This is a genomic window from Pseudomonas sp. FW305-E2, from assembly GCF_058782925.1.
The window spans coordinates 112,776-223,929 of the sequence record NZ_JBYSYE010000005.1; the positions used below are offsets into that span (position 1 = coordinate 112,776).

The 111,154-nt window shown below is 61.1% G+C and carries 110 protein-coding genes (2 of these 110 only partly in view); 49 read left to right on the forward strand and 61 right to left on the reverse strand.

The features are described 5' to 3' along the window. From AC3WLP_RS06995 to rpmH, 23 genes are all read right to left on the reverse strand, one after another. Positions 1-200 carry the start of an ArsO family NAD(P)H-dependent flavin-containing monooxygenase gene (locus AC3WLP_RS06995; RefSeq protein WP_088512640.1) on the reverse strand. The gene continues 877 nt to the left of window position 1, outside the view, so 200 of the gene's 1,077 nt are visible here — the first part of the coding sequence; its start codon is at positions 198-200; the stop codon falls past the left edge of the window. Between the two features lie 348 nt (positions 201-548). Beyond that, positions 549-869 carry a hypothetical protein gene (locus tag AC3WLP_RS07000; protein ID WP_088512641.1) on the reverse strand — a complete coding sequence of 107 codons (321 nt, stop codon included), beginning with the start codon at positions 867-869 and terminating at the stop codon, positions 549-551. A 159-nt stretch (positions 870-1,028) separates the two neighbouring features. Then, on the reverse strand, positions 1,029-2,864 hold the full coding sequence (gene glmS, locus AC3WLP_RS07005; RefSeq protein WP_088512642.1) for a glutamine--fructose-6-phosphate transaminase (isomerizing): 1,836 nt from the start codon (positions 2,862-2,864) through the stop codon (positions 1,029-1,031). A 3-nt stretch (positions 2,865-2,867) separates the two neighbouring features. Continuing rightward, entirely contained in the window at positions 2,868-3,644 is a 777-nt protein-coding gene (locus AC3WLP_RS07010; protein WP_003253204.1) for a DeoR/GlpR family DNA-binding transcription regulator, read from the reverse strand. 190 nt (positions 3,645-3,834) lie between these two features. Then, a complete protein-coding gene (glmU, locus tag AC3WLP_RS07015) occupies positions 3,835-5,202 on the reverse strand; it encodes a bifunctional UDP-N-acetylglucosamine diphosphorylase/glucosamine-1-phosphate N-acetyltransferase GlmU (protein WP_003253201.1) in 1,368 nt (455 codons plus the stop codon). A gap of 118 nt (positions 5,203-5,320) precedes the next feature. Further along, positions 5,321-5,740 (reverse strand): F0F1 ATP synthase subunit epsilon, encoded by a 420-nt coding sequence (locus AC3WLP_RS07020; protein WP_003253199.1) that lies wholly within the window; start codon positions 5,738-5,740, stop codon positions 5,321-5,323. A gap of 43 nt (positions 5,741-5,783) precedes the next feature. Continuing rightward, on the reverse strand, positions 5,784-7,160 hold the full coding sequence (gene atpD / locus AC3WLP_RS07025; RefSeq protein WP_003253197.1) for a F0F1 ATP synthase subunit beta: 1,377 nt from the start codon (positions 7,158-7,160) through the stop codon (positions 5,784-5,786). Positions 7,161-7,187: 27 nt separating this feature from the next. Continuing rightward, positions 7,188-8,048 (reverse strand): F0F1 ATP synthase subunit gamma, encoded by an 861-nt coding sequence (atpG, locus tag AC3WLP_RS07030; RefSeq protein WP_003253195.1) that lies wholly within the window; start codon positions 8,046-8,048, stop codon positions 7,188-7,190. A gap of 48 nt (positions 8,049-8,096) precedes the next feature. Continuing rightward, the gene (gene atpA / locus AC3WLP_RS07035; RefSeq protein WP_012054152.1) at positions 8,097-9,641 is read right to left on the reverse strand and encodes a F0F1 ATP synthase subunit alpha; all 1,545 of its coding nucleotides are present in this window, start codon (positions 9,639-9,641) and stop codon (positions 8,097-8,099) included. A 21-nt stretch (positions 9,642-9,662) separates the two neighbouring features. Then, positions 9,663-10,199 (reverse strand): F0F1 ATP synthase subunit delta, encoded by a 537-nt coding sequence (locus tag AC3WLP_RS07040; RefSeq protein ID WP_003253191.1) that lies wholly within the window; start codon positions 10,197-10,199, stop codon positions 9,663-9,665. 12 nt (positions 10,200-10,211) lie between these two features. Then, positions 10,212-10,682, reverse strand: coding sequence for a F0F1 ATP synthase subunit B (locus AC3WLP_RS07045; RefSeq protein WP_003253189.1), 471 nt, complete (start codon positions 10,680-10,682; stop codon positions 10,212-10,214). A 56-nt stretch (positions 10,683-10,738) separates the two neighbouring features. Further along, positions 10,739-10,996 (reverse strand): F0F1 ATP synthase subunit C, encoded by a 258-nt coding sequence (atpE, locus tag AC3WLP_RS07050; RefSeq protein ID WP_003097235.1) that lies wholly within the window; start codon positions 10,994-10,996, stop codon positions 10,739-10,741. 144 nt (positions 10,997-11,140) lie between these two features. Then, positions 11,141-12,010, reverse strand: coding sequence for a F0F1 ATP synthase subunit A (gene atpB / locus AC3WLP_RS07055; RefSeq protein WP_003253188.1), 870 nt, complete (start codon positions 12,008-12,010; stop codon positions 11,141-11,143). 16 nt (positions 12,011-12,026) lie between these two features. Next, on the reverse strand, positions 12,027-12,434 hold the full coding sequence (locus AC3WLP_RS07060) for a F0F1 ATP synthase subunit I (protein ID WP_003253187.1): 408 nt from the start codon (positions 12,432-12,434) through the stop codon (positions 12,027-12,029). 149 nt (positions 12,435-12,583) lie between these two features. Next, positions 12,584-13,456 carry a ParB/RepB/Spo0J family partition protein gene (locus AC3WLP_RS07065; RefSeq protein WP_003253185.1) on the reverse strand — a complete coding sequence of 291 codons (873 nt, stop codon included), beginning with the start codon at positions 13,454-13,456 and terminating at the stop codon, positions 12,584-12,586. Between the two features lie 9 nt (positions 13,457-13,465). Continuing rightward, a complete protein-coding gene (locus tag AC3WLP_RS07070) occupies positions 13,466-14,257 on the reverse strand; it encodes a ParA family protein (RefSeq protein ID WP_003253182.1) in 792 nt (263 codons plus the stop codon). 18 nt (positions 14,258-14,275) lie between these two features. Continuing rightward, the gene (gene rsmG, locus AC3WLP_RS07075; protein WP_088512643.1) at positions 14,276-14,926 is read right to left on the reverse strand and encodes a 16S rRNA (guanine(527)-N(7))-methyltransferase RsmG; all 651 of its coding nucleotides are present in this window, start codon (positions 14,924-14,926) and stop codon (positions 14,276-14,278) included. Then, positions 14,923-16,815, reverse strand: a complete 1,893-nt coding sequence (mnmG, locus tag AC3WLP_RS07080) for a tRNA uridine-5-carboxymethylaminomethyl(34) synthesis enzyme MnmG (RefSeq protein WP_088512674.1) — start codon at positions 16,813-16,815, stop codon at positions 14,923-14,925. Before mnmG ends, rsmG begins: the two co-directional genes overlap by 4 nt. A 633-nt stretch (positions 16,816-17,448) precedes the next feature. Continuing rightward, on the reverse strand, positions 17,449-18,819 hold the full coding sequence (mnmE, locus tag AC3WLP_RS07085; protein ID WP_088512644.1) for a tRNA uridine-5-carboxymethylaminomethyl(34) synthesis GTPase MnmE: 1,371 nt from the start codon (positions 18,817-18,819) through the stop codon (positions 17,449-17,451). Positions 18,820-18,907: 88 nt separating this feature from the next. Further along, positions 18,908-20,590: a membrane protein insertase YidC gene (gene yidC / locus AC3WLP_RS07090; RefSeq protein ID WP_003253171.1), complete on the reverse strand. Its 1,683-nt coding sequence runs from the start codon at positions 20,588-20,590 to the stop codon at positions 18,908-18,910. Positions 20,591-20,592: 2 nt separating this feature from the next. Beyond that, positions 20,593-20,838 (reverse strand): membrane protein insertion efficiency factor YidD, encoded by a 246-nt coding sequence (yidD, locus tag AC3WLP_RS07095; RefSeq protein WP_003253169.1) that lies wholly within the window; start codon positions 20,836-20,838, stop codon positions 20,593-20,595. Continuing rightward, complete coding sequence (gene rnpA / locus AC3WLP_RS07100; RefSeq protein WP_003253166.1) at positions 20,831-21,235, reverse strand: ribonuclease P protein component; 405 nt, start codon at positions 21,233-21,235, stop codon at positions 20,831-20,833. Before rnpA ends, yidD begins: the two co-directional genes overlap by 8 nt. Before the next feature lie 13 nt (positions 21,236-21,248). Further along, positions 21,249-21,383 (reverse strand): 50S ribosomal protein L34, encoded by a 135-nt coding sequence (rpmH, locus tag AC3WLP_RS07105; protein ID WP_003253163.1) that lies wholly within the window; start codon positions 21,381-21,383, stop codon positions 21,249-21,251. Positions 21,384-21,978: 595 nt separating this feature from the next. Between rpmH and dnaA the strand changes: the two genes are divergently transcribed. Genes dnaA through gyrB form a run of 4 tightly spaced genes read left to right on the forward strand, consistent with a single transcriptional unit; the run spans position 21,979 to position 28,184 of the window. Next, positions 21,979-23,496, forward strand: a complete 1,518-nt coding sequence (gene dnaA, locus AC3WLP_RS07110; RefSeq protein WP_003253158.1) for a chromosomal replication initiator protein DnaA — start codon at positions 21,979-21,981, stop codon at positions 23,494-23,496. A gap of 40 nt (positions 23,497-23,536) precedes the next feature. Continuing rightward, complete coding sequence (gene dnaN / locus AC3WLP_RS07115) at positions 23,537-24,640, forward strand: DNA polymerase III subunit beta (RefSeq protein ID WP_003253156.1); 1,104 nt, start codon at positions 23,537-23,539, stop codon at positions 24,638-24,640. Positions 24,641-24,655: 15 nt separating this feature from the next. Beyond that, positions 24,656-25,759 carry a DNA replication/repair protein RecF gene (recF, locus tag AC3WLP_RS07120; RefSeq protein ID WP_003253154.1) on the forward strand — a complete coding sequence of 368 codons (1,104 nt, stop codon included), beginning with the start codon at positions 24,656-24,658 and terminating at the stop codon, positions 25,757-25,759. Positions 25,760-25,763: 4 nt separating this feature from the next. Further along, a complete protein-coding gene (gene gyrB / locus AC3WLP_RS07125; protein ID WP_003253152.1) occupies positions 25,764-28,184 on the forward strand; it encodes a DNA topoisomerase (ATP-hydrolyzing) subunit B in 2,421 nt (806 codons plus the stop codon). Positions 28,185-28,248: 64 nt separating this feature from the next. Here the strand turns inward: gyrB and AC3WLP_RS07130 are convergent, their stop codons facing one another. After that, positions 28,249-28,656 (reverse strand): RcnB family protein, encoded by a 408-nt coding sequence (locus AC3WLP_RS07130; RefSeq protein ID WP_088512645.1) that lies wholly within the window; start codon positions 28,654-28,656, stop codon positions 28,249-28,251. A 131-nt stretch (positions 28,657-28,787) separates the two neighbouring features. After that, positions 28,788-30,080 (reverse strand): sigma-54 interaction domain-containing protein, encoded by a 1,293-nt coding sequence (locus AC3WLP_RS07135; protein ID WP_003253147.1) that lies wholly within the window; start codon positions 30,078-30,080, stop codon positions 28,788-28,790. Between the two features lie 222 nt (positions 30,081-30,302). Between AC3WLP_RS07135 and AC3WLP_RS07140 the strand changes: the two genes are divergently transcribed. From AC3WLP_RS07140 to AC3WLP_RS07150, 3 genes are read left to right on the forward strand one after another with little or no spacing between them, the layout of a single operon-like run. Next, entirely contained in the window at positions 30,303-31,187 is an 885-nt protein-coding gene (locus tag AC3WLP_RS07140; RefSeq protein WP_003253146.1) for an MBL fold metallo-hydrolase, read from the forward strand. A 40-nt stretch (positions 31,188-31,227) separates the two neighbouring features. Then, positions 31,228-32,496 (forward strand): NAD(P)/FAD-dependent oxidoreductase, encoded by a 1,269-nt coding sequence (locus AC3WLP_RS07145; protein WP_088512646.1) that lies wholly within the window; start codon positions 31,228-31,230, stop codon positions 32,494-32,496. Beyond that, on the forward strand, positions 32,493-33,311 hold the full coding sequence (locus AC3WLP_RS07150; RefSeq protein WP_014589206.1) for a sulfite exporter TauE/SafE family protein: 819 nt from the start codon (positions 32,493-32,495) through the stop codon (positions 33,309-33,311). Before AC3WLP_RS07145 ends, AC3WLP_RS07150 begins: the two co-directional genes overlap by 4 nt. Here AC3WLP_RS07150 and AC3WLP_RS07155 read toward each other — a convergent pair. After that, entirely contained in the window at positions 33,300-34,187 is an 888-nt protein-coding gene (locus AC3WLP_RS07155; protein ID WP_088512647.1) for a LysR family transcriptional regulator, read from the reverse strand. The two genes, AC3WLP_RS07150 and AC3WLP_RS07155, sit on opposite strands and share 12 nt — an antisense overlap. A gap of 234 nt (positions 34,188-34,421) precedes the next feature. Here AC3WLP_RS07155 and AC3WLP_RS07160 point away from each other — a divergent pair, with 234 nt between their 5' ends. Both AC3WLP_RS07160 and AC3WLP_RS07165 read left to right on the forward strand, forming a co-directional pair. Then, positions 34,422-36,068 carry a GMC family oxidoreductase gene (locus tag AC3WLP_RS07160; RefSeq protein ID WP_088512648.1) on the forward strand — a complete coding sequence of 549 codons (1,647 nt, stop codon included), beginning with the start codon at positions 34,422-34,424 and terminating at the stop codon, positions 36,066-36,068. A 97-nt stretch (positions 36,069-36,165) separates the two neighbouring features. Next, a complete protein-coding gene (locus AC3WLP_RS07165) occupies positions 36,166-37,785 on the forward strand; it encodes an MFS transporter (RefSeq protein ID WP_011953118.1) in 1,620 nt (539 codons plus the stop codon). Positions 37,786-37,959: 174 nt separating this feature from the next. On the opposite strand, the gene AC3WLP_RS07170 is transcribed toward AC3WLP_RS07165, so the two are convergent. Genes AC3WLP_RS07170 through glyQ form a run of 4 tightly spaced genes read right to left on the reverse strand, consistent with a single transcriptional unit; the run spans position 37,960 to position 42,322 of the window. Continuing rightward, positions 37,960-38,745: a lysophospholipid acyltransferase family protein gene (locus tag AC3WLP_RS07170; protein ID WP_010951467.1), complete on the reverse strand. Its 786-nt coding sequence runs from the start codon at positions 38,743-38,745 to the stop codon at positions 37,960-37,962. 47 nt (positions 38,746-38,792) lie between these two features. Then, positions 38,793-39,320: a D-glycero-beta-D-manno-heptose 1,7-bisphosphate 7-phosphatase gene (gmhB, locus tag AC3WLP_RS07175; RefSeq protein WP_088512649.1), complete on the reverse strand. Its 528-nt coding sequence runs from the start codon at positions 39,318-39,320 to the stop codon at positions 38,793-38,795. A 3-nt stretch (positions 39,321-39,323) separates the two neighbouring features. Then, positions 39,324-41,378: a glycine--tRNA ligase subunit beta gene (gene glyS / locus AC3WLP_RS07180; protein ID WP_088512650.1), complete on the reverse strand. Its 2,055-nt coding sequence runs from the start codon at positions 41,376-41,378 to the stop codon at positions 39,324-39,326. Continuing rightward, positions 41,375-42,322 carry a glycine--tRNA ligase subunit alpha gene (gene glyQ / locus AC3WLP_RS07185; protein ID WP_003253126.1) on the reverse strand — a complete coding sequence of 316 codons (948 nt, stop codon included), beginning with the start codon at positions 42,320-42,322 and terminating at the stop codon, positions 41,375-41,377. Before glyQ ends, glyS begins: the two co-directional genes overlap by 4 nt. 83 nt (positions 42,323-42,405) lie before the next feature. Between glyQ and AC3WLP_RS07190 the strand changes: the two genes are divergently transcribed. Both AC3WLP_RS07190 and AC3WLP_RS07195 read left to right on the forward strand, forming a co-directional pair. Then, positions 42,406-42,957, forward strand: coding sequence for a DNA-3-methyladenine glycosylase I (locus AC3WLP_RS07190; protein WP_003253123.1), 552 nt, complete (start codon positions 42,406-42,408; stop codon positions 42,955-42,957). Between the two features lie 41 nt (positions 42,958-42,998). Continuing rightward, entirely contained in the window at positions 42,999-43,886 is an 888-nt protein-coding gene (locus AC3WLP_RS07195) for a lysophospholipid acyltransferase (protein WP_003253121.1), read from the forward strand. A 98-nt stretch (positions 43,887-43,984) separates the two neighbouring features. Here AC3WLP_RS07195 and AC3WLP_RS07200 read toward each other — a convergent pair whose 3' ends face one another. From AC3WLP_RS07200 to def, 5 genes are read right to left on the reverse strand one after another with little or no spacing between them, the layout of a single operon-like run. Next, a complete protein-coding gene (locus AC3WLP_RS07200) occupies positions 43,985-44,299 on the reverse strand; it encodes a tetratricopeptide repeat protein (protein ID WP_003253119.1) in 315 nt (104 codons plus the stop codon). A gap of 11 nt (positions 44,300-44,310) precedes the next feature. Then, entirely contained in the window at positions 44,311-45,684 is a 1,374-nt protein-coding gene (gene trkA, locus AC3WLP_RS07205; protein ID WP_003253117.1) for a Trk system potassium transporter TrkA, read from the reverse strand. Between the two features lie 23 nt (positions 45,685-45,707). Further along, positions 45,708-47,018, reverse strand: coding sequence for a 16S rRNA (cytosine(967)-C(5))-methyltransferase RsmB (gene rsmB, locus AC3WLP_RS07210; protein WP_003253115.1), 1,311 nt, complete (start codon positions 47,016-47,018; stop codon positions 45,708-45,710). Beyond that, positions 47,015-47,947, reverse strand: coding sequence for a methionyl-tRNA formyltransferase (fmt, locus tag AC3WLP_RS07215; RefSeq protein ID WP_003253113.1), 933 nt, complete (start codon positions 47,945-47,947; stop codon positions 47,015-47,017). Before fmt ends, rsmB begins: the two co-directional genes overlap by 4 nt. 60 nt (positions 47,948-48,007) lie before the next feature. After that, positions 48,008-48,514 carry a peptide deformylase gene (def, locus tag AC3WLP_RS07220; RefSeq protein WP_003253111.1) on the reverse strand — a complete coding sequence of 169 codons (507 nt, stop codon included), beginning with the start codon at positions 48,512-48,514 and terminating at the stop codon, positions 48,008-48,010. Between the two features lie 206 nt (positions 48,515-48,720). Here def and dprA point away from each other — a divergent pair, with 206 nt between their 5' ends. The 3 genes from dprA to AC3WLP_RS07235 all read left to right on the forward strand — a co-directional run bounded on the left by dprA (position 48,721) and on the right by AC3WLP_RS07235 (position 51,115). Further along, on the forward strand, positions 48,721-49,818 hold the full coding sequence (dprA, locus tag AC3WLP_RS07225) for a DNA-processing protein DprA (protein WP_011953121.1): 1,098 nt from the start codon (positions 48,721-48,723) through the stop codon (positions 49,816-49,818). Positions 49,819-49,860: 42 nt separating this feature from the next. Then, on the forward strand, positions 49,861-50,418 hold the full coding sequence (tsaC, locus tag AC3WLP_RS07230) for an L-threonylcarbamoyladenylate synthase type 1 TsaC (RefSeq protein WP_014859478.1): 558 nt from the start codon (positions 49,861-49,863) through the stop codon (positions 50,416-50,418). 379 nt (positions 50,419-50,797) lie between these two features. Then, positions 50,798-51,115: a hypothetical protein gene (locus AC3WLP_RS07235; RefSeq protein ID WP_088512651.1), complete on the forward strand. Its 318-nt coding sequence runs from the start codon at positions 50,798-50,800 to the stop codon at positions 51,113-51,115. Between the two features lie 127 nt (positions 51,116-51,242). Here AC3WLP_RS07235 and AC3WLP_RS07240 read toward each other — a convergent pair whose 3' ends face one another. Continuing rightward, positions 51,243-52,220, reverse strand: a complete 978-nt coding sequence (locus AC3WLP_RS07240) for an NADPH:quinone reductase (protein WP_003253102.1) — start codon at positions 52,218-52,220, stop codon at positions 51,243-51,245. A 134-nt stretch (positions 52,221-52,354) separates the two neighbouring features. Between AC3WLP_RS07240 and hemF the strand changes: the two genes are divergently transcribed. Then, positions 52,355-53,266: an oxygen-dependent coproporphyrinogen oxidase gene (gene hemF, locus AC3WLP_RS07245; RefSeq protein ID WP_019750122.1), complete on the forward strand. Its 912-nt coding sequence runs from the start codon at positions 52,355-52,357 to the stop codon at positions 53,264-53,266. Between the two features lie 25 nt (positions 53,267-53,291). Then, positions 53,292-54,116, forward strand: a complete 825-nt coding sequence (gene aroE / locus AC3WLP_RS07250) for a shikimate dehydrogenase (protein WP_088512652.1) — start codon at positions 53,292-53,294, stop codon at positions 54,114-54,116. Between the two features lie 128 nt (positions 54,117-54,244). Here the strand turns inward: aroE and AC3WLP_RS07255 are convergent, their stop codons facing one another. The 3 genes from AC3WLP_RS07255 to betC form a co-directional block, all read right to left on the reverse strand. Further along, positions 54,245-55,810, reverse strand: a complete 1,566-nt coding sequence (locus tag AC3WLP_RS07255) for a SulP family inorganic anion transporter (RefSeq protein ID WP_088512653.1) — start codon at positions 55,808-55,810, stop codon at positions 54,245-54,247. 144 nt (positions 55,811-55,954) lie between these two features. Next, positions 55,955-56,878: a choline ABC transporter substrate-binding protein gene (choX, locus tag AC3WLP_RS07260; protein ID WP_011953128.1), complete on the reverse strand. Its 924-nt coding sequence runs from the start codon at positions 56,876-56,878 to the stop codon at positions 55,955-55,957. 14 nt (positions 56,879-56,892) lie between these two features. After that, positions 56,893-58,410 (reverse strand): choline-sulfatase, encoded by a 1,518-nt coding sequence (betC, locus tag AC3WLP_RS07265; RefSeq protein ID WP_017147851.1) that lies wholly within the window; start codon positions 58,408-58,410, stop codon positions 56,893-56,895. 108 nt (positions 58,411-58,518) lie between these two features. Here betC and AC3WLP_RS07270 point away from each other — a divergent pair, with 108 nt between their 5' ends. Further along, the gene (locus tag AC3WLP_RS07270) at positions 58,519-59,418 is read left to right on the forward strand and encodes a choline sulfate utilization transcriptional regulator (RefSeq protein ID WP_014859482.1); all 900 of its coding nucleotides are present in this window, start codon (positions 58,519-58,521) and stop codon (positions 59,416-59,418) included. A 121-nt stretch (positions 59,419-59,539) separates the two neighbouring features. On the opposite strand, the gene AC3WLP_RS07275 is transcribed toward AC3WLP_RS07270, so the two are convergent. Continuing rightward, entirely contained in the window at positions 59,540-60,157 is a 618-nt protein-coding gene (locus AC3WLP_RS07275; protein WP_088512654.1) for an NAD(P)H-binding protein, read from the reverse strand. A gap of 52 nt (positions 60,158-60,209) precedes the next feature. On the opposite strand from AC3WLP_RS07275, the gene AC3WLP_RS07280 reads away from it, so the two are divergent. Then, positions 60,210-60,542 (forward strand): DOPA 4,5-dioxygenase family protein, encoded by a 333-nt coding sequence (locus AC3WLP_RS07280; protein ID WP_020189868.1) that lies wholly within the window; start codon positions 60,210-60,212, stop codon positions 60,540-60,542. 119 nt (positions 60,543-60,661) lie between these two features. Here the strand turns inward: AC3WLP_RS07280 and trpA are convergent, their stop codons facing one another. Together trpA and trpB are read right to left on the reverse strand one after the other, a co-directional pair. Further along, the gene (trpA, locus tag AC3WLP_RS07285) at positions 60,662-61,471 is read right to left on the reverse strand and encodes a tryptophan synthase subunit alpha (protein WP_011953131.1); all 810 of its coding nucleotides are present in this window, start codon (positions 61,469-61,471) and stop codon (positions 60,662-60,664) included. Next, positions 61,468-62,685, reverse strand: coding sequence for a tryptophan synthase subunit beta (gene trpB, locus AC3WLP_RS07290; RefSeq protein ID WP_004575268.1), 1,218 nt, complete (start codon positions 62,683-62,685; stop codon positions 61,468-61,470). Before trpB ends, trpA begins: the two co-directional genes overlap by 4 nt. 110 nt (positions 62,686-62,795) lie before the next feature. On the opposite strand from trpB, the gene AC3WLP_RS07295 reads away from it, so the two are divergent. After that, entirely contained in the window at positions 62,796-63,692 is an 897-nt protein-coding gene (locus AC3WLP_RS07295; RefSeq protein WP_011953132.1) for a LysR family transcriptional regulator, read from the forward strand. Here the strand turns inward: AC3WLP_RS07295 and AC3WLP_RS07300 are convergent. After that, the gene (locus AC3WLP_RS07300; protein WP_003253078.1) at positions 63,689-64,012 is read right to left on the reverse strand and encodes an ElaB/YgaM/YqjD family protein; all 324 of its coding nucleotides are present in this window, start codon (positions 64,010-64,012) and stop codon (positions 63,689-63,691) included. The genes AC3WLP_RS07295 and AC3WLP_RS07300 overlap by 4 nt on opposite strands. A 150-nt stretch (positions 64,013-64,162) precedes the next feature. On the opposite strand from AC3WLP_RS07300, the gene AC3WLP_RS07305 reads away from it, so the two are divergent. Both AC3WLP_RS07305 and AC3WLP_RS07310 read left to right on the forward strand, forming a co-directional pair. Continuing rightward, the gene (locus tag AC3WLP_RS07305) at positions 64,163-64,378 is read left to right on the forward strand and encodes a dodecin (RefSeq protein ID WP_003253076.1); all 216 of its coding nucleotides are present in this window, start codon (positions 64,163-64,165) and stop codon (positions 64,376-64,378) included. Between the two features lie 100 nt (positions 64,379-64,478). Further along, a complete protein-coding gene (locus AC3WLP_RS07310; protein ID WP_003253075.1) occupies positions 64,479-64,700 on the forward strand; it encodes a DUF1161 domain-containing protein in 222 nt (73 codons plus the stop codon). A gap of 72 nt (positions 64,701-64,772) precedes the next feature. Here AC3WLP_RS07310 and AC3WLP_RS07315 read toward each other — a convergent pair whose 3' ends face one another. Then, positions 64,773-65,777, reverse strand: coding sequence for an LLM class flavin-dependent oxidoreductase (locus tag AC3WLP_RS07315; protein WP_011953133.1), 1,005 nt, complete (start codon positions 65,775-65,777; stop codon positions 64,773-64,775). A gap of 152 nt (positions 65,778-65,929) precedes the next feature. Here AC3WLP_RS07315 and AC3WLP_RS07320 point away from each other — a divergent pair, with 152 nt between their 5' ends. After that, a complete protein-coding gene (locus AC3WLP_RS07320) occupies positions 65,930-66,355 on the forward strand; it encodes an OsmC family protein (protein WP_003253070.1) in 426 nt (141 codons plus the stop codon). 75 nt (positions 66,356-66,430) lie between these two features. After that, positions 66,431-66,664 carry a DUF1161 domain-containing protein gene (locus AC3WLP_RS07325; protein ID WP_003253067.1) on the forward strand — a complete coding sequence of 78 codons (234 nt, stop codon included), beginning with the start codon at positions 66,431-66,433 and terminating at the stop codon, positions 66,662-66,664. Positions 66,665-66,699: 35 nt separating this feature from the next. On the opposite strand, the gene AC3WLP_RS07330 is transcribed toward AC3WLP_RS07325, so the two are convergent. Together AC3WLP_RS07330 and AC3WLP_RS07335 are read right to left on the reverse strand one after the other, a co-directional pair. Beyond that, positions 66,700-67,113: a PA0061/PA0062 family lipoprotein gene (locus AC3WLP_RS07330; protein WP_011953134.1), complete on the reverse strand. Its 414-nt coding sequence runs from the start codon at positions 67,111-67,113 to the stop codon at positions 66,700-66,702. 55 nt (positions 67,114-67,168) lie between these two features. Beyond that, a complete protein-coding gene (locus tag AC3WLP_RS07335) occupies positions 67,169-67,582 on the reverse strand; it encodes a PA0061/PA0062 family lipoprotein (protein WP_003253063.1) in 414 nt (137 codons plus the stop codon). 85 nt (positions 67,583-67,667) lie between these two features. Here AC3WLP_RS07335 and AC3WLP_RS07340 point away from each other — a divergent pair, with 85 nt between their 5' ends. Then, positions 67,668-68,741 (forward strand): aminopeptidase, encoded by a 1,074-nt coding sequence (locus AC3WLP_RS07340; RefSeq protein ID WP_017147852.1) that lies wholly within the window; start codon positions 67,668-67,670, stop codon positions 68,739-68,741. Between the two features lie 105 nt (positions 68,742-68,846). Here AC3WLP_RS07340 and AC3WLP_RS07345 read toward each other — a convergent pair whose 3' ends face one another. Next, positions 68,847-69,497, reverse strand: coding sequence for an HAD family hydrolase (locus AC3WLP_RS07345; RefSeq protein WP_004575264.1), 651 nt, complete (start codon positions 69,495-69,497; stop codon positions 68,847-68,849). Positions 69,498-69,556: 59 nt separating this feature from the next. Then, a complete protein-coding gene (locus tag AC3WLP_RS07350; protein ID WP_004575263.1) occupies positions 69,557-70,105 on the reverse strand; it encodes a gamma carbonic anhydrase family protein in 549 nt (182 codons plus the stop codon). A gap of 66 nt (positions 70,106-70,171) precedes the next feature. On the opposite strand from AC3WLP_RS07350, the gene prlC reads away from it, so the two are divergent. The 6 genes from prlC (at position 70,172) to AC3WLP_RS07380 (ending at position 78,533) form a co-directional block, all read left to right on the forward strand. After that, positions 70,172-72,259 carry an oligopeptidase A gene (gene prlC, locus AC3WLP_RS07355; RefSeq protein ID WP_011953137.1) on the forward strand — a complete coding sequence of 696 codons (2,088 nt, stop codon included), beginning with the start codon at positions 70,172-70,174 and terminating at the stop codon, positions 72,257-72,259. Then, positions 72,256-72,537: a YheV family putative zinc ribbon protein gene (locus AC3WLP_RS07360; RefSeq protein WP_003253053.1), complete on the forward strand. Its 282-nt coding sequence runs from the start codon at positions 72,256-72,258 to the stop codon at positions 72,535-72,537. Before prlC ends, AC3WLP_RS07360 begins: the two co-directional genes overlap by 4 nt. Positions 72,538-72,661: 124 nt before the next feature. Beyond that, a complete protein-coding gene (locus tag AC3WLP_RS07365; RefSeq protein WP_088512655.1) occupies positions 72,662-74,656 on the forward strand; it encodes a M3 family metallopeptidase in 1,995 nt (664 codons plus the stop codon). Between the two features lie 70 nt (positions 74,657-74,726). Further along, positions 74,727-75,785, forward strand: a complete 1,059-nt coding sequence (locus tag AC3WLP_RS07370) for a PA0069 family radical SAM protein (protein WP_088512656.1) — start codon at positions 74,727-74,729, stop codon at positions 75,783-75,785. A gap of 303 nt (positions 75,786-76,088) precedes the next feature. Next, complete coding sequence (locus tag AC3WLP_RS07375; RefSeq protein WP_003253046.1) at positions 76,089-76,808, forward strand: carbonic anhydrase; 720 nt, start codon at positions 76,089-76,091, stop codon at positions 76,806-76,808. Positions 76,809-77,000: 192 nt separating this feature from the next. Then, positions 77,001-78,533 carry a SulP family inorganic anion transporter gene (locus AC3WLP_RS07380; protein WP_004575261.1) on the forward strand — a complete coding sequence of 511 codons (1,533 nt, stop codon included), beginning with the start codon at positions 77,001-77,003 and terminating at the stop codon, positions 78,531-78,533. A 147-nt stretch (positions 78,534-78,680) separates the two neighbouring features. On the opposite strand, the gene AC3WLP_RS07385 is transcribed toward AC3WLP_RS07380, so the two are convergent. Beyond that, positions 78,681-79,322 (reverse strand): hypothetical protein, encoded by a 642-nt coding sequence (locus tag AC3WLP_RS07385; RefSeq protein ID WP_003253042.1) that lies wholly within the window; start codon positions 79,320-79,322, stop codon positions 78,681-78,683. A 369-nt stretch (positions 79,323-79,691) separates the two neighbouring features. On the opposite strand from AC3WLP_RS07385, the gene coxB reads away from it, so the two are divergent. From coxB to AC3WLP_RS07405, 4 genes are read left to right on the forward strand one after another with little or no spacing between them, the layout of a single operon-like run. Beyond that, a complete protein-coding gene (gene coxB, locus AC3WLP_RS07390) occupies positions 79,692-80,819 on the forward strand; it encodes a cytochrome c oxidase subunit II (RefSeq protein ID WP_017147853.1) in 1,128 nt (375 codons plus the stop codon). Between the two features lie 43 nt (positions 80,820-80,862). Beyond that, entirely contained in the window at positions 80,863-82,452 is a 1,590-nt protein-coding gene (ctaD, locus tag AC3WLP_RS07395; RefSeq protein ID WP_003253037.1) for a cytochrome c oxidase subunit I, read from the forward strand. 9 nt (positions 82,453-82,461) lie between these two features. Then, entirely contained in the window at positions 82,462-83,028 is a 567-nt protein-coding gene (locus tag AC3WLP_RS07400) for a cytochrome c oxidase assembly protein (protein ID WP_003253035.1), read from the forward strand. A gap of 16 nt (positions 83,029-83,044) precedes the next feature. Further along, positions 83,045-83,932 (forward strand): cytochrome c oxidase subunit 3, encoded by an 888-nt coding sequence (locus AC3WLP_RS07405; protein ID WP_011953141.1) that lies wholly within the window; start codon positions 83,045-83,047, stop codon positions 83,930-83,932. Positions 83,933-83,959: 27 nt separating this feature from the next. Here the strand turns inward: AC3WLP_RS07405 and AC3WLP_RS07410 are convergent, their stop codons facing one another. Then, positions 83,960-84,163 carry a twin transmembrane helix small protein gene (locus AC3WLP_RS07410; protein ID WP_003253030.1) on the reverse strand — a complete coding sequence of 68 codons (204 nt, stop codon included), beginning with the start codon at positions 84,161-84,163 and terminating at the stop codon, positions 83,960-83,962. 51 nt (positions 84,164-84,214) lie between these two features. Between AC3WLP_RS07410 and AC3WLP_RS07415 the strand changes: the two genes are divergently transcribed. From AC3WLP_RS07415 to AC3WLP_RS07435, 5 genes are read left to right on the forward strand one after another with little or no spacing between them, the layout of a single operon-like run. Further along, positions 84,215-84,952, forward strand: coding sequence for an SURF1 family protein (locus AC3WLP_RS07415; RefSeq protein ID WP_088512657.1), 738 nt, complete (start codon positions 84,215-84,217; stop codon positions 84,950-84,952). Further along, on the forward strand, positions 84,921-85,502 hold the full coding sequence (locus tag AC3WLP_RS07420) for a PA_0111/PP_0108 family redox-active disulfide protein (RefSeq protein WP_017147855.1): 582 nt from the start codon (positions 84,921-84,923) through the stop codon (positions 85,500-85,502). The genes AC3WLP_RS07415 and AC3WLP_RS07420 overlap by 32 nt, the downstream gene beginning before the upstream one ends. A 9-nt stretch (positions 85,503-85,511) precedes the next feature. Next, the gene (locus AC3WLP_RS07425) at positions 85,512-86,591 is read left to right on the forward strand and encodes a COX15/CtaA family protein (protein WP_070095346.1); all 1,080 of its coding nucleotides are present in this window, start codon (positions 85,512-85,514) and stop codon (positions 86,589-86,591) included. Beyond that, positions 86,576-87,469 (forward strand): heme o synthase, encoded by an 894-nt coding sequence (cyoE, locus tag AC3WLP_RS07430; protein ID WP_088512658.1) that lies wholly within the window; start codon positions 86,576-86,578, stop codon positions 87,467-87,469. Before AC3WLP_RS07425 ends, cyoE begins: the two co-directional genes overlap by 16 nt. Further along, the gene (locus AC3WLP_RS07435; RefSeq protein WP_014861528.1) at positions 87,466-88,098 is read left to right on the forward strand and encodes an SCO family protein; all 633 of its coding nucleotides are present in this window, start codon (positions 87,466-87,468) and stop codon (positions 88,096-88,098) included. The genes cyoE and AC3WLP_RS07435 overlap by 4 nt, the downstream gene beginning before the upstream one ends. Before the next feature lie 129 nt (positions 88,099-88,227). On the opposite strand, the gene AC3WLP_RS07440 is transcribed toward AC3WLP_RS07435, so the two are convergent. The 3 genes from AC3WLP_RS07440 to AC3WLP_RS07450 form a co-directional block, all read right to left on the reverse strand. After that, a complete protein-coding gene (locus AC3WLP_RS07440) occupies positions 88,228-88,998 on the reverse strand; it encodes a MetQ/NlpA family ABC transporter substrate-binding protein (RefSeq protein ID WP_003253017.1) in 771 nt (256 codons plus the stop codon). A gap of 64 nt (positions 88,999-89,062) precedes the next feature. Continuing rightward, on the reverse strand, positions 89,063-89,734 hold the full coding sequence (locus AC3WLP_RS07445) for a methionine ABC transporter permease (protein WP_010951513.1): 672 nt from the start codon (positions 89,732-89,734) through the stop codon (positions 89,063-89,065). Further along, positions 89,734-90,741, reverse strand: coding sequence for a methionine ABC transporter ATP-binding protein (locus AC3WLP_RS07450; protein ID WP_003253013.1), 1,008 nt, complete (start codon positions 90,739-90,741; stop codon positions 89,734-89,736). The genes AC3WLP_RS07445 and AC3WLP_RS07450 overlap by 1 nt, the downstream gene beginning before the upstream one ends. Positions 90,742-90,968: 227 nt before the next feature. Here AC3WLP_RS07450 and katE point away from each other — a divergent pair, with 227 nt between their 5' ends. Then, a complete protein-coding gene (gene katE / locus AC3WLP_RS07455) occupies positions 90,969-93,104 on the forward strand; it encodes a catalase HPII (protein ID WP_088512659.1) in 2,136 nt (711 codons plus the stop codon). Between the two features lie 60 nt (positions 93,105-93,164). On the opposite strand, the gene AC3WLP_RS07460 is transcribed toward katE, so the two are convergent. From AC3WLP_RS07460 to zur, 4 genes are all read right to left on the reverse strand, one after another. Then, positions 93,165-93,872, reverse strand: a complete 708-nt coding sequence (locus tag AC3WLP_RS07460; protein WP_088512660.1) for a PA5502 family lipoprotein — start codon at positions 93,870-93,872, stop codon at positions 93,165-93,167. 126 nt (positions 93,873-93,998) lie between these two features. Further along, positions 93,999-94,781 carry a zinc ABC transporter permease subunit ZnuB gene (znuB, locus tag AC3WLP_RS07465; RefSeq protein ID WP_003253007.1) on the reverse strand — a complete coding sequence of 261 codons (783 nt, stop codon included), beginning with the start codon at positions 94,779-94,781 and terminating at the stop codon, positions 93,999-94,001. Next, positions 94,774-95,547, reverse strand: a complete 774-nt coding sequence (gene znuC / locus AC3WLP_RS07470; protein WP_004575254.1) for a zinc ABC transporter ATP-binding protein ZnuC — start codon at positions 95,545-95,547, stop codon at positions 94,774-94,776. The genes znuB and znuC overlap by 8 nt, the downstream gene beginning before the upstream one ends. Further along, the gene (gene zur, locus AC3WLP_RS07475; RefSeq protein ID WP_004575253.1) at positions 95,544-96,029 is read right to left on the reverse strand and encodes a zinc uptake transcriptional repressor Zur; all 486 of its coding nucleotides are present in this window, start codon (positions 96,027-96,029) and stop codon (positions 95,544-95,546) included. Before zur ends, znuC begins: the two co-directional genes overlap by 4 nt. Before the next feature lie 66 nt (positions 96,030-96,095). Here zur and AC3WLP_RS07480 point away from each other — a divergent pair, with 66 nt between their 5' ends. Beyond that, a complete protein-coding gene (locus AC3WLP_RS07480; protein ID WP_047603783.1) occupies positions 96,096-97,004 on the forward strand; it encodes a zinc ABC transporter substrate-binding protein in 909 nt (302 codons plus the stop codon). A 111-nt stretch (positions 97,005-97,115) separates the two neighbouring features. Here the strand turns inward: AC3WLP_RS07480 and AC3WLP_RS07485 are convergent, their stop codons facing one another. Together AC3WLP_RS07485 and AC3WLP_RS07490 are read right to left on the reverse strand one after the other, a co-directional pair. After that, positions 97,116-98,066 (reverse strand): homoserine kinase, encoded by a 951-nt coding sequence (locus AC3WLP_RS07485; protein ID WP_003252998.1) that lies wholly within the window; start codon positions 98,064-98,066, stop codon positions 97,116-97,118. A 69-nt stretch (positions 98,067-98,135) separates the two neighbouring features. Then, a complete protein-coding gene (locus AC3WLP_RS07490) occupies positions 98,136-98,423 on the reverse strand; it encodes a DUF2782 domain-containing protein (RefSeq protein WP_003252997.1) in 288 nt (95 codons plus the stop codon). 75 nt (positions 98,424-98,498) lie between these two features. On the opposite strand from AC3WLP_RS07490, the gene polA reads away from it, so the two are divergent. After that, complete coding sequence (polA, locus tag AC3WLP_RS07495; RefSeq protein ID WP_088512661.1) at positions 98,499-101,246, forward strand: DNA polymerase I; 2,748 nt, start codon at positions 98,499-98,501, stop codon at positions 101,244-101,246. Between the two features lie 545 nt (positions 101,247-101,791). Here polA and yihA read toward each other — a convergent pair. Then, positions 101,792-102,424 (reverse strand): ribosome biogenesis GTP-binding protein YihA/YsxC, encoded by a 633-nt coding sequence (yihA, locus tag AC3WLP_RS07500; RefSeq protein WP_010951522.1) that lies wholly within the window; start codon positions 102,422-102,424, stop codon positions 101,792-101,794. A 201-nt stretch (positions 102,425-102,625) separates the two neighbouring features. Here yihA and AC3WLP_RS07505 point away from each other — a divergent pair, with 201 nt between their 5' ends. The 7 genes from AC3WLP_RS07505 to AC3WLP_RS07535 all read left to right on the forward strand — a co-directional run bounded on the left by AC3WLP_RS07505 (position 102,626) and on the right by AC3WLP_RS07535 (position 109,853). After that, positions 102,626-102,928 (forward strand): c-type cytochrome, encoded by a 303-nt coding sequence (locus tag AC3WLP_RS07505; RefSeq protein WP_003252992.1) that lies wholly within the window; start codon positions 102,626-102,628, stop codon positions 102,926-102,928. 31 nt (positions 102,929-102,959) lie between these two features. After that, on the forward strand, positions 102,960-103,577 hold the full coding sequence (locus AC3WLP_RS07510) for a c-type cytochrome (RefSeq protein WP_088512662.1): 618 nt from the start codon (positions 102,960-102,962) through the stop codon (positions 103,575-103,577). Positions 103,578-103,728: 151 nt separating this feature from the next. Further along, a complete protein-coding gene (gene dsbA / locus AC3WLP_RS07515) occupies positions 103,729-104,361 on the forward strand; it encodes a thiol:disulfide interchange protein DsbA (protein ID WP_003252987.1) in 633 nt (210 codons plus the stop codon). Between the two features lie 12 nt (positions 104,362-104,373). Beyond that, positions 104,374-105,228: an endonuclease/exonuclease/phosphatase family protein gene (locus AC3WLP_RS07520; RefSeq protein ID WP_003252985.1), complete on the forward strand. Its 855-nt coding sequence runs from the start codon at positions 104,374-104,376 to the stop codon at positions 105,226-105,228. 27 nt (positions 105,229-105,255) lie between these two features. Continuing rightward, positions 105,256-107,193, forward strand: a complete 1,938-nt coding sequence (locus AC3WLP_RS07525; RefSeq protein WP_088512663.1) for a GGDEF domain-containing protein — start codon at positions 105,256-105,258, stop codon at positions 107,191-107,193. Between the two features lie 73 nt (positions 107,194-107,266). After that, on the forward strand, positions 107,267-108,055 hold the full coding sequence (locus AC3WLP_RS07530; RefSeq protein WP_011953154.1) for an N-acetylmuramoyl-L-alanine amidase: 789 nt from the start codon (positions 107,267-107,269) through the stop codon (positions 108,053-108,055). A 199-nt stretch (positions 108,056-108,254) separates the two neighbouring features. Then, positions 108,255-109,853 carry an EAL domain-containing protein gene (locus AC3WLP_RS07535; RefSeq protein WP_003252978.1) on the forward strand — a complete coding sequence of 533 codons (1,599 nt, stop codon included), beginning with the start codon at positions 108,255-108,257 and terminating at the stop codon, positions 109,851-109,853. Positions 109,854-109,867: 14 nt separating this feature from the next. On the opposite strand, the gene AC3WLP_RS07540 is transcribed toward AC3WLP_RS07535, so the two are convergent. Further along, a protein-coding gene (locus AC3WLP_RS07540) for a KinB sensor domain-containing domain (protein WP_011953156.1) crosses the window boundary here: on the reverse strand, positions 109,868-111,154 show its 3' portion. The gene runs 495 nt beyond the window's last position; the window shows 1,287 of its 1,782 coding nt (coding positions 496-1,782); its start codon lies beyond the right edge, outside the window — the gene reads right to left on this strand; its stop codon occupies positions 109,868-109,870.

Genomic DNA, 111,154 nt, shown 5'->3' on the forward strand with positions numbered 1-111,154 from the left:
CCGGGAATGGAACTCCAGGTGGCCGGCGAGAATAGCCGCAGGGAATCCCAGCCGTGTCGCCAAGCACCACCGGCGCCCTGCTCGGCATCGAGGATGATGAACGAGAGATCTGTTCGGCGCAGGAAGTACGCCGTTGCCAGGGCGGCTTGTCCTCCGCCAATGATGACTACATCCCACAAGCGCTCTGCATGGGCTTTCATTTCACTCCCTCCGGACCATGGTCAGGCCCCATCTTCTCAGACGCTGCAGTAAGGGACTTGACGTAGGTCCTCTGCTGCAACGGTCACCAGCATTCAAAACCTACACGCAGCGCTACACGGGCTTATTGTCTATTTCCAGACGACTGGCCAAAGGAGAAAGCGAGATAACGGCTCGCAAGGCCTCATGATTGGCATCAGACCATGCCTGATCCAGCAAATCGTTGAGCGCGCCCTGCGTTGGAATTGACTGAAGGGCTTGCGTTGTTGGGTCGTACACGAAAGCGTAGAGACCTTTCTCAATCGCCCTAGAGACCTGGCGGTGCCAATTAAAATTGCCGCCATCAGTCATCATTCAGGGCAGAAGGAAGCATCCCATTCACTGAAGTGCTCCCCCTCAGAAAGGTACTGAGTGCCTGAGTAGGCAAAATCCCAGTCACTTTTGATGACGTGGAACGCTGCGTTCAGCGTGTGATTGTGAACAAGCCGATTGAAACCATAGCACCCCGGCCAGCCGATGGCTGCTGCGAGCCTTCTCACTTCGGCCGTCTTTATCACATGACGGGTACGCAGGGCTTCGAAGATCTCTGCCTTGGGCTCGGCCCAATAGAGCAGCAGGTTCCTTCTCACGTATGACGGAAGAGTTTCATCAGGCAGAATCGAGAGGGGCATGTGAAAACGCCAGTACAAGGAAGGGAGGGGTCACGCGGGGAGGCTGGTGTAACCGCCCGATGGAGGGGAGCGAGCGCTTCCCCTCTACCGACGACAGTTTTAATTGTTGGGCGACAGCTTTAATTCCACAAAATCAGCTGATCAACACCTGACTACCCGTTACTCGACAGTCACCGACTTGGCCAGATTGCGCGGCTGGTCAACGTCGGTCCCCTTCAGCACGGCCACGTAATAAGACAGCAACTGAAGCGGAATGGTGTACAGGATTGGCGCCAGGGCATCGGCAATGTGCGGCACCTTTATCACGTGGGTGCCTTCGCCATTGGTCATGCCAGCGTGCTCGTCGGCGAACACGACCAGCTCGCCACCACGGGCACGCACTTCCTGCAGGTTGGACTTCAGCTTCTCCAGCAGTTCGTTGTTGGGTGCAACGGTAACCACCGGCATGTCGTTGTCCACCAGAGCCAGCGGGCCGTGCTTCAACTCGCCTGCTGGGTAAGCTTCGGCATGGATGTAGGAGATTTCCTTAAGCTTGAGAGCACCTTCCATCGCCACCGGGTACTGCGCGCCGCGGCCGAGGAACAGGGTATGGTGCTTGTCGGCGAACAGCTCAGCAATTTTCTCGACGGTGGCATCCATGGCCAGGGCTTCGCCCAGGCGGGTCGGCAGGCGACGCAGCTCTTCAACCAGCTCAGCTTCGACACCGGCTTCCAGCGTACCGCGCACCTGACCAAGGGCCAGGGTCAGCAGCATCAGCGAAACCAGCTGGGTGGTGAATGCTTTGGTCGAAGCCACGCCGATTTCAGGCCCGGCCAAGGTCAGCAGGGTCAAGTCCGACTCGCGTACCAGCGAGCTGATACCCACGTTGCAGATCGCCAGGCTGCCAAGGAAACCCAACTCCTTGGCGTTGCGCAGTGCGGCCAAGGTATCGGCGGTTTCGCCGGACTGCGAGATGGAGACGAACAGCGTGTCCGCCTGCACCACCACCTTGCGGTAGCGGAACTCGCTGGCCACTTCTACCTGGCATGGGATGCCGGCCAGGCTTTCCAGCCAGTAACGCGCAACCATACCGGCGTGGTAGCTGGTGCCACAGGCAACGATCTGCACGTTGCGCACCTTGGCAAACAGGTCGGCAGCTTGCGGGCCAAAGGCCTGGACCAGCACGTTGTCCTTGCCCAGGCGGCCTTCAAGCGTGCGCTGAACAACGCTTGGCTGCTCGTGAATTTCCTTGAGCATGAAGTGGCGGTAAGTGCCCTTGTCGGCAGCCTCGGCACCTTCGTGATATTGCACGGTTTCGCGCTGGGCCTTGTTGCCCTGCTGGTCCCAGATAGAGACCTGATCACGGCGGATTTCAGCGATGTCGCCTTCTTCCAGGTACATGAACCGGTCAGTAACCTGACGCAGCGCCAGCTGGTCGGACGCCAGGAAGTTCTCGCCAAGGCCCAGGCCGATAACCAGCGGGCTACCACTGCGTGCGGCCACCAGGCGGTCCGGCTGCTTGGCACTGATCAGCGCGAGGCCGTAAGCGCCGTGCAGGCGCTTCACCGCCGCCTTAAGGGCGTCGGTCAGGTCTGGAATGCTCTTCAGGGTGTGGTGGATCAGGTGGACGATGACTTCGGTATCGGTCTGCGAAGTGAAGACATAGCCCAACCCCTTCAGCTCTTCACGCAGCTCCTCGTGGTTCTCGATGATGCCGTTGTGCACCACGGCCACGTCATTGCCCGAGAAGTGCGGGTGGGCGTTGCCTTCAGTCGGCGCGCCGTGGGTAGCCCAGCGGGTGTGGGCAATTCCCAGCTGGCCTGCCAATGGGTCATCAGCAACAGCAACCTCCAGCTCGCTGACCTTGCCGATGCGGCGGCGGCGCTGCAGTTCACCGGTCTGGGTGAGTACAGCCAAACCGGCACTGTCGTAACCGCGGTATTCAAGACGCTTGAGGCCTTCGATCAGGATGGCTGTGATATTACGCTCGGCGACAGCACCAACGATTCCACACATGTTTTATTGCTCCTGGCTGATCGCGGCGCAGATCAGGTTGATGCCGCGGGCTTGAATTTGTTCGCGCGCTGCTGCTGGCAGGCGTTCATCTGTAATAAGGGTGTGTACGCTGCCCCAGGGCAGCTCGAGGTTAGGGATCTTGCGCCCCACCTTGTCCGACTCGACCATCACGATCACTTCACGGGCAACTTCGGCCATGACCCGGCTCAGCCCAAGCAGTTCGTTGAAGGTAGTGGTACCCCGGCCGAGGTCGATGCCATCGGCACCGATGAATAATTGGTCGAAATCGTAGGAGCGCAGTACCTGCTCCGCGACCTGGCCCTGGAACGATTCGGAATGTGGGTCCCAGGTGCCACCGGTCATCAGCAGCACCGGCTCGTGTTCGAGGTCGCAGATTGCACGAGCCACATTGAGCGAATTGGTCATCACCACCAGGCCTGGCTGGCGCCCCAGCTCGGGGATCATTGCCGCCGTGGTGCTGCCGCTGTCGATGATAATGCGCGCATGTTCGCGGATACGCCCCACAGCGGCACGCGCAATGGCCTTTTTATACGAAGAGACGGGTTGTGCCGGTTCTCCGAGCAACTCTTGCGGCACCGGCACCGCACCACCGTAGCGGCGTAACAACAAGCCGTTGGTTTCCAAGGCGGCAAGGTCTTTGCGAATAGTCACTTCCGAGGTGGCGAAACGCTTGGCCAACGCGTCCACACTTACCTCACCCTGCTCGCTGAGCAGAGCCAGAATATTGTGTCGCCGTTGTGGTGTATTTCGTTTCGACATGTGCGTTTAAGTTTCGATTCGAAAGTTAATGATTGCAATCAAAACCTAAGACGCGCGATTCGTCAAGCTGTCGCTGACCTGTGGATTGTTTGTCTCTGCTTTGACGCGCTCCCTTTAGGCGCGGCAGCGCCAATAAAAAAGCCGACTTATTCACATAAGTCGGCTTTCGATCGAAACGGCTGTGAATAACTCAGCTCTTCTTGATCTTCTCCGGGCGCTTCCAGCCCGAAATGTTGCGCTGGCGCGCACGGGCAACAGCCAGGTCACCCGCTTCTACAGCCTGGGTGATGGTCGAGCCGGCTGCGGTGGTCGCGCCGGCCTTGATTTCCACAGGCGCCACCAGCGAGTTGTTCGAACCGATGAACACGTCTTCACCCATCACGGTCTTGAACTTGTTGGCGCCATCGTAATTGCAGGTGATGGTGCCGGCGCCGATATTGGTGCGCGCACCGATTTCGGCATCCCCCAGGTAGGTCAGGTGACCAGCCTTGGCCCCTTCACCCAGGTGGGCGTTTTTCAGTTCAACGAAGTTACCCACATGGGCCTTGGCGTCCAGTACGCTGCCCGGACGCAGGCGGGCGAACGGGCCAGCATCGCTGCCTTCGCCCATCACGGCGCCTTCGAGGTGGCTGTTGGCCTTGACCACCGCGCCTTTGCGCAGGGTCGTGTTCTTGATCACGCAGTTAGGGCCGATCTGCACATCGTCTTCGATGACCACCTTGCCTTCGAGAATCACGTTGATGTCGATCAGCACGTCACGACCAACGCTGACTTCACCACGAACATCGAAGCGTGCCGGGTCACGCAGGGTAACCCCCTGAGCCATCAGACGGCGGCCTTCACGCAACTGGTAGTGACGCTCCAGCTCGGAGAGCTGGCGGCGGTCGTTGGCGCCCTGCACTTCCATAGCGTCGTGTGGCTGTTCAGTGGCCACCACCAAGCCATCGGCCACTGCCATGGCGATTACGTCAGTCAGGTAGTACTCGCCCTGGGCGTTGTTGTTCGACAGGCGGCCCATCCAGTCGGCGAGGCGCGCGGCCGGCAAGGCCAGAATGCCGGTGTTGCCTTCCTTGATCGCTTTTTGCGCGTCGTTGGCGTCCTTGTGCTCAACGATGGCAGTTACCCTGCCCTGCTCGTCACGCACGATCCGGCCATAACCGGTCGGATCGTCGAGGGTGACTGTCAGCAGTCCCAGCTGCTGATCGTTGGCCTTCGCCAACAGACGCTGCAGGGTCTCCACTTCGATCAACGGCACGTCGCCGTACAACACCAGCACGGTGTCAGCGGTCAGCGCCGGCAGTGCCTGGGCAACAGCATGACCGGTACCCAGCTGTTTATCCTGCATGACGAAATTCAGGTCGTCAGCAGCCAGCCGCTCGCGAACCAGCTCGGCACCATGGCCAATGACCACATGAATACCTTGCGGCTGAAGTTGGCGCGCGCTGTGGATAACATGGCCGAGCATGGAATTGCCAGCTACCGGGTGCAACACTTTGGGCAGCGCCGAGCGCATGCGGGTGCCTTGGCCGGCGGCGAGAATAACGATATCGAGTGACATTACTGGCTACCAATCCTGGGCGGTCAGTGAAAGACCGGGGGAGAAAACAGAAAAAGAAAAAGGGTAGCCGAGGCTACCCTTTTACTCAATCGCAACAGAAGTTATCAGCCGGGGCCGATTACTTGCCTTTGCGCATTTGCTGGACGGTACGCAGCTGGGCTGCGGCCTCGGCCAGACGTGCGGCGGCGGCACTGTAGTCGAAGTCCGCGCCTTTCAGATTCAGGGCGTTCTCGGCAGCCTTGAGGGCCTCCTGAGCCTGAGCTTCATCCAGGTCTGTAGCACGTTGCACGGTATCGGCAAGCACCTTGACCATGTTCGGCTGAACCTCGAGGAAACCACCAGAGATGTAGAACACCTCTTGTGCGCCACCCTGCTTGGTCAGCGTGATCGGACCAGGCTTGAGATTGGTGATCAGCGGCGCATGGCCTGGAGCGATACCAAGATCACCCAGGTTACCGTGCGCAACCACCATCTCGACCAGGCCGGAGAAGATCTCTCCTTCCGCGCTGACGATATCGCAATGGACTGTCATAGCCATCTGCTTGCCTCAACCTGATAGCGCCCCTTGCGGGGCGCAGGAATTACAGTTTCTTGGCTTTCTCGATCGCTTCGTCGATGCTGCCGACCATGTAGAACGCTTGTTCTGGCAGGTGGTCGTAGTCACCTTTGAGGATGCCGCTGAAGCCAGCGATGGTGTCTTTCAGGGAAACGTACTTACCTGGCGAACCGGTGAAGACTTCTGCCACGAAGAACGGCTGCGACAGGAAGCGCTGGATCTTACGAGCGCGGGCTACCAGTTGCTTGTCGGCTTCGGACAGTTCATCCATACCCAGGATCGCAATGATGTCCTTCAGCTCTTTGTAGCGCTGCAGAACATACTGAACGCCACGAGCGGTCTCGTAGTGCTCGTTGCCGATCACGTTCGGGTCCAGCTGGCGCGAAGTCGAGTCCAGTGGGTCGACCGCTGGGTAGATACCCAGGGAGGCGATGTCACGGGACAGAACGACGGTGGCGTCCAAGTGGGCGAAGGTGGTCGCTGGCGACGGGTCGGTCAAGTCGTCCGCAGGTACATATACGGCCTGTACGGAGGTGATCGAACCTTCCTTGGTGGAGGTGATGCGCTCTTGCAGAACGCCCATCTCTTCAGCCAGGGTCGGCTGGTAACCTACTGCCGAAGGCATACGGCCCAGCAGTGCGGATACTTCGGTACCGGCCAGGGTGTAACGATAGATGTTGTCGACGAACAGCAGAACGTCGTTACCTTCGTCACGGAACTTCTCGGCCATGGTCAGGCCGGTCAGCGCTACACGCAGACGGTTTCCTGGTGGCTCGTTCATCTGACCGTAGACCAGCGCTACTTTGTCGAGAACGTTGGAGTCCTTCATCTCGTGGTAGAAGTCGTTACCCTCACGAGTACGCTCACCCACACCAGCGAACACGGAGTAACCGCTGTGTTCCATGGCGATGTTACGGATCAGTTCCATCATGTTTACGGTCTTGCCGACACCGGCACCACCGAACAGACCAACCTTACCACCCTTGGCGAACGGGCAAACCAGGTCGATAACCTTGATGCCGGTTTCCAGCAGGTCGTTGCCGCCTGCCTGGTCAGCGAACGAAGGCGCTGGCTGGTGGATACCGCGACGCTCTTCTTCGCCGATCGGGCCGGCTTCGTCGATCGGGTTGCCCAGTACGTCCATGATACGGCCCAGGGTGGCCTTACCAACTGGAACGGAAATGGCAGCGCCGGTGTCGACGACATCCAGACCGCGCTTCAGGCCTTCGGTCGAGCCCATCGCAATGGTACGAACCACGCCGTCGCCCAGCTGCTGCTGAACTTCCAGGGTGGTTTCCGCGCCTTGTACTTTAAGCGCGTTGTATACACTCGGCACGACGTCACGTGGGAATTCCACGTCGATGACGGCGCCGATGATTTGAACGATACGTCCGCTACTCATAGCTGGATCCTCTGAATATGTGAACCGTTAAACCGCGGCAGCGCCGCCGACGATTTCCGAGATCTCCTGGGTGATCGCAGCCTGACGCGCCTTGTTGTAGATCAACTGAAGCTCTTTGATCAAATCACCGGCGTTGTCTGTGGCGTTCTTCATGGCGATCATCCGGGCCGCTTGTTCAGCAGCGTTGTTCTCGACCACCGCCTGGTAGACCTGCGACTCCACGTAGCGCACCATCAAGCCGTCCAGCAGCTCTTTTGCGTCGGGTTCGTACAGGTAGTCCCAGTGATGCTTGAGATCCTGATCCGGGGTTGCCACCAACGGTACCAATTGCTCGACCGTCGGCTTCTGGGTCATGGTATTGATGAACTTGTTCGAAACCACCGAGAGGCGATCGATACGGCCGTCCAGGTAGGCGTCCAGCATCACTTTGACGGAGCCGATCAGATCGTTGATCGATGGCTCTTCGCCCAAGTGGCTGATCGCTGCTACGACGTTGCCGCCAAAGATGCGGAAGAAAGTCGCACCCTTGCTGCCGATCACGCACAGGTCGATTTCCACGCCCTGTTCGCGGTTTGCGCTCATGTCCTTGACCAGGGCCTTGAACAGGTTGGTGTTCAAGCCACCGCACAGACCACGGTCACTGCTCACCACGATATAACCAGCGCGCTTTACAGGGCGCTCGATCATGAACGGGTGGCGGTATTCCGGGTTGGCGTTGGCCAGATGACCGATCACCTGGCGGATACGTTCCGCGTAAGGACGGCTAGCAGCCATGCGCATTTGTGCCTTGCGCATCTTGCTGACCGCCACTTTCTCCATGGCGCTGGTAATTTTTTGCGTGCTTTTGATGCTCGCAATCTTACTGCGAATCTCTTTTGCGCCTGCCATGTATCACCTATCAGGTTAGCAAGCGGGGGCCTGAGCCCCCGCTGCGGCTTACCAGGTCTGGGTGGCCTTGAACTTCTCGATACCGGCTTTCAGGCCTGCGTCGATTTCGTCGTTGAAGTCACCCTTCACGTTGATCTTCGCCATCAGTTCAGCGTGATCACGGTTGAAGAAGGCGATCAGAGCTTGCTCGAAGCTGCCGATCTTGGAGACTTCTACGTCGATCAGGAAGCCACGCTCAGCGGCGTACAGCGACAGAGCCATGTCCGCGATGGACATCGGCGCGTACTGCTTCTGCTTCATCAGCTCGGTAACGCGCTGACCATGCTCCAGCTGCTTGCGGGTCGCTTCGTCCAGATCGGACGCGAACTGGGCGAATGCAGCCAGTTCACGGTACTGAGCCAGAGCGGTACGAATACCACCGGACAGCTTCTTGATGATCTTGGTCTGAGCGGCACCACCTACGCGGGATACCGAAACACCGGCGTTCACTGCAGGGCGGATGCCCGAGTTGAACATGGCCGATTCCAGGAAGATCTGACCGTCGGTGATGGAAATCACGTTGGTCGGAACGAACGCAGAAACGTCGCCAGCCTGGGTTTCGATGATCGGCAGAGCGGTCAGGGAACCGGTTTTGCCAGTGACAGCACCGTTGGTGAACTTCTCGACGTACTCTTCCGAAACGCGCGATGCACGCTCCAGCAGACGGGAGTGGAGATAGAACACGTCGCCTGGGTATGCTTCGCGTCCTGGTGGACGGCGCAGCAGCAGGGAGATCTGACGGTAGGCAACGGCCTGCTTGGACAGGTCATCGTAAACGATCAGTGCGTCTTCACCGCGGTCGCGGAAGAACTCGCCCATGGTGCAACCGGCGTATGGCGCCAGGAATTGCAGTGCGGCGGATTCCGAAGCACTGGCAACAACCACGATGGTGTTGGCCAGGGCGCCGGTTTCTTCCAGCTTGCGAACGATGTTGGCAACGGTGGAACGCTTCTGGCCGACAGCAACATAAACGCAGAAAATACCGGAGTTTTTCTGGTTGATGATGGCGTCGATGGCCATGGCGGTCTTGCCGATCTGACGGTCGCCAATGATCAGCTCACGCTGGCCACGGCCGACAGGGATCATGGCGTCGACGGATTTGTAACCAGTCTGTACAGGCTGGTCTACCGACTTACGCCAGATCACGCCTGGAGCCACTTTCTCGACTGCGTCGGTCTGGGTGTTGCCCAGAGGACCTTTGCCGTCAATCGGGTTGCCCAGTGCGTCGACGACGCGACCCAGCAGTTCCTTACCAACCGGAACTTCCAGGATGCGGCCGGTGCACTTGGCGCTCATGCCTTCGGCGAGGGTGTCATAGGCACCCAAGATCACTGCACCTACGGAGTCTTGCTCCAGGTTCAGGGCCATGCCGTAGACGCCGCCAGGGAACTCGATCATTTCGCCGTACATGACGTCGGCCAGACCGTGGATCCGCACGATACCGTCGGATACCGAAACGACGGTACCTTCGTTACGGGCTTGGGAGCTCACATCGAGGTTATCGATGCGGCCCTTGATGATTTCACTAATTTCGGAAGGATTGAGTTGCTGCATTGCTCTGCTGCCCCTTCAAACTCAAGATTTCAATGCTTCGGCCAGTTTCGCGATTTTGCCGCGAACAGAGCCATCGATTACCAGGTCACCGGCGCGGATGACGACGCCGCCAATCAGGCTGGCATCCTCCGACGCGTGCAGGCGCACTTCCTGGCCTAACCGTGCACTGAGAACCTTGGCGAGTTTGTCTTGCTGTTCTTGGTTCAACGCGAAGGCACTGGTGACTTCCACGTCCACGGATTTCTCTTGCTCGGCCTTGTACAGGTCGAACAGGGCGGCAATCTCCGGCAGAAGCAGGAGACGGTCGTTTTCCGCGGCAACATGAATGAAATTCTGTGCCTGTGCATTGAACTTGTCACCGCACACGTCAATGAACGTGGCGGCCTTTTCTGCGCTCGTCAGTCGCGGGGCCTTGAGCAGGCGCTGCATGGTGTCGTCTTGCGACACCGCAGCAGCCAGGCCGAGCATGGCTGACCAATTGGCCAGTTGCTGATGGGCCTGGGCATGCTCAAAGGCAGCCTTAGCGTAAGGTCGGGCCAACGTGGTCAGTTCTGCCATGATCGCCCTCGCTTAAATTTCAGCGGCCAGTTTGTTAACCAGCTCCGCATGCGCGTTTTGATCGATTGTGGCGCCAAGGATCTTTTCAGCACCACCAACGGCCAGAGCACCCACTTGGGCACGCAGGGCGTCTTTAGCGCTGTTCAGTTCCTGTTCGATCTCGGCCAGAGCCTGAGCCTTCACACGGTCAGCTTCGACGCGGGCCTGTTCACGGGCTTCCTCGACAAGCTGAGCAGCGCGTTTCTTGCTTTGCTCGATGATTTCGGCTGCTTGTGCTTTAGCTTCACGCAGTTGCTGACCCGCTTTCTCTTGGGCCAGCTCCAGGTCGCGAGCTGCGCGGTTGGCAGCGTCCAAGCCGTCGGCAATCTTCTTTTGGCGCTCTTGCAGAGCAGTGATGACCGGAGGCCATACATACTTCATGCAGAAGAGTACAAAAATCAGGAAAGCAACGGATTGGCCAATCAGGGTTGCATTAATGTTCACGCCAACACCTCGCTCGGTCTTAATTCATACAGCCATCAACTCGTGGTGACGAGTGATTAGCCGGCGATCTGACCAACGAACGGATTCGCGAAGGTGAAGAACAGAGCGATACCAACACCGATCATGGTTACGGCGTCGAGCAGACCGGCAACGATGAACATTTTGACCTGCAGCATCGGAACCATTTCTGGCTGACGAGCAGCGCCTTCCAGGAATTTGCCACCCAGCAGGCCGAAACCAATGGCGGTACCCAGAGCACCCAGGCCGATCAGCAGAGCAACAGCGATAGCGGTCAGACCAACTACAGTTTCCATCTTTCCTCCCGACTTTTACGTCGTATTGGTTAGGTTTTTAGTTTGAAGCGGTAAAACAAATCGTTTGGTACAGCATGCCCTTGCGGACTTTTTAAGCCCTCCCCCCGTACAGGCAGGGAAGGCTATCAGACACGCCAGGCGGTCTTAATGGTTATCTTCGTGAGCCATCGACAGGTAGACGATGGTCAGCATCATGAAGATGAAAGCTTGCAGGGTGATGATCAGGATGTGGAACACAGCCCACGCCCATTGCAGCACCACACCCAGGCCGCTGAGCCACAGCAGGCCGGAGCCGAACATTACAGCGATCAGGATGAACACCAGCTCGCCAGCATACATGTTGCCGAACAGACGCAGTGCCAGCGAGATCGGCTTGGCGATCAGGGTGACGAATTCCAGCAGGAAGTTGACCGGAATCAGCAGGATCTGCACGAAGATATTCTTGCTGCCAAACGGGTGCAGGGTCAGCTCACCGATGAAGCCGCCCAGTCCCTTGACCTTGATGCTGTAGAAGATGATCAGGGCGAAGACGCAGAAGGCCATGGCCAGGGTCGCGTTCGGGTCAGTGGTCGACACGGCGCGGAACGGAATGTGCGGGTCACCGGAAATCAGGATGGCCAGCTGAGGGATCCAGTCGACCGGTACCAGGTCGACGGCGTTCATCAGGAATACCCAGACGAAAATGGTCAGCGCCAGTGGTGCGATTACCGGGCTACGGCCGTGGAAGGAGTCCTTCACGCTGCCGTTGACGAAGTCGACCATCACCTCAACGAAGTTCTGCAGACCGCCAGGTTGGCCGGAAGTCGCCTTCTTGGCCGCCATGCGGAAGATCAACAGGAAGATCAGACCCAGCGCGACGGACCAACCCAGGGTGTCCAGGTGGAACGCCCAGAAGCCCATTGCCTTGGCTTCTGCAGCCGAATGGGCGAAGCCCCAGCTGCCGTCTGGTAGTTGACCGTAGGTCAGGTTCTGCAAGTGGTGCTGGATATAGCCCGAAGCGGTTTCTGCTGCCATGGTTGCCTCAAACGCCCTAAGGTCTCGAAAGTCTTTTATTCATCAGCAGGGGCGCGAACCAGCTGACCAAAAGGGTCAACACGAAGACGCCGAATACTGCTAGCGGCGCCAGTGGCTTCACTCCTGCAAAGGTCAGTGCAAAAAGCACTGCCGTCAAAATCATCTTGCCTGCCTCGCCAGCGTAAAACGACTTGACGATAGCTTGTGCCGCCCGAGCCCCGCTGAAGCGAAAAGCCTTCCAGGCGAAATACACATTGGGCAGCCAGGCAATCAAACCTCCGCAAAGGCCTGAATATCCACTGACCGACCCTTTCCACTGCCACACCACCAAGGTTGCCAGCAGCAGTACGACAAATTGAGCCAGCAGTACCGGAAAAACCGCCCAGCGATGGAAAGGCAGGCGGTTTGGCGTGCGTATTTCCATCACAACTGCTCCTCGGAAGTCGACCAACAAGTCAGCTATGACTTGGCATAATTTGTGCCGACAAAATGCGCGCAGAGTATAGGGGTGGATTAACCCCTATTCAACTCTTCGGTAGTGATTTCCGACTTCGCGCTACAACAGGAATTGTTTCAGCGGATGTGAGCGAGCACGCCTTGCAACTCATCAAGCGAGTTGTAGCGAATAACCAACTGGCCTTTGCCCTTGTTGCCATGACGGATCTGCACGGCCGAGCCCAGGCGCTCTGCGAGCCGCTGTTCAAGGCGTGCGATATCCGGATCAGGTTTGCTCGGTTCGACCGGATCAGGCTTGTCGCTGAGCCACTGACGGACCAGTGCCTCGGTTTGGCGCACGGTGAGGCCACGTGCGACAACATGACGCGCCCCCTCCTCCTGACGATTTTCATCCAGGCCGAGCAATGCACGGGCGTGCCCCATCTCCAGATCACCGTGGGCGAGCATGGTCTTGATCGCATCAGGCAAGGTAATGAGGCGCAGCAGGTTGGCCACAGTCACCCGCGACTTGCCCACAGCGTCAGCCACCTGCTGCTGGGTGAGTTCGAATTCCTGTTGCAGGCGCTGCAGGGCCATGGCCTCTTCCAGTGGGTTGAGGTCTTCGCGCTGGATGTTCTCGATCAATGCCATGGCGATGGCGGCTTCGTCGGGCACTTCGCGGACCATGGCCGGGATCGTGTCCAGGCCGGCCTGCTGAGTAGCGCGCCAACGGCGCTCACCGGCGATGATCTCGTATCGGTTGTCGCCAATCGGGCGTACCACGATCGGTTGCATCACACCATGGTTGCGAATCGAGTGCGCAAGCTCTTCCAGCGCCTCCGGGTCCATGTCCCGGCGAGGCTGATACTTGCCGCGCTGGACCAGCTCGACCGGCAGGTGTTGCAGTTCTTTCTGGTCGATCTTCACAGCCTGCTCTTCGAGCGCGCTGACGGAAGGACCACTGAGCAGTGCATCCAACCCACGTCCGAGACCCCGTTTCTTGACGGCCATACGGATTCCTTAAGTTGTTTGTGCAGTGCGTGATGGACGGCGTTGACGGCGTACCAGTTCCCCAGCCAGGGCCAGGTACGCCAGCGCGCCCCGCGATTGCTTGTCGTAAGCAAGGGCTGGCATGCCGAAGCTGGGGGCCTCGGCCAAGCGAATGTTGCGCGGAATGACCGTGTCGTACAGCTGAGGGCCAAAGTGCTCCTTCAACTGTGCCGAAACATCGTTGTTCAGGCTCAGACGCGGATCGTACATGGTCCGCAGCAGGCCCTCGATCTTCAACTCCGGGTTCAACCGGGCGGCGATACGCTTGATGTTATCCACAAGGTCGCTGAGACCTTCCAGTGCGTAGTACTCACACTGCATGGGGATAATCACGCCATCGGAAGCGACCAGAGCATTCAGCGTGAGCATCGACAGCGACGGCGGGCAGTCGATGAGGATGTAGTCGTAGTTATCGCGAATAGGCGCCAGGGCGTTGCGCAGACGGCTTTCCTTGACCTGCATTTCCAGCAGCACCACCTCAGCGGCGGTCAGGTCACGGTTTGCCGGCAGCAACTGGAAGCCTCCGTGCTCGGAGTAGTGCATAGCTTGGGCCAAGTCGCACTCCCCGATCAGCAGGTCGTAGACCGAATGCTCGAGCTCGTGCTTGTCCACACCGCTGCCCATGGTGGCGTTGCCCTGCGGATCGAGGTCGATCAGCAGGACACGACGCTTGGTCGCAGCCAGCGAGGCGGCGAGATTGATACAGGTGGTTGTCTTGCCCACACCACCTTTCTGGTTCGCGATTGCGAATACCTTAGCCATTGTTGCGAGTGTTCCCAGTCATGCCTTGCGGCGCAGTATCAGCAGATGGCGCTGGCCCTGGCAACCCGGAACGGTCAGGGCCTGTTCGCTTTCCACTGTGAAGTCTGCGGGCAATGCTACCAGTTCATCGGCAGGATGCAGCCCCTTCATTGCAAGCCATTGCGTCCCGGTGTCGCCCATGTGGCGGGTCCAGTTGGTGAAGTTCTCCATGCTGCTGAAGGCGCGGGAGATGATTCCGTCGAACGGTTGTGCCGGCTGGAACGCCTCGACCCGGCTGTGGATAACCGTGAGGTTGTCCAGCTTGAGTTCCATTTTCACCTGAGTCAGGAAACGGGTTTTTTTGCCATTGGCGTCCAGCACGGTGACGCGCTTGTGTGGATGCAGGATAGCCAGCGGGATGCCGGGCATGCCACCGCCGCTGCCAACATCCAGCCAGTTATCACGATCGTTGTGGATAAAAGACATGACGCTAAGGCTGTCGAGCAGGTGGCGCGAAACCATCTCGTCCGGGTCGCGCACAGCAGTCAGGTTGTAGGCTTTGTTCCATTTGATCAACAGAGCCAGGTAGCCAAGCAGCTTCTCGTGCTGCTCGGCAGTCAGCTCGACGCCAAGCTGGCGCGCACCTGTGGATAACTCTTCAGCGTGTTGAGGGGTGACCAGGGAACTCAAGCGCTTTGCTCCAATTCGCGGCCAGCGCCGCGTTTTTTCAAGTGAATCAGCAACAGGGAAATCGCCGCCGGGGTCACACCCGGGATACGCGAAGCCTGGCCCAGCGTCTCCGGACGGGTCTGGCTCAGCTTGCCCTGTATCTCCTTGGACAGGCCGGAAATCGTCGTGTAGTCGATATCCACAGGCAGGCGTGTGTCTTCGCTGGCGCGCAGTCGGGCAATTTCATCCTGCTGGCGGTCGATGTAGCCGGCGTATTTGGTGCGGATCTCGACCTGCTCGGCAACCTGTGGATCGATCGCTTCACCGCCAGTCGCTTCGATCAGGCCGGCGTAGTCGATTTCGGGGCGCGCCAGCAGGTTGAGCAAGCTGTACTCGTGGCTCAGCGGAGTGCCGAATTTATCCACAACGGCCTGACCTTGCTCGGTATTCGGCCGAACCCAGGTCGATTTCAGGCGCTGTTCCTCACGCTCGATACCGTCGCGCTTGGCGCAGAACGCGGCCCAGCGCAGGTCATCGATCAGGCCCAGTTCACGGCCCTTTTCGGTCAGGCGCAGGTCGGCGTTGTCTTCGCGCAGTATCAGCCGGTACTCGGCACGCGAGGTAAACATGCGGTACGGCTCCTGCGTACCCAAGGTAATCAGGTCGTCCACCAGTACGCCGATGTATGCCTCGTCGCGGCGCGGGCACCAGCTGTCACGGCCCTGCGCCCGAAGTGCGGCGTTAGTCCCGGCCAGCAGGCCCTGGGCGCCGGCTTCTTCGTACCCGGTGGTGCCGTTGATCTGCCCGGCGAAGAACAGGCCGCCGATAACTTTGGTCTCGAGGCTGTACTTGAGGTCACGGGGATCGAAGTAGTCGTACTCGATGGCATAGCCCGGGCGCACGATGTGGGCGTTTTCCATGCCGCGGATCGAACGGACCAGCTCCAACTGCACGTCGAACGGCAGCGAAGTGGAAATACCGTTGGGATACAACTCATGGGTGTTCAAGCCTTCCGGCTCAATGAACACCTGGTGGCTTTCCTTGTCGGCGAAGCGGTGGATCTTGTCTTCGATCGACGGACAGTAGCGCGGACCGACACCTTCGATCACGCCCGAGTACATCGGTGAACGGTCGAGGTTCGAGGCAATGATCTCGTGGGTGCGCGCATTGGTGTGGGTAATCCAGCAGCTCACCTGACGCGGGTGCATTTCGGCATTGCCCATGAACGACATCACCGGGATCGGCGTATCGCCTGGCTGTTCGGTCATTACCGAGAAGTCCACCGAGCGGCCGTCAATGCGTGGCGGGGTACCGGTTTTCAGGCGGCCGACGCGCAGCGGCAGTTCACGCATGCGGTGGGCCAGGGCAATCGAAGGTGGATCACCGGCGCGACCACCGGAATGGTTTTGCAGACCAATGTGGATAAGGCCGCCGAGGAAGGTACCGGTAGTCAGCACCACCGATTCGGCAAAGAAACGCAGGCCCATCTGGGTCACCACGCCTTTGACCTGGTCCTGCTCGACGATCAGGTCATCGCAGGACTGCTGGAATATCCACAGGTTTGGCTGGTTTTCCAGGATTTCACGTACCACTGCCTTGTAGATGGCGCGGTCGGCTTGCGCACGGGTGGCTCGTACGGCCGGGCCCTTGCGGTTGTTCAGAACGCGGAACTGGATGCCGCTCTTGTCGGTGGCCAGCGCCATGGCGCCGCCGAGCGCATCGATCTCTTTGACCAGATGGCTTTTGCCAATACCGCCGATGGCGGGGTTGCAGCTCATGTGACCGAGGGTTTCCACGTTATGGGTCAGCAGCAGGGTTTTCACACCCATGCGTGCAGACGCAAGCGCAGCCTCGGTACCGGCATGGCCGCCGCCGATGACGATCACGTCAAAACGGGAAGGGAAATCCACCACGCACCTCGTGCCTGTTTTTGCGAATAGAGAAGGTAAGCGGACAAGTATAGGGACTTCACCCCCAGTAAAGAAACCGTCTGAGCAAATTTTGACCAGTCTGTGGATGAGTGGCAAACAACAGAAATCAAAGAGAAGAAATTTAAAAAGCTTTGTTTTTATGTTTATTCTTATGCACAGCGATATCTGTGGATAAAGTCCTGTATCCCAATAATGGCGCTATGTAGAGAGAAATTAAACCCTGTGTCTGGAGTGCCATGAGGCCTATGGATAACGTCTTTTAGCCTGTGGATTAAATGGCTGTTTACCCACAGGCGGGTTTTTCCTCAGAAAAAAAGCCCGCTTATCAACTGAGCTGAAGGCGACTTTTCCACAGGGCTCCTGAGCACAGTTTTCGAGCCGAGCATGGAAAATTCATCGCGCTGGCGGCCAGACATGGTCAGGTTGGAGCGATCGAGCCCGCGAAGGGGTCGGTACATCCACAGAGATCTGGAGCTTGTAAGGGCTTCTTCGCGGGTCCGCCCGCCCCCACAGGTGTTTGGGTCATCGGCCTGCATTCATCTTCTGCAACGAATTTCAGGCAAAAAAAAGCCGCTCCCTAAGGAGCGGCGCTTGGCCTTGCCTGGCTGTGGATTACTTGCCGATGCAGAAGCTGGAGAATATCCGTCCAAGCAGGTCATCCGAGCTGAATGCTCCTGTAATCTCCCCCAGCGCATGCTGTGCCTGGCGTAAGTCCTCAGCCAGAAGCTCTCCCGCGCCCGCCAAGGTCAATTGAGCACGGCCGTGCTCCAGGTGCTCGCTGGCTTGGCGCAAGGCATCCAGATGGCGCCGGCGGGCGCTGAAGCCACTCTCTGCAGTCTGCTCGTAACCCATACAACCCTTCAGATGGTCGCGGAGCAGTTGCAGCCCTGTGTCGTCGCCCTTGGCGCTCAGGGTAATGGTCACATGGCCGTCATCGCACTGTTCCAGCGCTACCCGCTCACCACTCAGGTCGGCCTTGTTGCGAATCAACGTGACCTTGGCCGGTTCCGGCCGCTGAGCGAGAAACTCCGGCCACAAAGCGAACGGATCGCTGGCCTCGGGCGCAGTGGAGTCGACCACCAGCAGCACACGGTCTGCCTCGCCAATGGCCTTCAGGGCGCGTTCCACACCGATCTTTTCCACATGGTCATCGGTATCGCGCAAGCCGGCAGTATCGACAACGTGCAGCGGCATGCCGTCGATGTGGATATGTTCGCGCAGGATATCCCGCGTGGTGCCGGCGATGTCAGTGACGATGGCTGCTTCCCGCCCGGCCAGCTGGTTCAGCAAGCTCGATTTACCGGCATTCGGTCGGCCAGCAATGACTACCGTCATGCCGTCACGCAGCAAGGCGCCCTGCCCGGCCTCGCGCTGCACACTGGATAACTCGCTGCGCACGGCATCAAGCATCGACAGCACATGGCCATCGGCGAGGAAGTCGATCTCTTCCTCAGGAAAGTCGATCGCCGCCTCGACGTAAATACGCAAGGCAATCAACGCCTCGGTGAGGCTGTGCACACGCTTGGAGAATTCCCCTTGCAGCGAGCGCAGGGCGTTGCGCGCTGCCTGGCTGGAACTGGCCTCGATCAGGTCGGCGATGGCTTCGGCCTGCGCCAGGTCGAGCTTGTCGTTAAGGAAGGCGCGCTCGCTGAACTCGCCCGGGCGAGCCAGACGACAGCCGACTTGTACACAGCGCTGCAGCAGCATGTCCAAAACCACCGGGCCGCCGTGTCCCTGCAGTTCAAGCACGTCCTCACCAGTGAACGAATTAGGCCCGGGAAAGAACAGAGCAATCCCTTCGTCCAGCACCAGCCCTTCATCGTCGCGGAATGGACCGTAATGGGCATGCCGCGGGGTCAGGGTGCGGCCAGTGATCAACAGGCCGGCCTTGGCAGCCAGAGGGCCGGACAACCTGACAATTCCCACACCGCCCCGGCCTTGGGCCGTGGCGATGGCGGCGATGGTTTCACGCACAGTGTTCATGCTCGAAAGCCTCTACGACAAAAACGACAGATAGCAAAAACGCCCCACTAGGGGGCGTTTTTTATTCACAGGCTAGCGTATTAGCCCGTCAAGCAGCAGCTTTTTTGGTAGCTGCTTCGATACGGCGAGTGATGTACCACTGCTGCGAAATCGACAGGCAGTTGTTCACAACCCAGTACAGCACCAGACCGGCAGGGAACCACAGGAAGAAGAAGGTGAAGATGATTGGCATCATTTTCATCACCTTGGCCTGCATCGGATCCGGCGGTGTCGGGTTCAGGCGCTGCTGGATGAACATGGTGGCGCCCATGATGATCGGCAGGATAAAGAACGGATCCTTGATCGACAGGTCGGTAATCCACAGTATCCATGGGGCCTGGCGCATTTCCACGCTTTCCAGCAATACCCAGTACAGGGCCAGGAATACCGGCATCTGCACCAGGATCGGCAGGCAGCCGCCCAGTGGGTTGATCTTCTCTTTCTTGTAAAGCTCCATCATCGCCTGGGACATCTTCTGGCGATCGTCACCGAAGCGTTCCTTGAGTGCGGCGAGCTTAGGTGCAACGGCACGCATACGCGCCATGGAGCGGTAGCTGGCAGCCGACAGTGGGAAGAACAGGCCTTTGATCAACATGGTCAGCACGATGATCGACCAGCCCCAGTTACCCAGCAGGCTGTGGATATGTTGCAGCAGCCAGAAGATCGGCTGAGCGATGAACCACAGGAAGCCGTAGTCGACGGTCAATTCCAGGCCTGGGGACAACTCTTTCAGCTTGGACTGGATCTTCGGACCAGCGTACAGCAGGGCACTGGTTTCGACCTTGCCGCCAGCCGGTACGCTGATAACCGGGCCGGTGTAGCCGATGATGTAGTTGCCCTGGCTATCCTTGCGGGTCTGGACAACGTTGTTGTCCGACTTGGCCGGAATCCAGGCGGTCACGAAGTAGTGCTGCAGCCAGGCAACCCAACCGCCGGACACATTTTCTTTCAAACTACCTTTGTCGATGTCCTTCATCGAGACCTTTTTGTAAGGCTCAGATGCTGTCCACAGGGCAGCGCCCAGGTAGGTAGCGGTGCCGGTGGCAGTACTGGAGGACGGATCGCCGCTGGCATCACGCTTGAGCTGGGCAAACATGTTGCCGCTCCAGGCCTGGCCGCTCTGGTTGTCGATCAGGTAGCTGACATTCAGGTCGTACTCACCGCGCTTGAAGCTGAAACGCTTGATGTAGTTGACACCGTTGTCACTGAACTTCAGGTCTACCACCAGTTGTTCCTGGCCGTCGGCCAGCTGGTAGCTCTTCTGCTCGGCGGCATACAGGGGACGGCCGCTGGCGCGGGCATCCGGGCCATCGGTGCCGGTCAGACCACTTTGTGCCAGGTAAACACGTTCACCACCGTTGTCGAACAACTGGAATGGAATGTTCGGGTGGTCTTGACGGCGTGGGTACTTCGGCAGGTTCAGCTGGACGATGTCACCACCGACCGGATCGATAGCCAGTTCCAGAACGTCGGTCTTGACTCGGATCAGGTCCTTGCTGAGTGCGACCGGTGCCAGTTCGGCAGGGCTCGATTCGGCGTTGGCGCTCGGTACATCGGCGCTGGCACCGTTGTTACCGGCCGGCACGCCATCGGGCAAGCCCGGAGCAACAGTGCTGGCAGCAGTATTCTGAGTCGGCAGGGCAGCCTGGCCGTAGTCATCGTTCCACTTCAGGACCATGACGTAGGACACGACTGCCAGCGCGGCGATCAGGATCGTGCGTTTAATATCCATGATTACTCGGCTATCGAAGAAGTTCGGGAGGAAGGAGCGGGTGGAACGGGGTCGAAACCGCCGTCATTCCACGGATGACAACGCCCCAGGCGACGAACGGCCAGCCACCCACCACGCCAGATGCCATGGTTTTCGATGGCTTCATACGCGTAACAGGAGCAACTGGGGAAAAACCGACAGTGATTGGCCATCAGAGGACTAATGGCGTAACGGTAAAACTGGATCGGAACGAGTGCCAGTTTACGCATCTTGGCTGTCTACCCCTGCGGAATTGGCGGTGACTGCTGGTGTCGGCCGGCTGCGCGCCAGGCGTTTCCAGAGCTTGCCAAAGTGTTGGTGCAATTCCGGGTTTTCTATCTCACCCAATCCCTTGCGCGCGACGATCACGATGTCCAGGCCGGCAAGCAATTGCTGGTTCAGACGAAAGGAATCGCGCATCAAGCGCTTGAGGCGGTTGCGTTGAACGGCGAGCTTGACACTCTTCTTGCCGATTACCAAGCCAAGGCGTGGGTGATCGAGGCCGTTCTCGCGAGCAAGGATCAGCAGGTTTTTCCCTGGAACCTTGCCGGTTGGGGAGTCGAAGACCGCTTTGAAATGCCGGGGTGTAAGCAGTCGCTTTTCCCGACTGAAGTCCTGACTCACCACCTGTGCCGAAAAATCAAATGGCCAGACGCTTACGGCCTTTGGCACGACGACGCGACAGAACAGCACGGCCGTTCTTGGTAGCCATACGGGCACGGAAACCGTGGGTGCGGGCGCGCTTGATGGTGCTTGGTTGGAAAGTACGTTTCATGGCGTGTTACCTGGTTTGTCGACGACGGGCCGGGATGGCCCCCTTTTTAAGAGACCGGCGATTCTAGAGAAAGCAAGCCCATAGGTCAATTTCCAACCAGTCTTTCCATATAGAGCATGTGATGGACGGTGCCTGTTGATCAGTGCCCAAGGGGTGCTTGATCGGACACACGGATCGGGGACAACATGAAAAAAAAGAAGAGACATATAAAAAGCTTTTTTGAAGAACTTATAACTCTTAAGTGGATAACCTTCTGTGGATAACCTGCTCTAGCTCATGAATTACGGGGTGTACAGAGTTTTACAACTTTGTTCTGAACCCGTGCTGCGCTTGTTCCCATCGTGAGCGAAAGCTGTGGATGAAAACACCTGTTATCCACAGTGGAGTTATCAACAGGCTAAGGGTTGGGGTTGTGCATAGCCCTTATGGGCGTTTATCCACAGGGCTTATTCACAGAGGCGAAAAGCCGTTTTGGTCGATAAATGGCTGTTTTGTCGTGGTTCCTAACGTGTCCACATGTGGATAACTGAACGCTCGACCGGTACAATGGCGGTTTGTTTTTGCCTCATCCGGCTTTCAAACTCAGGGGATATCCGTGTCAGTGGAACTTTGGCAGCAGTGCGTGGAGCTTCTGCGCGATGAACTGCCTGCCCAGCAATTCAACACCTGGATCCGTCCGCTACAGGTCGAAGCCGAAGGCGACGAGTTGCGCGTCTATGCGCCTAACCGTTTCGTTCTCGATTGGGTCAATGAAAAGTACCTGGGTCGCTTGCTCGAGCTGTTGGGTGAGAACGGTAGCGGCATTGCACCAGCCCTTTCCTTATTAATAGGTAGCCGCCGCAGCTCGGCCCCAAGGGCTGCGCCCAACGCGCCGGTCAGCGCTGCCGTTGCGGCTTCGCTGGCGCAGACTCAGGCACACAAGACAGCCCCGGCAGCAGCGGTTGAACCCGTTGCCGTGGCTGCAGCCGAGCCTGTACTGGTCGAGACGTCTTCGCGTGACAGCTTTGATGCCATGGCCGAGCCTGCTGCGGCGCCGCCCAGTGGTGGCCGGGCTGAACAGCGCACCGTGCAGGTTGAAGGTGCGCTCAAGCACACCAGTTATCTGAACCGGACCTTTACCTTTGACACCTTCGTCGAAGGTAAGTCGAACCAGCTCGCCCGCGCGGCTGCCTGGCAGGTTGCGGACAACCCTAAGCATGGTTACAACCCACTGTTCCTTTATGGCGGTGTGGGTTTGGGTAAAACCCACCTTATGCATGCTGTGGGTAACCATCTGCTGAAGAAGAATCCGAACGCCAAGGTGGTGTACCTGCATTCGGAGCGTTTCGTCGCGGACATGGTCAAAGCGTTGCAACTCAATGCCATCAACGAATTCAAGCGCTTCTACCGCTCGGTGGACGCGTTGCTGATCGACGATATCCAGTTCTTCGCTCGCAAAGAGCGCTCGCAAGAAGAGTTTTTCCACACCTTCAACGCCTTGCTTGAGGGCGGCCAGCAGGTAATCCTTACCTCTGACCGCTATCCCAAGGAAATCGAAGGCCTGGAAGAGCGTCTGAAGTCGCGCTTTGGTTGGGGCCTGACGGTGGCTGTCGAGCCGCCAGAGCTGGAGACCCGCGTAGCAATCCTGATGAAGAAGGCCGACCAGGCCAAAGTCGAGCTCCCGCATGACGCAGCCTTTTTCATCGCTCAGCGCATTCGATCCAACGTCCGTGAGCTGGAAGGTGCACTGAAGCGGGTTATCGCTCATTCGCACTTCATGGGGCGTGACATCACCATCGAGCTGATTCGTGAATCGCTCAAGGATCTGTTGGCGCTGCAAGACAAACTGGTCAGTGTGGATAACATTCAGCGTACCGTCGCTGAGTACTACAAGATCAAGATCTCCGATCTGTTGTCCAAGCGTCGTTCGCGTTCTGTCGCGCGCCCGCGTCAGGTAGCCATGGCCCTGTCCAAGGAGTTGACCAACCACAGTCTGCCGGAAATCGGCGACATGTTCGGTGGTCGCGACCATACGACCGTGCTGCACGCCTGCCGCAAAATCAATGAACTGAAGGAATCCGACGCGGACATCCGCGAGGACTACAAGAACCTGCTGCGGACGCTGACGACCTGATGGCCGTCTGCGCAGCTAATTGAAGGCAAGGGACTAGACCATGCATTTCACCATTCAACGCGAAGCCCTGTTGAAACCCCTGCAACTGGTCGCCGGTGTCGTCGAGCGCCGTCAGACCTTGCCGGTCCTGTCCAACGTATTGCTGGTCGTACAAGGCCAGCAACTGTCGTTGACCGGTACCGACCTGGAAGTCGAGCTGGTAGGCCGAGTGCAACTGGAAGAGCCGGCCGAGCCTGGCGAGATCACTGTTCCGGCGCGCAAGCTGATGGACATCTGCAAAAGCCTGCCTAACGACGCCCTGATCGATATCAAGGTCGATGAGCAGAAGTTGTTGGTAAAGGCCGGCCGCAGCCGCTTCACCCTGTCGACCCTGCCTGCCAACGACTTCCCGACTGTGGAAGAAGGCCCGGGTTCGCTGACCTGCAACCTGGAGCAGAGCAAGCTGCGCCGCCTGATCGAGCGAACCAGCTTCGCCATGGCCCAGCAGGATGTGCGCTATTACCTCAACGGCATGCTGCTTGAGGTTTCCCGCAACACGTTGCGGGCCGTATCCACCGACGGTCACCGCTTGGCGCTTTGCTCGATGAGCGCGCCGATCGAGCAGGAGGATCGACACCAGGTCATCGTGCCGCGTAAAGGTATCCTGGAGTTGGCGCGCCTGCTGACCGATCCTGAAGGTATGGTCAGCATCGTGCTGGGCCAGCATCACATCCGCGCCACTACTGGCGAGTTCACCTTTACCTCCAAGCTGGTGGACGGCAAGTTCCCGGACTACGAGCGCGTACTGCCCAAAGGCGGTGACAAGCTGGTTGTCGGAGACCGCCAGGCGCTGCGTGAAGCTTTCAGCCGTACTGCGATTCTTTCCAACGAAAAGTACCGCGGTATTCGCCTGCAACTGGCTGCCGGTCAACTGAAGATCCAGGCTAACAACCCTGAGCAGGAAGAAGCTGAAGAAGAAATCAGCGTGGACTACGAAGGTAGCTCGCTGGAGATTGGTTTCAACGTCAGCTACTTGCTGGACGTGCTGGGCGTGATGACTACTGAGCAAGTTCGTCTGATCTTGTCCGATTCAAACAGCAGTGCGCTGCTGCAGGAAGCTGGCAATGACGATTCTTCCTACGTTGTCATGCCGATGCGCCTGTAACCTGTAGCAGGCGAAATGTCCCTTCGACGTATCATGGTCACCGCGGTGCGCAACTTGCACCCGGTGACACTCTTACCCTCCCCCCGCATCAACATCCTTTACGGCGCCAACGGCAGCGGCAAGACCAGCGTGCTCGAAGCCGTGCATTTGCTCGGCCTGGCCCGTTCATTTCGCAGCACCCGCCTGAATCCGGTTATTCAGTACGAACAGGCTGCCTGTACTGTGTTCGGCGAGGTTCAGCTGACGGAGGGTGGTACGAGCAACCTGGGTGTGTCCCGTGAGCGACAAGGGGAGTTTACTATCCGCATCGATGGGCAGAATGCGCGCAGCGCCGCGCAATTGGCTGAGTTACTGCCGCTCCAGCTCATCAACCCAGACAGTTTCCGGCTGCTTGAAGGCGCCCCAAAAATACGCCGCCAGTTTCTGGACTGGGGGGTGTTCCACGTGGAACCTCGTTTTCTGCCAGCCTGGCAACGCCTTCAGAAGGCGCTGCGGCAGCGGAACTCATGGTTGCGTCATGGTACACTTGACCCAGCTTCGCAAGCCGCCTGGGACCGGGAATTGTGCCTGGCTAGCGCGGAAATAGATGAATACCGTCGCAACTACATCAAGGCCTTGAAGCCCGTCTTCGAGCGAACCCTGAGCGAACTGGTCGAGCTGGACGGGTTGACCCTAAGCTACTACCGAGGCTGGGACAAGGACCGGGAACTGCAAGAAGTGCTCGCCTCCTCCCTCCTTCGCGATCAGCAGATGGGCCATACCCAAGCCGGTCCGCAGCGTGCTGATCTGCGTTTGCGGTTGGCTGGCAATAACGCAGCCGACATCCTGTCGCGTGGTCAGCAAAAGTTGGTGGTATGCGCATTGCGCATTGCCCAAGGCCACCTCGTTAGTCAGGCTCGCCGCGGTCACTGTATTTATCTCGTGGATGACTTGCCGTCCGAACTGGATGACCAGCATCGCCGCGCACTGTGCCGCTTGCTTGAAGAATTACGCTGCCAGGTGTTCATCACCTGTGTAGATCACGAATTACTGAGGGAAGGCTGGCAGACGGAAACGCCAGTTGCTTTGTTCCACGTGGAACAAGGCCGTATCACCCAGACCCACGACCATCGGGAGTGAAGGCATGAGCGAAAATCAAACGTACGACTCCTCCAGCATCAAGGTGCTGAAAGGTTTGGATGCCGTACGCAAGCGTCCCGGCATGTACATTGGCGACACCGATGATGGTAGTGGCCTGCACCACATGGTCTTCGAGGTGGTCGACAACTCGATCGACGAAGCCCTCGCCGGTCACTGCGATGACATCACTGTCATCATCCATCCGGACGAATCTATCAGTGTGCGCGACAACGGTCGCGGCATTCCGGTCGATGTGCATAAGGAAGAAGGCGTTTCCGCAGCCGAGGTCATCATGACTGTGCTGCACGCCGGCGGTAAGTTCGACGACAACTCCTACAAAGTATCCGGCGGTCTGCACGGTGTAGGTGTGTCGGTTGTGAACGCCCTGTCCGAGAAGCTGGTTCTGACCGTTCGCCGTAGCGGCAAGATCTGGGAACAGACTTACGTTCACGGTGTTCCACAAGCGCCCATGGCGGTTGTCGGTGACAGTGAAACCACGGGTACCCACATCCACTTCAAGCCATCGGCTGAAACCTTCAAGAACATTCACTTCAGCTGGGACATCCTGGCCAAGCGCATCCGCGAGCTGTCGTTCCTCAACTCGGGCGTTGGCATTCTGCTGAAGGATGAGCGCAGCGGTAAGGAAGAGTTCTTCAAGTACGAAGGCGGTCTGCGTGCGTTCGTCGAGTACTTGAACACCAACAAGACGCCGGTCAACTCCCAGGTGTTCCACTTCAACGTTCAGCGTGACGATGGCGTGGGTGTTGAAGTCGCCCTGCAATGGAACGACAGCTTCAACGAAAACCTGCTGTGCTTTACCAACAATATTCCGCAGCGAGATGGCGGCACCCACCTGGTGGGCTTCCGTTCCTCGCTGACCCGTAGCCTTAACAGCTACATCGAGCAGGAAGGCCTGGCCAAGAAGAACAAGGTGGCAACCACTGGCGACGACGCCCGTGAAGGCCTGACCGCAATCATCTCGGTGAAGGTACCGGACCCGAAGTTCAGCTCGCAGACCAAGGACAAGCTGGTCTCCTCGGAGGTGAAAACCGCCGTGGAACAGGAGATGAACAAGTACTTCGCCGATTTCCTCTTGGAAAACCCGAACGAGGCGAAGGCCGTCGTTGGCAAGATGATCGACGCCGCTCGCGCCCGTGAAGCCGCCCGTAAAGCCCGTGAAATGACCCGCCGTAAAGGTGCGCTGGATATCGCGGGTCTGCCGGGCAAACTGGCCGACTGCCAAGAGAAGGATCCTGCTCTCTCCGAACTGTACCTGGTGGAGGGTGACTCTGCGGGTGGCTCGGCCAAGCAAGGCCGCAACCGTCGTACCCAGGCGATCTTGCCGCTGAAGGGTAAAATCCTCAACGTCGAGAAAGCGCGCTTCGACAAGATGATTTCGTCCCAGGAAGTGGGCACGCTGATCACTGCGCTGGGCTGTGGTATCGGCCGTGAAGAGTACAACATCGACAAACTGCGTTATCACAACATCATCATCATGACCGATGCTGACGTTGACGGTTCGCACATCCGTACGCTGCTGCTGACTTTCTTCTTCCGTCAGCTGCCGGAGCTGGTCGAGCGTGGCTACATCTATATTGCCCAGCCGCCGCTGTACAAGGTGAAACGAGGCAAGCAGGAGCAGTACATCAAGGACGATGAGGCCATGGAAGAGTACATGACCCAGTCGGCTCTGGAAGATGCCAGCCTGCACCTGGACGAATCGGCGCCAGCAGTTTCCGGCGTGCAGCTGGAAGCGCTGGTGAATGAGTTCCGTAGTGTCATGAAGACTCTCAAGCGCCTGTCGCGTTTGTACCCGGAAGAGCTGACTGAGCACTTCGTCTACCTGCCTGAGGTGACCCTGGAGCAGTTGGGTGACCACGCAGTGATGCAGGCCTGGCTGGCCCAGTTCCAGGCGCGTCTGAACTCCAGCCAGAAGTCTGGCCTGGCTTACAACGCCAGCCTGCGTGAAGACAAAGAGCGCAACGTATGGCTGCCTGAAGTGGAAATTACCTCTCACGGTCTGGCCAGCTATATCACGTTCAACCGCGATTTCTTCGGCAGCAATGACTACCGTACCGTAGTCAACATTGGTGCCAAGCTTTCGAGCCTGTTGGGTGAAGGTGCGTACGTGCAGCGCGGTGAACGCCGCAAGGCAATCGTCGAGTTCAAAGAGGGCCTGGATTGGCTGATGAACGAGACCACCAAGCGCCATACGATTCAGCGATACAAAGGGCTGGGGGAGATGAACCCGGACCAACTGTGGGAAACCACCATGGACCCGACCGTTCGCCGTATGCTCAAGGTCACGATCGAAGATGCCATCGCCGCTGACCAGATCTTCAACACCCTGATGGGTGATGCGGTCGAGCCGCGTCGTGACTTCATCGAAAGTAACGCGCTGTCGGTGTCGAACCTGGACTTCTGATCAGGTGTAATTCGCCAGACACTAAAAAGCCCGCTGATGCGGGCTTTTTAGTGTCTGCAAAAAATCAGTAGCCGGTGAGAATGTTCACGATCAAACCGCTGGCAATGGCCACCAGCACATAGTCGCCATTCACATACAGCCAACGATGATCACGAGGTGGCGCATACAGGTGGCGCGCTTTCCAGTCAGTTACCCAGTAACGGTCTCCACGGTAATGTGGATCAACGGCATGACCCCGCTGCCACTGCTTATGAGGTATCGGCATGCCTTGTTGTGGGTGGAAGTTTGGATCACGGTAAGCAGGACCGCGGCCATTGTCATGTCGGCCCTGGTGCTGTGGTTGACCCTGTGGCGGGTTGCCTTGGTGCGATGGGCCGCCATCATGCCGATCAGGCGGGCCCGGTTGCGCGAAGCTTGCCAGCGGTGTGCTGAGCATGAGCGCGGCGCAGATCACGGTTAGGGCTTTCTTCATTTTGATGCGGTCCTCTGCCTGTTAATCGCCTGGCAAGTATTGATTGCCAGGTTCGGTTAACTGATCAGACCACGATTTTTCCCTTTCAATGTCAGGGCGCAGGTAAAGGTCCGGTAAAGTCTGGCGTTCTTTCAGTTCAGCCCGAGCGCTTTCAAGCGGCGATACAGCGTGCGTTCACTCATGCCAAGATGACTGGCCAGTTCACTGCGCGAGCCTTTGAACTGCTCCAGCGCCTGCGCCAGCTCACCCAGGTCATTGCGACGGCCGCTTCCTTTAGCCGCGCCAGTCAGTCCAGTGTCTTCCGGTAAATGCTCTGGCCTGATCACACCGTCATCGGCAAACAAACGCGCGCGTTCCAGAATGTTGCGCAGTTCGCGGATATTGCCCGGAAACGGATGCAATGCAAGTTGCTGCAAGGCGTCTTCACTCAGCCTGGGCGTCGGCTGGCCGGCCATGCGCTGCAGCAGGCTCTGTGCGAGCAGCGGCAGATCTTCCACCCGTTCGCGCAATGCAGGCAGACGAATCGGGAAGCCGCTGATGCGGTAATACAGGTCTTCTCGGAAGGAGCCATCCGCGACCATTTGTTTAAGTGGTTTATGGGTGGCCGATATCAGGCGGAAATCCGAATGCACAGTGCGCAGGCTGCCCACGGGACGGAAACTCCCGGACTCTATCAGGCGCAGCAACTTCACCTGCATCGCCAGCGGCACTTCACCAATTTCATCGAGGAACAAGGTGCCGCCATGCGCCGCCTCGGCCAAGCCGATCTTGCGCTGATTCGCCCCGGTGAACGCGCCCTTCTCATAGCCGAACAGTTCACTCTCGAACAACGACTCGGTCAGGCCGGTGCAGTCGACCACCACCAGTGGGCCGTTGGCCCTGGGGCTGCCCATGTGCACTGCACGGGCGAACAGCTCCTTGCCGGTCCCTGATTCACCCTGCAGCAACACCGGGATCTGCGCCGGTGCCGCACGCTGCAGGCTGGCCAGCGCGGCCTTGAAGGTTGGCGCGCGGCCGACCAACCCCTGCTCCTGTGGCTGGGCCGAAGCGAGGGTGATGGTGGTGAGGCGTTCGACAAAGGCCACTACCTTGCCCTGCTCATCCAGGATCGGCCGCAACTCCACATCCACATGCTCCGGGCCACGTGGTGTGTGATGAATGTGCAATACCCGCTCCGGTACCTTGCTGTCCCACGCCTTGCGCATCGGGCAATGTTCGCCAGCCTGGTCGCACGGCACAGCGTAGTGGTGCGAAACCCTGTGGCACTTCTCGCCCAGTGGGGCCTGATCATGCCGGCCAAACTGACGGCGATAGGCCGCATTGGCGGCGAGGATGTTGTAGTCGGTGTCCAACACGATGGTCGGAAGGGCATCGTGCTCGAGGTAGGAAACCAGAGCTAGGATGAGAGGATGGGCTTCAGGCATGTCGGCACCGTATGGATGACCGACGCAGGGTAACAAGGACTGCCAAACACTGCCATTGGCTGTCAGTCGACTGCCACCTGGGCTGCCAGTTTTGCCCGCAGCGGTCTGCAACTGGCCGGTTTTATTGGCCAGTGAGTGGCAAAAAGCCTGGCATGCATCTTGATAAAGCTCCTGTCACTGCCTACGCCTGTACAAGGCGGGGCGGATAAATTGGAGAACGTGATGATCATCGGCAACAACCTTCACGTGGACGCCTTCTACGACGAGGCGACCTCGACCATCAGCTACCTGGTCATGGACCGTGAAACCCGACAATGCGCATTGATCGACAGCGTGCTGGATTACGACCCCAAGTCCGGGCGCACCTGTAGCGCTTCGGCTGATCGCTTGGTCGAGCGTGTGAATGAACTGAACGCCAGCGTGCGGTGGGTGTTGGAAACCCATGTGCACGCTGACCACCTTTCAGCGGCTGCCTACCTGAAAGAAAAGCTGGGCGGCCATACCGCAATTGGCGCGCACATTACCCAGGTGCAGAAAGTGTTTGGCGCCTTGTTCAACGCAGAGCCCGGCTTCGCCCGTGATGGCAGCCAGTTCGATGTGCTGCTCGAAGATGAGGAAGGTTTCCGTATTGGCAACCTGCAGGCCCGTGCGTTGCACACGCCTGGGCACACACCCGCGTGCATGAGTTTCATGATCGAAGATGCCGGCGAGATCGCGGTGTTCGTTGGAGACACCTTGTTCATGCCCGATTACGGCACCGCCCGCTGCGACTTCCCCGGGGCCGATGCCCGCACCTTGTACCGCTCAATCCGTCGCCTGCTGGCTTTCCCCGACCAGACTCGGTTGTTCATGTGCCACGACTACCTGCCGGGTGGCCGCGACATGCAGTACGTCACAACTGTCGCCGAGCAGCGCGCCAGCAACATTCACATCCATCAGGGTATCGATGAGGACAGCTTCGTTGCCATGCGCGAAGCCCGTGACAAGACGCTCGAAATGCCCGTACTGATCCTGCCTTCGGTGCAGGTGAACATGCGTAGCGGCCAACTACCCCCTCCGGAGGCGAACGGCGTGAGCTATCTGAAGATCCCGCTGAACAAGCTGTAACCGCCCTGCCCCCATAATCAGATTTCCAGGATTTGCCGCCATGCCTGCCTTGTTGTCCCCTGCCAATACCGACCACCACAAGGTGGTCATCGTCGGTGCCGGTGCCGCCGGGATCGCCACTGCTTCCAGCCTGATCAGCCGCGACCCATCATTGGACGTCGTCTTGATCGACCCTGCCGAAGTGCACTACTACCAACCCGGCTGGACCATGGTCGGTGCCGGTGTGTTCAAGGCACCCAGCACTGCTCGCACCATGGCGTCGACCATTCCTCGCGGTGTGCGCTGGGTCAAGGCGCGGGTAAAAGGATTCGACCCGTTGGGCCAGTTGGTCATCCTCGATGATGCTCGCGCCATCAGCTATGAACAGCTGATCGTCTGCCCCGGCCTCAAGCTGGACTGGGCGGCCATCGATGGGCTCAGCGAGACCCTGGGCCGCAACGGTGTCACCTCCAACTACCGCTACGACCTGGCGCCCTATACCTGGGAACTGGTGCAAAAGCTCAAGCAAGGACGCGCGCTGTTCTGCCAGCCGCCCATGCCGATCAAGTGCGCCGGTGCACCACAGAAGGCGCTGTATCTGTCTTGTGACCACTGGCTGCGCCATGGCCATCTGGGGGCGGTGAAAGCCAGCTTCTACAATGCGGGTGCCGTACTGTTCGGTGTCGCGGATTACGTGCCCGCGCTGATGAAGTACATCGAAAAATACGCCGTCGACCTCAACTTCTCCCACAGGTTGGTTGCCGTAGACGGCCCGGGAAAGCGCGCTACATTCTTGCGTACCCTGCCCGATGGCAGCAGCGAAACGCGCATCGAGGCCTTCGACATGCTGCACGTGGTACCGCCACAGGTGGCGCCAGACTTCATTCGCGAAAGCCCCTTGGCTGATAGCGCCGGCTGGGTTGACGTCGATCCGCATACCCTGCGCCATCGCAAATACACCAACGTTCATGCCTTGGGTGACGTGGCTAACACCAGCAATGCCAAGACCGCCGCTGCGGCCCGCAAGCAGGCACCGGTGGTCGCCAACAATGTGCTGGTGGCGCTGGGCAGGCTGGCGACCCTGGCCCAGTACGACGGCTATGGCTCGTGCCCGCTTACCGTCGAGCGCGGCAAGATCGTCCTGGCCGAATTCACCTATGGCGGCAAGCTGGCACCGAGCTTCCCCAACTGGTTACTCGATGGCCGCAAGCCGACACGCCTGGCCTGGCTGCTCAAGGCACAGGCGCTGCCACCGTTGTACTGGCAAGGCATGCTCAAGGGGCGCGAGTGGTTGGCACGCCCGCAGCTGGTAGCCGAGGGTGGGCAGTGATCGAGCATCAACTGTTAGGGGCGGGCCTTGGCGCAATCATCGGCGCTGTGCTGGCGCTGACCGGCGCAGGCGGTGGCATTCTCGCTGTACCCTTACTGGTGTTCGGCCTGGGGTTATCGATGGTCGAAGCGGCACCGGTGGGCCTGTTGGCTGTAGGTTTGGCTGCAGCGGTTGGCGCAGTGCTGGGCTTGCGCCAAGGGCTGGTACGTTATCGGGCTGCGCTGTTCATTGCGTTGGTTGGTGTGGCAGCAGCGCCGTTCGGGCTGATGCTGGCGCACCGCCTGCCGAATGCACCGTTGCAGGTGGTATTCGCTGGCGTGCTGGTTTATGCCTGCCTGCGCATATGGCGCAAGGCGGCCAAAGAACTGCGTGGCGAAGCCAATGACGCTCATCGCTTTATCGAGCCGTGTGTGCTGAACCCGTTGCAGGGGCGTTTGCGCTGGACCCTACCCTGCGCGCGCGCATTGGCATTCACGGGTGCCTTGTCCGGGTTGTTGTCCGGCCTGCTCGGCGTGGGTGGGGGGTTCGTCATCATCCCTGCCCTGAACCGCTACACCAACCTGCGCATGGCCAGCATCGTTTCCACTTCGCTGGCGGTGATTGCCTTGGTCTCTACCGGCAGTGTGGTCAGCGCCAGCCTTGCGGGCGTCATGCACTGGCAGGTTGGCGCCCCGTTTGCCGTCGGCGCGGTGCTCGGTCTGCTGCTGGCGCGACCCTTGGCAGCCAGGTTGGCCGGGCCGCGTCTGCAGCAGATGTTTGCCGTGGCAGGTTGGGCCGCTGCCCTGTTGTTGGCGGGCAAAGCGCTACTCGGCTAGCAACTCGCTCTGTTCGGCCGCGCACAACGCCAGCAGGTAGTCCCACACCACCCGCAGGCGCACAGACTTGTGCAGCTCGCGTCGGGTGCAGATCCAGTAGCTACGCTGGATGGTCTCACCCGGCAGCACGCGCACCAGTGTCGGGTCGTGGCGGGCCATGTAGTTGGGCAGCACGGCGATGCCCAGCCCGGCGCGGGCGGCAGCTTGCTGGGCGATCACGCTCGTACTGCGAAACACCACGGTGGGTGCTCGGCAGAAACTGTTGAGAAACAGCAGTTCCTGGCTGAACAGCAAATCGTCGACGTAGCCGATCCAGCTGTGCCGGGCCAAGTCTTCGCGGTTGCGCAGTGGCGGTGCGCGGTCCAGGTAGTCCTGGCTGGCGTACAGCGCCAAGCGGTAGTCGGTGAGTTTGCGGGTGATCAGCAGGTCGGCGTTGGGTCGCTCCAGATGGATGCTGATTTCTGCCTCGCGGTTGAGGATGCTGACGAAACGCGGCACCGCTACCAGTTCCACCTCCAGGCCGGGGTAGCGCTCGAACAACGCGTTCATGCGTGGGGTGAAGAACATGATGCCGATGCCTTCGGTTACCCCCAGACGAATCTTGCCCAGCGGGGTGATGGCCTGGGTGATTTCCTCTTGTGCCAGCAAGGCGACGTTCTCCATGGCTTCGGCATGCTTGAGCAGGGCTTGGCCCGAGGGGGTCAGCTCGTAGCCCTGGGCATGCTGCACGAACAGCGCGGTCCCCAGGCTCTGCTCGATGCTCTCGATATGCCGGGCCACGGTGCTGTGGGTAGTGTTCAGGCGCTTGGCGGCGGTCAGCAGGCGGCCGCTGCGCTGCAACTCGAGGAAAAACCGCAGATCATTCCAGTCGAACATGCTTGTCCTTTATGGCAGTTCGTTCCGGCCTCTTCACGGGCATGCCCCACAGGTGCGGTGAACACCCTGAAGGTAACGTGATCCCTGAGGTGCGGGCGAGCCCGCGAAAAGGTCGGTACAGGCTTGCCACTGTGCTAAAACGCACAGCGGCTGCGCGAAATCTCGTGTTTCATCCACGAAATTACTCACTAAGATGGATCGGGACAAGAATAAAAAACAGGCGCGAGGTTGCACATGCCATCAGCCGATTCTGTCTTCGACTACGTGGTCGTAGGGGCCGGTCCCGCCGGATGCCTGCTGGCCAATCGTTTGTCCGCCGACCCTTCCTGCCGCGTGCTGCTGCTGGAGGCGGGGGGCCGCGACAATTATCCCTGGATCCACATCCCCGTCGGTTACCTCTACTGCATCGGCAACCCGCGCACAGACTGGTGCTTCAAGACCGAGGCACAGCCTGGCCTCGGCGGTCGCGCTTTGGGTTATCCAAGGGGCAAGGTGCTAGGTGGCTGTTCGTCGATCAACGGCATGATCTACATGCGGGGCCAAGCCGCCGACTATGACCATTGGGCCGCGCAAGGCAACGACGGCTGGGCGTGGAAAGATGTGTTACCCCTGTTCAAGGCCAGCGAAAACCACTTTGCCGGCGCCAGCGAGCACCATGGCGCGGTGGGCGAATGGCGGGTCGAGCGCCAACGCTACAGCTGGCCGATCCTTGATGCTTTCCGTGATGCCGCCGAGCAGAGTGGTATTGGCAAGGTCGACGATTTCAACACCGGCGACAACCAGGGTTGTGGATATTTTCAGGTCAACCAGCGCAGTGGTGTGCGCTGGAACGCTTCCAAAGCTTTCCTGCGGCCGATCAAGGATCGCGCCAACCTCACTGTGCTGACCGGCGTGCAGGTTGACCAGGTACTGCTCGACAACACCCGCGCACGGGCGGTGAAGGCGCTCTGGCAAGGGACCTGGCATGAGTTTGCGGCGCGCCGCGAGATCATTCTCTGTGCTGGGGCGGTTGGTTCTCCGGGCATCCTCCAGCGCTCCGGCATCGGCCCGCGTCAGTTGCTGGAAAGCTTGGGTATTGGTGTTCGCCACGATATGCCAGGCGTTGGTGGCAACTTGCAGGACCACCTGCAACTGCGCCTGATTTACCAGATCCGCAACACCCGTACCTTGAACCAGATGGCCAACAGCCTGTGGGGCAAGATGGGCATGGGCCTGCGTTACCTCTACGACCGTAGCGGGCCGCTGGCCATGGCGCCGAGCCAGTTAGGCGCGTTCGTGCGTTCAAGCCCTGAACAGGCCACCGCCAACCTTCAATATCACGTGCAGCCGCTGTCACTGGAACGCTTCGGTGAGCCGTTGCATCAGTTCCCGGCCTTTACGGCTTCGGTGTGCAACCTGCGCCCGGCTAGCCGCGGGCGCATCGACATCTGCAGCACCGACATGAACAGCACGCCGCTGATCGACCCCAATTACCTCAGTGCTCCGCAGGACTTGCGGGTTGCTGCCGATGCCATTCGCCTTACCCGGCGCATCGTCCAGGCCCCTGCCCTCGCCGCTTTCGAGCCCAAGGAATATTTGCCGGGCCCAGCGCTGCAAAGCGAGGAAGAACTGTTCGAGGCCGCTGGCAAGATCGGCACCACCATCTTCCACCCGGTCGGTACCTGTCGCATGGGCAACGGTGCCATGGACGTTGTGGATAACCAGCTGCGCGTGCATGGCATCCCCGGTCTTCGTGTCGCTGATGCTTCGATCATGCCGCAGATAACGTCCGGCAATACCTGTTCCCCCACCCTGATGATCGCCGAAAAGGCGGCGCAACTGATCCTCAAAGGAGCGGCTACCCAGACCTACCTGAACGAAGACGCGTTACCGACGCCCTGACCCGGGTGCGTGCAGTACCGGCGGCTTGCGGTCAGAAGTCGCCGACAGTGGAACAACAAGAATAATCACTGTGGCCTAAGGGCCGAGGACAGCAACGATGTCGGATTACATCCAAGAGCAGGGTGCGGCGGCCAGCAGCTCCAGCCGCCGTGAAGAACGCAAGATCATTTTCGCGTCATCCCTCGGGACGGTTTTCGAGTGGTATGACTTTTTTCTCTATGGTGCGCTGGCAGCGGTCATCAGCAAGCAGTTCTTCGCTGGCGTGAACGATACCACCGCTTTCATCTTCGCCCTGATGGCCTTTGCTGCGGGCTTTCTGGTGCGGCCGTTTGGCGCGCTGGTGTTCGGCCGCCTGGGTGACATGATCGGGCGCAAGTACACCTTCCTGGTCACCATCGTGCTGATGGGCCTGTCCACTTTCGCTGTGGGGTTGTTGCCCACCTACGCCAGCATCGGCATCGCCGCACCGATCATCCTGGTGATCCTGCGCATGCTTCAGGGGCTGGCGCTGGGCGGTGAGTATGGCGGTGCCGCCACTTACGTGGCCGAGCATGCGCCGCCCGGCAAGCGTGGCTTGCATACCGGTTTCATCCAGTCCACCGCAACGTTGGGCCTGTTGTTGTCGCTGTTGGTGGTGCTGGGTAGCCGGTATGTCAGTGGCGACCAGTTCGAAACCTGGGGCTGGCGCTTGCCGTTCCTGCTGTCGATCGTGCTGCTGGCGATCTCCACCTGGATTCGCATGAGCATGCACGAGTCGCCGGCCTTTGTGAAAATGAAGGCTCAGGGCAAGGTCAGCAAGTCGCCCATCCGTGAGTCATTCACCTCCTGGCCAAACCTGAAAGTGGTGCTTACCGCCCTGTTCAGCATCAACGCGGGGCAGGCTGTGACCTTCTACACGGCGCAGTTCTACGTTCTGTTCTTCATGACCCAGATGCTGAAAATGGACTCGGCTCAGGCCAACACCCTGCTCATCATCAGCGTTGTGATTGGCGCGCCGTTCTTCGTGTTTTTTGGCTGGTTGTCCGACCGTATCGGCCGCAAGCCGATCCTGATGCTCGGCCTGTTGCTGGCCACGGTACTGTACTTCCCACTGTTCAAGGCGCTGAGCCACTACGCCAACCCGCAGATCGACGCTGCCAGCCGTCAGGCGCCGATCGTGGTCACCGCCGACCCGCAAGGCTGCACATTCCAGTTCGACCCAGTGGGCAAGGCTCGTTTTGACAGCCCGTGCGACAAGGTCAAGACCTTCCTGGTCAAGCAGGGCCTGCCGTACAGCTCGGTAAGCGTGGCCGGCAGTGAAGTGGTGGTCAACATCGGTGACAAGACCATCAACGGCTTTGACGAAACCGCCATGCGTGCTGCAATCGAGCAGGCTGGTTACCCGGCCAAGGCCGACCCTGCGCAGGTTAACCAGGTAATGGTGGTGGTACTGATCGTGGCGATGATCCTGATCGCGACCATGACCTATGGCCCGTTGGCGGCGGTGATGGTCGAGCTGTTCCCGACCCGCATCCGCTACACCTCGATGTCGCTGCCCTACCACATTGGTAATGGCTGGTTTGGTGGTTTCCTGCCTACCGTATCGTTTGCGCTGGTGGTCTATACCGGGGATATCTTCTACGGGCTGTGGTACCCGGTGCTGGTGACCGGGATCAGCCTGGTGGTTGGGATCTTCTGTCTGAGAGAAACCAAGGATGTAGATATCGACAAAGTCTGATGTCCACATGCCATAAAAAAACCGGCTGTAAAAGCCGGTTTTCTTATGCCTCAAAAAAACTTATGCACGATTTTCAGAAAAAATTCATACAAAGAAATAACTAGCAAATTCATAGACTTAGCTATCAATTCAAGCATTTAATCCAAAAACTGCACACAAGTTATCCACAGAAGGTCAAGCCATCTGCTCCTGAGGTTTTTCCGCAGCTGGCGGCAGCGATCCCATGGCCCGCTGGGTCGCTTCGTTCCAAGCTGCTGCGCGGTCGTTGAGTTCGGCAATGGCACGTGGCCCCGTGCCGTTGGCGTACATCGGCTCACCAATTACCACTTCGATTGTACCGGCACGCTTGCCCCAACCGGTCTTGGGCCAGAACTTCCCAGCGTTGTGGGCAATCGGCAGCACCGGCAGCCCGGCATTCACGGCCAGGGCGGTACCGCCGCGCGAGAACTTGCCGATGGTGCCGAACGGCACACGGGTGCCTTCTGGGAAAATCAGCACCCACGTCTTCTGCTTGAGCAGTTCGTCACCCTTGCTCGCCACCTGGCGCAACGCTTCCTTGGGGTTGTCGCGGTTGATCGCGATGGGCCGCAGCATGGCCATGGCCCAGCCGAAGAACGGTACATACAGCAGCTCGCGCTTGAGCACCTGGCTAAGCGGCGAGAAGTACTGGGACAGGAAGAAGGTTTCCCAGGTGCTCTGGTGATTGGACAGAATCACGCAAGGCTCAGCTGGCACGTTCTCGGCGCCAGTGATCTTGTAGTCGATGCCCAGGATGGTGCGCACCAGAAACAGCGCGCAGCGGCACCAGTACACGTTGATGAACTTGTAGCGCTTGGGGAACGACAGGAACGGCGCGACGAAGAAGCTCAGCGAGCACCACAGCAGCGAACTGGTGCCCAGCAGCAGGTAAAAAAGAAAGATTCTGATCGCCTGCAGGATCGACATAGTGGCTTGTACCATTGCGGGGCATGCCCGCCTGAAGAAAAATGCGCCAGAAGGCGCACTGTTTAAATTAGTTCTCTGGCGATAGCTGCCAGATCGTCGAAAATCAGTGTAGTTTCCGGGACGCCTTTTTCCAGGGTCCGCTCGCCCTTGCCGGTCTTCACCAGCACGGGTTGTGCACCGACGGCCAGGGCGGCCTCCAGGTCACCTTTGCTGTCGCCGACGAACCAGACGCCTTCAAGGCTGATCTGGTAATGCTCGGCGATCGCCCGCAGCATGCCGGGCTTGGGCTTGCGGCAATCGCACCCTTCGTCCGGCCCATGCGGGCAATACACGATGTGGCCCACCTCGCCGCCCTGCTCGGCCACCAGCGCGCGCAGGCGCGCGTGCATGGCCTCAAGGGTTGCCAGCGGGTAGTAGCCACGGGCAATGCCGGACTGGTTGGTGGCCACGGCCACCGTCCAGCCCGCCTTGCTCAACTGCGCGATCGCATCGACCGAACCGGGGATCGGCACCCATTCTTCCAGCGTCTTGATGTACGCATCGGAGTCGTAGTTGATCACCCCGTCACGGTCGAGAATCAGCAGTTTCAAGGCTTACCCCAGCAGCGAAATGTCAGCCACGCCCAGGAACAGGCCGCGCAGACGGCTGAGCAGGGCATAACGGTTGGCACGTACCTTGGCGTCTTCGGCGTTGACCATGACCGCCTCGAAGAAGGCATCGACCGGGTCACGCAGGGCCGCCAGGCGGGCCAGCGATTCGCTGTACTGACGTGCCGCAGCCATCGGTTGCACGGCCTGGTCGGCCTGCTGGATGGCCGAGTACAGGGAGAACTCGTTGGCATTGTCGAAGTACTTCGGCTCGACCTGCTCGGCGATGGCACCTTCGGCCTTGCTCAGCAGGTTCGACACGCGCTTGTTCACCGCGGCCAGGGCCTCGGCTTCCGGCAGTTTGCGGAACGCCTGCACGGCTTGTACGCGCTGGTCGAAGTCCAGGGCGGAGCCTGGCTGCAGTGCGCGTACCGACAGGTACGTGGCCACGTCGATGCCTTCGTCTTCGTAACGCGCGCGCAGGCGGTCGAAAATGAACTCCAGTACTTGCTCGGCCAGGCCGGGGGCCTTGACCTTGGCGCCGAACTGCTTGACCGCAAACTCGACTGCACCGGTCAGGTCCAGGTCCAGTTGCTTCTCGATCAGGATACGCAGCACGCCCAGAGCCGCACGGCGCAGGGCGTACGGGTCCTTGCTGCCGGTAGGCAGCATGCCGATGCCGAAGATGCCCACCAGGGTGTCGAGCTTGTCGGCGATGGCCACGGCAGCACCGGTGAGGGTCTGCGGCAGCTCGGCACCAGCACCGCGCGGCATGTACTGCTCGTTCAGGGCCAGGGCTACGTCTTCCGGCTCACCGTCGTTGAGCGCGTAGTAGTAACCGGCAACACCCTGCATTTCAGGGAATTCGCCGACCATCTCGGTGGCCAGGTCGCACTTCGACAGCAGACCGGCACGGCCAGCGCGCTGGGCGTCGCCGCCGATCAGCGGGGCAACGAAGGCGGCCAGCCTGGAAACACGTTCGGCCTTGTCGTACACGGTGCCGAGCTGAGCCTGGAACACCACGTTCTTGAGGCGCTCGTTGAAGGTTTCCAGTGGCTGCTTCTTGTCCTGCTTGAAGAAGAACTCGGCGTCGGTCAGGCGCGGGCGCACGACCTTTTCGTTGCCTTGCACGATCTGCTTCGGGTCGCGGCTCTCGATGTTGGCCACGGTGATGAAGCGCGGCAGCAGCTTGCCTTCGCTGTCCAGCAGGCAGAAGTACTTCTGGTTGTCCTGCATGGTGGTGATCAGGGCTTCCTGCGGCACCTCGAGGAAACGCTCTTCGAACGAGCACACCAGCGGCACTGGCCATTCGACCAGAGCAGTCACTTCGTCCAGCAGCGCCGGCGGCACGATGGCAGTGCCCTCCTGCTGCATGGCAAGCTCGGCGGTACGCTTGCTGATCAGCTCGCGGCGTTCGGCGAAGTCGGCCAGCACGTGAGCTTTACGCAGGTCTTCGACATAGTTGGCCGGGGTAGTGATGACCACGGTTTCCGGATGATGGAAGCGGTGGCCACGGGATTCACGGCCGGCCTTCTGCGACAGAATGGTGCAGTCGACCACCTGGTCGCCCAGCAGCATTACCAGCCATTGGGTTGGGCGCACGAACTCTTCACGGCTGGCCGCCCAGCGCATGCGCTTGGGGATCGGCAGGTCGTTCAGCGAATCTTCGACGATGGTCGGCAGCAGGTCAGTGGTGGCCTTGCCCGGGATGTGCTGGGAGAAGCGCAGCTTGGGGCCGCTCTGGTCGATTTCGGCCAGTTCGACACCGCACTTCTTGGCGAAGCCCAGCGCAGCCTGGGTTGGCTCGCCTTCGGCGTTGAAAGCTGCCTGCAGGGGCGGGCCGTCGATGTTGATGCTGCGGTCAGGCTGCTGCACGTCCAGCTGGCGAATCAGCACGGCCAGACGACGCGGCGCGGCGTATACCTGCTTGCCGGTGTAGTTCAGGCCAGCGGCCTGCAGGCCTTTTTCGATACCGGCCAGGAAGGCGTCGCCGAGGCTTGCGAGGGCCTTGGGTGGCAGCTCTTCGGTGCCCAGTTCTACCAGGAAATCTTGAGCACTCATTGTGCAGCCTCCAGCTTAGCCAACACTTCGTCACGCAATTCAGGGGTGGCCATCGGGAAGCCCAGGCGTGCGCGGGCTTGCAGATAGCTTTGCGCCACGTCCCGGGCCAGGGTACGTACACGCAGGATGTAACGCTGGCGCTCGGTTACCGAGATGGCGCGGCGGGCGTCCAGCAGGTTGAAGGTATGCGAGGCCTTCAGGACCATTTCATAGGTCGGCAGCGGCAGCTCCAGCTTGATCAGGCGGTTGGCTTCGCTTTCGTAGAAATCGAACAGTTCGAACAGTTTGTCGACGTTTGCATGTTCAAAGTTGTAGGTCGACTGCTCCACCTCGTTCTGGTGGAACACGTCGCCATAGGTGACCTTGCCGAACGGGCCGTCGGCCCACACCAGGTCGTACACCGAATCGACGCCCTGGATGTACATGGCCAGGCGCTCCAGGCCGTAGGTGATTTCACCGGTGACCGGGTAGCACTCGATGCCGCCAACCTGCTGGAAGTAGGTGAACTGGGTCACTTCCATGCCGTTGAGCCAGATTTCCCAGCCCAGACCCCAGGCGCCGAGGGTCGGCGATTCCCAGTTGTCTTCGACGAAACGAATGTCGTGCACCAACGGATCCAGGCCGATGGCTTTCAGCGAGCCGAGGTACAGCTCCTGGAAGTTGGCCGGGTTCGGTTTGAGCACCACCTGGAACTGGTAGTAGTGCTGCAGGCGGTTGGGGTTTTCGCCATACCGCCCGTCGGCAGGACGACGGCTCGGCTGCACATAGGCGGCGTTCCAGGTTTCTGGACCCACGGCGCGCAGGAATGTAGCGGTGTGGAAAGTGCCGGCGCCTACTTCCATATCGTAGGGCTGAAGTACCACACAACCTTGAGCTGCCCAGTAGTTCTGCAGGGCAAGGATCAGGTCTTGGAAGGTACGCACGGCTGGCGTAGGCTGGCTCACGAAATTCACCTGTATCTGGGGATGCGGATGTAAAGAGCGGGAGTATAACCTGATTCGCCTCGCCCTCTACTCATTGGAGCCTTATGCCACGCTGCTTTTGGTGTACCGACGATCCGTTGTACCAGGCCTACCACGACCAGGAATGGGGGATGCCACAGCGCGACCCGGCGTTGCTCTTCGAGATGCTTTTGCTCGAAGGGTTCCAGGCAGGGCTTTCATGGATTACCGTTTTGCGCAAACGCGAGCGTTATCGCCAGGTGATGTACGGCTTCGACCCCGTGAAGCTGGCGGCCATGGGCGACGAACGCATCGAAGAATTGATGCAGGATGCAGGCATCATCCGCAATCGCCTCAAGCTCAAGGCTGCGCGGCGCAACGCCCAGGCCTGGCTGGCTGTGGATAACCCTGCCGAATGGCTGTGGTCGTTCGTCGGCGGCTCGCCGAAGATCAACCACTTCAAGGCGCGCGGCGACGTGCCAGCTGTTACCGATGAAGCCAAGGCAATGAGCAAGGCCTTGCAGAAAGCTGGCTTCACGTTCGTCGGTCCGACCATCTGCTACGCCTTCATGCAGGCCACCGGCATGGTCATGGACCACACCACCGACTGCGATCGCTACGCCGCCTTGTTGCGCTGAGGGGTTACAATGCGCGCCTTGCTGAAATAAGGAATTCGCCTGTGGAAAAGTTCAAGGGCGCCCTGATGGTCGGGGTGCTGCGCCTGTTTGCCAAGCTGCCCTGGGGCGCTGTGCAGCGTGTCGGCGCCGGTATTGGCTGGCTGATGTGGAAAATCCCCAACAGTTCGCGCAACGTGGTACGGATCAACCTGGCCAAGTGCTTCCCGGAGATGGACCCGGTTGCCCGTGAGCAACTGGTGGGCCAGGCGCTGCGGGATATCGGTAAATCCTTTGTCGAAAGTGCCTGTGCCTGGATCTGGCCGCCACAACGCTCGCTGGAGCTGGTCAAGGAAGTGCATGGCCTGGAAGTGCTGGAGCAGGCTTTGGCCTCAGGAAAAGGGGTGGTCGGCATCACCAGCCACCTGGGCAACTGGGAAGTGTTGAACCACTTCTACTGCAACCAGTGCAAACCGATCATCTTCTACCGCCCGCCGAAGCTGAAGGCGGTGGATGATCTGCTGCGCGAGCAGCGCGTGCAGATGGGCAATCGCGTGGCACCGTCGACCAAGGAAGGCATCCTCAGCGTGATCAAGGAAGTGCGCCGTGGTGGCCAGGTGGGTATTCCTGCCGACCCGGAGCCGGCGGAATCGGCGGGCGTGTTCGTGCCGTTCCTCGGCACCCAGGCGCTGACCAGCAAGTTCGTGCCGAACATGCTGGCCGGTGGCAAGGCGGTAGGTGTGTTCCTGCATGCGCTGCGGTTGCCGGATGGCTCGGGCTTCAAGGTGTTCCTGGAGGCGGCGCCAGAGGAGATGTACAGCACCGACGTGAATGTGTCGGCGGCGGCGATGAGCAAGGTGGTCGAGCGCTATGTGCGCGAGTACCCCAGCCAGTACATGTGGAGCATGAAGCGCTTCAAGAAGCGCCCGGCTGGCGAGCCGCGCTGGTATTAAGCCATTCACCGCCCTCTGGTAGGAGCGGGTTTACCCGCGAATGCGATGTTGGATTCACCGACGCATTCGCGGGTAAACCCGCTCCTACAGGGACCGCGTCAACCCGCTGCTCTGTTGAGCTTCTTCAGGAATACGGTCATTTCTTTTTCGGCCTGCTTGTCACCATGGGCCTGCGCCGCCACGATCCCGTCTTCCCACGCCTTGCGCGCCGCCGCCAGGTCGCCCTGCAACTGATAGGCCTTGCCCAGCAGCTTCCATGCTGCCGAGTATTTCGGATCCTGCTCTACACAGCGCGCCAGGTGCACCGCTGCTTCAGCGCCGTTGCCTTCATCCAGCCAGGCCTTGCCCAGGCCAAACCTCAGCAGCGGGTTATCCACACCTTTGGCCAGCATCTTCTCCAGCGATTCGCGCATGCCCTCTTCTCCTAGAAGAAACTCAAGCCGACGTGGAACAGCTTCTCCACATCACGAATGTGCTTTTTATCCACAACGAACAGGATCACATGGTCACCCGATTCGATCACGGTGTCGTCGTGGGCAATCATCACCTCTTCGTCACGGATGATCGCGCCGATGGTGGTTCCCGGTGGCAGGGCAATGTTCTCGATCGCCTTGCCGACCACCTTGCTCGACTTCGAATCGCCATGTGCCACCGCCTCGATCGCTTCGGCCGCACCACGGCGCAGCGAGTGCACACTGACGATGTCGCCGCGACGGACGTGCGCCAGCAGGGTACCGATGGTAGCCAGCTGCGGGCTGATGGCAATGTCGATATCGCCGCCCTGCACCAGGTCGACATAAGCCGGGTTGTTGATGATGGTCATCACCTTGCCTGCGCCCAGGCGCTTGGCCAGCAGCGACGACATGATGTTGGCTTCGTCATCGTTGGTCAGGGCCAGGAAAATATCGGCGTCGGCGATGTTCTCTTCGAGCATCAGGTCTTTGTCCGAAGCGCTGCCCTGCAGCACTACCGTGCTTTCGAGGGTATCGGAGAGGTGCCGACAACGCGCCGGGCTCATCTCGATGATCTTCACCTGATATCGGCTTTCGATAGCTTCCGCCAGGCGCTCGCCGATCTGCCCGCCGCCCGCGATGACAATGCGTTTATTGGTCTCGTCGATGCGGCGCAGTTCGCCCATCACCGCACGGATATCCTTCTTCGCGGCAATGAAGAACACCTCGTCGTCGGCTTCGATCACCGTGTCGCCACGCGGGGTGATCGGCCGGTCGCGGCGGAAGATGGCTGCCACGCGGGTGTCGACGTTGGGCATATGCGCACGGATCTGGCGCAATTGCTGGCCGACCAGCGGGCCGCCATAGTAGGCCTTCACTGCCACGAGCTGGGCCTTGCCCTCGGCGAAGTCGATCACCTGCAGCGAGCCTGGGTGTTCGATCAGGCGCTTGATGTAATTGGTCACCACCTGCTCGGGGCTGATCAGAACGTCGACCGGGATATGGTCGTTGTCGAACAGCTCTTCGCGGGTCAGGTAGGACGATTCGCGCACCCGTGCAATCTTGGTCGGGGTATGGAACAGCGAATAGGCCACCTGGCAGGCAACCATGTTGGTCTCGTCACTGTTGGTTACTGCCACCAGCATGTCGGCGTCGTCGGCACCGGCCTGACGCAGCACCGTCGGCAGTGAGCCGCGGCCCTGGACGGTGCGGATGTCCAGGCGGTCGCCAAGGTCGCGCAGGCGGTCGCCGTCGGTGTCGACCACGGTAATGTCGTTGGCTTCGCTGGCCAGGTGTTCAGCCAGCGTACCGCCTACCTGCCCTGCGCCGAGGATGATGATCTTCATGCGCTACTCCCTATCCTTTGTTCTTATCCGCGCGAGGCGGCGATCTTGATCAGCTTGGCATAGTAGAAACCGTCGTGACCGCCTTCCTGGGCCAGCAGCTGACGGCCGTGGGGCTGGCGCAGGCCGGCTTCGGTCGCCAGGTCCAGCTCACGGGCGCCCGGGGTGCGGGCGAGGAAGGCTTTGATCACTTCAGTGTTTTCGGTCGGCAAGCTGGAGCAGGTGGCGTATAGCAGCATGCCGCCCACTTCCAAGGTCGGCCACAGGGCATCGAGCAGCTCGCCTTGCAGCGTGGCCAAAGCCGGGATGTCGTCGGCTTGGCGGGTCAGCTTGATGTCCGGGTGGCGGCGAATCACGCCGGTGGCCGAGCACGGCGCGTCGAGCAGAATGCGCTGGAATGGCTTGCCGTCCCACCAGCTGGCAGTGTCGCGGGCATCGCAGGCGATCAGCTCGGCGTCCAGCTGTAGGCGGTCGAGGTTTTCTCGCACGCGGGTCAGCCGCTTGGCTTCGAGATCGATGGCCACCATGTGTGCCAGGCCAGCCTCGGCCTCCAGCAGGTGGCAGGTTTTTCCGCCCGGTGCGCAGCAAGCATCGAGCACGCGTTGACCGGGGGCCAGTTCCAGCAGGTCGGCAGATAGCTGCGCAGCTTCGTCCTGCACGCTCACCCAGCCTTCGGCGAAGCCTGGCAGGCCGCGCACGTCGCAGGCTTCGGCCAGCACGATGCCATCCCGGCTGTACTGGCATGCGCTGGCGCCGATGCCGGCTTCGGCCAGCAGTGCCAGATAGGCATCGCGGCTATGGTGACGGCGATTGACCCGCAGAATCATCGGTGGGTGGGCATTGTTGGCGGCGCAGATGGCTTCCCACTGCTCTGGCCAGAAAGCTTTCAGCGCTTTTTGCAGCCAGCGCGGGTGCGCGGTACGCACCACCGGGTCGCGCTCCATGCCGGCGAGCAGCTCCTCGCCTTCGCGCTGTGCACGGCGCAGTACGGCATTGAGCAGGCCCTTGGCCCACGGCTTCTTCAGTTTGTCGGCACAGCCCACGGTCTCGCCGATGGCGGCATGGGCCGGAATGCGCGTGTAGAACAGCTGGTACAGGCCGACCAGCAGCAGCGCCTGAACATCGGCATCGGCTGCTTTGAAGGGTTTTTGCAGCAGCTGTGCGGCCAGCAGGTCGAGGCGTGGCTGCCAGCGTGCGGTGCCGAACGCCAGGTCTTGGGTCAGGCCGCGGTCGCGTTCATCTACCTTGTCCAGTTGCGCCGGCAGCGAGCTGTTCAGCGAAGCCTTGCCGCTGAGCACAGCAGCAAGCGCACGGGCGGCGGCGAGGCGTGGGTTCATTGGCCCAGCACCTTGCCGGCGGCGAACTTCTCGCGGCGGCTGTTGAACAGGTCACTGAAGCTCAATGCCTTGCCGCCAGGCAGTTGCAGGCGGGTCAGGCTCAGGGCTTGGTCACCGCACGCAACTACGAGGCCGTCCTTGCTGGCGGAAAGTATCTCGCCCGGGGCGCCTTGGCCTGTGGACAGGTTGGCGGCCAGCACCTTGACGCTTTCACCGTCCAGCATGCTGTGGCACACCGGCCATGGGTTGAAGGCGCGGATCAGGCGTTCCAGCTCGACGGCCGGGCGGGTCCAGTCAATACGCGCTTCGTCCTTGTTCAGTTTGTGCGCGTAGGTGGCCAGGGCATCGTCCTGTATTTCGCCTTGCAGCGAACCGTCAGCCAGGCCGGCGATGGCCTGAACGACTGCGGGCGGGCCCATTTCGGCCAGGCGATCGTGCAAGGTGCCGCCGGTGTCCTCGGCGCTGATCGGGGTGACGACCTTGAGCAGCATCGGGCCGGTGTCCAGGCCGGCTTCCATGCGCATCACGGTCACGCCGCTTTCGGCGTCGCCGGCTTCCACGGCACGCTGGATCGGCGCGGCACCGCGCCAGCGTGGCAGCAGGGACGCGTGGCTGTTGATGCAACCCAGGCGCGGGATATCCAGCACCACCTGCGGCAGGATCAGGCCGTAGGCGACCACTACCATCAGGTCTGGTTTCAGTGCGGCCAGTTCGGCCTGGGCATCGGCATTGCGCAGGGTCTGCGGCTGGAACACCGGGATGTCATGGGCCACGGCCAGTGCCTTGACCGCACTTGGCATCAGCTTTTGGCCACGGCCGGCCGGGCGGTCGGGCTGGGTGTAGACGGCCACGATCTCGTAGGGGCTGTCGAGCAGGGCCTTGAGGTGTTCGGCGGCAAACTCTGGAGTGCCTGCAAAGACGATGCGCATGGAGTTCTCGCTTCAAAAAAGAAAAAGGCTTGCCGGAGCAAGCCTTCAGGAAGGTGGGGATCAGGCTTGCTGGCGATGCTGCTTTTCCAGCTTCTTCTTGATCCGGTCGCGCTTGAGCTGCGACAGGTAGTCGACGAACAGCTTGCCGTTGAGGTGATCGAATTCGTGCTGTACGCACACCGCCAGCAGGCCTTCGCATTCCAGTTCGAACGGCTTGCCGTCGCGGTCCTGGGCCTTGACCCGGACACGCAGCGGACGGTCGACGTTCTCGTAGAAGCCCGGTACCGACAGGCAGCCCTCCTGGTACTGGCCCATGTCATGGGTCAGCTCTTCGACCGACGGGTTGATGAAGACGCGCGGTTCGCTGCGGTCTTCGCTGAGGTCCATGACCACAACCTGCTTGTGCACGTTCACCTGGGTAGCGGCCAGGCCGATGCCAGGGGCTTCGTACATGGTTTCAAACATGTCGTCGATCAGCTGACGCAGGGCGTCGTCGAACTCCGTCACCGGTTTGGCGAGGGTGCGCAGGCGCGGGTCCGGGAATTCGAGAATGTTCAAGATGGCCATAAGGTCAGGCAGTCACTGTGCGTTCGGTTGAAAACTGAGCACACATAATAAAGGGAAACGGGGATTTCGGCACCTGGCAAGCTCGTCTAGGGTGACTATGGGCTTGATAGCCCCCAATCAATGGACAGCTTTTCAAAGTGTTACTCACAGAGTTATCCACAGGTTGTGCCACGTAGATGGCCCTGTTTCGATCAAGGACGATCCCCATGCCCAGTTACCATTCGTCGCTCTGCCCGCCTGCTGAACTGGAGGCCCGATTACGTCTGCATCGCTTGCCCGAGACAGGATTGCGACGTTTTCGCACCTTGCTGGATGCGTTCGGCAGCGCCTCTAGTGCGCTTAGCGCTCCCGGTTCGGCCTGGCGAGCGTTGGGCATCCCCCAGGCTACCATCGATGCCCGGCGCAGTGCCGAGGTACGCGAGGGCGCGCTCGCCGCAATGGCCTGGTTAGAGCGCCCTGGCCAGCATTTGCTGATGTGGGACGGCCCAGACTACCCAGCCTTGCTGGCAGAAATCGACGATGCCCCGCCGCTGCTTTTTGTCGCTGGCGAACCAGCCTTGCTCGATCGTCCTCAGTTGGCGATCGTGGGCAGCAGACGTGCCACACCCCCGGCGCTCGACACCGCCCGGGCATTTTCCCGCTACCTCGCGCAGGCTGGTTTCACCATTACCAGCGGGCTGGCGGTAGGTGTCGACGGTGCCGCTCATCGGGCCGCGTTGCAGGCCGGTGGGTGCACGATTGCCGTACTCGGTACGGGGCTGCAAAAACTTTATCCACAGCGCCATCAAGAGCTTGCGCAGGCGATGATCGACAACGGCAGTGCGCTGGTTTCCGAGTATCCGCTGGACGCCGGGCCACTGCCCGGCAACTTCCCACGGCGCAACCGCATCATCAGTGGCCTGTCGCTAGGTGTACTGGTGGTTGAGGCGAGCCTCGCCAGTGGCTCGCTGATCACGGCGCGCCTGGCCGCAGAGCAAGGCCGTGAGGTGTACGCCATTCCGGGCTCCATTCATCACCCGGGGGCCAAGGGCTGCCACCAGCTGATTCGTGATGGGGCGCTGCTGGTGGAAACTGTGGAGCAGATCCTGGAAAGCTTGCAGGGCTGGCAGAACCTGCCGCCTGCGGTTGTGGACAGGTTCGACCACCCCCTGCTCGCCCTGCTGCATGCCGCACCCCAGACCAGTGAAAGCCTGGCCCACTGCAGCGAGCAGCCGCTGGCCGACGTGCTGGCGCAGTTGACCGAGCTGGAGCTGGAAGGCCGGGTCAGCAATGAAGCCGGGCGTTGGTTTGCCCGCGCGGGCTAAGTACACTGCGCACAAGCAAGGTATTCAGGCGGAGAAACAGCAATGGTGAGCAGTTTTCGTGTGCAACAAGCCGCACGTGAGATCCGGGCGGGCGCGGTGATCGCCTACCCGACGGAAGCGGTCTGGGGCCTGGGCTGCGACCCATGGAACGAGGACGCGGTGTATCGCCTGCTGGCGCTGAAGTCGCGTCCTGTGGATAAAGGGCTGATTCTGATCGCTGACAATATCCGTCAGTTCGACTTCCTGTTCGAGGACTTCCCCGAGGACTGGATCGACCGCATGAGCAGCACCTGGCCGGGGCCGAACACCTGGCTGGTGCCGCACCAGGACCTGTTGCCCGAATGGGTGACCGGGCAGCATGACACGGTAGCGCTGCGGGTCAGTGATCACCCGGTGGTGCGTGAGTTGTGCGCGCTGGTGGGGCCGCTGATTTCCACCTCGTGCAACCCTGGCGGGCGCCCGGCGGCGAAGACCCGCTTGCGGGTTGAGCAGTACTTCCATGGCCAGTTGGACCTGGTGCTGGGTGGGGCGCTGGGCGGGCGGAAGAACCCGAGTGTGATTCGCAACCTGGCAACCGGCGAAGTCGTTCGCCCGGGTTGATACCTATCCACAGGCCTGGCTCGGGACTCGGGCCCCTGTGGGCATGCCCACAGGTTAGGGCCAAATCCACCGCAGGGTTTTCTGATTTTTACCAAAATGTCTGTCCAGCTGGGCACTTCGGAAATATCCTACGAACCGCGTCTCCTTCCATCACCTTCTAAGTGGGAACCTCTGCCTCTAGGCTCTATCCGTCGCCGAATAACTTGGCGATCGGGTGTGGTAGCCCGGATGCATTTTTTCCATGACAGTCTATGGTGGCTGTGCGTGGGAGGCTTTCGAGCCTGCCTGGATTGGAAAATGCCCGGGTCTACCACCTCGCGTACAGTCGCCACCCATTCACGTGGTAGTGAGGGTTGGCGGCCTTGAGGAGCATTTTCCAATGATGAAGAAAATAGTCCCCGATCCACCTCTCCCATGCACCTCCACCCGCCCCTTCGGCCGCTGCGATGCCGGCCACGATCCACTCTTCACCGTCAACCCAAACATTTCTGCCGAGGACGCTCTGGTCCACGTAGCCCTGTACCTGCGCAGCGCTTACGAAACCGGCTACAAAGCTTTGGACTACATGCGTGAAGAAGGCCGTGGCATGTTCTGGTCGAACCTGCATGCGATTGAGATGGCAGAGGGTGTGATCGAGGCGATACTCGATGGCATCGAGTCGACGCCACCGCCGTCACGCCCAGGCTCCAAGGCATAGTGCTGCTATCGAGGCCGACGCAGTACCTGTGGGAGCGGGCTTGCCCGCGAACACCGGCAAAGCCGGTGCCATCCATCGCGGTGGCTTCTTCGCGGGTAAACCCGCTCCTACAGGGGATGTGTGTGGCTCAGGGGATTAGTACAGTCGATCCTACAGTCCGCCGCGCCGACAGCTCTGCCTGCGCCTTGGCCGCCTCGCTCAGTGGATACCGCTGCTGGATATCCACAACCAGCTTCCCGCTCGCAATCATCGCAAACAGGTCATCGGCCATGGCCTGGGTGTTCTCGGCATTGTTGGCATAGGTGGCCAAGGTCGGCCGGGTGACATACAGCGAGCCCTTCTGCGCCAGGATCCCCAGGTTCACCCCGCTCACCGCACCGGAAGCGTTGCCAAAGCTCACCATCAGCCCACGCGGGCGCAGGCAGTCCAGCGAGGTCAGCCAGGTGTCGGCACCCACGCCGTCATACACCACCGGGCATTTCTTGCCGTCGGTCAGCTCCAGTACGCGCTTGGCCACATCTTCATGGCTGTAGTCGATGGTGGCCCAAGCCCCCAGCGCTTTAGCCCGTTCGGCCTTCTCGGCAGAGCTCACGGTGCCGATCAGCTTGGCGCCCAGGGCCTTGGCCCATTGGCAGGCCAGCGACCCTACACCACCGGCTGCGGCATGGAACAGGATCACATCACCCGCCTTCACCTCATAGGTCTGCTTCAATAGGTACTGTACGGTCAAACCCTTGAGCATCACCGCTGCCGCCTGCTCGAAGCTGATGGTGTCCGGCAGCTTGACCAGGTTGGCTTCCGGTAGCGTATGCACCTCGCTGTAGGCGCCCAGCGGGCCGCCGGCATGTGCCACACGGTCTCCTACCTTCAGCCGGGACACGCCTTCGCCCACGGCCTCTACCACACCTGCCGCTTCGGTACCCAGGCCAGAAGGCAGGGACGGCGGCGCATACAGCCCGCTTCGGAAGTAGGTATCGATGAAGTTCAGGCCGATCGCATGGTTACGCACACGCACCTGCTGTGGCCCGGGCGGGGTGGGTTCGAATTCCACAAACTGCAGCACTTCCGGGCCGCCATGCTGGCTGAACTGGATACGCTTGGCCATCTCGCACTCCTGTAGTCGGGATCGGGAAAGGCCTTCTATCGGACGCCTTTGCTTGGTCGTCGTCAACTGCGGCGCGCGCGCTGGCGGTGGTATGCTACGCGGCGAATTCTTCCCTGCCCGTTCCTGGTGACCCGATGACTAGCCGCACCGAGGCCGTGAAAGCCTACCTGCTCGACCTGCAAGACCGCATCTGCTCTGCCCTCGAAACAGAAGACGGCGGTGCCCGCTTCGTCGAGGACGCCTGGGTGCGCGAAGCCGGTGGCGGGGGCCGCACGCGGGTGATCGGCGACGGTAAGGTGATCGAGAAAGGCGGGGTCAACTTCTCCCATGTGTTTGGTGCCGGCCTGCCGCCGTCGGCCAGTGCCCACCGCCCCGAGCTGGCAGGCCGTGGCTTCGAAGCCTTGGGCGTGTCGCTGGTGATACACCCGCACAACCCGCATGTGCCGACTTCCCACGCCAACGTTCGCTTCTTCATCGCCGAAAAGGAAGGTGAAGAGGCCGTATGGTGGTTCGGCGGCGGCTTTGACCTGACGCCATACTATGGCAACGAAGAAGACTGCGTTCACTGGCACCGAGTGGCCGAGCAGGCCTGCGCGCCGTTTGGCGCCGATGTGTACCCACGCTACAAGGCCTGGTGCGACCGCTACTTCCACCTCAAGCACCGTGGTGAGCCACGTGGTATCGGCGGCTTGTTCTTCGATGACCTGAACGAGTGGGACTTCGACACGTGCTTCGCCTTCATCCGCGCCATTGGCGATGCCTACATCAACGCCTACCTGCCGATCGTCCAGCGCCGCAAAGACACGCCTTACACCCCGCAACAGCGCGAGTTCCAGGAATACCGCCGCGGCCGCTACGTGGAGTTCAATCTGGTCTACGACCGTGGCACCCTGTTCGGCCTGCAATCCGGTGGCCGTACCGAGTCCATCCTCATGTCGCTGCCGCCTCAGGTGCGCTGGGGCTACGACTGGAAGGCTGCACCCGGCAGCGAAGAAGCGCGCCTGACCGAGTATTTCCTGCAGGACCGCGACTGGCTCGGCCAGTAAGCCTGTGGATAACCAAGGAGCCGTCATGGACCAGTACGTCGTTTTTGGTAACCCCATCGGCCACAGCAAGTCGCCGCTGATCCACCGCCTGTTCGCCGAGCAGACCGGTCAGGACCTGGAATATACCACGCTGCTGGCGCCGTTGGACGAGTTCAGCGACTGCGCGCGTGGCTTCTTCAAGCAAGGCAGTGGCGGTAATGTCACCGTGCCGTTCAAGGAAGAGGCCTACCGCCTGTGCGACAGCCTGACCCCGCGTGCCCGGCGCGCAGGCGCAGTGAACACGCTGAGCAAGCTGGCTGATGGCACCCTGCAGGGCGACAACACCGACGGCGCTGGCCTGGTGCGCGACCTGACGGTGAATGCCGGGGTCGAGCTGGCGGGCAAGCGCATTCTCATCCTCGGTGCCGGTGGCGCCGTGCGCGGCGTGCTGGAGCCTATCCTGGCGCACAAGCCGCAGTCGCTGGTGATTGCCAACCGTACCGTGGAAAAGGCCGAGCAGCTGGCGCGCGAGTTCGATGAACTGGGGCCGGTGGTGGCCAGCGGGTTTGCCTGGTTGCAGGAGCCTGTGGATGTAATCATCAACGCCACCTCGGCGAGCCTGGCCGGTGAATTACCACCGATTGCCGACAGCTTGGTCGAGGCGGGTCGTACGGTTTGCTACGACATGATGTATGGCAAGGAGCCGACGCCGTTTTGCCAGTGGGCTACCAAGCTGGGGGCTGCCAAGGTATTGGATGGGCTGGGGATGCTGGCTGAGCAGGCGGCTGAGGCCTTCTTCATCTGGCGTGGCGTGAGGCCGGATACGGCGCCGGTGTTGGCTGAACTGCGCCGGCAACTCGCTCGGGGCTGAGATGGCCGGGGCCGCTTTGCGGCCCTATCGCGACGCAAGGCCGCTCCCACAAAGTAAGTCGTACGCCGATCCTCTGTGGGAGCGGCCTCGTGTCGCGATGGGCTGCAAAGCAGCCCCAGGACCCAACCTCATTCCTCAAACCGGATCGGGCACAACTCCACCCCTTCCAGCTTCTGCAACTCCTCGATCACTTGGGGCCTGGCCCGGTGCAAGGTCAAACTCCCCCCCAATCGCCGCAACCTTCGTGCCTCACGGTGCAACATATCCACACCCGAGTAATCGATGAAATTCACCTGCCGGGCATCGATCACTACATACGGCCCTTGGCAACGCTGCAAGCGCACCTGCAGGTAATGCGCCGCACCAAAGAAAATCGACCCACCTACCCGCAAGACATCCGCGTCCCCTTCACGGCTTTGTTGGATCCGTGGTCGTGAGGTGCGCTTCAAATAGAAGAACAGCGAAGCCAGCACCCCGGCATAGATGGCTGTCTGCAGCTCCAGCAGCAATGTCGCTGCAGCTGTCAGCACCATCACCAGAAACTCCGAGCGGCTGACCCGGAACAATGCACGGATCCCTCGGTGGTCCACCAACCCCCAGCAGATCAGCAAAATGCTGCCGGCCATGGCCGGTATCGGCAGGTGCGCGATCAGGCCGGCGCCGGTCACGGCGAACAACGCCACCCACAGCGCAGAAAACACCCCGGCCATCGGTGAGCGGGCGCCCGCCTCGTAGCTCAGGCCCGAGCGGGTGAAGGAGCCGGCAGACAGGTAACCAGAGAAAAATGCACCGGCAATGTTCGACAGGCCCTGTGCGCGTATTTCCTGGTCCGGGTCGATCAGCTGTTCTGAACGTGCCGATAGCGAGCGGGCAATCGACAGGCTGGTGACCAACCCCAGCATGCCTACCGCAACGGCGCTGGGCAGCAGACGCAACATAAGCTCCACGTCTAGCAAAGGCAGCGGGCTGAAAGGCGGGAGTTGCCCGGTGAACGCTGCCACCCGCGGCACATGGCCAAAGAAGCCCGGCAACAGCCAGGCCAGCAAGCTGACCAGGATCAGGCTTATCAACAGGCTCGGCCAGCGTGGGCGCCAGAGCTTGAAGGCCACGCCGATCACTACGGTGGCCAGGCCCAGCAGCAAGGAAGGCAAGTCGACCTCGCCTGCGTGGCTGGCCAGGTCTTGCACGGTCTTCAGCGCGGTGGCCTGGCTGGGCAGGGCCATGCCCAGCAGGTTGGGTAGCTGGCCCAAGGCAATGACGATGGCGGCACCCAGCGTGAAGCCGAGCACCACGGAATGGGAGACGAAGTTGACCAGCGCGCCGAAGCGCAACAGCCCGAGCAGCAGCTGGAAAATGCCGCCAAGGAAGGTCAGCAGCAACACCAGCGTGATGTAGTCAGCGCTACCGGCCACGGCCAGCGGGCTGATGCTGGCGTAGAGCACGATGGAAATGGCAGCGGTCGGGCCGCAGATCAGGTGCCAGGAAGAGCCCCACAGGCAGGCGATCAGTACCGGCACGATGGCGGCGTAAAGCCCGTATTCGGCGGGCAGGCCGGCGATCAGGGCGTAGGCGATGGATTGCGGCAGGGCGAGGATGGCGCCGCTCAGGCCTACCAGCAGGTCCTGGCGCAGGCTGCGGCCCGATTGGCGGGGAAGCCAGGTGAGGAAGGGCAGCAGTAAAGAGAGGCGATGCATGGGTTATCCACAATCCTTAAGGGGTCGCCAAGCCCTGTGGGAGCGGGCATGCCCGCGAAAAAGCCAACGCGTTGCTTGGCACCGGCTTCGCCGGTGTTCGCGGGCGCGCCCGCTCCCACAGGGTTGGTGTGTTGCTTTGTGAGATTACAGTTTAGCTTTGACGGCCTCCAGGGCATCACCATCGGCCTTGGTGGTAACACCGGCCAACCACCCATCCAACCGTTCAGGATGCGCTTTCACCCAGGCCTTGGCCGCTTCATCGAAGCTGATCTTCTTGTCCACAACCTCTGCCATGATGCTGTTTTCCATGTCCAGTGTGAACTTGAGGTTACCTAGCAGCTTCGCCGCATTCGGGCAGGCTTGTGGATAACCCTTGCGGGTCAGCGTGTATACCTCGCCCTTGCTGCCGAACCATTTTTCCCCACCGGTCAGGTAATGCATTTTCAGTTTCACGTTCATCGGGTGCGGGGTCCAGCCAAGGAAGGTGATGAATTGCTGCTTCTTCACCGCCCGGTCGACCTGGGCCAGCATCGCCTGCTCGCTGGACTCCACCAGCTTCCACTGGCCGAGGTTGAATTCATTCTCTTCGATGATTTTCTTGAGTGACAGGTTGGCCGGGGCGCCGGAGCCGATTCCGTATAGCTTTTTGTCGAACTGCCCGGCGTGTTTTTGCAGGTCAGCGAAGTCCTTCACCCCGGCATTCCACACATAGTCGGGCACTGCGAGGGTGAACTCGGTTCCCTCCAGGTTGCGCGACAGCTGCTGCACATCGCCGTTGGCGATGAACTTGTCATGGAAGCCTTGCTGCGCCGGCATCCAGTTGCCGAGGAAGGCGTCGACCTGGCCGTCCTTGAGGCCGCCGTAGATGATCGGTACGGCCAGGCTGTCGATCTTCACCTGGTAACCCAGGCTTTCCAGTAACAGGCGTGCCACGGCATTGGTCGAGGCAATATCACTCCAGCCGGGGTCGGCCATTTTCACGGTACTGCATTGCGCATCGCTGTCTGCGGCGTGGGCCGTGGTGGCGCTCAGGGCCAGGACGAACACGGCGGCGGAGAACTTGTGCATGGCGGCCTCTCTTCTCAATCCAGGGGGGCGGGCTGTGGATAACGTGCCTTGCGCTCGAGGTCATCGAGGTCGATGTGGTTGCGCATGTACTGTTGGCTGGCGTCCACCAGTGGTTGGTGATCCCAGCTTTTCAGCTTGCCGATGGCCAGCGCTTCGGCCACCAGCCGGCGGCGGCGCTGGCTGGCCAGCACCTGCTGGCGCAGGCTGGGGATGTCCCAGCGCTGTTGTGCTTCATCGACAAATGCCTGCAGCAGCACCTGGTGGTCCGGGCTGCCGGTGAGGTTCTCCCGCTCGTGCGGGTCGCGGCTCAGGTCATAGAGTAGGCATGGGTCGTCTTCGCTGTACACGAACTTGTAGGGCCCGCGGCGGATCATCATCAGCGGGCCGACGGTGCCTTCGGCCATATACTCGCCGATCACCTCGTCGTGACCGCCCTGCCCTTGCAGGTGGCCCAGCAGTGAGCGGCCGTCCAGATGCAGGTCTTTATCCACAGCGCCGCCAGCCAGTTCGACCAAGGTTGGCAACAGGTCGCAGGTCGACACCGAGGCAGTGACCCGGCCCGCTGCGAAGCGCTTCGGCGCATGGATCAGCAGCGGCACCCGCGCCGACATTTCGAACCAATGCATTTTGTACCAGAGGCCACGCTCGCCAAGCATGTCGCCGTGGTCGCCGGAAAACACGATCAGTGTGTCATCGGCCAGGTTGCATTCCTCCAGGGTCTGCAGCAATTGGCCAATGTTGTCATCGATATAGCTGCAAGCGCCGAAGTAGGCGCGGCGGGCGTCGCGGACCTTGTCCACAGGCAGCGGCTTGTTCCACAGGTCGTAGACTTTCAGCAGGCGCTGGGAGTGCGGGTCGAGTGCTGCCTGGCTGAACTCGGCACGGGGCATGGGGATATCCACACCTTCGTAGCGGTCCCAGTAGCGTTTGGCAATGGTGTAGGGGTCGTGCGGGTGCGTCATTGAAACGGTCAGGCAAAATGGCCGGCCATCGTTTTCACGCACATGGTCGTACAGGTACTGGCGCGCCTTGAACACTACCTCCTCGTCGAAATCCAGCTGATTGGTGCGCACGCACGGACCGGCCTGCAGCACCGAGGACATGTTGTGGTACCAGCTTGGACGCACATCGGGTTCGTCCCAGTTCACCGCCCAACCGTAGTCGGCCGGGTAGATGTCGCTGGTCAGGCGTTCTTCATAGCCGTGCAACTGGTCCGGGCCGCAGAAGTGCATCTTGCCCGACAGCGCGGTGCGGTAGCCCAGGCGACGCAGGTAATGGGCGTAGGTCGGCACATCGGCAGGGAAGTCGGCCGCGTTGTCGTAGGCGCCAATGCGGCTGGGCAACTGACCGCTGACCAGGGTGAAGCGTGATGGCGCGCACAGTGGGCTGTTGCAGTAGGCCGAGTCGAACACCACGGCTTGCTCGGCCAGGCGGCCGAGGTGCGGCATCTTGATGGGCGAAGGGCCGTAGATGGGCAGCAAGGGCGCGGCCATCTGGTCGGCCATGATGAACAGGATATTCGGACGCGTCATGGTGGCTCCCATCGTTGAGGGTTATGCGAACTGCTTGCCTACCAAGATGCGACTGTGGATAACATGGGTAAAGCCCATGGCGGGCAATGACTGGGATTAGCCAAGCTTATGTTTGACCACCTTGCCGGGTTGTCGCTGGATACCTTGCGCGTATTCGAGGCTGCTGCGCGCCTGCGTGGCTTTACCGCTGCGGCGCTGGAGTTGGGTACCACGCAGCCGGCAGTGAGCCAGCAGGTGAAGCGCCTGGAGGCACAGTTGGGCACGCGCCTGTTTGACCGCATTTACCGGGGCATCGAGCTGACCGAGGCTGGCCAGGTGCTGTTCGAACAGGTGCATCAGGGGCTGCAGGCCATGGATGACGGTATTGCCCAGGCCAGCGGGCGCGGCCAGCGCGAAGTGCTGCAGGTCGCCACCGACTTTGCCTTTGCGGCGTTCTGGTTGATGCCAAGGCTGCAACGCTTTCATCAGGCTTATCCACAGGTGGATGTGAGCCTCGTAACGGGTGAGCGCAGCCAGGGCATGTTGCGCCCGGACATCGATGTGGCGGTGCTGTTTGGCGACGGACGCTTTCACCAAGGAGAAAGCCGCTGGCTATTCGATGAGGAAGTGTTCCCGGTGTGCAGCCCCCATCTGATTCATGGCAAAGCCTTGTCAGCTGTGGCTTTGCAACGATTGCCGCTGCTGCATTTGAAGGGCGAGCAGGCCAGCCGCTGGTTTGACTGGGCAGGAGTATTTCGTGGGTTTGGTGTGGACAGCCCACCGCCGGCGGGGCAGCTGCGGTTTGATAACTATACCTTGCTGATTCAAGCAGCGATTGCCGGGCAAGGGGTGGCGATTGGCTGGGCTCACCTGGTGGATGGATTGGTGGAGCAAGGGTTGCTGTGTCGGCCGCTGGAGGGGAGCTTGCGCTCGGAACGCGGCTATTACGCAGTTTTGCCACCGCGCAAGCGGCGGGGAGCGTTGATCGAGCGGTTCGTGGATTGGTTGGAGCAGGAGCGCAGCCTTTGAGATTTTGGGGCCGCTTTGCGGCCCATCGCGACACAAGGCCGCTCCCACAGTGGCACTGCGCACGCCGGCCCATGTGGGAGCGGCCTTGCGTCGCGATGGGCTGCGCAGCAGCCCCGGCAATCTAGACCACGAAGTTCAGATGCTCGCCCCGGTGCAAGTCCAGCTCCAGCATGTCCACCATCCCCGCTGCGATCCTGGCCAAGCGCCGCAACGGCTCAGCCAGCCCAGGCTCCAGCGTCCCTTCGGTATTGCGAAAATGCTCCATGCCCAACCCGGCCAGTTCCTGCGGTGCATTGATCAGCGTCCAGTGCAACGCACTGCGCTGCAACCCATCAACCACTTGGGCCACGCAATCCCGCTCCATCTCGCTGTACTTGCTCGGCTCATCCAGCACATCGAAATCGCCCACAAGCAGCAGCCGGCGTATAGTCGTATGCGCAAGCCCCGCCACCAGCGCCTCGCTCAAGCGTGCCTGCCCCTGCAGGTCACCCGGCGCCAGCGCTGGTAACAGGGCGATCACCGCCGAGCCGCCCGCTGCGCCCTGCTCCGCCTGGTGGGCATCACCCAGCCCCCCTATCTTGAAGTGCAGGCCCGGGCGCGGCGAATGGCGATTGAGGTCGTCCACCACGGCGATGACTTCGTGCTGGCGCGACAGCAGCTCGACCATCAGGGCATTGCCCAGGCTGCTTTCAGGCCCGAACAGGACCAGTTTGAACACTGGGGTTTCGGCGTTTTTCACTGCATCACTCCCGTTGCAGGTGGTGATGGTTGGACCGCAATCAGGAGTTATCGTGCAGAGGATTAAGGGTTACCACGCCCACGTTTATTACGACGCAGCCACCATGGAGCAGGCCCGGGAACTGTGCGAGGAGGCGGCGCGGCTGTTCCCCGTGACCATGGGGCGCATGCACCAGAAACCGGTTGGGCCGCATCCGGACTGGAGTTGCCAGCTGGCGTTCGGGCCCGAAGTGGTGGGGGTGGTATTGCCTTGGTTGGCGCTGTACCGCAAGGGTCTGGTGGTATTCATGCATCCGGAAACCGGGGATGAACTGGCGGATCACCGGGATCATGCGATCTGGATGGGGGCCGTGCGCCCCTTGAATCTGTCGGTTTTTGGGGGCTAGGCGGGGTAGCCTGTGCTGGCCTCTTCGCGGGTGAACCCGCTCCTACAGCGATATCGCAGAGCCAGAGGGTGGCGCTGGCCCCGTAGGAGCGGGTTTACCCGCGAAGCAGACGACGCGGTTTAGCGGCGTGCGCCACGCACCCCTTCAGCCAATGCCGAGCACAGGCTCAATACATCGGTCACCGCCTGATCGGCGCTTTTGGCCTGGGCGATCTTGTCGACCAGTGCCGAGCCCACCACCACGCCATCGGCCAAGCGGGCAATGTTCGCAGCCTGTTCCGGCGTGCGAATGCCGAAGCCAACGCTGATCGGCAGATCGGTATGCCGGCGCAGGCGGGCAATGGCTTCGGTCACATGCTCGGTGGTCGCCGAACCGGCACCGGTCACACCAGCCACCGACACGTAGTAGACGAACCCGGAGCTGCGCTCCAGCACGCGCGGCAGGCGCGCGTCGTCGGTGGTCGGGGTGGTCAGGCGGATGAAGTCGATGCCTGCAGCCTGGGCCGGGGTAGCCAGTTCGGCGTCGTGCTCTGGCGGAAGGTCGACGATGATCAGGCCATCGACGCCCGCGGCCTTGGCTTCAGCCACGAACGTGTCCACGCCAAAGCGGTGGATAGGGTTGTAGTAGCCCATCAGCACGATCGGCGTGGTCTGGTTATCCACACGGAATTCGCGAACCATCTGCAGGGTCTTGGCCAAGGTCTGACCAGCCTCAAGGGCGCGCAGGGTGGCCAGCTGGATGGCCACGCCATCGGCCATCGGGTCGGTGAACGGCATGCCCAGCTCGATCACGTCGGCGCCAGCAGCCGGCAGGCCCTTGAGGATCTGCAACGAGGCGTCGTAGCCCGGGTCGCCAGCTGTGACGAAGGTGACCAGTGCCGAGCGGCCTTCGGCCTTCAGCTCGGCGAAGCGTTGTTCAAGACGGCTCATGCGTGTTTCTCCTGGGCGGCCATGTGGTTCATGACGGTTTGCATGTCTTTGTCGCCGCGGCCCGACAGGCACACGACCATCAGGTGGTCCTTGGGCAGCTTCGGTGCGCGCTTGATCGCTTCGGCCAAGGCGTGGGAGCTTTCCAGGGCTGGAATGATGCCTTCCAGACGGCAGGTTGCGTGGAACGCATCCAATGCTTCGTCATCGGTGATGCTGACGTACTCGACGCGCTTCACCTCATGCAGATAGGCGTGCTCCGGGCCGATGCCCGGGTAGTCCAGGCCTGCGGAAATCGAGTGGGCATCGGTGATCTGGCCGTCTTGGTCCTGCAGCAGGTAGGTGCGGTTGCCGTGCAATACGCCCGGTACGCCGCCGTTCAGGCTGGCGGCATGCTTGTCGGTGTGTACGCCGTGGCCACCGGCTTCAACGCCGATGATCTGCACGCTCGGCTCTTCGAGGAACTCATGGAACAGGCCCATGGCATTGGAGCCGCCGCCGACGCAGGCAACCAGGCTGTCTGGCAGACGGCCTTCCTTCTCTTGCAACTGGGCACGGGTCTCTTTGCCGATGATCGACTGGAAATCGCGGACCATGGCGGGGTACGGGTGTGGGCCAGCCACGGTGCCGATCAGGTAGAAGGTGTCTTCGACGTTGGTAACCCAGTCACGCAGGGCTTCGTTCATGGCGTCTTTCAGGGTGCCGGTGCCGGCGGTAACCGGCACGATCTCGGCGCCCAGCAGCTTCATGCGGAATACGTTCGCCTGCTGGCGCTCGATGTCGGTGGCGCCCATGTAGATCACGCAAGGCAGGCCGAAGCGCGCGGCGACAGTGGCGGTGGCGACACCGTGCATGCCGGCGCCGGTTTCGGCGATCAGGCGCTTTTTGCCCATGCGCTTGGCCAGCAGCACCTGGCCGATGCAGTTGTTCACCTTGTGCGCGCCGGTATGGTTGAGCTCTTCACGCTTGAAGAAAATCTTCGCTCCGCCGCAATGCTCGGTCAGGCGCTCGGCGAAGTACAGCGGGTTGGGGCGGCCGATGTAGTCGCGCTGAAAATAAGCCAGCTCTTCAAGGAACTTGGGGTCTGCCTTGGCCGCTTCGTATTCGCGGGCCAGGTCCAGCACCAGTGGCATCAGGGTTTCGGCCACGTAGCGGCCGCCGAACGAGCCGAACAGGCCATTGGCGTCGGGGCCGGGGCGGTATTGGGACTGGGTCATGGGGCGCTCCAAGGCGTAGTGAATGAGTGATGGGCTTTACTCTAACCACGGCAAGCTCGGCTGAAAACCGATAAGATTGCGTAAACTTGTCAGAAAAACTCACAGGTAAAATGGCCCACGACCTCCCTCCCCTCAATGCCCTGCGCGCCTTCGAGGCTGCAGCCAGGCTCAACAGCGTCAGCCAGGCGGCGGAAGCGCTGCACGTGACCCACGGCGCTGTCAGCCGGCAGATCAAGGTGCTTGAGGAGCATCTGGGCGTAGCCCTGTTCGTCAAGGACGGGCGTGGCATCAAACTCACAGATGCCGGTGTGCGTCTGCGCGATGCCAGCGGTGAGGCCTTCGACCGGCTGCGCAGCGTGTGTTCCGAGCTCAGCCGTGATGTGAGCGAGGCGCCATTCGTGCTGGGCTGCTCGGGCAGCCTGCTGGCGCGGTGGTTTATCCCGCGGCTGGGGCGGTTGCAGGCGGATTTGCCTGAGCTGCGCTTGCACCTGTCGGCGGGTGAGGGTGACCTTGACCCGCGGCGGCCCGGGCTGGATGCGTTGCTGGTGTATGCCGAGCCACCGTGGCCTGCGGACATGCAGGTGCACGTGCTGGCCGAAGAATGCATCGGGCCGGTGCTCAGCCCACATTTCGCAGGTTTCCAGCGCTTGCAGGGGGCGCCCGCCAAGGCATTGTTGGGCGAAGCCTTGCTGCACACCACTTCACGCCCGCAAGCGTGGCCAACCTGGGCGGTGCAACAGGGCCTGGACCCGACGGCCATTCACTATGGCCAGGCTTTCGAGCACCTGTATTACCTGCTGGAGGCTGCCGTGGCCGGATTGGGCGTGGCGATTGCACCGCAGCCACTGGTCGCCGATGACCTGCGGGCGGGCCGTTTGAGTGCGCCTTGGGGCTTTTCACCTACCCAGGCGGCGCTGGCATTGTGGGTGCCACGGCGCGCCGCAGACGGGCGCGCCGAGCAGTTGGCGCAGTGGTTACGGGCGGAACTTGCGCGGCAGAGCGCTTAGTTTCGCTTGCATATCAGGTAGGCCGCCAGCAGGCCCAGCGCACCAATGGCCACACCGGCGGTGGTGTAGGGGTGCTCCTGGGCGTAGTCCCGGGTGGCTATGCCGGTCTGGCGAGTGCGCTGCTTCACTTCCTCATACGCATCGCTCAGTAGGCTGCGCGAATGACGCAGTGCGCTTTCAGCGTTGCTGCGGATTGCCTTCACCGACTTCTGGGACTCTTCCGACGCATCATGCTTGAGGTGTTCCAAGCTTTTCAGAAGGCTCTCGATCTCCGCTTCCATGCTTTCCAGGGATGTTTTACGCAGCGAGTTGCGGTGCATGTTGACTCTCCTTTGCAGTATGGGCTGTAAGGATTGCGACCCTTGGGCTGCGTGAAAGTGCGATCGAACTTTCGCTGACAGTGACCGCTCGCAGGTAAACCAGGCCTGCGCTGCTAGGCTGAATCTCACCGTCAACCATGGAGAGCACTCATGACCGATCATCACACCTACAAGAAAATCGAGCTGGTCGGGTCTTCGCCCACCAGTATCGAAGAGGCGATTAACAATGCTCTGGCCGAAGCTGGTAAAAGCATCAAGCACCTGGAATGGTTCGAAGTGGTCGATACCCGCGGCCATATCCGCGACAACAAAGCGGCGCACTTCCAGGTCACGCTGAAGGTCGGCTTCCGTATCGCCAATAGCTGAAACAACGTTGGGTTGTATGATCCCGGCGTGATGAGGTATTCAGAAAAGGGGCGCCTTGGTGGGGCCCCTTCTGATTTCATCTGCACAAGGAACGCGAGTGATGAACAAACTGATTCTGGCGCTGGGCCTGATGACCCTGGCCGGTGGTGCGCTGGCAGCGGGCAAACCGTGCGAGGAACTGAAGGCGGAAATTGCGGCCAAGCTGGATGCCAAGGGCGTCACTGGCTACAAGCTGGAGATCGTCAAGAAAGGCGACCCGGCGGGCAAGGTCATTGGTAGCTGTGAGGCCGGGACCAAGGAGATTGTTTACCGCCGCGGCTGATGCGTTTGCCCTTTCGCGGACTTGCCCGCTTCCACAGTCAACCTATGGGAGCGGGCGAGCCCGTGTCGAGGGTCACTCGGCCTTGAGGGCCTGCGCCATCAGCTCATATGACCGAATGCGGTCCGCATGCTCATACAGGTCACAGGTAAAGATCAGCTCATCCGCACCCGTCTGTTCCAGCAGCACTTCTACCTTGGCCTTTACCTTCTGCGGGCTGCCGATCATGGCCAGCCCCAGGAAGCTGGCCACCGTCTCCCGCTCATGGGGCAACCACAGCCCATCCATACTTTCCACGGGTGGCTTCTGCATCAGGCTCTGTCCACGAATCAGCGCCAGGATGCGCTGGTAAACCGAGGTGGCCAGGTATTCGGCCTTCTCGTCGGTCTGCGCCACCACCATGGGAATGCCCAGCATCACATACGGCTTGTCCAGCGTGGTCGAGGGCTTGAAATGGTTGCGGTACACGCGAATGGCCTCGTGCATGTAGCGTGGCGCGAAATGCGAGGCGAAGGCATAGGGCATGCCGCGCATGCCCGCCAGCTGGGCACTGAACAGGCTGGATCCCAGCAACCACATCGGCACGTCGGTGTCGTACCCCGGCACGGCGATCACTTTTTGATCATCAGTGCGTGGCCCGAGGTAGCGCGAAAGCTCCTCGACATCGTCCGGGAAGTCATCTGGGCCGCCAGCGCGGTCGCGTCGCAGGGCATAGGCCGTCATCTGGTCCGAACCCGGCGCGCGGCCTAGGCCAAGGTCGATACGCCCCGGATACAGGCTGGCCAAGGTGCCGAACTGCTCGGCGATCACCAGTGGCGCATGGTTGGGCAGCATCACCCCGCCAGAGCCCACGCGAATACGTGAGGTGCCACCGGCCAGGTAGCCGATCAGCACCGATGTCGCCGAACTGGCGATGCCGTCCATGTTGTGGTGCTCAGCCACCCAGAAGCGGTTATAGCCAAAGCGCTCGACATGCTGCGCCAGGTCCAGCGAGTTGCGCAGCGATTGCGCGGGGCCGGCGTCGGCGCGAACGGGCACCAAGTCCAGGGTGGAAATCTTCAGGTCACGCAGCTGCGTCATGGGGCCTCCGCAAGAGTGATTGGCCAGAGGCCGTTTTGATTCTGTATGGGCGCATTTGTTGGATTCAATGCCTGCAGTCTAATTGCACTGAACTTGCAGCAGGCGGCAGGCCTCTGAACCGTAGGTAAGCAACCCAGTGACCAGGAGGCATCATGAAAAAGACAGCATCGGCGATCTGGCAAGGTGGCCTGAAGGATGGAAAAGGTCTGCTTTCTACCGAAAGCGGTGCACTCAAGCAGAACCCTTATGGCTTCAACACACGTTTCGAGGGCACGCCCGGTACCAACCCGGAGGAGCTGATTGGCGCGGCCCATGCCGGTTGTTTCTCGATGGCGCTATCCATGATGCTCGGCGAGGCGGGGCTGACTGCGGAGCGGATCGACACGGCTGCAGAGGTGACGCTCGACAAGCAAGCTGACGGTTTTGCCATTACCGCTGTGCACTTGGTGCTCAGGGCCAAGGTACCGGGGGCCAGCGAGGCTCAATTCCTGGAGATTGCCAACAAGGCGAAGGAAGGCTGCCCGGTGTCCAAGGTTTTGAATGCGAAGATCAGCCTGGATGCGGCGTTGGTGGGGTGAAACGGTGCAACGGTGGTGGTTTGCTGTAGTCTAAAGAACGTCGGCAGCGCCACTGCCCTTTCCAGGAGCCGTTCCATGATTCGCGTAGCTATCGCTGTGTTGGCTTCCCTTGTCGCCACGTCTGCGCTGGCGGCCGTCAAGCCTTGCGAGGAGCTGAAAACCGAGATCGAGGCCAAGATCCAGGCCCAAGGGGTTTCGTCCTATACGCTGGAGATCGTGCCCAACAGCGAGGTCAAGGACCAGAACATGGTTGTCGGGACCTGCGATGGCGGGACGAAGAAGATCATCTATCAAAAGAATGATCGATAAGCACCAAGGCCCGGGGCTGCAAGGCAGCCCCACATTCACGGTATGCAGAACACTTCGCTAGGCTCGTTCACCACCACCTTGCGGTTGGCGTCATACAGCAGCACCTGCGGCTCCATTACCGGCGCCCGCGCTTCCAGGCGATAGCGTTCGCCGGCCTTGAAGTTGTCAAAGCGTACGGTCAGGTAGCAGGTTCGGTCCCTGGGTTCGGACATGATGCCGCCCGAGTAGATTTCATAATCGAAGCGCACCACCAGTTCGTGCTTGCCCGGCGTCACCTGAAAATATCGGCCATCGTCCAGACGCTTGCCGTCGAGGCGGTCGGCCATGATCACCCGGCCGGGGGTCATGGTGTACAGATCGACCCAGGCCTGCTTGGGGTCGACGGGCGGCAAGGGGCTGGCGCAAGCCCCCAGTGCACTGAGGGCGATCAGCATCATGGGCTGGCGCATGGCAAAACTCCCACTTGCGATTTACAAGTAACAAGCATAGCGCCGTTTGTGCGGTTCAGGTGCGCTGGCAACCCGCCGGCAGCCCTTGACCCAGCAGTTTTTGCTGGTGGTCGTAGAGTTTGATCCAAGGGCGGAAGCCAATGCTGCCGGCTTGCAGCTGATAACGCTGCCCGGCGCTGAAGTCCTTGAAGGTCAGCTTGACCTGGCAATCGCGCCACAATGGCTCCTCGACGGGGCCGATATTGCTGGGGTTAACCGGAAACTGATAGCGCACGGTCAGTTCGTGGCTGCCGGGTTGAACCTCGAAATAGCGGCTGTCAGCCCAGTCACGCTCATCGACCTGCACGGCGTCCAGCGACGTATTGTCGTAACGGGTGAGGTCGATCCAGGCCTGGTTCGGATCTGGGTCTGGCAAGGTTGAACAGGCAGAGATCAATAACAGTGAGCCGGCGACCAACAATGCACGCATGGCGAAACTCCCCCTTGGCGAGATAGTCTTGGAGCGAAATGGTGTTGAGCGAGTCAGACAGTCCCGGATGCTTCGACTTTTTCTTATGCAGCGCTCAGGCCTTGGGGCACTCGACCGCATTTTCACCCGTTTGGTTCCGCTGCTTGCGGCGCTCCTGCTGAACGGTTGCAGCAATGCCGCCTACTACGGGCAGCTGGCGCAGGGCCAGTGGCAGTTGCTGCGGGCGCGGCAGCCTGTAGAGCAGGTATTGGCCGACCCTGCTACCCCTGCACCCTTGCGCGCGCACCTGCAACAGGCCGAACAGGCGCGGCTGTTTGCCAGCCAGCAATTGAAACTGCCAGACAACCGCAGCTACCGGGTATACGCCGACCTTGGACGCCCCTACGTGGTGTGGAACGTGTTCGCCACGCCCGAGTTGTCGTTGCAACCGGTAACGCACTGCTTTCCGATTGCCGGGTGCGTGGCGTACCGCGGCTACTACCAGCAAGGCGCGGCGCGAGGCGCGGCGGCGTTGATGCGTCAGGATGGCCTGGATGTGTACGTGGGTGGCGTGGAAGCTTATTCGACCCTGGGTTGGTTCGATGACCCGATTTTGTCGTCGATGGTGGGCTGGGGCGATGAGCGCCTGGCTACGTTGATCTTTCATGAATTGGCCCACCAGCGCTTCTATGTGCAGGACGATACCGAGTTCAATGAGTCGTTTGCCTCGTTCGTCGAGCAGGAAGGCACGCGGCAATGGCGTGCGGCGCGTGGGCTGACGGCGGTTGGCGGGGATCAGGGAAAGCAGCGCGACCAGTTTATCCGCCTGGTGTTGGCCAGCCGTGAGCGATTGCAGGCGATTTATGCGGAACCGTTGGATGATGCACACAAGCGCCGGGCCAAGCAGGCCGAGTTTGAGCGTTTGAGGCGTGAATACCGGCAGGTGCGTGATGGCCAGTGGGGCGGTGACAAGCGCTATGACGCCTGGATGTATGGGCCGATGAGTAATGCCAAGTTGTTGCCGTTCGGGCTATATGACCAGTGGGTGCCGGCGTTTGCGGCGTTGTTTCGTGAGGTGGGTGGGGATTGGGTTCGGTTTTACGCGCGGGTCGAGCATTTGGGGCGGTTGCCGATTGAAGCAAGGAAAGCGGCGCTGCAGCGTCTGATGGTTAGCCGTTGAGATTTTTGGGCCGCTTTTGCGGCCCATCGCGCCACAAGGCCCACAAAGGCCCTGCGGACGCCGATCAATGTGGGAGGGCCGGCTGCAAAGCAGCCCTGCTGGCCCTCAAGCCTTGCTAAAAGCCTGGTGCAAATCGGCTACCGTGGCGAAGTGGAAAGCGGGTTCTTCTGCCATCAGCTCTTCCCGGCTGCCAAACCCGTACCCCACCGCGACGGCCTGCAGCCCGTTGCTGCGCGCGCCGATCAGGTCATGCTTGCGGTCCCCGATCATCAGGGTGTGCGCCGGGTCCAGCCCTTCTTCATCCAGCAAATGGCGAATCAGCTCGACCTTGTTGGTGCGCGTGCCGTCCAGCTCACTGCCGTAGATCACCTTGAAGTGATGATCGAAAGCAAAGTGCCGAGCGATTTCGCGGGCGAACTCCCACGGTTTGGAGGTGGCAATGTACAGCGTGCGGCCCTGCCCGTTCAGGGCCTCAAGCAACTCCGGCACACCTTCGAACACGAGGTTTTCGTAAAGACCGGTCACGCGGAAACGCTCGCGGTAGAAGTTCACCGCATCCCAGGCCTTGGCTTCGTCGAAGCTGTAGAACTGCATGAAAGCCTGCAGCAGGGGTGGGCCGATGAAGTGTTCGAGGCGGGCCAGGTCCGGTTCGTCGATGCCCAGCTTGGCCAGGGCGTACTGGATCGAGCGAGTGATGCCCAGGCGTGGGTCGGTCAGGGTGCCGTCGAGGTCGAAGAGGATGTTTTGCTGGTGCATGTACAGGGTTCCACTTGAGTGCTGAGTGGCCTTCTTCGCGGGCATGCCCGCGAATGCGGTCATTCAGGTTGATCGTAGCCTTCGGCCAGGTGCTGGTCCTTGAGCTTCACGTAGTTGCCGGCGCTGTAGGAGAAAAATGCGCGCTCCTTGTCGTTCAGCAGCCGGGCCTGTTTCACCGGGCTGCCCATGTACAGGTAGCCACTGACCAGGCGTTTGCCCGGCGGCACCAGGCTGCCGGCGCCAATGATCACTTCGTCCTCGACGATGGCACCATCCATGATGGTGCTGCCCATACCCACCAGGATACGGTTGCCCAGGGTGCAGCCATGCAGCATCACCTTGTGCCCGATGGTCACTTCGTCGCCGATGATCAGCGGGAAACCATCCGGGTTGAAAGGCCCGGCGTGGGTAATGTGCAGCACGCTGCCGTCCTGCACGCTGGTGCGCGCGCCAATGCGGATGCGGTGCATGTCGCCGCGCACCACGGTCAACGGCCAGACCGAACTGTCTTCACCGATCTCCACGTCGCCCAGCACCACCGCCGAACGGTCGACGAAGGCCCTGGGCCCAACTTTCGGAGTGTGTTGCTGGAAGCTGCGAATGGCCATGATAGCGTCTCTCATCTGTGCCGATAGGCAGGCTGCCTGCTGCGGTCGGCGTCGATTGTAATTAAGATGGGGCAGTGTTTCTTCTGCCAAGGTATCCAAACCGTGACTGCGAACAACCCGCTTCTGCAATCCCACGATCTGCCGCCCTTCTCGCAAATTCGTGCCGAACACGTGTTGCCGGCGATCGAAGCGATCCTGGCCGACAACCGTAAAGCCATTGCCGAGATCCTCGAAAAGCAGGGCAAGAACCCTACATGGGCCGGCCTGGTGCTGGCCATGGACGAACTGAACGACCGCCTGGGCGCCGCCTGGAGCCCGGTCAGCCACCTCAATGCGGTGTGCAACAGCGCCGAGCTGCGCGAGGCTTACGAGTCTTGCCTGCCAGCCCTGAGCGCCTACTCTACCGAACTGGGCCAGAACCGCGCGCTGTTCGAAGCCTACCAGGCGCTGATCAACAGCCCTGAGGCTGCCGGCTTCGACGTGGCGCAAAAGACTATCCTCGAGCACGCCCTGCGTGACTTCCGCCTGTCGGGTATCGACCTGCCGGCGGACAAGCAGCAGCGTTACGCCGAAGTGCAGAGCAAGCTCAGCGAGCTGGGCAGCCGTTTTTCCAATCAGCTGCTCGACGCCACCCAGGCATGGACCAAGCATGTTACCGACGAAGCTGCGCTGGCCGGCCTGACCGATTCGGCCAAGGCGCAGATGGCCGCCGCAGCCCAGGCCAAGGGCCTGGACGGCTGGCTGATCACCCTCGAGTTCCCCAGCTACTACGCGGTGATGACCTACGCCAGTGACCGCGCCCTGCGCGAAGAGCTATACGCCGCCTACTGCACCCGCGCCTCCGACCAGGGCCCGAATGCCGGCCAGTTCGACAATGGCCCGGTGATGCGCGAAATCCTCGACCTGCGCCAGGAGCTGGCCGAACTGCTGGGCTACAAGAACTACGCCGAGCTGAGCCTGGCCACCAAGATGGCCGAGTCCAGCGACCAGGTGCTGAGCTTCCTGCGTGACTTGGCCAAGCGTTCCAAGCCGTTCGCCGCCCAGGACCTGCAACAGCTCAAGGCCTACGCTGCCGAACAAGGCTGCCCCGAGCTGGCCAGCTGGGATGCCGGCTACTTTGGCGAGAAGCTGCGCGAGCAGCGCTACAGTGTGTCGCAGGAAGCCCTGCGCGCCTACTTCCCGATCGACAAGGTGCTGGGCGGCCTGTTCAGCATCGTGCAGCGCCTGTATGGCATCGAAATCGCCGAGCTGAAGGGCTTCGACAGCTGGCACCCGGACGTACGCCTGTTCGAGATCAAGGAAAATGGTCAGCACGTTGGCCGTTTCTTCTTCGACCTGTACGCCCGCGCCAACAAGCGTGGGGGCGCCTGGATGGACGGCGCCCGTGACCGTCGCCGCACTGCCGGCGGCCAGCTGCAGAGCCCGGTGGCCAACCTGGTGTGCAACTTCACCCCGGCCGCGCCCGGCAAGCCCGCCTTGCTGACCCATGATGAAGTCACCACCCTGTTCCACGAATTCGGTCACGGCCTGCACCACATGCTGACCCGCATTGAGCATGCCGGCGTGTCCGGCATCAACGGTGTGGCCTGGGATGCGGTCGAGCTGCCCAGCCAGTTCATGGAAAACTGGTGCTGGGAGCCGGAAGGCCTGGCACTGATTTCTGGTCACTACGAAACCGGCGCCGCCCTGCCCCAGGACCTGCTGGACAAGATGCTGGCCGCGAAAAACTTCCAGTCGGGCATGATGATGGTGCGCCAGTTGGAGTTCTCGCTGTTCGATTTCGAGCTGCACGCCAGCCATGGCGACGGCCGCAGCGTATTGCAGGTGCTCGAAGGTGTGCGTGACGAGGTGTCGGTCATGCGCCCGCCGGCTTACAACCGCTTCCCCAACAGCTTTGCGCACATTTTCGCGGGCGGTTACGCGGCGGGCTACTACAGCTACAAGTGGGCCGAAGTGCTGTCGGCTGACGCCTTCTCGCGCTTCGAGGAAGAAGGCGTGCTGAACGCCGAGACCGGCCGCGCCTTCCGCGAGGCGATCCTGGCCCGTGGTGGTTCGCGCGAGCCGATGGAGCTGTTTGTCGACTTCCGTGGCCGTGAGCCTTCCATCGATGCATTGCTGCGCCACAGTGGTCTTACCGAGGACGCTGCAGCATGAGTGAGGTAGCTGTGAACAAGACCAAGAAGCGCTTCATTGCCGGTGCCGTGTGCCCGGCGTGCAGCGAGCCCGACAAGCTGATGATGTGGAACGACGACGGCGTACCGCACCGCGAGTGCGTAGCTTGCGGCTTTACCGACACCCTCAACGAGCAGGGCTTGTCGGTGCCGAAGGAACTCGGCACCCGGGTCAACCACCTGGCGCCGAAAGCGGCGCCGGCCAAGGTGCAGACCGTGCAGTTCTTCCCAAATCCGAAGCTGAAAAAGCCGGCTGAGTAATCCTGTCATGCCGCCCGGGTGCAATGCCCGGGCAGGCATGGACAGGTGTTAGATAGTCAGGCCACCTGGCGCAGGCTGGCCATGCAAGCTCTCTTGCTCATTTCTATCAGCAAGGTGATGCACCATGGCCAACCCTCTTCTGCAAGATAGCCATATCCCCGTCGATTACTCTTCCATCACCCTCGAAAACATGCAGGCGGCATTCGCTCACGTGCTGCAGGCACACGAGAACGGTGTCGAACGCATCATCCGTGATCAACGAACCATGCCCACCTGGGATGACATGGTGCTGGCGTTGGATGGGCTGGATAGCCGGCTGCTGGCAGTGTTGTATGCCGCCTCACCACTGGTCGGCCGGGATACGGCGTGGGCCAACGTCATCATTGATTTCTACCGGAAAGTGACGGCGCGCTTCGAGCAAAAATTCGCCAACACGGGTTTGCATGACCTGTATGCACGCTTGGCCGGCAGTGACATCGGCAAGCAACTGGATGTCGGGAAGCGTGCCACTTTGCGTTGGCACCTGGACAAGTTCGCCGCTAGCGGGGCGTTACTCGACACCGCAGGCAAAGCGCATCTGGCAGACCTTCAAGCGCAGATTGGCACTGCACGCGAGGCGTTCCGCAGCAACATCGACCGGCCTGGGTTGAACATCACCGATGAAGCGGAGCTGAGCGGCATCCCGCAGCGGGTACGTGACGAATTGGCTGCAAGCGCACAGCAAGCAGGTAAGCAGGGGTGGTTGATTGCGTGTGACACGGTGACTACGCGTGAGGTGCTCAAACATGCTGCCAACCGCCAGTTCCGTGAGCGGGTGTACCGGGCTTTTCACGCCCGCGGCGTCAGCCATGATCGGCAACAGGACAACCGCTGGTATCTGCAGCAACTGGCGCAATTGCTTGAGGAGAAGGCCCTCCTGCTCGGTTATTCCGGCCATCTGGAGCAGAGCCTGCAGGTGAAGAGTGCCGGTTCGGTAGACCAGGTGCGCGGCTTTCTCCACGATCTGGCCGATCATGTGCGACCTGCCATGTTGCGGTGGCGTTCGCAGGTGGAGTGTTGGGCTGCCGAGCAGGGCCTGGGCAAACCCCAACCCTGGGATTTCGAGTACCTGCGGTGTGCTTCGCGCAGCGTGTTTCCTGCCGAAGCGCTGCGCGATTACTTCCCGCTGAATACTGTTGTCAGTGCGTTGCAGCAATTGGCGCAGACGTTGTTTGGTGCAGTGCTGCAGCCCAAAGCGCTGCCTGTCTGGGATGACAGCGTGCAGCCGTTCGAGGTGTGGCAGGACAGCGCTTTCATTGGCTTTCTGTATCTGGATGCCGTGCAACACGCAGGCAAGCAGCCAGACGCGGTGTTTACCACCTATGTAAGGAATCGCCGGGTCGATGCAGAGGGTATCTGCCAGGCAGCCTCGGTGGTGGTGTTCAGTGATGTGCCGCAAGCGCTGTCAGGTTCGCAGCCGTTGCTCGATCATTTGTCACTGCGCAAGCTGTTCCATGAATTCGGCCATGCCCTGCACCACCTGCTGGTACGTACGACGAACCACGTCATGTCCAATGTGACTGAGCTGGGCACCGATGGTGTGGAGTTGTTCGGCAAGCTGTTCGAACGTTGGGTCTGGGACGCGGACTACCTGGTAGCGATCTCGGCGCGCACGCACGACGGCCGCCAACTATCCCGCAAGCAAGCCAATGAGTGCCTGCGGCAGCTACGGCAGCAGGGCGTGGAGGAGATCGCGGGTGATCTGTGCCTGGCGCTGTTCGACATGGACCTGCATGGCACACCAAACGATGGCAGGACCTTTGAACAGCGACTGGGTGATGCCCGCGCGCGTTGCGGTTACTGGCCACTCGCTGACTTTGAACATCCGGCGCATGCCTTCGACCACCTTGTGAACGGCTACGATGCGGGTTACTACGCCTACCTGTGGTCGGATGTGCATGCCTTCGATGTGTTCACCCGCTTCGAAGCCGAGGGCCTGTTGAACGGAGCCACGGGGCGGGCACTGCAGGAAGCACTGTTCGCCCCAGGGGCATCGCGCCCATTGCGTGAAGGCATCGAGGCGTTTCTCGGGCGGCAATCGAGCCAGGCAGCGTATCTCAGCTGGCATGGCCTGAGGTAGTCAGACCAGAGGTGCTGGAAAGATCACGGCATGCACGATACTGTATATGAGTACAGTATTCAGGTGAGCCATGATTCCTCCAGCACCGCAAAAGGGCCGTGGCACGGCGCACAACCCACACAACCGCTTTGCCCCTGGTCATTCGGTGGCGGAAGATGATGGCTGGTACCAGGAAGTGCCGCAAACCCAGGGTACCGAGGTGCGGATCGAGACAGCCAAGTCGGTGATCAGCCGCAACACTTCACCCGACCTCCCTTTCGATCGCTCCATCAACCCCTACCGTGGCTGCGAACATGGCTGTATCTACTGCTATGCCCGCCCCTCACACGCCTACTGGGACCTTTCTCCCGGCCTGGATTTCGAGACCAAACTGATTGCCAAGACCAACGCCGCCGAGGTGCTGGCACAGCAATTGAGCAAACCGGGCTACGTGTGCGCGCCGATCAATCTGGGCTCCAACACCGACCCGTACCAGCCGATTGAGCGGGAACAGTTACTGACCCGGCGCTTGCTCGAAGTGTTACTGCGTTTTCGTCACCCGGTGACCATTGTCACCAAGGGTTCACTGGTGCTGCGCGACCTTGACCTGCTGGCCGAGATGGCCCGCCAGCGCCTGGCACGAGTGATGATCAGCCTGACCACGCTGGACGACGGCCTCAAGCGCGTGCTCGAACCCCGAGCGGCCTCACCCGGTGCGAGGTTGAGGGCCATCCGGGTATTGCGTGAAGCGGGCGTACCGGTGGGTGTTTTGTGTTCGCCGATGATTCCGATGATCAACGACAGTGAGCTGGAACGCCTGTTGGAGGCGGCCAAGGAGGCCGGTGCGCAAAGTGCGGCGTACATGATGCTGCGCCTGCCGCTGGAGGTGGCGCCGTTGTTTGAGCAGTGGTTGCAGGACCATTACCCGCAGCGGGCAGCGCATGTGTTGAGCCTGATCCGCCAGAGCCGTGGTGGCGAGCTGTATGACAGCCGGTTCGGTGTGCGCATGCGTGGTGAAGGGGTGTTTGCCGAGTTGCTGGCGCAGCGCTTTGCCAAGGCAATGAAACGGCTGGACTTCGAAGGGCGCGAGGCGCAGGCGCTGGATTGCTCGGCGTTCTGCCCGCCGGGTGGGCAGATGGTGCTGTTCTGACATGAACCCGCCCCACCAAGGGCTGCGCATTGCTCACAACGCAACTAATAACAACCAATAATTGCGCTAATACATATTGGCAGCTGATGTTTTTTTGCTATTATCCAGTTCCCGCCTTTTTCATCTGGAACGCCCGTTCTAGAGCCTTCGAATTAAGTTTCAGTTAAGTTTTCCCCGCTAGCGTAGGTAATAAGTCCACAGCGACTGTGATCTATGGCCCGTGCGTGTCATCTAAAACCCTGCATAGCCTGAATCTTTCACCGGTAAAATGGATTTACCTACACACCGTCAAGAGGATGAATCATGCCCGTCAAGGACCCATCCAAGGTCGTACCGCAGGTCCCCGCGGAAAGCGCCGATGCTGCCCTTAAGCACATCGTCGACGGCTTCCTGCGCTTTCACCATGATGTTTTCCCAGATCAGCAAGAGCTGTTCAAGAAGCTCGCCACCGCGCAAACACCACGCGCCATGTTCATCACCTGTGCCGATTCGCGCATCGTTCCCGAGCTGATCACCCAGAGCTCGCCAGGCGACCTGTTCGTGACCCGTAACGTGGGTAACGTGGTACCGCCTTATGGCCAGATGAACGGCGGCGTTTCCAGCGCCATCGAGTACGCCGTAATGGCGCTTAAAGTTCACCACATCATCATCTGTGGCCACTCCGACTGTGGCGCCATGCGTGCGGTACTCAACCCGCAGTCGCTGACCAAGATGCCTACCGTTGGCGCTTGGTTGCGCCACGCGGAAGTGGCCCGCACCGTGGTCGAGAACAACTGCTCCTGCGGCAGCGAACACGAGACGATGCAAGTGCTGACCAAAGAGAACGTCATCGCCCAGTTGCATCACTTGCGCACCCATCCTTCGGTGGCTTCGCGCCTGGCAGCCGGTGAGCTGTTCATTCATGGTTGGGTGTACGACATCGAGACCAGCAAGATCGAAGCCTACGACGCCGCCAGCGACAGCTTCCTGCCCTTGGCCGCGGGTGAACCCGTTCCCTGCGCCACTCCGAGAGGCCGCTACTAAGCGACCCGTCCGCTGCTAGAACCTTGATAGCCGGCTGCACCCTGCAGGGGTGTGGCACGGCATTCGGCTGCCTTGAATTCCCTGACTGCCCTGCCGGCGTGCTCGCTGGCGGCCCGCGCCTGCGCGCTTGTCAGGGGCAAACGTGCCCACGGCCAGGGGAATGGCCGTGCGACTAGTGAAAGGAGAAACACGGTGAACATTACACAGTTGAAAGCGGCCCTGCCGCGTGAGTTGCTGGCGTCGGTGGTGGTCTTCCTGGTGGCCCTGCCGTTGTGCATGGGCATTGCGATCGCTTCTGGCATGCCGCCGGCAAAAGGCCTGATTACTGGGATTATCGGCGGCATTGTCGTCGGTTTCCTTGCTGGGTCGCCGCTACAGGTCAGCGGCCCCGCTGCCGGTCTGGCGGTACTGGTGTTCGAGCTGGTACGCCAGCACGGCATGGCCATGCTCGGGCCAATCCTGTTGCTGGCCGGCCTGTTGCAGTTGCTGGCCGGTCGCTTGCGTCTGGGCTGCTGGTTCCGCGTGACTGCGCCGGCGGTGGTTTACGGCATGCTCGCCGGGATTGGCGTGTTGATCGTGCTTTCGCAGGTGCATGTGATGTTCGACACCGCGCCGCAACCGTCGGGCCTGCAGAACCTGCTGGCGTTCCCGGCAACGTTGTCGGCAGCCCTGCCACAGGAGAGCACCGGCGCCGGCTGGATGGCCGGTGCGCTGGGCCTGGGGACCATCGCCATCATGTGGGGCTGGGAGCGCTTGCGGCCGCAGCGGCTGCGTTTCGTGCCGGGTGCATTACTCGGCGTGGCCAGCATGACCGCTATCAGCCTGTGGCTGGCCTTGCCGGTGAACCGCGTACAGGTACCGGCCGACCTGTCCGAGGCCATCGACTGGCTTCGTCCGGCGGACCTGATGCAGCTGGCCGACCCTGCTCTGTTGGTCGCCGCTTTTGCCCTGGCGTTCATTGCCAGCGCCGAAACCTTGCTGTCGGCCGCAGCAGTGGACCGCATGCACAGCGGCCAGCGTTCGGACTTCGACCGCGAACTGTCGGCTCAGGGCATCGGCAACATGCTGTGCGGGGTGCTGGGTGCCCTGCCAATGACCGGGGTAATCGTGCGCAGCTCGGCCAACGTCCAGGCCGGGGCGCAAACCCGGGCCTCGGCAATCTTCCATGGCTTGTGGTTGCTGGCCTTCGTGGTGGCGCTGAGCAGCGTGCTGCAGCAGATCCCGGTGGCGAGCTTGGCGGGGGTGTTGGTGTTTACCGGGGTCAAACTGGTCGACTTCAAGGCGTTTCGCGGGCTGGGCCGTTATGGGCGCATGCCGATGTTCACCTACGCGGCGACTGCGCTGGCGATCATCTTTACCGACCTGCTGACCGGTGTGCTGCTGGGCTTTGCCCTGACCTTGCTGAAGCTGGCGTTCAAGGCGGCGCGGCTGAAGATCAACCTGGTGAGCCTGGCCAAGGATGGGCACATGGAACTGCGCCTCAGTGGCGCGGCGACCTTCCTGAAGGTGCCGGCGCTGACCCAGGTGCTGGATACCGTACCGGCGGGCACCACGCTGCATGTGCCGCTGGGGAACTTGAGCTATATCGACCACTCGTGCCTTGAGTTGCTGGAGGACTGGAGCCGCAGCAATTCTGCCAATGGGTCACGGTTGCTGATAGAGCAGCGGCGCCTGAAGCGTCGGATCGAGGGCCGGTTGCGGACTACAGCGGGGGTTGGGGCGTAGGAGCGGGATTACCCGCGAATACGGTAGCGGCGGCAACGGTGATCGGCGGGTGGAGATTGGCCAGCAGGGCTGGCCCTTTCGCGGGTGAACCCGCTCCTACGACGGCCTGCGCCGAACCACCGATGCACCTAGGCCGTTACAGGTCTATCAGGCCGGCTGACCCAGCTCGACACCCAGTTGGCGCGAAAGGCACGGCCAGCGCTTCCACGCCTCGCCAGTTGCCGGGCTGCTCAGCTTCTCTCGATAAGCCTCCACCGATTCAACCGCAAAGCTCTCGTCATTGAGCATTTCGTCGACCGAGTGGTGCACCACTTCATCCAGCTGGTTGGCAAAGCTTTCGCCAATCAACTGGTGGGCAATCAGGTTGGCGACCGTGGTGTCGACCGGGATCAACGGCTGCTGGAAGTGGCGAATGTACAAGTCATTCACCTCTTCCACCAGGCGGTGCGCCAGGTACGCTTCATCCAGCAGGCAGTCCAGGCCTACATGCCCTTGCATCACGCTGGGCGGCTGCAGGAAGTAGGCTTCGGCAATTTTCAGTACAGGTTTGATCTGCGATTCGATCCCGGCTTCGCGGGCGACCTCGTGGGCGGCCTCCAGCAGTTCCGGAACCTGATCGATGTAGGCGCTGACGAAGCGCGCCAAAGTACCCTGGGCGTCCTGCTCAGGCAGTTGGATCGAGGGGTGCAGGTGGGGCAGTTGCAGCTCGAGACGCTGTTTCAATTGGCCGGTCTGGCCTTCATGTTGATGGGCTTGGCTTACCTGCTCGCGTACAGCAGCGATGTTCATGACAACTCCAGGGACATTACGTTTCAAACGGAAGACACTAAATTAGCTCGGTATACAGAATACCTAAGACGTATTTGTTATAAGCCGCGCAAACGTGTGCCATGTCTGGCATAACCAGATGCCATTGTTTCGCCATGACCTCTCAAGCGCGCGGTTTTCGGGCTATCTGGCCATTTCGTGAAGTTCATTTCACAGGCTTCATTGCGTGCCATTGGTCGCTGTCTATACTCCCGGTGAACGTGATTCGTTGATGAGGCCCGACTGCTTTTAGCAGGGGCTCGGTCGTCGAAGCCATGCAGTCTTGACCGCCGTTCCCTCTTGCCGCAGGCCACGCCTCCGGGACAACAAGAATTAGAAGGGGAACCCGCAATGATGCGACATCCACATGTCTGGATGGGCCTCCTGTTGTGGTCGGTTTTTGGCCAGGCAAACGCCGCCTGGACCGTGAACATGCACCCAGGGGCGACGGAAGTCTCCAACGCCGTCTTCGACCTGCACATGACCATCTTCTGGATCTGCGTGATCATTGGCATCGTGGTGTTTGGCGCGATGTTCTGGTCAATGGTCATCCACCGCCGCTCCACCGGCCAGCAGGCTGCGCATTTCCACGAGCACACCTGGGTGGAAATCCTCTGGACGGTAGTTCCCTTCCTGATCCTGGTGGCCATGGCCATCCCGGCCACCAAGACGCTGATCGACATCTACGATGCCGGCGATTCGGACATCGACATCCAGGTCACGGGGTACCAGTGGAAATGGCACTACAAGTACCTGGGCCAGGACGTGGAGTTCTTCAGCAACCTGGCCACCCCCACCGACCAGATCCACAACAAGGCGCCCAAGGATGAGCATTACCTGCTGGAAGTCGACCAGCCGCTGGTGCTGCCGGTGGGCGCGAAAGTGCGCTTCCTGGTCACTGCTGCCGATGTGATCCACTCCTGGTGGGTGCCGGCCTTCGCGGTCAAGCGCGACGCCATCCCAGGCTTTGTCAACGAAGCCTGGACCCGTATCGAAAAGCCAGGCATCTACCGCGGCCAGTGCACCGAGCTGTGCGGCAAGGACCACGGCTTCATGCCGGTGGTGGTCGAGGTCAAGTCCAAGGCCGATTACGACACCTGGCTGGGCGAGCGCAAGGCTGAAGCCGCCAAGCTCAAGGAGCTGACCAGCAAGGAATGGACCCTGGAAGAGCTGGTGGCGCGAGGCGACAAGGTCTACCACACCACCTGCGTGGCCTGTCACCAGGCCGAAGGCCAGGGCCTGCCGCCAATGTTCCCGGCGCTCAAAGGCTCGAAGATTGCCACCGGACCGAAGGAAGACCACCTGAGCATTGTCTTCCATGGCAAGCCCGGCACGGCCATGGCCGCTTTCGGCAAGCAGCTGTCGGAAGTCGACATCGCTGCTGTAGTCACCTACGAGCGCAATGCCTGGGGCAACAACAAAGGCGACATGGTGACGCCGAAGGACGTGCTGGCGCTGAAGCAGGCAGAAGCCAAGTGAACCGGGTTACTCGCGGCAATCAATGGATTGCAGGAGACAGGACATGAGTGCAGTGATCGACGACCACGCCCACGGCCACGACCATGCGCACGGCCCGGCCAAGGGCCTGATGCGCTGGGTGCTGACCACCAACCATAAAGACATCGGCACGATGTACCTGTGGTTCAGTTTCATCATGTTCCTGCTCGGTGGCTCGTTTGCCATGGTGATCCGCGCTGAGCTGTTCCAGCCGGGTTTGCAGATCGTGGAGCCGGCGTTCTTCAACCAGATGACCACCATGCATGGCCTGATCATGGTGTTTGGCGCGGTGATGCCGGCCTTCGTCGGTCTGGCCAACTGGATGATTCCGCTGATGATCGGCGCGCCGGACATGGCCCTGCCACGGATGAACAATTTCAGCTTCTGGCTGCTGCCGGCGGCCTTCCTGCTGCTGGTATCGACGCTGTTCAGCCCGGGCGGAGGGCCGAACTTTGGCTGGACGTTCTACGCGCCGCTTTCCACCACCTATGCGCCAGCCAGCGTCACCTTCTTCATCTTCGCCATCCACCTGATGGGTATCAGCTCGATCATGGGGGCGATCAACGTGATTGCCACCATCCTCAACCTGCGTGCCCCCGGCATGACGCTGATGAAAATGCCGCTGTTCGTCTGGACCTGGCTGATTACCGCGTTCCTGCTGATTGCGGTGATGCCAGTACTGGCCGGCGTGGTAACCATGATGCTGATGGATATCCACTTCGGTACCAGCTTTTTCAGTGCAGCAGGTGGTGGTGACCCGGTGCTGTTCCAGCATGTGTTCTGGTTCTTCGGTCACCCTGAGGTGTACATCATGATCCTGCCCGCCTTTGGTGCGGTCAGCTCGATCATCCCGGCGTTCTCGCGCAAGCCGCTGTTCGGTTATACCTCGATGGTGTATGCCACCGGCGCCATTGCCTTCCTGTCATTCATCGTCTGGGCCCACCATATGTTCGTGGTCGGCATCCCGGTGGTCGGCGAGTTGTTCTTCATGTACGCCACCATGCTGATTGCCGTGCCCACCGGGGTGAAGGTATTCAACTGGGTCAGCACCATGTGGGAAGGCTCGCTCACCTTCGAAACGCCGATGCTGTTCGCCATCGCCTTTGTCATCCTGTTCACCATTGGTGGCTTTTCCGGGCTGATGCTGGCGATTGCCCCGGCGGACTTCCAGTACCACGACACTTACTTCGTAGTGGCGCATTTCCATTACGTACTGGTGCCTGGTGCAATTTTCGGCATCTTTGCCTCGGCCTACTACTGGCTGCCGAAATGGACCGGCCACATGTATGACGAAACCCTCGGCAAACTGCACTTCTGGCTGTCGTTCATCGGCATGAACATGGCCTTCTTCCCCATGCACTTCGTAGGCTTGGCCGGCATGCCACGGCGCATCCCCGACTACAACCTGCAGTTCGCCGATTTCAACATGGTGTCGTCGATCGGCGCGTTCATGTTCGGCGCCACGCAGATCTTCTTCCTGTTCATTGTCATCAAGTGCATCCGCGGTGGCGCGCCGGCACCGGCCAAACCCTGGGATGGCGCCGAGGGTCTTGAGTGGTCGATACCCTCGCCTGCGCCCTACCACACCTTCCAGACACCCCCGGAAGTGAAATAGGAACCCGCCATGAACGGCCTGTCGGTGAAACGCCTGGTAACGCGCCTGTTGATGCTGACGGTGGTGATGTTCGCCTTCGGCTTCGCGCTGGTGCCGATCTACGACGTCATGTGCAAAGCGTTCGGTATCAACGGCAAGACCGGCGGCCAATACGAAGGTAGCCAGGTCAGTGACCCGACGCGTGCTGTGCGGGTGCAGTTCATGTCGACCAATGCCAGCGACATGGTCTGGGACTTCTACTCCACTGCCGACCAGCTGGAGGTCAACCCGGGGGCGGTGAACCAGATGATCTTCATTGCCCACAACCCGACCGACCGGCCGATGAGTGCGCAGGCAATACCCAGCATTACCCCGGCCGAGGCCGCGGCCTACTTCCACAAGACCGAGTGCTTCTGCTTTACCCAGCAGGTGCTGCAGCCCGGCGAACGCATCGAGATGCCGGTGCGCTTCATCGTCGACCGCGACCTGCCGGCCAGCGTGAAGCACCTGACACTGGCCTACACCTTGTTCGACATCACCGCTCGCCACCCGCCGGTCGCGCACGTTGCGGCGCAGGACGTCCAGGGCGCCCGTTAAGGGAAGGAGAACAGCAATGGCAAGTCATGAGCACTACTACGTTCCGGCGCAGAGCAAATGGCCGATCATCGCCACCATCGGCATGTTCATCACGGTATTCGGCCTGGGCACCTGGTTCAACGATATGAAGGCGGGCCACCCAGATTCGCACGGGCCGCTGATTTTCTTCGTGGGGGCGTTGTTTCTGGCCTACATGCTGTTCGGCTGGTTTGGGGCAGTGGTCAAGGAGAGCCACGCCGGGTTGTACAGCCCGCAGCTGGACCGCTCGTTCCGCTGGGGCATGAGCTGGTTCATCTTCTCCGAAGTGATGTTCTTCCTGGCCTTCTTCGGTGCGCTGTTCTATGTCCGCGTACTGGCGGGGCCGTGGCTGGGAGGCGAAGGGGCCAAAGGTGTTACGCACATGCTGTGGCCGACGTTCGAATTCACCTGGCCGCTGCTGCACACCCCCGATCCCAAGCTGTTCCCGCCGCCCAAGGAAGTGATCGACCCGTGGCATCTGCCGCTGATCAACACCATCCTGCTGGTCAGTTCCAGTGTGACAATCACCATTGCCCACCACGCCTTGCGCCGTGACCACCGCGGGCCGCTGAAATTCTGGATGGCACTGACCATTGTTCTGGGCATCAGCTTTATCGCGCTGCAGGCCTTCGAGTACCACGAGGCCTATACCAAACTGGGGCTGACATTGGGCTCAGGGATCTACGGTGCGACGTTCTTCATGCTTACCGGGTTTCACGGTGCCCACGTGACATTGGGCACGATCATTCTGATTGTGATGTTCGTGCGTATTCTGCGCGGGCATTTCAACCCGGAAAAACACTTCGGCTTCGAGGCAGCCAGTTGGTACTGGCACTTCGTCGATGTGGTGTGGGTGGGGTTGTTCATCTTTGTCTATGTGTTGTGAATACGAAACCCTGTAGGGGGGAGCGCTTCAGAAAGGGGCGTGGGAGACCAGTTGACCGCTGATCAAGCCCCAGGCGACCAGGCCTATGGTCAAGGCTGCCAGGGTGACCCGTACGGTCAGGGCCTTGAGCAGGCGGGTCGAGTTTTCATCATCCTTGACCAGAAACACCAGGCCACTGAACAGACTGGCAATCGTGGCCAACAGCATCAGGACAATCGCGGCCTTGAGCATGGCGTTACTCCGGGGGGATGCGGTGATGTGGATAAGTATAGCGAGGCGCCCGTGAGGCCGTTTCGCCCAGGCTGGGTACCGACGCTGGTGGTGCTTGCACTGCTGCCAGGGTTGATTGCGCTTGGTTGCTGGCAACTCGGCCGTGCCGAGGAAAAGCGCGTGCTGCTGGCCACCTATGCGGAAAGGCGGATTGAAGCGCCGATCGCCACCGCCCAGCTCCTCTCGAAAGAAGACAACGCCTTCCGCCGTGTGCACCTGTATGGCCGCTTCGACGCCGAGCACAGCGTGCTGCTGGACAACCGCATGCGCGACGGCAAAGCCGGTGTCGAGCTGCTGCAGCCCTTCCACGACCAAGCCAGCGGCCTGTGGTTGCTGATCAATCGTGGCTGGCTGCCATGGCTGGACCGCCGGGTGCCGGTGCACTTCGAAACCCCTGCCCAGGCCTTGGCGCTGGATGCCTCTGTGTATGTCGCGCCCGGTAGCACCTTCCAGCTGCACCCGGACCCCATCGGCGGGCAATGGCCGCATCTGTTGACCGCTATCGATGTCGCGCAGCTATGGCAACAGCTTGATCGCGAAGGCTTTGCCCAGGAATTGCGCCTGGAGCCGGGCCCTGCGAGCTATCGCCTGGACTGGCCGGTTGTCGCCATGAGCCCCGAAAAACACGTCGGCTATGCCGTGCAGTGGTTTGCCCTGGCTACCGCTCTGGTTCTGCTCTACCTCTACTTCGGCTGGCACCAAAACAAGGAGAAACGCCATGGCCACCGCCACTCCACTGGACGCGCCTGAACGTAGCAAACCCAGAGCCCGTGGGCGTTTGCAGCTGTTGCTGATCCTGCTGGTGGTGCTTGGGCCGATGGTTCTGGCCACCAGCATGTACAAGCTCAAATTCTGGGTGCCGGAAGGCCGCAGCTACCATGGCGCCATGATTGGCAATGGGGAAAGCCGTGCCGATCTCGGCGTGGCGGGCCAGGACGAGCGCTGGCAGTTGCTGGTCAGCGCGCCCCAGGCCTGCACCGAAGACTGTCAGCGCCTGGTGTACCTGGCTCGGCAGATTCAGGTCGGGCTGGGGCGTGATGCCAGCCGCGCCAGCCATGCGCTGGCCGCCGCCCAGCCGCTGAGTGCCGACTATCAGGCACTGCTTGGCCGCGAGTACCCGCAGTTGCAGCGCTACCCGCTGGATGCGCAACGTTATCAACAGAAGGTTGTCGAGCCCGGCCCGCAGCTGTGGATCGTCGACCCGCACGGCAACCTGGTGCTGCGCTACGACGGCAAGGTCAACGGCAAGCATGTGCTGGATGACCTGCGCCACCTGCTCAAGCTGTCCAACATCGGCTAGGAGCCTGCCATGGCCAGACCTGGATTTCGCCTTGCTGTGTTCGCCACCCTGCTGGCACTGCTGGTCGTCCTGCTTGGTGCCTATACCCGCCTGACCCACGCCGGCCTCGGTTGCCCCGACTGGCCCGGGTGCTATGGCTTTATCAGCGTGCCCAAGACTGACGCGCAGTTGGCCCATGCCGAGCTGCACTTTCCGGAGCACCCGGTGGAAGCTGCCAAGGGCTGGGCCGAGATGGTCCACCGCTACTTTGCCGGTAGCCTGGCCGTGGTGATCGCCCTGCTCGCGTTCCAGGCAATGCGCCGGCATGCACGCGATGGGCAGCCTTATCGCCTGCCGATGCTGCTACTGGGTGTGGTGTTGGCCCAGGCAGCCTTCGGAATGTGGACGGTCACCCTGAAGCTGTGGCCGCAGGTGGTCACGGCGCACTTGCTGGGTGGCTTTACCACGTTGAGCTTGCTGTTCCTGTTGTCTCTGCGTCTGTCCCGGGCTTTTGCGCCCTTGCCGAAACTGCCGCTGAGCCTGCGCCGGATCGCTGCACTGGCGCTGCTGGTGGTAATCGGCCAGATTGCCCTGGGCGGTTGGGTCAGCGCCAACTACGCAGCCGTGGCCTGCATCGACCTGCCGACCTGCCATGGCCAGTGGTGGCCAGCGGCGGATTTCAGCAACGGCTTCCACCTGACCCAGCACGTCGGCCCCAATTACCTTGGCGGGCAGTTGGACAGTGATGCGCGCACGGCCATCCACATCAGCCACAGGCTGGGCGCGTTGCTGGTGACCTGCGTGCTGTTGATGCTCAGCTGGAAGCTGCACCGCTGTGGCCTCCCCGGCCTGGCGCGGCTGGTGCTGCTGGCGCTGGCCCTGCAAGTGGGCCTGGGCATCAGCAACGTGGTGTTCCACCTGCCGCTGGCGGTGGCTGTTGCGCACAATGCCGGCGGGGCGATGCTGCTGCTGAGCATGGTGCTGGTGAACTACCGCATTCGAGTGGTCGACAAGGTTCGTATGGGTGTCGGCCATGGTTGGCGTCTGCGGCCGGTGGTCGGGGTGGGCATTTCCCATCACATGAGGAACGACTCGTGGCGACGCTTCTAAGCGTACGACGGGCCCGCTGGCGCGATTACCTTGAGCTGACCAAGCCCAAGGTGGTGGTGCTGATGCTGATCACTTCGCTGGCGGGCATGTTCCTGGCCACCCGGGCGGGCGTCAGCTGGAGCGTGCTGTTGTTCGGCAACCTGGGCATCGGCCTGTGCGCGGGTGGCGCAGCGGTGGTCAATCATGTGGTGGATCGGCGCATCGATGCGCTGATGGCACGCACCCACAAACGGCCTTTGGCCCAAGGCCGAGTCGAGCCCCTGCCGGCGCTGTTGTTCGCTTTGGCCCTGGCGCTGCTGGGCATGGTCCTGCTGCTGGTGTTCACCAACGCCCTCACCGTCTGGCTGACCCTGGCCTCATTACTCGGTTATGCGGTGCTCTACACCGGCTTTCTCAAGCGCGCCACGCCACAGAACATCGTCATCGGTGGCCTGGCCGGTGCCGCTCCGCCGTTGCTCGGCTGGGTGGCGGTAAGCGGCCATGTCAGCGCCGAACCCTTGCTGCTTGTGCTGATCATTTTCGCCTGGACCCCGCCGCATTTCTGGGCGCTGGCCATCCACCGCAAGGAGGAATACGCCAAGGCCGATATCCCGATGTTGCCGGTGACCCACGGCGAGCGCTACACCAAACTGCATATCCTGCTGTACACCCTGATCCTGCTGGCGGTGAGCCTGCTCCCGTATGCCATCCACATGAGTGGCCCGCTGTACCTGGCCTGTGCCCTGGGCTTGGGCCTGCGCTTCCTGCATTGGGCCTGGGTGTTGTACCGTAGCAGCCGGCCGCACGCGGCGATCGGCACCTTCAAGTACTCTATCGGCTACCTGTTCGCGCTGTTCATCGCGTTGCTCCTTGACCACTACCTGTTGCCGAGCCTATGACCCGAACCCAGAAAACCGTCTTCATCCTCGTTGCCCTGGTCGCGTTGATCCTGGGCCTGACCGTCAACAAGGTGCTAAATGGTCGTGACCAGCCCAACCCTGCCGAGCTGATTGATGCGGGCATCATTCTGCTGCCGCAGAGCCGCGCCGTGGCTGATGTCACCATGACCAATCAGGACGGCCAGCCGGTGCAGATGGATGACCTCAAGGGCAAATGGTCGCTGCTGTTCTTTGGCTACACCTACTGCCCGGACATCTGCCCGACCACCCTGGCCCAGCTGCGCCAGGTGAAGAGCGAGCTGCCCAAGGATGCCGTCGACCGGCTGCAGGTGGTGTTGGTGAGCGTGGACCCTAACCGCGACACGCCGAACCAGCTGAAGCAGTATCTGGGCTATTTCGACAAGGAATTTGTCGGCGTGGCGGGGTCGATCGAGGATACCCAGAAGCTGGCCAATGCCTTGAGCATTCCGTTCATTCCGGCGGATACCAGCAAGCCGGGGTATACCGTGGATCACAGCGGTAACCTGGCGATTGTCGGGCCGGATGGGCGACAGCGTGGGTTCATTCGGGCGCCGTTCAACAACCAGAAGCTGGGGGCGCAGTTGCCGGGGCTGGTCAAGCGGGATTGAGAGTGCTGGGCCTGCTGCGCAGGCCTTTCGCGACACTAGGCCTCTCCCACATGGATCGGCGTACGCCTTACTTTGTGGGAGCGGCCTTGCGTCGCGAAAGGGCCGCAAAGCGGCCCCGGGGATGTTGAATCAGAACGCTGGAACCACAGCGCCTTTGTACTTCTCGATGATGAACTGCTTCACCTCAGGCGAGTGCAGTGCAGCCGCCAGTTTCTTCATGTCGTCCGAGTCCTTGTTGTCCGGGCGGGCAACCAGGATGTTCACGTAAGGCGAGTCGCTGCCCTCGATGGCCAGCGCGTCTTTTTCCGGGTTCAGCTTGGCTTCCAGCGCGTAGTTGGTGTTGATCAGGGCAGCATCTACCTGGGTCAGCACGCGCGGGATGGTGGCGGCTTCCAGCTCGCGGAACTTCACGTTTTTCGGGTTTTCGGCAACATCCTTCACGGTCGACAGGATGTTCTTGTTGTCCTTGAGCTTGATTACGCCAGCCTTGTCCAGCAGCAGCAAGGCGCGGCCGCCGTTGGTGGCGTCGTTGGGGATGACCACGGTGGCGCCGGAGGACAGCTCGTCCAGCTTCTTGATCTTGGACGAATACACGCCCAGTGGCTCGATGTGCACGCCTGCCACGCTCACCAGCTGGGTACCCTTGGCCTTGTTGAACTCATCCAGGTAAGGCTGGTGCTGGAAGAAGTTGGCGTCCAGGCGCTTTTCGGCCACCTGCACGTTCGGCTGGATGTAGTCGGTGAATTCCTTGACCTTCAGCTCTACGCCTTCTTTGGCCAGTTGTGGTTTGACGAAGTTGAGGATCTCGGCGTGCGGCACCGGGGTGGCGGCGACGGTAAGGGTATCGGCCTGGGCCGAGAAGGCCGCGACAGCGGCAGCGACAGCAAGCAGCTTCTTCATTGATCACTCCTTGTGAGGGCCGCGACGGCCCCCGAACGGGTCGGCCAGGCCGACCCCATTGGGGTTACTTACGGGAAAAATGCACGACCAGTTTGTCGCCCACGCTCTGCAGGACTTGAACCAGTACCAGCAGCAGTACCACGGTCACTACCATCACATCGGTCTGGAAACGCTGGTAACCGAAGCGGATAGCCAGGTCACCAAGGCCACCGGCACCCACCACACCGGCCATGGCAGTGTAAGAAACCAGGGTGATGGCGGTTACCGTTATGGCCGCGAAGATGCCCGGACGGGCTTCCGGCAGCAGCGCACTGGTGATGATCTGGCGAGTGGTGGCGCCCATCGACTGGGTGGCTTCGATGATGCCGCGGTCCACTTCACGCAAGGCGGTTTCAACCAGGCGCGCAAAGAACGGCGTGGCACCCACCACCAGCGGCGGGATGGCGCCTGCAACGCCCAACGAGGTACCGGTGATCAGTACGGTGAACGGGATCATCACGATCAGCAAAATGATGAATGGCAGCGAGCGCAGGATGTTGACCACCAGCGACAGCAGTGCGTAGACACCTTTCTGTTCGAACATCTGCTTTGGCCCGCAGAGGAACAGCAGCACGCCCAGTGGCAGGCCCAGTAGCACGGTGAAGAACAGCGAGCCGAACAGCATGATCATGGTATCGACGGTGGCCAGCCAGATTTCGGCCCAGTCGACGTTGGCAAAGAAATTCAGGGCGTCCATCAACGCAGTACCTCCATATGTACGTCAGCTGCCTTGAAGCGGGCGAACGCCGCTTCCATGTCTCCGCCGATCAGGGCGAGAGTGAGCTGGCCATAGGGGACATCCTTGATGCGGTCGATACGCCCGGCGAGGATGCTGTAGTCCACACCGGTTTCGCGGGCCACGGTACCCAGCAGCGGCGCGTAGGTGGCGTCGCCCTGGAAGGTCAGGCGTACGATGCGGCCTGGCACGTGGGCAAAGTCGTCGCGCTGCTCGCCTTCGTCGACCTGCTCGTCTTCCTGGACGAAGCGCTTGGTGGTGGGGTGCTGCGGGTGCAGAAACACCTCGGCCACCGAGCCTTGCTCGACGATCTGACCGGCGTCCATCACGGCCACGCGGTCGCAGACACGGCGGATCACGTCCATCTCGTGGGTAATCAGCACGATGGTCAGTTTCAGTTCACGGTTGATCTCGGCCAGCAGTTGCAGGACCGAGGCCGTGGTTTGCGGGTCGAGGGCACTGGTGGCCTCGTCGCATAGCAGAATCTTTGGGTTGGTGGACAGGGCGCGGGCGATGCCGACGCGCTGCTTCTGGCCGCCGGACAGCTGCGCCGGGTACTTTTTGGCGTGGTCCGACAGGCCAACGCGAGCCAGTAGCTCGGTGACGCGCTTGTCGATTTCGCTGCGCGAAAGCTCACCGGCCAGGGCCAATGGCAGGGCGACGTTGTCGGCGACGGTCTTGGAGGCCAGCAGGTTGAAGTGCTGGAAAATCATCCCGACCTGCTGGCGGAAGCCGCGCAACTGGCTGGCGTTGAACGCGGTGACGTCTTCGCCGTCGACGATGATCGTGCCGCCGGAGGGCTCCTCCAGGCGGTTGATCAGGCGCAGCATGGTGCTTTTGCCAGCGCCGGAATGGCCGATCAGGCCGAACACCTGGCCATCTTCGATGGTCAGGCTGGTCGGATTCAGTGCGGGGATTTCCCTACCGGCAACGCGGTAGGTTTTATGTACCTGTTGGAACTCGATCACGTAGCGAACCTTGTGGGGCGCATTGAAATTTGGGTCAGCGGTTAGCTGGGGTCGCGCATTTTAGCCTTTTCCTATAGCTGTTCTTAGCATTTATTTCGTCATGCACCAATCCATCGGGCATATCGCGACAACCGGTAATCCTGATTGAACGCTCGGCAACGCCCTCCAGTCACTACTTGGACAAGCCCTGAACGGGCACGCCTTAAGACTGATGAGGAGAGCCGATCATGCCCAGCAAGAAAACGGATGCGCCCAAGCACAGCGAGGCCGCCGGTACCCAGACCCCTGACAGGGCCAACACCAATGCCAAGCTGCAGAGCCTGGAGGCCGACCGTAGCGATGCGACCGGGCATGCGCTGCGAACCAACCAAGGCGTGCGCATTGCTGACAACCAGAACTCCCTCAAGGCGGGTGATCGCGGGCCTTCGCTGCTTGAAGACTTCATCATGCGCGAGAAAATCACCCACTTCGACCATGAGCGTATCCCCGAACGCATCGTGCACGCACGCGGTACCGGGGCACACGGGTTTTTCCAGAGCTATGGCAACCACGCCGAGCTGACCAAGGCCGGCTTCCTGCAAGATCCGGAAAAGATCACTCCGGTTTTTGTCCGCTTTTCGACGGTTCAGGGCCCACGCGGTTCTGGCGACACGGTTCGAGATGTACGGGGCTTTGCCGTCAAGTTCTATACAGATGAAGGCAATTTCGACTTGGTCGGCAACAATATGCCGGTGTTTTTCATCCAGGATGCCATCAAGTTCCCCGATTTTGTCCACGCGGTGAAGCCAGAGCCACACAACGAGATACCGACCGGCGGTTCGGCTCACGACACCTTTTGGGATTTCGTCTCGCTGGTGCCGGAGTCGGCCCATATGGTCATGTGGGCCATGTCTGACCGCGCCATCCCGCGCAGCCTTCGAATGATGGAAGGCTTTGGCGTGCATACCTTCCGCCTGATCAATGCCGAGGGCGTGGCCAGCTTCGTAAAGTTTCATTGGAAACCACGCCAGGGCGTGCATTCCCTGCTGTGGGACGAAGCCCAGAAGCTGGCGGGCAAGGACACCGACTTCCAGCGCCGTGACCTATGGGAAGCCATCGAAACCGGTGACTACCCGGAATGGGAACTGGGCGTGCAGATTGTGCCTGAGGCTGACGAACACAAATTCGACTTCGACCTGTTGGACCCGACCAAGATCATCCCGGAGGAACTGGTACCCGTCACGCCGCTGGGCAAGATGGTGCTCAACCGCAACCCGGACAATTTCTTTGCCGAGGTCGAACAGGTGGCGTTCTGCCCAGGCCATATCGTGCCAGGTATCGACTTTACCAACGACCCGCTGCTGCAGGGCCGGCTGTTCTCGTACACCGATACCCAGATCAGCCGCCTGGGTGGGCCGAACTTCCACCAGATCCCGATCAACCGGCCGGTAGCGCCGAACCACAACAACCAGCGTGATGCCCTGCACCAGCACGTCGTGCACAAGGGCCGGGCTTCCTACGAGCCCAACTCGATTGATGGCGGCTGGCCGAAGGAAACCCCGCCTGCGGCGCAGGACGGCGGCTTCGAGAGCTATCAGGAGCGTATCGATGCGCACAAGATTCGCCAGCGCAGTGAGTCGTTCGGCGATCACTTCTCGCAGGCTCGGCTGTTCTTCCAGAGCATGAGCCCGACCGAGCAACAGCACATCATCAAGGCTTACAGCTTCGAGTTGGGCAAAGTGGAGCGTGAACATATCCGCGCCCGGGAAGTGAATGAAATTCTCGCCAACATCGACCTGAAGCTGGCAGCGGCAGTTGCGGCCAACCTGGGCCTTCCTGCGCCGAAAGCGGGTACGGTGAAGGTGAAGGGTAGCCAGCTGACGCAATCGCCTGCGTTGAGCCAGATGAACCACCCAGGTTCGGTGGGTATCAAGGGGCGCAAGATTGCTGTGCTGGTGGCAGATGGCGTGGACGCTGCCAGCGTGGACAAACTGGTCAAGGCCCTGGAAGCGCACAGTGCCCGGCCAATGCTGCTGGGGCCGACCTCGGCGCCGGTGAAGGCGGCGGATGGCAAACAACTGCCGGTAGCGGCGTCGATGGAGGGGATGCCTTCGATCATGTTCGACGGGATTGTCGTGCCTGCGGGCAAGGCCTCTACGGATGCGCTGGCGGCTAGCGGATTGGCCAAGCACTTCGTGCTGGAGGGCTACAAGCACCTGAAGGCGCTGGTGCTGACCAAGGAATTGGCGAAAGCGTTGGGGCTCAAGGAGGACAAGGGGCTGTTGCTCGGGGATGAGCAGAAGGCAGTGGATGCCTTTGTCAAAGCGGTTGAAGGCCACCGGGTGTGGGAGCGGGAGGCGGCAGCTGAAGCTGTGCCTGCCTGATAAGGCCTTTTTGCGGGTAAACCCGCTCCTGATGTAGGAGCGGGTTTACCCGCGAAGCGTTTACTGCTGATGCGGGACCAGCACCACCTGTGCCGACAGCGAGCGCTGAATCTCATGCTTCTGCTTCAGCTCGAACCCACTGTCAATCTTGCGCACGCGCTTTTCCAGCAAGGTCTTCAGCCAAGGTGCATCCTCGGTGCGCGGTACCTGGAATACCACTTCGCACTGGTAACTCACCACATCGGCGGCAATGTCGTCCAGTTGGCGGCGCAGCGCGCGGCTGTCAGTGGTCTTCAAGGCCACCACGGTACTGGGCGCTGTCGGGTCGATGATGCGTGCCTTGGGCTTGGCTTCGGCGGCTTTCAGCGCAGCTTCAGCCTTTTCCAGTTCGGCCTTGCGGGCCTGGGTCACGGCATCCCCGCCGGTCACCGCTGGCGCCTGCGGCATCAGTGCCCGGGCACGAGCCAGCGCGGTAGCTGCCGCGTTTACATCGCCCTTCTGCAGAACGATCTGGCTACGTTGCAGGTAAGCTTCGGCCAGTTGGCGCTGGTATTGCTCCAGGCGTGCATCATCCGGCGACTGGGCCTGCAGTGCAGCAAGCTGGTCTTCGGCGGTAGCCAGCTCATTGCTGGCGATGTTCTGTTGCAACTGCTGCCAGGCATCTGCTTGAGCAGGTGCGGTGGCCTGTTCGACCGGCGCATTGGAACAGGCAGCCAGGATCAGGGAAAACGCGGCAACAAGCAGATAACGGGAGGCGAACGGCTTCATTCCTGCGACTCTCTATTTGCGCAAAAAGCGAGCAAGTCTACACCCAGGTGCGCACGCTCGAAAATAGGCCTTACAGACCCTTTACGGGCCGAAGGTTGCAAGGCGTGCCTGCACACGCCTTGCTTTTCAGCGTTTTGGCAGAGCCAGGCTCAGCAAGAATAGCACCGCGGCGCAGACCACGATCGAGGGCCCGGCGGGGGTGTCCTTGAACCAGGACATGGCCAGGCCGCCGCACACTGCGGTGACACCCAGCAGGCTGGCACCCAAGGCCATCTGCTCTGGTGAGCGGGCGTGACGCTGTGCCGCAGCGGCAGGAATGATCAGCAGTGAGGTAATCAGCAACACGCCAACGATTTTCATGGCAACCGCAATCACCACCGCGATCAGCAGCATCAGCGCCATGCGCAAGCCGGCCACGGGCAGGCCTTCAACCATGGCCAGTTCTTCGTGCACGGTAACCGCCAGCAGCGGCCGCCACAGCGCAGCGAGCAGCAGCAGGACCAGCGCACTGCCACCGAGGATCCAGGCCAGGTCGGTGGTGCTAATGGCCAGCAGATCGCCGAACAGGTAAGCCATCAGGTCGATGCGCACATCGTGCATGAAGCTCAGCACCACCAAGCCCAGCGACAAGGTGCTGGGGGCCAGGATACCCAGGAGGGTGTCGGAGGCCAGCGGCTGGCGTTGCTGCAATGTCACCAGCAGGATCGCCAGCAACAGGCAGCCCACGGTTACCGCCAGCGCCGGGCTGACATCCAGGGCAAAGCCCAGGGCCACACCGAGCAGCGCGGCGTGAGACAGGGTGTCGCCAAAATAGGCCATGCGCCGCCATACCACGAAGGAGCCCAGTGGGCCTGCAACCAGTGCCAGGGACAAGCCGGCAAGCAAGGCGTAGAGAAGAAAATCAGCCATGCTTGCAGTGCTCTCCGTGAACATGGGTGCCAGGGGCGACCACCGAGCCATGCAGGTCGTGGCTGTGGTCGTGATGGTGGTGGTAGATGGCCAGGCTCGGTGCGGTCTTGCCGAACAGCTCGACGAACGCCGGATCACCGCTGACTTGCTCAGGGTGACCCGAGCAGCACACGTGGCGGTTCAGGCACACCACCTGGTCGGTAGCGCTCATGACCAGGTGCAGGTCGTGGGACACCATCAGTACGCCGCAGCCGTGGCGGTCGCGCAGGCGGGTGATGAGGTTGTAAAGCTCGGTCTGGCCGACCACGTCCACACCTTGTACCGGTTCGTCGAGCACCAGCAACTGGGGTTCGCGCAGCAAGGCGCGGGCCAGCAGCACGCGTTGCATTTCGCCGCCGGAAATAGTCTGGATCGGGCTGTCGATGACGTGCTCGGCGCCCACTTCCTGCAGCGCCGACAAGGCTGCCGCGCGGTCTACGCCGGGCACCAGGCGCAAGAAGCGCAGCACCGACAGCGGCAGCGTGGCATCAACCTGAATTTTCTGCGGCATGTAGCCAATGCGCAGCTTGGGTTTGCGCCATACCTTGCCGCGATGTGGCTTGAGCAGGCCAAGTACGGCGCGCACCAGGGTCGTCTTGCCCGCCCCGTTAGGGCCAATCAGGGTGACGATCTGGCCTGGGGCGACCGACAGGTCGATGCTGTCGAGCACCGCCTCACCGCCAAAGGTGACGCCGACCTGCTCCAGGCGAATCAGGGCGTCGCTCATGCCGCGCTCCGGCAGTTACCGCACAGGCCGACCACTTCCACGGTCTGGGTCTCGACCGTGAAACTCACGCCTTTGGCGCTGTTGATGATGGCCTCGCTGATGCTGCTCTGCTCGAGCTCGATGGCCACATGGCAGGCCCGACAGATCAGGAACTGGCCTTGGTGCACGTGCTCGGGGTGGCTGCAGCCGATGAAGGCGTTGAGCGATGCGATGCGATGTACCAGGCCGTTTTCCAGCAGGAAGTCCAGCGCACGGTACACCGTGGGCGGCGCGGCGCGGCGGCCGTCCTGCTCACTGAGCACAGCGAGGATGTCGTAGGCGCCCAGTGGCTTGTGGCTCTGCCACACCAGCTCCAGCACACGGCGGCGCAGGGCTGTCAGGCGCAGGCCCTGGCGGGTGCACAAGGCGTCGGCTTCAGCCAGTGCGCTGTGTACGCAATGGGAGTGGTCGTGAGGACGGTTGGCCAGCGGTGTGATGGACATGGGCAGCGACGGTTCTGGACAGAGACGTTATTATGTTACCTGTTTCTGAAGATTCGAGTATCCACCGTGTCCCGATTCCTGGCTCTGTTTGTCGCTTTCATCGCATTATCCGCGCAGGCCGACGTGCGTGTGCTCACCAGTATCAAGCCCCTGCAGCAGATTGCCGCTGCCGTGCAGGAGGGTGTTGGCAGCCCTGACGTGCTGCTGCCGCCCGGCGCTTCACCCCACCACTATGCGCTGCGCCCCTCGGACGTGCGGCGGGTAGGCGATGCCGACCTGCTTTACTGGATCGGCCCTGACATGGAGAATTTCCTTCCGCGTGTGCTGGGAAGCCGTAGCAAGGCCACAGTGGCTGTGCAGTCGCTGCCGGGCATGAAGCTGCGCCACTTTGGCGAGGACAGCCATTCCCATGAGGAAGCAGACCATGACGATCATGACCACGATCACCGCCCAGGCAGCCTGGATGCGCATTTGTGGCTATCGTCGGTCAATGCGCGAGTAATCGCGGCAAAAATGGCAGCTGACCTGGCCCAGGTCGACCCGGCCAATGCGGCTCGCTATCAGAGCAACCTGAAGGCCTTCGATGAACGCCTGGATGCGTTGGATGGGCGTATCAAGGCGCGCGTGGCCGGTATTGCCGGCAAGCCGTACTTCGTCTTCCACGAAGCCTTCGACTATTTTGAAGCTGAATATGGCTTGAAGCACGCGGGCGTGTTCAGCGTGGCATCCGAGGTGCAGCCTGGGGCGCAACATGTGGCGGCCATGCGCAAGCGTCTTCAGGAAGTGGGCAAGACCTGCGTGTTCAGCGAGCCGCCACTGCGGCCGCGATTGGCCGAGACGCTGACTGCCGGGTTGCCGGTGCGCCTGGCCGAGCTGGATGCCTTGGGTGGCACCGATCCGGTGGATGGCAAAGGGTATGAACGCTTGCTGGAGAAGCTGGGCGGTGACCTGACAGGCTGCCTGGAACAGTTGTAAGCCTGTACCGGCCCCTTCGCGGGTGAATCCGTGCCCACAGGTACTGCGCAGGCCTCAAGGCTGTCGCTATCCCTGTGGGAGCGGGTTCACCCGCGAAGAAGCAGACGCGGTCTACAGCGCGAACGGCAGGTGCAAAGCCACCTGCTGGCGCTGCGCCAGACGTACTTCAAACTCGCTCGGATCGTGGATCATCACATCCATCCCGGCAAACGATTCGGCGGCAATCAGGCGCGACAGCCAGAAACGCACGCAGCCTACCCTCAACATTTCCGGCCACAGCTCGGCTTCGGCTGCAGTGAACGGCCGTAGCGCCGCATAGGCTGCCAGCAGCGCCTGGGCGCGTGGTACATCCACCGCACCCTGCTCATCCAGGCACCAGTCGTTCACGGTGATGGCGATGTCATACAGCATCGGCCCGGAGCAGGCATTGTAGAAGTCGATCACACCGGTCAAATGGGTGCCTTCGAACATCACGTTGTCGCGGAACAGGTCGGCATGCAGGTTGGCCCGCGGCAAGGCCAGGATCTGCGCCTTATGTGCGCTGATTTCGTCCAGCGCCGGCTGCAGCAATGCGGCTTGCTCCGCAGTCAGGCGTGGCAGTAGCTCGGCACCCGAGGCCAGCATCCAGTCCAGGCCGCGGTCGGTGCGGCGCTCGATGATGTGCTCTCGGGTGGCCAGGTGAATGTGTGCCAGTAGCTCGCCGACCTGGGCGCAGTGCTGGTTGTTGGGTGCCTTGATGTGTTTGCCCGACAGCCTGGGCTGCAGCAATGCCGGCTTGCCGCACAGCTCGCGCAGGCCGTTGCCGTCGCGATCACGAATGGCATAGGGCACCGGCATGTCGGCACCGTGCAGGGTATCGAGCAGCTCGATGAAGAACGGCATGTCCTCGCTGGGCCCACGCTCGATCAGCGTCAGGACGAACTCCCCCTGTTCGAGGCTGACGAAGAAATTGCTGTTCTCGGTACCGGCGGCAATGCCCTGGAAGTCGAGCAGACGGCCCAGCTCGTACGGCGCCAGAAAGGTTTCCAGCTCAGGCCGGGTCACGGGGGTGAAGACTGACATGATGAAAAATTGCCCATACGGGCACTTCCGCCGGGAAGTGCCGGGTTGATGTGAACGGTGCGCGTCAGCTTACCACTCGAAGATCTTCCAGGACGGAATCAGCATGTCCGGCTGGTCGGATCGAATGAAATTGGCATCAGTGCCATCAGCGCGTACCAGGAAGTAAGGCTTGCCGTTTTTCGGCGTGATCTTGATCGCATACAGGAAGCCGTTTTGCCGGTATTCCTGGATGGTTTTATCGCCTTCCGTGCGAATGGTCACCTCGGGATCGGCCGAGGGGGCGTCGTCCGCCGCCAGGGTGACGACAGGCGTGGTTGCCAACAGGCCGAGCAGTAACAGGCGATTGAGTGTGCGCATGATAACCTAGTCCCTTTGTCGTCAATGATTCTGGCTATTCTAGCGCCGGACCCGTCGAAAAGGTTGATTCTGCTCATGAGCCAAGCGCCCCTCGTCCTGGTGGACGGTTCCTCCTACCTTTATCGCGCCTTCCACGCGCTGCCACCGCTGACCACGTCCAAGGGCATGCCGACCGGTGCGGTGAAGGGTGTGCTGAACATGCTCAAGAGCCTGCGCAAGCAATATCCCGACAGCCTGTTTGCCGTGGTGTTCGACGCCAAGGGCGGCACTTTCCGCGATGCCATGTTCGCCGAGTACAAGGCTAACCGCCCCAGCATGCCGGATGACCTGCGGGTACAGATCGAGCCGCTGCACGCCAGCGTCAAGGCGTTGGGCTACCCGCTGCTGTGCGTGGAGGGTGTCGAGGCTGACGACGTGATCGGCACCTTGGCGCGCAGCAGCGCCGCCCTGGGTCGCCCGGTGATCATCTCGACCGGTGACAAGGACATGGCGCAGCTGGTGGACGGGCACATTACCTTGGTCAACACCATGACCGGAAGCGTGCTGGACGTGGCTGGCGTGCACGAGAAGTTCGGCGTCGGCCCGGAACACATCATCGACTTCTTGGCCCTGATGGGTGACAAGGTCGACAACATCCCGGGTGTGCCGGGCGTGGGCGAAAAAACGGCAGTGGGGCTGCTGACCGGCATCGGCGGCGGTCTCAGCGACCTTTACGCCAACCTGGACAAGGTGCCAACGCTGGCCATTCGCGGCGCCAAGACCTTGCCGGCCAAACTGGAGGAGCACCGCGACGCGGCTTTCCTGTCCTACGAGCTGGCAACCATCAAGGTTGACGTGCCGCTGGATGTGGAGGTCGAGGCGCTGGTGTGCGGTGAACCTGACCGCGAGGCGTTGCTGGCGTTGTATACCGAGATGGAGTTCAAGAGCTGGGTCGCCGAAGTGCAGCGCGATGCGGCCAAGGCTGGTGATGATGTTGCCCCGGCCGTGGAGCCTGCGGCCAAGGTCGAGCCCAAATACGAAACCATTCTCGACCAGGCCCGTTTCGACGCCTGGCTGGAGAAGCTGCGCCAGGCACCGCTGTTTGCCTTCGACACCGAGACCACCGGCCTGGACGCCCAGCAGGCGCAGTTGGTCGGCCTGTCCTTCGCTGTCGAGCCGCATGAAGCGGCCTATGTGCCGCTGGCCCACGATTATGAAGGCGCGCCGGCCCAGCTGGATCGCGAGGCCGTGCTGTTGGCGCTGAAGCCCTTGCTGGAGGACCCGGCCAAGGCCAAGGTCGGGCAGAACGCCAAGTACGACATCAACATCCTCGCCAATGGCTCCCCCGCTATCGAGATGCGCGGTGTGGCCTATGACACCATGCTCGAGTCATACGTGCTGAACTCCACCGCCACCCGTCATGACATGGACAGCCTGGCGCAGAAGTACCTCGACCACACCACGATCGCCTTCGAGGACATCGCCGGCAAGGGTGCCAAGCAGCTTACCTTCAACCAGATCACCCTGGACAAGGCCGGCCCCTACGCCGCCGAAGACGCCGACATCACCCTGCGCCTGCACCATGCATTGCAGGCCCGCCTGGCACAGACGCCGAGCGTGCAACCGGTGCTGATGGATATCGAGATGCCGCTGGTGCCGGTGCTGGCCAGGATCGAGCGCCAGGGTGCGCTGGTCGATGCCGAGCTGTTGAAGGTACAGAGCGGTGAGCTGGGCGTGAAGATGGCTGAGCTGGAGCTGCGTGCCTACGAGCTCGCCGGTGAGACGTTCAACCTCGGCTCGCCCAAGCAGCTGGGCACGATTCTTTACGACAAGCTGGGCATGCCGGTGCTGAGCAAGACCGCCAAGGGCCAGCCATCCACCGCCGAAGCAGTGCTCGACGAACTGGCCGAACAAGGCTACCCGCTGCCAGAGGTGCTGATGCAGTACCGCAGCCTGAGTAAGCTCAAGAGCACCTACACCGACAAGTTACCGGGGCAGATCAACCCGCGCACCGGGCGCATCCACACGTCCTACCAGCAGGCGGTGGCGGCCACCGGCCGGTTGTCGTCGAGCGACCCGAACCTGCAGAACATTCCGATCCGCACCGCTGAAGGGCGGCGTATTCGCCAGGCGTTCATCGCCAGTCCGGGCTACAAGCTTCTGGCGGCGGACTATTCACAGATCGAGCTGCGCATCATGGCCCACCTGGCCAAGGACGAAGGCTTGCTGCATGCCTTCCGCAATGACCTGGACGTGCACCGCGCCACGGCAGCCGAAGTGTTCGGTGTGGCTCTGGAAGACGTGACCACCGACCAGCGCCGCAGCGCCAAGGCCATCAACTTCGGCCTGATTTACGGCATGAGCGCCTTTGGCCTGGCCAAGCAGATCGGCGTCGACCGCAAGCAGTCACAGGACTACATCGACCGTTATTTTGCCCGCTACCCGGGCGTGCTGGCCTATATGGAGCGCACCCGCGCCCAGGCGGCCGAGCAAGGCTTTGTCGAAACCCTGTTTGGCCGCCGGCTGTACTTGCCAGACATCAATGCCAAGAACCCTGCCCTGCGCAAGGGCGCCGAGCGCACGGCGATCAACGCCCCGATGCAGGGTACTGCTGCCGACATCATCAAGCGGGCCATGGTCAAAGTAGATAACTGGTTGAGCGAGAGCGGGCTGGATGCCCGGGTGATCCTGCAGGTGCACGACGAACTGGTGCTTGAAGTACGCGAGGACCTGGTGGAGCAGGTGAAAGATGAAATTCGCCAGCACATGAGCCAGGCCGCGCAGCTGGATGTGCCGCTGCTTGTCGAAGCAGGCGTTGGTGCGAATTGGGACGAAGCTCACTGATTGAGCAGGTAAAACTGTGTAGGATCTGCGGCGTAGTGACGCGGATCCGAGCACCGCTCAGTGCTGTGGGTGCTTACGTTTCATGAAACTATCGCAAATAGTTTTGTGGGCTTCGGAACTAAACCGGTGAAGCGGAACTCAGAGTAACTGAATGGCTGGTGAAGCCCTTCGATGCTCCTATGTTGTGTTAAGTGTTGGCAGATATCTGGACCCCGCCCTAGCGGTCCGGACTTGGACCCCGAACTTCCCCCTCCCCATACGAAGTCCGGGGTTTTTTTTGCCTGGAATTTGCCGGATGGCTTGTACTGAGCCCCCGTAGGAGCGGGTTTACCCGCGAATGCGATGTCGAATTCACCGCTGCATTCGCGGGTAAGCCCGCGTCTTCAAGGGCCTGCGCCCAATCACCTAAGCGTGTCCAACCCCGATCAGGTGTAGGAGCGGGTTTACCCGCGAATACGGTAGTGGCGGCAACGGCGAACGGCGGGTGGAGAGCAGGCCCGGCCCTTTTGCGGGCAAACCCGCTCCTACGGGTCAGGCGCAAAGCATTAAACGACCGGCTTGTCTTCCAGTTCCATCCAGTCTGCCAGCACTCGGTAGGCGTCTTCCACGCCCAGGCGCTTGGGTGCCGAGAACAGCTGGATGGTCACGCCATCCCCCCAGCCCTTGCGGATTTCCGACTGTACTTTCAGCAGTGTGTTCTTGCCCGCGCCGTGGGTCAGCTTGTCGGCCTTGGTCAGCAGGATGTGCATCGGCATGCTGCTGGCCTTGGCCCAGTCGAGCATCATCTTGTCGAAGTCGGTCATCGGGTGACGCACGTCCATCATCAGGATCACGCCACGCAGGCACTCACGGCTGCCCAGGTAGGCTTCCAGGTGTTTCTGCCAGTGCTGCTTGAGCGGAATCGGGACTTTTGCATAACCATAGCCCGGCAGGTCGACCAAACGCCGTTCATCGTCCAGACTGAAGAAATTCAACAGCTGGGTGCGTCCGGGCGTTTTCGAGGTACGCGCCAGGCTGGCATGAGTCAGGGTATTGAGGGCGCTGGATTTGCCGGCGTTGGAACGGCCGGCAAAAGCCACCTCGTAACCCTGGTCGTCCGGGCATTGTTCGACCTTGGCTGCGCTGAGGGCGAATTTGGCTTTCTGGCAGAGGCCGAGGATGGGGTTCTTGACTTGCATGGGATATCCGATGTGGGTGTTGCCTGACTTTGTAGAGCCAAGCCTGGCAAGCGGTGTCGTTTCCGTTTGGATGGCGGAAGTATATAATGCCCCAGTTTTTGTGTGCTCATTCTCCCAGCGAAGGAGAACGGGCATGGGGTGTCGAACAATAGCTCGCGCAACAGAACGCAGCGCGGCCCCCAACCCTGAAGGTCGTTCCGCATGGCGAAATGGCTGCTTGCTGTCGGTATGTTCCTGCCGTTTTTCAGCGCACAGGCTACACAGGATCCCGAGGTGTTGTACAACCGCACGTGTGCGGCCTGCCACACCGGGCAGTTGCCACAGGCACCCAGACGGGGTGACCGGGCAGCATGGGAGCCAAGGCTGGCGCAAGGCATGGATGTACTGGTGAAGCACGTGACCCAGGGTTTCAAGGCTATGCCGCCGCGTGGATTGTGCATGGACTGCAGTGCCGAGGACTACCGTTTGGTCATCCTTTGGATGAGCGGCAGTCCCGATACATAACATTTCACCCTTAGCCGTGTTGGATTAGCTGATGAACAAACTAGTCGTGAGTCTGCTGTTGACCCTGGGTGTCGCTGGTGCGGCCACTGCTGCGCAACCTATCAAAGGCGATGCCGCCGCTGGCCAGGCCAAGACCGCCGTCTGTGGCGCCTGCCACAATCCTGACGGCAACAGCCTGGCACCGAACTTCCCGAAACTGGCCGGCCAAGGCCAGCGCTATCTCGAAAAACAACTGCACGATATCAAGTCGGGCAAGCGTACCGTGCTGGAAATGACCGGCATGCTGGCCGCATTCAGCGACCAGGATCTGGCCGATATCGCCGCCTACTTCTCCAGCCAGAAAGGCAGCGCGGGTGCCGCCGATCCCAAACTGGTCGAGCGCGGCCGTGCGCTGTTCAATGGTGGCGACCTGGAAAAGGGCATGCCGGCCTGCACTGGCTGCCACTCGCCTAACGGCGCGGGCATCGCCCTGGCCGGCTTCCCGCACCTGGGCGGGCAGCACTCGCAGTACGTGGCCAAGCAGCTCACTGATTTCCGCGAAGGCAACCGTACCAACGATGGCGATGCCATGACCATGCGCACCATCGCTGGCAAGCTGAGCAACCATGACATCGAAGCGTTGGCCAGCTACATCCAGGGCCTGCATTAACTTTCGGTTAATGTTGTAGGTCAATGATGAAAGGGCGGCCGGGCTGCCCTTTTTTCCGTCCGCAGCCGTTACACTACAGAACTCGAGCCCTTCCCGGCCTGTCTCAGTGCAGGTCGCGTCGTGGCGACCCATGACTGCTCAGGAGTAAAGCATGCGTAAACTGATTCTCAGCGCTGCGCTGGTCGCCGCCAGCGTATTCGGTATGACTGCCGTTCAGGCCGCCGAGCCTGTCGCCGGCAAGGAATACATCGAGCTGAGCAACCCTGTTCCGGTTTCCGTGCCTGGCAAGATCGAAGTCGTCGAGCTGTTCTGGTACGGCTGCCCACATTGCTACCACTTCGAGCCGACCATCAACCCTTGGGCTGAAAAGCTGCCCAAGGACGTCAACTTCAAGCGCGTACCGGCCATGTTCGGTGGCCCGTGGGATGCACACGGCCAGATGTTCCTGACCCTCGAAGCCATGGGCGTCGAGCACAAGGTGCACGCGGCGGTGTTCGATGCCATTCAGAACCAGCACAAGCGCCTGACCGACAAGAACGACATGGCCGACTTCCTCGCCACTCAAGGTGTGGACAAGGACAAGTTCCTCGCCACCTTCGACTCGTTCGCCATCAAGGGCCAGGTCAAACAGGCCAAGGAATTGGCGAAGAAGTATGAAATCACCGGCGTACCGAGCATGGTCGTCAACGGCAAGTACCGTTTCGACCTGGGGACTGCCGGCGGACCGGAAGGCGTGCTGAATGTCGCCGACCAGCTGATCGACAAGGAGCGCGCTGCCAAGTAGGCGGCGTCACCCATGCCCCGCTTCAGAGCTACGCGTGGCATTGGCCTGCACGAGCCGCAGGTCAACGAGCATCACCTGCAGGCCCCGGGCCTGCCCGAGGATGGTCGTCTGCGGCTGCTCAGTTTCAACATCCAGGTGGGCATCAGCACCGAGCGCTACCGCCATTACCTGACGCGTAGCTGGCAGCACCTGCTGCCGCATAACGGCCGTGCCGGTAACCTGCAGAAGATCGGCAGGTTGCTGGGCGACTTCGACCTGGTGGCCCTGCAGGAAGCCGATGGTGGCAGCCTGCGCTCGGGCTACGTCAACCAGGTTGAACACCTGGCCCACTTGGGGGCCTTTCCCTATTGGTACCAGCAGCTCAACCGCAACCTTGGGCGTTTTGCCCAGCACAGCAACGGTGTGCTCAGCCGCCTGAAGCCGCAACTGCTCGAAGACCATCCGTTGCCTGGCCCGGCCGGGCGAGGTGCGATTCTGGTGCGGTTTGGCGAAGGCGAAGATGCGCTGATAGTGGTGATGATGCACCTGGCATTGGGGGCCAAGACCCGCGCCCTGCAGCTGGGTTATATCCGCGAGCTGATAGGCGGCTACCGTCACCAGGTGCTGATGGGTGACATGAACACCCATGCCACCGACCTGCTGGAGCATTCGCCACTGCGCGATTTGGGCCTGGTCGCCCCACAAGTCGAGGCCACCTTCCCCAGCTGGCGACCGCAGCGTTGCCTTGATCATATTTTGCTCAGTTCAAGCCTCACGCTGGAGCGTGTCGAGGTGCTGGCGCAGCCAATTTCGGACCACCTTCCCGTTGCTGTCGAGATTCGATTGCCTGATGCATTGACTGTGGATACGCTGCCGGTTTTGAGCTAATTGCCATCACCGTTTGCGGACCCGGGCATGACTGAAGACGCTGAGCGCTGGAAAGAAAAATACCTTAAAAGCATCGAGCAGCAAGAAAAGCTCGAACGCCGTTGGGATGCCCGTCTTGACCTGCTGCGTCGAGGCCTGGTGCGCAGCACCCTGGCTGCTGAAGGCAGTGACAAGGTGGTAGACGCGTGCATGAAGGAAATGCGCGATGTCATTCGCAGCGACAACATGGACGCCGGCCTCGCCGGCTTGATTCCGCGCCTTGAGAAAGCGGTACTGGATTCCGAACAGCGTCGCGAAACCCGCATGAACCAAGTCAGCGATGCGCTGACCGCACTGGTTGGCCAACTGCAAGGCCTGCCCCTGCCCAGTGATATCTCGCGGCCATTGAAAAAACTGGCGAAGAAGCTCGACGGCGGGGTTGCCCAGTCACGCGAGCTGCCGCCGCTGTTGGGCGAGTTGAGCGGCTTGCAGGGGCGCGCGCTGTCGGCCCTTGGCAAGCCGGGTGAAGAAGCCCGACCCGGGTTTCTGCAGCGGTTGTTCGGAAGCCGCGAGGAAGATGCACAGGCAGGAGCAGAGCTTGCGCCGGTGGCGTTGCCTGCTGCCGAGGTTGTGCCCCAGGCAGCCGGCAGTGCCGAGCCCTCGCGGCCCGATGACGTCGATGCGCTACAACCGTTGCCGGCCCCTGCTGCTCCGACTGCCGAGGTGGCCGAAGCGCCCGAGCTTGAGCTGGAGGCATTTGGCCCGGCGCTGATCGAAACGGCCGAAATGGCGCCAGCCCCGTTGCCAAGGGACAAGGCGCCATTGCCGGAAGCTGCAGTTTCCGTCAGCGAGCCGTTGGCTGAGGCAGAACCCTTACATGCCCTTGAAGAAACCTTTGGTGAAGACGGCCCCTATGCCCTGCCCTACGCAGTGGAGCCGCCTTACAGCCAGGTTGCCGCGCACATCGAGCAGACCCTGATCGGTCTGCTTGATGACCTTAGCCTGCCCGAGCGCCACAAGGCTCAGGCGTTGGAAATGCGCGAGCGGGTTGCGCGCGGCTTGAACTGGTATGAGCTGATCCCGGTGCTGGATGACTTGGCAGTCCTCATGCTGGCGATCACCGACAGCGGCCAGCACGAATTCGAAACCTACCTGCAGCAGCTCAATGAACGCCTGGAAGGTTTCCAAAGCCACCTGCACGAGGCCAGCGCCGGTCACGCGGACAACAGCACCGCTGCCCGCGAGCTGGATAGCCAACTGCGTGAGCACGTCGACGGCCTGCAGAGCAGCGTGCAAGGTGCCGCCGATGTAGACAGCCTCAAGCACATTCTGGAAAACCGCCTGGAAGGCTTGCTGCTGACCATGGACGAGCACAAGCACGAGCGTGATCGCCGCGAGCAGGAACTGGCCGGTCGCCTGCAAGGCTTGTCGGAGCGGGTGGCGAGCATGGAGCATGAGGCGCTTGGCTATCGCGAGCACCTGGAAGAACAGCGCCAGAAAGCGCTGCTGGACCCGCTCACCGGCCTGCCCAACCGTGCGGCCTGGAGCGAGCAAGTCGAACGCGAAATGCTTGACTGGCAGGAAAACGGCGGTCATCTGGCGATGGCGATTCTTGACCTGGACCATTTCAAACGCATCAACGACAACTATGGTCATCTGGCTGGGGACAAGGTCCTCAAGATCGTGGCCGACCAGTTGCGCAAGCGCCTGCGGGGCCGGGATTTCATCGCCCGTTTTGGCGGCGAGGAATTCGTCTTGCTGTTGCCGCAGACTACGCCCGCAGTCGCTGCGCAAATGGCCGAGGTGTTGCGCGCCACAGTCGAAGCCTGCCCATTCCACTTCAAGGGTGAACGGGTAGTGATCACCACCTCCATCGGCCTGGGTGCATTCCGTTCTGGCGAACGCAGCGACCAGGTGCTCAAACGAGCCGATGCAGCGCTGTACCGGGCAAAGGAGCAGGGGCGTAATCGCGTCGAGCATGGTTAGCCAGCCGCTGTCCGGCAGGCACAGCGCAGGTGAGCACGTTATACTGTAGCGCTCATACGCTGAGGCCACTGACGTGCTTTCCACGCTTAAAAAAACCCTGATTTCCTTTTTGCTGTTGTCTGTCGCCGGTTGCTCGACGGGCCTGCGCATCGACCGCAGTCACCCTTCGGCCAATCAGGACAACCGCATCCAGTTCGTTGTCCTGCATTACACCAATGCTTCGCTGGAGCGCTCCCTGGCGCTGCTTACCCAGGGTGAAGTCAGCAGCCATTACCTGATCGGCGATGGCCCGGCAACGGTGTATCAGCTGGTGGATGAAAACCGTCGTGCCTGGCATGCCGGTGATAGCCAGTGGCAGGGGCGCACCTGGCTGAACTCCTCGTCCATTGGTATCGAGATCGTCAACCCGGGCTTTACCGACACCCCGAACGGCCGGGTCTGGCACCCTTACAGCGAGGCGCAGATCCAGTCGCTGATCGCGCTGCTCAAGGACATTGTCAAACGCAATAACATCGAACCACGCCATATCATCGGCCACAGTGACATCGCCCCGCTGCGCAAGCTGGACCCGGGGCCATTGTTCCCGTGGAAGCGCCTGGCCGATGCCGGGCTGGGTATCTGGCCGGATGCTAACGCCGTGGCACGGCAGCAAGCCTACTTCAGCGTCAACCCGCCAAGCGTTGGCTGGTACCAGCAGGAGCTGGCACGGTTTGGCTATCAGATCGAGCAGACCGGCGTGCTGGATGTCGCCACACGTCATGTGATTGCCGCCTTCCAGATGCGCTTCCGCCCGCAGCGCTTCGACGGCATGCCGGATGCACAGACAGCAGCGATGCTGCAGGTACTTAACCGCATGCGTTGAGTCGTGGCGGGCGAGGTACTTGTTGCAGCAGCCTTGCGCTACGAAGAGGCGGGTTTGGTCGACGCGGTTTATTAACGTTCTCATCGCAGCCACAAGGCTGCCTCTACAAAGAGCGTGGGTGGATTGCAGCGAAGCGCCAAACGGTGAGGGTGATTATTGATTCCGTTGCTATACCTTGGTTATCAACTGGATGCCTTCGATGTCAGCCTTCATTGCCTTGCTGCGCCAAATTTTTTACCGCCCCTGGATGCTGGCCACTTTGGCAGCGCTGGCCAGCGCCGCGGTGTTGCTCTCTGCCAGCATTGGCATTGCCCTGCAACAAATGAAGCAAAGCGAAAGCGAACAGATGAATGCCCAGGGCGAGCGTTTTCTGGACCGGCTCGAACAGGTGTTCGGCCAGTTGCGCGAAGGGGTAGACCTGCTGCAGGCCCAACCCTTGCGCGGCTGCAGCCCGGCGATGCTGGCAGCTCTGCAACAGGTTGGCCTGAGCTCGCGGTTCATCTATGAAGCGGCTTATGTAGATGACAATGTTGCCTGCTCCAACCGCGGTGATGAGCGAGCGTTCGTTCCCTTGCGGGCGCCAGATATCCAGGGGCCGACGTACAGCTACTGGCTTAACACAACCACCGAGCCGAACGAGAACCTGGCAGCACTGATGCTGGGCCGGGGCAAGTTTCTGGTGTCCACCTCCCGTGGGCATTTGACCGATGTGGTGGACCTGCCCCCGGGCGGCAGCCTGGTCGTGGTGCTGGATAACGGCGCCCGGGCCATTCCGGTGCTTGGCCCGCCACAGGTATGGCCTCCGCCCTCGGCCTGGTCGACCAGCCACAAGTCGCTGCTGGAACTCAGTGATCGGCTGATCTACCGAATGCCGACCAAGTCGCCGGATTACCAGTTGGTGCTGATTGCCCCGAGGGCCAGTCTGCCGCTGAGGATGAACGGCATGCTCTGGTTGCTGTTCCCCGGCAGCGTGCTGGCGGCCTGCTGTATCGGTTGGTTGGTACTGCAGTTGATTCTGCAACGGCGGTCGATGAGCTCAGAGTTGCAGAATGCCTTGCGTCGTGGAGAGCTGCAGGTGCTCTACCAACCCATCATCGAGCTCGACAGCCGGCGCTGTGTGGGCGCCGAGGCCTTGGTGCGCTGGCGCCGCCCGGACGGCACCCTGACCAGCCCGGACCTGTTCATTCCGCTGGCGGAGAATACCGGGCAGATTCGCCAGATCACCGACTTTGTCCTGCAGCGTGTGCTTGAACAGCTTGGCCAGCTATTGCGCTCGCACCCCAAGCTATACATCTCGATAAACCTGGCGGCCTGCGATGTGATGGTGCCACGTATTGGCCGGGTGGCGGCGCGCTTGTTGGCTTTGCATCGAGTGGCGCCCAGCCAGATTGCCTTCGAGGTGACCGAGCGCGGCCTGATCGACGTGGTGGTCGCCCGTGACAATCTGCAGGCGCTACGCGCCGTGGGGCACCAGGTGCTGATCGACGACTTTGGTACCGGTTATTGCAGCCTGGCCTACCTGCAAACCCTGCCAGTGGACTGCCTGAAGATCGACAAGGCATTCATCGACGCTCTGGGCCACGATGCCGCCAGTAGCGGCGTGGCCCCGCATATCATCCGCATGGCCCATGACTTGCACTTGCGGGTAATTGCCGAAGGTATCGAGTTCGAGGACCAGGCAGTGCTGCTGAACAGCGAGGGGGTCAATTATGGCCAGGGCTGGTTGTTCGCCCGCCCGCTGAACGCCCGGCAGTTTGCCGAGTTGGTGACTCGCGGGCACCTGCCGCGGCGGGTGTAGGCGCGTTTAAGCAATCAGACCGGCAACGCCATGTAGAACTGTGTCCCCTGCCCCGGCCGGGAAAACACGCCCATGCGCCCTCCGTGCAGCTGCACAATCTCCTTGCACAGCGCGAGCCCCAGCCCAGCACCGCCTTTCTTGCGACCTACCTGCACGAAAGGCTCGAAGATGCGCGCTTGCTGCCCATAGGAAATGCCCTCTCCATTGTCCTCGACGCTGATGATCACCCGTTCCGCATGCCGTCGGGCATGCAGGCGAATGCGCCCACCGTTGGCGGTATGGCGGATGGCGTTGTGCAGCAGGTTGTCCAGCACTCGATCCAACTGGGCGACGTCGGCCTGGATGCGCGGTAGCGGCGGGTCCAGTTCTTTGATCAACTCGATCTGCTTGTGCGCAGCGTGTTCGGCAAAGCGCAATTGCGCATGCTCCAGCAGGTCGTCGATGGCACAGGGGGCCAGCTCGAGCTTTTGCAAACCGCTCTGATAACGGGAGAAGTTGAGCAGGTCGTTGATCAGTTGGGTCAGACGCTGCATTTCTTCGCCGATGGTTTCCAGCAGGTCGTTCTCGCGGGCTTCAGGCGGGAACTTGACCCGCTCGCGCAGCAGGCCGAAGGCCATGTGCATGCCGGTCACCGGGGTGCGCAGTTCGTGGGAGGCGCGCAGCACGAATTCGCTGCGCACTCGCTCGAAGGCTCTTTGCTCGGTCACATCGTGCAGCACCATTACTGCGCCGAGGATTGGCCCCTGCGGGTGGCTGACCGGGGTCAGGCTGTAGGTGAGCAGACGTGATTCGTCATCGACCTCCATGTTCAGGTCGTCCGGTGGGCGGTCGAGGCTGCCCCCGCGCAGAACCTGGCGCAGTTGTTGCTCAAGCTCGGGTCGCTGCAGGGCTTCGACCAGGCTGCTGCCCACGCGGCTATCGTTCCAGCCCAGCTGGCGCTGCGCCACCGGGTTGAGGTGCTCGAGGCGGCCCTGGCGGTCGATGATCAGCAGGCCGTCGTCAATGCTGTCGAGTACGGCCTGTAAACGCTGCTGGCCGGCCAGCAGCTCGTCAACGTTGGTGGCCTGGTGCTTGCGCAAGGCATCGGCCATAAGACCAAAACGGCGGGTCAGCTGGTTAAGCTCGGCGGCCTGGGTAACCGGCAACGTAACGTCGAAATTGCCCTTGCCTAGCTGGTCGGCCGCCTTGGCCAAGGCTTCGATCGGCTGGCCGAAACGCCTGGCGATGTTGTGCGCGGTGATAAACCCCAGTACCAACACCACCAACCCCATCAGGCCGAGTACACCACTGACCAGCAAGGC

Bases quoted from the DNA above. Each gene is read 5' to 3' on its own strand.
- AC3WLP_RS07000 (WP_088512641.1), bottom strand. From the start codon at position 869: ATGCCCCTCTCGATTCTGCCTGATGAAACTCTTCCGTCATACGTGAGA.
- glmS (WP_088512642.1), bottom strand. From the start codon at position 2,864: ATGTGTGGAATCGTTGGTGCTGTCGCCGAGCGTAATATCACAGCCATC.
- AC3WLP_RS07010 (WP_003253204.1), bottom strand. From the start codon at position 3,644: ATGTCGAAACGAAATACACCACAACGGCGACACAATATTCTGGCTCTG.
- glmU (WP_003253201.1), bottom strand. From the start codon at position 5,202: ATGTCACTCGATATCGTTATTCTCGCCGCCGGCCAAGGCACCCGCATG.
- AC3WLP_RS07020 (WP_003253199.1), bottom strand. From the start codon at position 5,740: ATGGCTATGACAGTCCATTGCGATATCGTCAGCGCGGAAGGAGAGATC.
- atpD (WP_003253197.1), bottom strand. From the start codon at position 7,160: ATGAGTAGCGGACGTATCGTTCAAATCATCGGCGCCGTCATCGACGTG.
- atpG (WP_003253195.1), bottom strand. From the start codon at position 8,048: ATGGCAGGCGCAAAAGAGATTCGCAGTAAGATTGCGAGCATCAAAAGC.
- atpA (WP_012054152.1), bottom strand. From the start codon at position 9,641: ATGCAGCAACTCAATCCTTCCGAAATTAGTGAAATCATCAAGGGCCGC.
- AC3WLP_RS07040 (WP_003253191.1), bottom strand. From the start codon at position 10,199: ATGGCAGAACTGACCACGTTGGCCCGACCTTACGCTAAGGCTGCCTTT.
- atpE (WP_003097235.1), bottom strand. From the start codon at position 10,996: ATGGAAACTGTAGTTGGTCTGACCGCTATCGCTGTTGCTCTGCTGATC.
- atpB (WP_003253188.1), bottom strand. From the start codon at position 12,010: ATGGCAGCAGAAACCGCTTCGGGCTATATCCAGCACCACTTGCAGAAC.
- AC3WLP_RS07060 (WP_003253187.1), bottom strand. From the start codon at position 12,434: ATGGAAATACGCACGCCAAACCGCCTGCCTTTCCATCGCTGGGCGGTT.
- AC3WLP_RS07065 (WP_003253185.1), bottom strand. From the start codon at position 13,456: ATGGCCGTCAAGAAACGGGGTCTCGGACGTGGGTTGGATGCACTGCTC.
- AC3WLP_RS07070 (WP_003253182.1), bottom strand. From the start codon at position 14,257: ATGGCTAAGGTATTCGCAATCGCGAACCAGAAAGGTGGTGTGGGCAAG.
- mnmE (WP_088512644.1), bottom strand. From the start codon at position 18,819: ATGAACACTGTGCGTGAAACCATCGCCGCCATCGCCACGGCCCAAGGC.
- yidC (WP_003253171.1), bottom strand. From the start codon at position 20,590: ATGGATATTAAACGCACGATCCTGATCGCCGCGCTGGCAGTCGTGTCC.
- yidD (WP_003253169.1), bottom strand. From the start codon at position 20,838: ATGCGTAAACTGGCACTCGTTCCGATCCAGTTTTACCGTTACGCCATT.
- rpmH (WP_003253163.1), bottom strand. From the start codon at position 21,383: ATGAAACGTACTTTCCAACCAAGCACCATCAAGCGCGCCCGCACCCAC.
- dnaN (WP_003253156.1), top strand. From the start codon at position 23,537: ATGCATTTCACCATTCAACGCGAAGCCCTGTTGAAACCCCTGCAACTG.
- recF (WP_003253154.1), top strand. From the start codon at position 24,656: ATGTCCCTTCGACGTATCATGGTCACCGCGGTGCGCAACTTGCACCCG.
- gyrB (WP_003253152.1), top strand. From the start codon at position 25,764: ATGAGCGAAAATCAAACGTACGACTCCTCCAGCATCAAGGTGCTGAAA.
- AC3WLP_RS07130 (WP_088512645.1), bottom strand. From the start codon at position 28,656: ATGAAGAAAGCCCTAACCGTGATCTGCGCCGCGCTCATGCTCAGCACA.
- AC3WLP_RS07135 (WP_003253147.1), bottom strand. From the start codon at position 30,080: ATGCCTGAAGCCCATCCTCTCATCCTAGCTCTGGTTTCCTACCTCGAG.
- AC3WLP_RS07140 (WP_003253146.1), top strand. From the start codon at position 30,303: ATGATCATCGGCAACAACCTTCACGTGGACGCCTTCTACGACGAGGCG.
- AC3WLP_RS07145 (WP_088512646.1), top strand. From the start codon at position 31,228: ATGCCTGCCTTGTTGTCCCCTGCCAATACCGACCACCACAAGGTGGTC.
- AC3WLP_RS07155 (WP_088512647.1), bottom strand. From the start codon at position 34,187: ATGTTCGACTGGAATGATCTGCGGTTTTTCCTCGAGTTGCAGCGCAGC.
- AC3WLP_RS07160 (WP_088512648.1), top strand. From the start codon at position 34,422: ATGCCATCAGCCGATTCTGTCTTCGACTACGTGGTCGTAGGGGCCGGT.
- AC3WLP_RS07165 (WP_011953118.1), top strand. From the start codon at position 36,166: ATGTCGGATTACATCCAAGAGCAGGGTGCGGCGGCCAGCAGCTCCAGC.
- AC3WLP_RS07170 (WP_010951467.1), bottom strand. From the start codon at position 38,745: ATGGTACAAGCCACTATGTCGATCCTGCAGGCGATCAGAATCTTTCTT.
- glyS (WP_088512650.1), bottom strand. From the start codon at position 41,378: ATGAGTGCTCAAGATTTCCTGGTAGAACTGGGCACCGAAGAGCTGCCA.
- AC3WLP_RS07190 (WP_003253123.1), top strand. From the start codon at position 42,406: ATGCCACGCTGCTTTTGGTGTACCGACGATCCGTTGTACCAGGCCTAC.
- AC3WLP_RS07200 (WP_003253119.1), bottom strand. From the start codon at position 44,299: ATGCGCGAATCGCTGGAGAAGATGCTGGCCAAAGGTGTGGATAACCCG.
- trkA (WP_003253117.1), bottom strand. From the start codon at position 45,684: ATGAAGATCATCATCCTCGGCGCAGGGCAGGTAGGCGGTACGCTGGCT.
- rsmB (WP_003253115.1), bottom strand. From the start codon at position 47,018: ATGAACCCACGCCTCGCCGCCGCCCGTGCGCTTGCTGCTGTGCTCAGC.
- fmt (WP_003253113.1), bottom strand. From the start codon at position 47,947: ATGCGCATCGTCTTTGCAGGCACTCCAGAGTTTGCCGCCGAACACCTC.
- def (WP_003253111.1), bottom strand. From the start codon at position 48,514: ATGGCCATCTTGAACATTCTCGAATTCCCGGACCCGCGCCTGCGCACC.
- dprA (WP_011953121.1), top strand. From the start codon at position 48,721: ATGCCCAGTTACCATTCGTCGCTCTGCCCGCCTGCTGAACTGGAGGCC.
- tsaC (WP_014859478.1), top strand. From the start codon at position 49,861: ATGGTGAGCAGTTTTCGTGTGCAACAAGCCGCACGTGAGATCCGGGCG.
- AC3WLP_RS07235 (WP_088512651.1), top strand. From the start codon at position 50,798: ATGATGAAGAAAATAGTCCCCGATCCACCTCTCCCATGCACCTCCACC.
- AC3WLP_RS07240 (WP_003253102.1), bottom strand. From the start codon at position 52,220: ATGGCCAAGCGTATCCAGTTCAGCCAGCATGGCGGCCCGGAAGTGCTG.
- hemF (WP_019750122.1), top strand. From the start codon at position 52,355: ATGACTAGCCGCACCGAGGCCGTGAAAGCCTACCTGCTCGACCTGCAA.
- aroE (WP_088512652.1), top strand. From the start codon at position 53,292: ATGGACCAGTACGTCGTTTTTGGTAACCCCATCGGCCACAGCAAGTCG.
- AC3WLP_RS07255 (WP_088512653.1), bottom strand. From the start codon at position 55,810: ATGCATCGCCTCTCTTTACTGCTGCCCTTCCTCACCTGGCTTCCCCGC.
- choX (WP_011953128.1), bottom strand. From the start codon at position 56,878: ATGCACAAGTTCTCCGCCGCCGTGTTCGTCCTGGCCCTGAGCGCCACC.
- betC (WP_017147851.1), bottom strand. From the start codon at position 58,410: ATGACGCGTCCGAATATCCTGTTCATCATGGCCGACCAGATGGCCGCG.
- AC3WLP_RS07270 (WP_014859482.1), top strand. From the start codon at position 58,519: ATGTTTGACCACCTTGCCGGGTTGTCGCTGGATACCTTGCGCGTATTC.
- trpA (WP_011953131.1), bottom strand. From the start codon at position 61,471: ATGAGCCGTCTTGAACAACGCTTCGCCGAGCTGAAGGCCGAAGGCCGC.
- trpB (WP_004575268.1), bottom strand. From the start codon at position 62,685: ATGACCCAGTCCCAATACCGCCCCGGCCCCGACGCCAATGGCCTGTTC.
- AC3WLP_RS07295 (WP_011953132.1), top strand. From the start codon at position 62,796: ATGGCCCACGACCTCCCTCCCCTCAATGCCCTGCGCGCCTTCGAGGCT.
- AC3WLP_RS07300 (WP_003253078.1), bottom strand. From the start codon at position 64,012: ATGCACCGCAACTCGCTGCGTAAAACATCCCTGGAAAGCATGGAAGCG.
- AC3WLP_RS07305 (WP_003253076.1), top strand. From the start codon at position 64,163: ATGACCGATCATCACACCTACAAGAAAATCGAGCTGGTCGGGTCTTCG.
- AC3WLP_RS07310 (WP_003253075.1), top strand. From the start codon at position 64,479: ATGAACAAACTGATTCTGGCGCTGGGCCTGATGACCCTGGCCGGTGGT.
- AC3WLP_RS07315 (WP_011953133.1), bottom strand. From the start codon at position 65,777: ATGACGCAGCTGCGTGACCTGAAGATTTCCACCCTGGACTTGGTGCCC.
- AC3WLP_RS07320 (WP_003253070.1), top strand. From the start codon at position 65,930: ATGAAAAAGACAGCATCGGCGATCTGGCAAGGTGGCCTGAAGGATGGA.
- AC3WLP_RS07325 (WP_003253067.1), top strand. From the start codon at position 66,431: ATGATTCGCGTAGCTATCGCTGTGTTGGCTTCCCTTGTCGCCACGTCT.
- AC3WLP_RS07330 (WP_011953134.1), bottom strand. From the start codon at position 67,113: ATGCGCCAGCCCATGATGCTGATCGCCCTCAGTGCACTGGGGGCTTGC.
- AC3WLP_RS07335 (WP_003253063.1), bottom strand. From the start codon at position 67,582: ATGCGTGCATTGTTGGTCGCCGGCTCACTGTTATTGATCTCTGCCTGT.
- AC3WLP_RS07340 (WP_017147852.1), top strand. From the start codon at position 67,668: ATGCAGCGCTCAGGCCTTGGGGCACTCGACCGCATTTTCACCCGTTTG.
- AC3WLP_RS07345 (WP_004575264.1), bottom strand. From the start codon at position 69,497: ATGCACCAGCAAAACATCCTCTTCGACCTCGACGGCACCCTGACCGAC.
- AC3WLP_RS07350 (WP_004575263.1), bottom strand. From the start codon at position 70,105: ATGGCCATTCGCAGCTTCCAGCAACACACTCCGAAAGTTGGGCCCAGG.
- prlC (WP_011953137.1), top strand. From the start codon at position 70,172: ATGGGGCAGTGTTTCTTCTGCCAAGGTATCCAAACCGTGACTGCGAAC.
- AC3WLP_RS07360 (WP_003253053.1), top strand. From the start codon at position 72,256: ATGAGTGAGGTAGCTGTGAACAAGACCAAGAAGCGCTTCATTGCCGGT.
- AC3WLP_RS07365 (WP_088512655.1), top strand. From the start codon at position 72,662: ATGGCCAACCCTCTTCTGCAAGATAGCCATATCCCCGTCGATTACTCT.
- AC3WLP_RS07370 (WP_088512656.1), top strand. From the start codon at position 74,727: ATGATTCCTCCAGCACCGCAAAAGGGCCGTGGCACGGCGCACAACCCA.
- AC3WLP_RS07375 (WP_003253046.1), top strand. From the start codon at position 76,089: ATGCCCGTCAAGGACCCATCCAAGGTCGTACCGCAGGTCCCCGCGGAA.
- AC3WLP_RS07385 (WP_003253042.1), bottom strand. From the start codon at position 79,322: ATGAACATCGCTGCTGTACGCGAGCAGGTAAGCCAAGCCCATCAACAT.
- coxB (WP_017147853.1), top strand. From the start codon at position 79,692: ATGATGCGACATCCACATGTCTGGATGGGCCTCCTGTTGTGGTCGGTT.
- ctaD (WP_003253037.1), top strand. From the start codon at position 80,863: ATGAGTGCAGTGATCGACGACCACGCCCACGGCCACGACCATGCGCAC.
- AC3WLP_RS07400 (WP_003253035.1), top strand. From the start codon at position 82,462: ATGAACGGCCTGTCGGTGAAACGCCTGGTAACGCGCCTGTTGATGCTG.
- AC3WLP_RS07405 (WP_011953141.1), top strand. From the start codon at position 83,045: ATGGCAAGTCATGAGCACTACTACGTTCCGGCGCAGAGCAAATGGCCG.
- AC3WLP_RS07410 (WP_003253030.1), bottom strand. From the start codon at position 84,163: ATGCTCAAGGCCGCGATTGTCCTGATGCTGTTGGCCACGATTGCCAGT.
- AC3WLP_RS07420 (WP_017147855.1), top strand. From the start codon at position 84,921: ATGGCCACCGCCACTCCACTGGACGCGCCTGAACGTAGCAAACCCAGA.
- AC3WLP_RS07425 (WP_070095346.1), top strand. From the start codon at position 85,512: ATGGCCAGACCTGGATTTCGCCTTGCTGTGTTCGCCACCCTGCTGGCA.
- AC3WLP_RS07435 (WP_014861528.1), top strand. From the start codon at position 87,466: ATGACCCGAACCCAGAAAACCGTCTTCATCCTCGTTGCCCTGGTCGCG.
- AC3WLP_RS07440 (WP_003253017.1), bottom strand. From the start codon at position 88,998: ATGAAGAAGCTGCTTGCTGTCGCTGCCGCTGTCGCGGCCTTCTCGGCC.
- AC3WLP_RS07445 (WP_010951513.1), bottom strand. From the start codon at position 89,734: ATGGACGCCCTGAATTTCTTTGCCAACGTCGACTGGGCCGAAATCTGG.
- katE (WP_088512659.1), top strand. From the start codon at position 90,969: ATGCCCAGCAAGAAAACGGATGCGCCCAAGCACAGCGAGGCCGCCGGT.
- AC3WLP_RS07460 (WP_088512660.1), bottom strand. From the start codon at position 93,872: ATGAAGCCGTTCGCCTCCCGTTATCTGCTTGTTGCCGCGTTTTCCCTG.
- znuB (WP_003253007.1), bottom strand. From the start codon at position 94,781: ATGGCTGATTTTCTTCTCTACGCCTTGCTTGCCGGCTTGTCCCTGGCA.
- znuC (WP_004575254.1), bottom strand. From the start codon at position 95,547: ATGAGCGACGCCCTGATTCGCCTGGAGCAGGTCGGCGTCACCTTTGGC.
- zur (WP_004575253.1), bottom strand. From the start codon at position 96,029: ATGTCCATCACACCGCTGGCCAACCGTCCTCACGACCACTCCCATTGC.
- AC3WLP_RS07485 (WP_003252998.1), bottom strand. From the start codon at position 98,066: ATGTCAGTCTTCACCCCCGTGACCCGGCCTGAGCTGGAAACCTTTCTG.
- AC3WLP_RS07490 (WP_003252997.1), bottom strand. From the start codon at position 98,423: ATGCGCACACTCAATCGCCTGTTACTGCTCGGCCTGTTGGCAACCACG.
- polA (WP_088512661.1), top strand. From the start codon at position 98,499: ATGAGCCAAGCGCCCCTCGTCCTGGTGGACGGTTCCTCCTACCTTTAT.
- yihA (WP_010951522.1), bottom strand. From the start codon at position 102,424: ATGCAAGTCAAGAACCCCATCCTCGGCCTCTGCCAGAAAGCCAAATTC.
- AC3WLP_RS07505 (WP_003252992.1), top strand. From the start codon at position 102,626: ATGGCGAAATGGCTGCTTGCTGTCGGTATGTTCCTGCCGTTTTTCAGC.
- AC3WLP_RS07510 (WP_088512662.1), top strand. From the start codon at position 102,960: ATGAACAAACTAGTCGTGAGTCTGCTGTTGACCCTGGGTGTCGCTGGT.
- dsbA (WP_003252987.1), top strand. From the start codon at position 103,729: ATGCGTAAACTGATTCTCAGCGCTGCGCTGGTCGCCGCCAGCGTATTC.
- AC3WLP_RS07520 (WP_003252985.1), top strand. From the start codon at position 104,374: ATGCCCCGCTTCAGAGCTACGCGTGGCATTGGCCTGCACGAGCCGCAG.
- AC3WLP_RS07525 (WP_088512663.1), top strand. From the start codon at position 105,256: ATGACTGAAGACGCTGAGCGCTGGAAAGAAAAATACCTTAAAAGCATC.
- AC3WLP_RS07535 (WP_003252978.1), top strand. From the start codon at position 108,255: ATGTCAGCCTTCATTGCCTTGCTGCGCCAAATTTTTTACCGCCCCTGG.